The following is a 115,343-nucleotide window of genomic DNA, read 5'->3' as shown; positions in this document are numbered from 1 at the left end:
GGCCTGCTTTGGTGAGGTCGGTCACGCGCTCATAAATCCAAAGTGGCGGGCCACCTGCACTCTTGCCAACAACCCCTGCCCGATCTTCCGTTTCGACGGCACCATGGGCACGCACAACAATGCTGTCGGCACTGCGCTCGTGCTTGAACAACTCGACCTTGTTGCCAAATCCGTCGACATAGCTGACCTCCCGATCAGCTCCACTCACTTCGACGCTCCATTCACGCACAACCTGCCCCGCGATATTTTGCGGCCACAGGCGAAGCCGCTGCAGCGCAAAATTGACGGGCTGGTCATAGTCATAGCGAGAGGTGTGATTGATGGTGAGTAGCACTTTGGATCAATCGAAGTTGTAGACTTCGGCGATTTCCACGCCCAGCCGATTGTTGCATTCAATAAAGTCGGTGAGGAATTCGTGGAGACCGCCGTCAAAAATCGGCTCGATCGTGGTGTCGTTCAGCGTCGCCAACGTCCGCTCAGCAGAGCTGTGGCACACATGCCGCTCACCATAGTCCTTCGCCAGAAAATTGAGATTTTCGACGATATTGCGATACGCAAAATTCAGCGATCGCGGCATGCGGCCATCAAGAATGAGATAGTCAGCAATCTGCGCCGGGCGATAATCCCCCGCATAGACCCAACGATAGGATCGGTGCGCCGAAACCGAGCGAAGGATCGACTCCCATTGATAATTGTCAATGGTGGAGCCAACATAAGACACGGCCGGCAAGAGCACATAATACTTCACGTCGAGAATACGCGCCGTATTGTCCGCTCGCTCGATGAAGGTGCCAATGCGGGCAAAATTGAAGATCTCATTGCGCAGCATGGTGCCGTGAAAAGCCCCGCGAATAAGCGAGGTCTGTCGCTTGATATGATCAAGCACCGGCGGAATATCGCTCTGCGGCACCGGATCGCGAAGCACGTCATTGAGCGCCATCCAGGCTTCGTTGACCGCTTCCCAGGCGTCGCGCGTTAGCGCAGTTCGTACCATGCGGGCATTAGCGCGTGCAGACTCGATCGTGGCCAGCACACTCGACGGATTATCCCGGTCCCGCAGGATGAAGTCCGAGACATTTGCCGCGTCAAAACTTTTGTACTTATCGGCAAAACGCTGGTGCGCGCCTGCCGAGGACACCACAGACGACCATTCCTCTGAGGCATTGTTCGTGCGCGTCAGCGCCATGCGCAGGCCGGCATCAATAATACGGGCTGCGTTTTCCGCTCGCTCAATATAGCGATGCATCCAAAATAGACCGCTCGCGGTGCGTCCAAGAAGCATTAGTCAGGTCCCCTCGCCCGCTTAATCATCCAGTATCCAAGTGTCTTTGGTGCCGCCGCCCTGGCTGGAATTGACGACGAGCGAACCCTCTTTCAGAGCCACGCGCGTCAATCCACCGGGGGTAATGCGTACCCGATCAGACACCAATACAAAGGGGCGCAAATCCACGTGACGCGGGGCCAATCCTTTCTCGGTCAAGATCGGCGTGGTCGACAACGCAAGGGTCGGTTGAGCAATGTAGTTGCTGGGCCGCGCCTTGAGCTTTACGGAAAATGCTTCCAGCTCTTTCTTGGACGCTGCGGGACCAACCAGCATGCCGTAGCCGCCCGAGCCGTGAACTTCTTTTACGACCAGCTCATGGAGGTTTTCCAGCACGTATTTCAGGCTATCTGCCTCCGCGCAGCGATAGGTCGGCACATTCTCCAAAATAGCTTTGCGCCCGGTATAAAACTCAATAATTTCGGGCATATAGCTGTAGATCGCCTTGTCATCGGCAATGCCAGTTCCGGGCGCATTGGCAATCGTGATGTTACCGGCGCGATAGACATCCATAATACCCGGAACGCCCAGAGTGGAATCCGGCCGGAAGGTCAGCGGATCGAGATAGGCGTCGTCCACACGCCGATAGAGCACGTCGATTGGTTTGAAGCCCTGGGTCGTGCGCATTGCTATGCGCCCATCCATGACCTTGAGGTCTCGCCCCTCAACGAGCTCCACGCCCATCTGGTCGGCAAGGAAGGCGTGCTCATAATAGGCAGAATTATACATGCCGGGCGTTAGAACGGCGATGGTTGGGTTTTCGCGATTGCCGCCCCGTGGTGCCACTGCAGCTAGGGATTGTCGCAAAAACTGCGGGTAATTCTCGACCGGCAAGACCTTGTTCTGATGGAACAACTCCGGAAAGAGCTGCATCATAGTCTCGCGGTTCTCCAGCATATAGGAGACGCCAGAAGGCGTGCGGGCATTGTCTTCCAGCACGAAAAACTGGTCTTCAGCGGTGCGCACAATGTCCACGCCAATGACGTGCGTGTAGACATTTCCCGGCGGCCGAAAACCGATCATTTCCGGCAAGAATGCCTCATTGTTGGCGATGATCTCGCGCGGAATACGTCCGGCTTTGACGATCTCTTGGCGATGATAAATGTCATCGAGGAAAGCATTGAGCGCCATAACCCTTTGCTCGATCCCCTGAGAAAGCTTCCGCCATTCCCGTCCGGTTATGATGCGCGGGATGATGTCAAAAGGGATAAGTCTTTCAGCAGCTTGATCGTCCCCGTAAACAGCAAAGGTAATGCCTGTCTTACGGAAGGCCCCCTCTGCATCGGAGACCTTGCGGCTCAGCTTCTCTGGCGTCTGCGTTTCATACCATTGCTGGAGACCCGCATAAGGCGCTCTGACTCCCTGACCTGCGGTCAGCATTTCGTCAAATGGGTTCACTCAATCCCTCCCAGTCCTTCGATATTCAAACGGGAAAATGGGAATGGCAAGCCTTTGTTTAATCGATAGGCACATAGCAGCCATGACTAACATCTGTGCAGTCACGCGCTGAAGGCGAGGCCCGAAGGGCTGAAGCCGCATGGGTTTCTTGGAAAATACTGCCATGGCAGGAAAAACTACATCCAAGGCTGCGGCCTACTAAGCGATGATTAGCGCAGTGGTCGGACGAGACACTCGCCATCCGTATCGGAGATTTTGCACTCAAAAACAGCGCCCCTGACTATGGTAGGCACGACGATTCCCTCCCGTTGGAGCATTCTATGCAGCCCTCCCGTGACCTTTCCCGCCTTATCGAAATCATGGCGCGGCTACGCGACCCCAATGGCGGCTGCCCCTGGGATCTGGAACAGGATTTTCGATCTATCCGGCACTACACGATCGAAGAAGCCTATGAAGTCGCTGACGCCATCGAACGCGAAGATTTCGCCGATCTGCGCGAAGAACTTGGCGATCTCATTCTTCAGCCGATCTACCACGCGCAAATGGCCAAGGAAGCCGGCCATTTCGATATTGGCGACGTCATCTTTGCCATCACCGAGAAATTGATCCGGCGCCATCCGCACGTCTTTGGCGATGTGGATGCGGACAGCGCGAGCGATGCGCAGGTCAAATGGGAAGCCATCAAAGCGCAGGAACGTGCCGCAAAGGCCGCGCGTAAGGGCGAGCAAACACCATCGCTGCTTGACGATGTGCCGGAAGTTCTTCCCGCCCTAATGCGTGCAGAAAAGCTGACCAAACGCGCCGCAAAGGTGGGATTTGATTGGGAAAATCTGGAACAGGTCCGCGCTAAAATTTCGGAAGAACTCGACGAAGTCGCCGAAGCGGAAGCGTCCGGCAATGCTGACGCCATCCGCGAGGAAATCGGTGACCTGTTGTTTGCCGTTTCCAACCTTGCGCGCAAGGCAGGTGTTGATCCTGAGGCTGCGCTGCGTGACGCCAATGCCAAATTCACGCGTCGTTTCCACTATGTTGAAGCCCGCTGCCGCGAGGACGGGGTTTTGCCGGTCGAGGCTGGGCTCGAGCGCATGGACGGGTATTGGAACGAAATCCGGGCGAAGGACAAAAACAAGAGTTAGTCCTGCCGTCAACACGCACCTCCCCCTCGCGAAAATGACACCGACGTGGAATGCAGAGAGCCCCGGAACTGGTCCGGGGCTCTCTTGTTTTTTGAAACGAAATGTCAAAGCGTGGGGTTAGGAACCCTCTATCCGGCCATTGAACCGCTCGAGAAACTCATCACGGTGCCGGGCGTCAATGCGAACAACAAAATCCGTGCCTTTTTCGGTCGGGTCTTTTTGCTCGATCACTTCGCCGTTCTTGTGGAGCCAGCCGATATCGGCACCCGCCGCGTGCGGGACGAAGACCTGATAGGTCCGGCCTTGCTCGCCAAGCGTTTCTTCGATCTTGGTGAGAAGAGCATCAACGCCCTGCCCTGTATGCGCCGAAACAGGAATGGATGCGAGAACACGACCTGCCGGATGCGCTGCGGCCAGTTGCAAGGCCGGGTCTTCGAGAAGATCGACCTTATTCCAGATCTCGATGACCGGCTTTGTCTCCGACGACACGCCAAGCTCATCGAGCACGGTGAGAACGTCCTGGGCCTGTGCGGCGTGGTCTGGATTGGCGATGTCCCGAACGTGCAGAATAATGTCTGCGTCCGTGACCTCTTCCAGCGTGGCGCGGAAAGCGGCAACAAGATCGTGCGGAAGATCAGCAACGAAGCCTACGGTGTCTGACACCATGACCTCACGGCCATGCGGCAGAGCGATCTTGCGAACTGTCGTATCCAGTGTCGCAAACAGCAGGTTCTCAGCAAAAACGCCCGCATTCGTTAGCCGATTGAAGAGGCTGGACTTGCCAGCGTTGGTGTAGCCCACCAAAGCCACAACAGGGATTTTGGCCTTGGTCCGCTGCGCGCGCTGCTGAACACGCGTCTTGCGCACCTTATTGAGCCGATCCTCCAGAAGGACGATACGCTCAGTGATCTGGCGGCGGTCGCTTTCGATCTGGGTTTCACCCGGACCACCCATAAAGCCAGTGCCGCCTGAGCCGCGCTGACGTTCCAAGTGGGTCCAGGAGCGCACGAGGCGCCCCTTCTGGTAATTGAGATGCGCCAACTCAACCTGCAACACGCCTTCGCGCGTCGCGGCACGTTCCCCGAAAATCTCGAGGATGAGCGCAGTGCGATCCAGCACTTTGGTGCCTGTTTCGCGTTCCAGATTGCGTTGCTGAATAGGGGTCAGCGCTGCGTCTACGAGCAGAAGCTCAATCTTCTCAGCTTTGACCTTCTCGGCGATGGTTTCGACGTGACCTGCGCCAAGATAGGTTGCGGGCCGAATTTCTCGGACCCGCATGACCTCAGCGAAGATGATGTCGAGACGTATAGCACCAGCCAAGCCGACAAACTCGGCAAGGCGTGATTCAACATTGTGATATGTGGCGCGTCCCCGAACATCAGGAACGACCAAACCGGTGCGTGTCGGCTGTTCTTGCCGATCTATGTACGGCTTAGGACCGGTAGCCCAGCCGTCCTCCTCAAAATCATCCATATATGGTCAGTCGCTGTCTTGTGCCGTTTCCGGATCGAACAGCTGGATCGGCGCGCCCGGCATGATGGTCGAGATGGCGTGCTTGTAAACCAGTTGAGACTGGGAATCGCGACGAAGAAGAAGGCAGAAATTGTCAAACCAGGTGATCACACCTTGAAGTTTAACGCCGTTCACCAAGAATATAGTGACCGGTACTTTCTGTTTACGCACGTGGTTCAGGAATGAATCCTGTAAGTTCTGCTGCTTTTCGCTAGCCATTTTTGGCCTCTTTCGCGGCTTTATTGTCGCTGTTGTTTTCGCATTGTGTGCGCTGGACTTTGAAGGACTGCCGCACAGGCTTCAAAACCCTAGTCTTCAGTAGTCAGTTCAATATGACATAAATACCCGAACATGCCTACCCGCTCGCGCGCATGGCTGTTCGGCATTATCTGTCACAACCCCAACGACTTGATCTTACGGTGAAGCGCACTGCGCTCCATACCAACAAACTCTGCCGTCTTGGAAATGTTCCCGCCGAAGCGCTCGATTTGCGCCAAGAGATATTGGCGTTCGAAAACTTCGCGAGCTTCTCGCAATGGCAGGCTCATCAGATGCGCCGACGAATCGGTGTCACCTACGGTCGGTAGGACTTCACCAATATCTGACGGCAACATAGTGGCAGTGATTATGCCATTCTCAGGTTGCTGATCTTTCATCAAGATCAGCAAGCGTTCGATCGAATTGCGCAGCTGGCGCGCATTGCCGGGCCATTCTTGTGTCTGCAGCACCGCCATAGCGTCATCGCCAATCGTGACGCGCTGCAAATTATGCATACGGCAAACTTGGTCGATAAAGACCTGCACCAGTGGTGGTACATCCTCGCGGCGCTCCCGCAGCGGCGACAAAGGCAGAGGCACAATCGACAGACGATGGAAGAGATCGGAGCGGAATTCGCCAGCGTCGATCTGCGCGGCGACATTCTGGGACGAGGCCGCAATGATGCGAACGTCGATCGCCACCGATTGTGCACCACCAACGCGGCTGAACTTGTTCTCAACCAAGGTGCGCAGCAGCGTCTGTTGGACAGGTGCTGGGAGAGCGGTCACTTCCGAAAGATAGAGCGTCCCACCGTGCGCGCGCTCAAGGGCGCCCACTTCGACTTTCAGGAGACCGGACTTGTCGCGAGCCTCGCGCCCGAACAACACGACGGCAACTTCATCGGGCGCATAGAGCGAGGCGTTGATCTCGATGAACGGCGCATCAGAACGCGGGCTACGCGTGTGGATGGCGCGCGCAACGAGGCCCTTGCCTGAGCCAGACGGCCCGGAAATGAAGATGCGCGAATTGGTCGGGGCCGACTTTTCAATCAGTGCACGCACCTGCTGGAGCGCGTTAGAATTGCCGACCATTTCGGAGTTTTTGGACGGCGTACGTTCTTTGAGCTCCGCAACTTCTGTGCGCAGGCGTGTAGCCTCCAAAGCACGTTGGGTGACGTGCAGAAGGCGGTCAATCTTGAACGGTTTTTCGATGTAATCGTAAGCGCCGCGCTTGATCGCCGAAACCGCGGTTTCAACATTGCCGTGCCCGGAGATCATCACCACGGGCATGTCTGGGTGTTGGCTCTGGATCACATCCAAAAGCTGCAGACCGTCCAGGCGCGAGCCCTGCATCCAGATGTCCAAAAATACAAGGCTTGGGCGACGACGTGCGATTTCATTGAGCCCAGAGTCAGCGTCATGCGCCTGTCGAGCGTCGTAACCTTCGTCTTCGAGGATCCCAGCGATCAGGTCGCGGATATCGTCTTCATCGTCGATAATGAGAATGTCGAGTGCCATCTACTTGTGAACAACCGCTGTATCCAGCGGTTCCTCCTTTTGGGGCGTCTGGTCAGAGGGAGAGACTTCCCCTTCCGACGGGCCGCTAATTGCGGGGTTCTGCAAAGGCAGGGTGAAAGTAACACAGGCGCCAACACGACCGTTGACGTCTGGTTCTGCATCGACCAACTCGACGATACCGCCGTGTTGCTCGATAATTCTGGCGACGATCGCAAGGCCCAGGCCGGTGCCTTTTTCGCGGGTCGTCATATAAGGCTCAAGCAGGCGCTGGCGATTATCCTTCGGCCAGCCCTTGCCATTGTCGGACACAGAGACGCGCGCGTTACGCCCCTCGATATGTGCGGCCACTGTAATCGTTGGCTGCCATTCCGCTGTGAGGGGGATGCCCTCAAAGGCCTCGACGGCGTTCTTGATCAGATTGGTCAGCACCTGCGCCATAAGACGCGCATCAAACCAAGCCACGATGGTTTCATCTGGGACTTGGGTTGTGATGTTGACCTCAGGCAAGCGCACGCTTTCGAGGAACACGGCTTGGCGCACGGTGTCCGTCAAATCGGAGCGCTCAGGCGCTGCCTCTGGCATACGCGCGAATGCAGAAAACTCGTCAACCATGCGCCCAATGTCGCCGACCTGCCGGACAATGGTGTTGATGCACTTATCGAAGACTTCCCGATCATCATCAAGCTTGTTGCCATAGCGGCGGCGCAGTCGCTCTGCTGAAAGCTGGATCGGTGTCAGCGGGTTTTTAATTTCGTGGGCAATGCGACGGGCAACGTCTGCCCATGCCGAAGTGCGCTGAGCCGATTCCAGATCGGTAATATCGTCGAAGGTGACGACATAGCCCTTGGACTCGGTGATCGTCCCTTCGCGCGTCAGCTGGACCTGATAAATACGGCGGTTGGTTTCATTGCCGATTTGTATTTGGTCACGCACCTGCCCACGGCGCGCGGAACGTGCCTTCTCAAGTGTCGGTGCCATCTCTGGCAGGATGGCTTCGATGCGTTCGCCCATCAGTTCGATTTCGGACCGACCGAGCATGTCGCACGCACGCGCGTTGACCAAAGTGACCGAGCCGAATGCGTCCAATCCGATGATCCCCGCGGACACGCCTTCCACCACGGCCTCAGTAAACTGCCGACGCTTTTCATTGACGTCATTGGCCTTGAGCAATTCCTCGCGTTGACTGCGCAACTGCTCGGTCATGCGGTTAAAGCCAGAGGTAAGATCGTGGAGATCCCCCCGCTCCTCTTTGACCGGCACCCGAATATCCAAATCACCCGCAGACACATGGCGCGATGCGATCATGAGATTACGAATTGGGTCGACGAACCGATTGGCCAGTGCAATCCCGATCCACAGAGCGCCGAGCAGAAGAACCACGGCCAGACCGATGTACATGATTGTAAAGGTGATCTGGAACACAATGCGATTGGACGTGTACTGGCGGTACTCGGAGATATTTTCGTCGGTCAGACGCATATATTCGAGCACTTCAGGGTCAACCGGGCGCACCACAAAAAGGAACGCATCGGCATAGCCGCGCAGTTTGACGACCGAGCCAACAAACTGCGTTGACCCTGGTGCAATAGCCGTCGGCACGCCTTCGATCACGCCATCAGTAACACCCGGAGGCGGCTGCGGATACGACCCAGAAACATTGATCTGAGCGCGCGCCAGCGTGTTGCCATCTTTATCAATGAGCGAGGTGAATGGGAGCGAGCGTGTGACCGCTAGCGCTGTCAAAATGCGTTCAAATCGCTGCGGGTCGGTATCATAGGTCTGGACGGCTTGCTCAAGCTCCGTGGCGACCCAGATAATGTCATCGCGCAGCACTTGAGCGTGCTCGAGCATGTAGGAGCGCGCCACGAGACGCGAGCTTTCCACCATAGCGCGCGTGCGTTCGGAGAACCACTGGTCGAGACCTTGGTTCAGCGAGATCGACGCGACAACAGCGACCAGCACCGCAGGCGCTGCCGCAACGAAGGCGAACATGGTGACCATGCTGACCTGGAGCCCCGCCCCCGGCGTGCGGCGGCGATGGGCTTGCACCAGCAGAACAGCCTCGGTGACCACGAGGGCAATGACCAGCAACACCAAAACGGCAGTGACGATCCAAATAATCGTCCACACCATCGGTGATGGCTCAATATTGGTCGCACCGGACAGAATGAGGAAGGAAATAGAGGCGAGGATGACCGAGGCGGTGACGACCACGAACCCAAGCACGCGCAGGCCATTGTTCTGCTGCGTGAGCAACAAAGTGCGGCGCTCCGGACGCAAAGCGTCCGAGGTCAATTCGCGTTTCTCGGTGGCCGAAATCCATTCGGTCATTAAGCGCCCAACACCCCTATCGTCGGCGCAAAGGGCTGCGCCGCCAGTTGTCTCCCGCAGTCAATCAGTGACTTCTTATGGGAGATGGCAAAGCCTGACCCAATTCGGGCAACCCTTCAAGATAAATGTTGCCAAAATGTGACAGTGCCTGTGGGCGAGCCGGTCGGAGGCCTAAAGCCCCCGACGGCTGTGCTTAACAATCTCGATGGAATGCGTGCGGATCTTCTTGCGCAAAGTGTTGCGGTTTAGCCCTAATAGGTCCGCCGCCTTGATCTGATTACCACCACAGGCATTGAGGGCCATTGCGATCAGGGGCGCTTCGACACGATCAATTACGCGCTGATACAAGCCTGCTGGCGGCAGGTTCGGCTCATATTCACGCAAGACTTCGCCAACGTGAGTCTCAACCGCCATCGAGAGATCGACGGGGCCAGCAGCCATTGTCGGCGCCGAAATGCGGTCAGCAATATTGAGCTCATTCTGAACAATTTCAGCCGAAATCTGCTCGTCGGCATAAAGCGCTGCAAGTCGACGCACGAGGTTTTCGAGCTCGCGGATATTGCCCGGCCAAGAGTAGTTCTGCATGAGGCGGATGGCTTCAGGCGAAACGGTCTTTAGCGGCTCGCCTTCGCGCTGAGCGGCACGCAGGAAGTGTGCGACCAAATCGGCGATGTCATCGGTGCGTTCGCGCAGTGGCGGCAAGCGGATGGGGACGACGTTGAGGCGGTAGTACAGATCCTCGCGGAAGAGGCCCTGGCGGATCATCTGGCTAAGATCACGGTGCGTCGCCGCAACGATACGGACGTTGGTCTTGATCGGGGTGCGCCCACCGACCATGGTGTATTCGCCCTCTTGCAAGACGCGCAGCAAACGGGTTTGCGCATCCATCGGCATATCGCCAATTTCGTCGAGGAATAGCGTGCCGCCTTCAGCCTGCTCGAAGCGCCCCGAAGACCGCGCATTCGCGCCCGTAAAGGCACCCTTCTCGTGGCCGAACAATTCAGCTTCGATCAAGTCGCGCGGAATAGCGGCCATGTTAATGGCAACGAAGGGCCCATTGCGACGCTTACCAAAGTCATGAAGCGCACGAGCGACCAGCTCCTTACCCGTCCCGCTTTCACCCGTTACCATGACCGTGAGGTCGGTCTGCATCAGGCGTGCGAGCGCGCGGTAAATGTCCTGCATGGCCGTGGAACGACCAACCAAGGGCATGGATTCTGAGGGTTCTTCCGCTTCGCGCTCAGCTTTGGTCGGCTTCTTAGCGTCGGCCAAAGCGCGCGATACGACAGACAAAACCTCAGTAATATCAAAGGGCTTAGGAAGATATTCGTAAGCACCAACTTCAGACGCGCGGATCGCAGTCATGAAAGTATTCTGGGCGCTCATCACGATCATCGGAAGCTCGGGACGGAGCTTTTTGATTTTCGGCATGACGTCGAACGCACTGCCGTCGGGCATGGCAACGTCGGTGATGAGAATATCGCCTTCGCCACGTCTCACCCAATTCCACATGGTCGAGATGTTGCCTGTGGGGCGCACTTCATACCCTGCACGGGTCAGCGCTTGGTTGAGCACCATACGGATCGCCGCATCGTCATCGGCAAGCAGAACGACATGGCTCATGAATTCGCGCCCTCTTCAGCTTCAACAGCGTCCTGCAAATCGCCTTTAGCGACCGGCAGAAGAATTCGGAAACGGGTACGACCCGGCCGGCTTTCGCAATCAATGACACCGCCGTGATCGCCGATGATCTTGGCCACCAAAGGCAGACCAAGGCCTGAGCCGTTCATCTTCGTCGTGACGAAGGGGTCGAATAGGAATGGCATAATGTCTGGCGGCACGCCGGGGCCGTTATCTTCAATCAAAATTTCAAGCGGCAGCGAAATGCGCTGCGCCACACCAGACACCGCAATGCGGATGCCGGGCCGGAAGGCTGTCGAAATTCGAATTTCGGGATTGTGTGTTTTTTCAAGGGCTTCCGATGCATTCTTGATTAAATTCAAGAAGACTTGGATCAGCCGATCGCGGTTTCCCAGAACAGGCGGCAGCGAAGGATCATACTCTTCGTAGAAGGTAATGCCGCGAGAGACGCCATTTCGAGCGAGCAGTTTGACCCGATCAAGAACGACGTGAATATTGATCGGCTCACGCTCAAGCGGGCGTTCATCGCCGAACACTTCGACGCGATCAATCAGATGAACAATACGATCGGTCTCATCACGAATGAGACGCGCCAACGGCATTTCTTCTGGCGGGATTGAGGATTCCAGCAACTGTGCTGCGCCGCGAATACCAGAGAGTGGGTTCTTAATTTCGTGTGCCAACATGGCCGCGAGGCCCGTCACCGACTTTGCAGCGCCGCGAGAAACCATCTGGCGGTCGATCTTATCGGCCATGGTGCGCTCTTGGATGAGAATGGCTACGCTGTCGTCGCTATCGGACAAAGGACTGGCAAACACGTCAGCAACGCGTTCGTCGCCGAAACGGGACGAACCAACCAAGACGCGGTACTCAGTCATTGGAGCGCGGCGCTGGATCACGCTTTCGACCAGCGAGATGATAGGCGACCCAAACGCAATAAGATCGTCTAGCGTCTGGCGCGACAGCACGCTCATTGACGCTCCGAAGAAAGCCTCAGCAGCATAATTGGCAAAGCTGATGCGCCGCTCTGCGGTGAGCACCATGATAGGCTGTGGCAGAGCCTGAAGGACAGATCGGGCTGCGATCGAGTCAACATCAGAGATAGTCGCATTTGTCATGCAGCGGCACTCCAATGGCCGGAAAATACGTCACCAATCAGTGCGATAACTGCACTCGGATTGTCGTTGTCTAGCAGAGCCTTACGGGTCGGCTTATCAAGTTGAAGATTGGCTGCGTCAGCATACCAATCGAGATGCTTGCGCGCAGCGCGCAGACCAACTTCGATGCCATAATCGCTCAGCATATTTTCGTAGTGCTCTCTGATGAGCGCAATAAGGGCGTCGCCGGTTGGCGCTTCTGGCCCCACCTGCCCCGCCAAGGCCGCCCCGATTTGCGCAACCTTCCACGGTTGCCCCTGCGCGCCACGACCAAGCATGACCGCAGCTGCGCCAGATTGCTCAAGTGCCGTTCGTGCAGTGGCGTCATCGACGATATCGCCATTGACGACGACAGGAACCGAAACACTTTCGACAACTTCGCGCACGAGCGCCCAGCGGGCCGTGCCCTTGTAGAATTGCTGGCGAGTACGGCCGTGAACGGTGATCATTTGCGCCCCTGCACTCACAGCAAGGTTCGCAATCTGGGGTGCATTGAGGCTGTCATCATCCCAACCGAGGCGCATCTTGACGGTCACCGGCTTGGATGTCGCGGCCGAAACCGCCTCGACAATAGCTAAAGCTTGGTCTGGAACGCGCATCAGCGCAGACCCGGCGTAGCCTGTCGTTACGCGCTTGGCAGGGCAGCCGAAATTGATATCGATAATATCGGCACCCGCATCTTCGGCGATGCGCGCACCCTCGGACATCCAATGCGGGTCGCAGCCCGCCAACTGGACCATATGAGGCAAGGAGCCCGCTCGCCCGAGCTTTTGAACCATGCCGCTGTGGCCGGTGGTCAAGGCCGCGCTGGCGACCATTTCTGACACAACCAAGCCCGCGCCAAACCGCTCCGCAATCTCGCGGAAGGGTCGGTCCGTGATACCGGCCATCGGCGCCAATATTGCACGATTGCGCAATGTGTGGCCCCCGATGCTCAACGGGCGTGCATTTGAAGACAAGAATTGCACCAGTTTTGGTCAGGAGTAAGGAAGTGCCTGCACAATAATCATTTTCAGTCAGGGCGCAACACGTACTGGCTGTAAAACTTGAGCAAATCAGCCCTGCTCTTGCCGCATGTCGGGAGGAGGGCTAGACCTTTAACCAATAGCGGTTCTTGTGAGTGCCTACATCGACATGTCTTCAAAATCCATAGCCGTTATCGTCGTTGCGGCCGGAAAAGGCGAACGTGCCAATGCCAATGGGATCGCCGATCCCAAGCAATATCGAGAAATCGCCGGAAAATCGGTATTGGCCAGAACCATAGAAGCGTTTCTAAGCCACGAATCTGTGACCCTCGTATTGCCCGTAATCCACCCAGATCATGCACATCGCTATGCCGATTTGGGCTTGCACCATGAACGGCTACACCCCGCAGTGCCTGGAGGAGCGACTCGTCAGGCCTCGGTGCTTGAAGGCCTAAAAGCGCTTGCCAAACTCCGCATTGACCGCGTGCTGATCCAAGATGCCGCACGTCCATTCGTTTCGCCACGCATCATAGATGATGTCATTGAAGCCCTTAAAGAGCATGACGGCGCGCTGCCGACACTTCCTACCACAGACACCATCAAACGCAGCCTCGGTGACGGACTGATCTCCAAAACCGAAGACAGAAATCTGCTGTTCGCCGCCCAAACGCCTCAGGGTTTCCGGTTCAGTCCAATCTTTTCTGCCCACATGCGCACCGGCACTGTCCGTCGAGAATTTACCGATGATGCCGAAATCGCCGAATGGGCGGGTATGCGGGTCAAAATGGTCCCTGGCGACCGCGACAATTTCAAAATTACACACCCGGAAGACTTCGCTCGAGCAGAGCGATTGCTGGCAGGAGAAACCATGTTCGAAACGCGTGTTGGCACCGGCTATGACGTGCATTATTTCGAGCCCGGTGATGCCGTATGGCTTTGTGGCGTCAAAATTCCGCACCATTCCAAGCTCAATGGACATTCCGATGCCGACGTTGGGCTCCATGCATTAACCGACGCTATTCTTGGGGCAATTGGCGCGGGAGACATCGGCATCCACTTCCCACCAAGTGATGAGCAGTGGCGTGGTGCTGCTTCTACAATATTCCTCAAACATGCGGGCAAGCTTGTCGCTGAACGCAAGGCACGTATCGTAAATCTGGACGTGACAATTGTTGCAGAAGCGCCGAGGATTGCAAAACACGCACCAGCCATGTGTGCAGTTATTGCTGAAACTCTGGGGATCTCGCCTTCGCGTGTCAACGTTAAGGCGACAACCAATGAAAAGCTCGGTTTCATTGGGCGAGAGGAAGGCATGGTTGCCATGGCCAGCGCGAGCATTGAGGTACCCAGGGAGGACTAGTTGGCTTCTAAATCTGCACCACTCAGCACTGCAAAACGGGTTATTTCGGCCCTATCGGACCGGAAGCTTTCGATTGTAACCGCTGAAAGCTGCACGGGCGGCATGATCGCCGCCGCGCTGACTGATGTTCCCGGCTCTTCAGCCGCTCTCTTCGGTGGTTTCATCACCTATTCCAACGAGGCCAAGGCGAGCATGATCCATGTGCAGCCTCGCCTCATTCAGGACTATGGCGCGGTCAGCAATCAAGTTGCCCGCGCTATGGCGGACGGCGCGCGGAACACGGCCAATGCCGATATTGCCGTGTCGAGCACGGGCATTGCCGGGCCGGATGGCGGTTCAGACAAAAAGCCCGTTGGCTTGGTCTATGTCGCGGTGTCGACAGAGCTCGCCACGGTCGTCATTGAACACCAATTCGGCGACATCGGCCGCGACGAGATCCGCAAAGCAACAGTAGAGGCCGCACTGGAGCTTGTGCTGCAGGTTGTGAGCAGCGACGACGATTGACTAGGAGTTTCGTCTGTCACCTCTGCGAAGACGGCAGCGCGGTTGTGAGGACGATGGTCCAGACCATTCGCCCGCCCCTCCCATCGACATCACCCGGCTTGACCGGGTGATCCAGCCTGCCCCCACACCAATCATAAAAGTCTTAGAAGCGCACCAGCTGCGTATCGCCACGGAGATAGAGCGGGTGTTTTGGAGAGCCATCGCCGTTCTTGCCGAAGCAATAAAGCGGCACTTTGGCGGCTTCCAGCGCACTCACCAGCTGCTGCCCGGCAGGCGCGAGCGCCTTGTTGAGCTTGCCGTGGCAGAGCACGACCCGCCCCGCCTTCGTTGCCAGACCTAATATGGTCGGCAGATTGACTGGCGACACTGCTTCCACGCCGTCTTCGAGCAGCATTTTGGGGTGTGTCGCGCGATAATCGCCGACGTTGCACTTCACCATGCCCTCAAAGCCTTCGCGGCGAGAAAATCCCCATTCGCGCGCGCAGGTTGGATCATCCACACTTGCGTCGGCGGTGGATGGGTTCATGCCAATGAACAGAATGTAGCGCTCGGGAAATTGCTCCCCGAGCCAACGGCGCATGACTTGTCTATAGCGGCCATCCTCGGAGATCACCGCATCGCCATTGACCCCGGCACCAAGGCGCAACCGCACCTTGCCGCCAGGATCGTGCGCATCCGGCTCATATCCGAAGAGATCACTCACGCCGTGAGATCGCTCGGTGGCACAAGGCCATTGATCAGCGATGCCGTTGTGATCGTATTCGCCAGAAGGCACGCAATGGTCATTGGACCAACACCACCGGGAACCGGGGTAATCGCACCCGCGACTTCTGCCGCAGCGGCGGTGTCCACGTCGCCAACGAGGCGGGTTTTGCCTTCGCCCTTTTCCGGCGCCGGAATGCGATTGATGCCAACGTCGATGACTACAGCGCCTGGCTTGATCCAATCGCCCTTGACCATGTGCGGACGGCCAACAGCGGCGACCACAATGTCAGCGGCGCGGACAACGTCGGCAAGGTTTTGGGTGCGCGAGTGCGCCACGGTGACAGTGCAATTGTCGCGCAGCAACAGCTGCATCATCGGCTTACCAACAAGGTTGGACCGACCAATGATGACAGCGTTCTTGCCTTCGAGCGAGCCGAGTTCATCGCGCAGCAGCATCAGGCAGCCAAGCGGCGTGCAGGACACGGGGCCCGGCAGGCCAATCTGCACCTTTCCGACGTTCTCGGCCGTAAAACTGTCGACGTCCTTGGCCGGTGAAATCGCTTCAATGACCTTATTGCCATCGATGTGCTTTGGCACCGGCATTTGCACCAAAATGCCATGCACGGCCGGATCATTGTTCAGCTTATGAACCAGCGCGATGAGTTCGGCTTCCGAAGCGTCGGCTGGCAATTCGTGCTTGAACGAAGCCATGCCCACTTCAGCCGTCTGCTTGGCTTTGTTGGTGACATAGACCTGGCTTGCCGGATCTTCACCCACAATCACCACAGCGAGGCCCGGCGTAATACCGTGTTCCGTCTTGAGGCGTTCCACGTGACCTGCGACCCGCTTGCGCAAGTTTTCGGCGAAGGCTTTGCCATCGATGATTTTTGCGGTCATTTTGGCCTCATTCTGGTTCAATAACGGAAGTACATCGCGAGTCCTGCGCGATGCGCACGACATAAGGGAAGAGAAATGATCCGTCCATTGCTTTGGCTGCCTTTGATAGCGCTTTCGGTCAGCGCTGCTGCCGCAAACGATATCGACCTCAGAGAAGCTGCAACCAAATTGCACCAAGCCGCGGGCGGCGAAGTCTGTTCAGAACCAGACGAGTATTTTCAGGACGACGCTTACGGGGCTTGGGAAATTTCCTATCAGCCTAGCTGGACCGACGACGAGGAGCAAAAGCAAAAAGTCACGCTCATCAGCATGTTCTGCATGGCCGGAGCCTATAATATAACCGACAGCTACTACCTCTACACCGACACCGAAGGCCTGCGTCCCATCGCTTTCGCCCAACCGGATATCGATGTTCGCTATGTCAATGATGACTATGAGGGTGAAGTCGAAGACATCTCCGTCAAGGGCATGGGCACGACCCTAGGTCTGGTCAATTCGCACTTCGACGAAGAGACGTTGACCATCACCGAATATTCGAAGTGGCGCGGCCTTGGCGATGCCAGCTCTGCCGGAACCTGGGTGTTCAGCGACGGCACATTCTCGCTGCAGAAATACGACGTCGACGCGAGCTATGACGGCGAAATGAACCCCGTTACGATCGTTGACTACTCAGGCGAAAACTAATTCCAAGAAAAGGCCGTCCCGCATTACTGCCGGACGGCCTCTGGGATCTTGCCTGCCGCACTGTTGAGGGCTTGGGGGACAAGCGGCCGACTTCACCCCGCTCATCGCTTGCATGGGTCGTTTGCCACTGCGATGAGATGCACCAGTAGATGGCTAAGAATTACGGCAAGAAAAGTAGTGCTCACGCAAGCGTGAAGGCCGGACTTATCTCCACCTACCGTTGAGCCAATGTCATACGGCGACTATAGTTGTGGCGCAGTTCAGAGAAACACTCTGATGAGTCCAATGAGGTATCCATGACCACGCTGTCTCCGCCGCGTCTCGAAAAGCAATCTTTCACAGATCCGGAGGCCGCTTGGGCATGCCTAGCCCAACTCTATCACCGCAACTGCGCCTTCATCCGCAGCCATCTCGAGGCTCTCACCAAGGGCACGGTGCCCGCTGGCCGCGTCCGCGCCTACTACCCACAGGTGGAAGTGCGTTCGACCAGCTATTCCAAGCATGAAAGCACCCTTCCCTACGGCTATCTACATACGCCGGGCATCTATCGCACCACCGTTACGGCGCCTGACCTGTTCAAGGGCTATCTCATTGACCAGTTCTCGGTGATCCTCACCAATCACGGCGGCACCATCGACATCGTTGAAAGCGACACGCCGCTGCCGTTGCACTTCGCGCTCAACCCCAATGACCATCTCGATGGTCAGGCGATCAACGCGCTGAACGTACCGCTGCGCGATGTGTTTGACGTGCCCGACCTAGCCAATACTGACGATGAGATCGCCAACGGCACCTATGTCCCGCCACGCGGTGGCCCATACCCGCTGTCGGCCTTCACAGGCCCGCGCGTCGACTATTCGCTGCAACGCCTGTCCCACTACACAGGCACCAGCCCTGAGCATTTCCAGAACTTCGTGATTTTCACGAATTACCAGTTCTATATCGACGAGTTCTGCGCCATCGCCAAAAGCCATATGGCGAAAAACCACCCAGACTATCTGAGGTTTATCGAGCCGGGGAACGTCTCGACCGACAACATGCTGACCGGAGGCGCAGTCACCGGCTCGCCACCGATCCGCACCCCGCAAATGCCGGCCTATCACTTGGTGGGTGAACGCGGTCGCGGCATCACCATGGTCAATATCGGGGTTGGCCCGTCGAACGCCAAAACCATCACCGACCACATCGCGGTTCTGCGCCCACATGCCTGGATCATGCTCGGCCACTGCGCGGGGCTCCGCAACAGCCAGGAACTGGGCGACTACGTCCTCGCCCACGCCTATGTGCGTGAGGATCACGTGCTCGACGCTGACCTGCCGCTCTCCGTGCCAATCCCCGCCTTGGCCGAAATTCAGGTCGCGCTTGAGCAGGCCGTGCACGAAATCACCGACACCGAAGGCGTCGAAACCAAGAAGATCATGCGCACTGGCACAGTCGCGACGTTTGACAACCGCAATTGGGAACTCTGGGATCAGGCCCAGATCACGCGCCAGCTCAGCCAATCACGCGCTGTGGCCCTTGATATGGAAAGCGCCACCATCGCCGCCAACGGTTTTAGGTTCCGCGTTCCCTACGGCACCTTGCTCTGCGTCTCCGACAAGCCTTTGCATGGCGAGCTAAAGCTCCCTGGCATGGCCTCCGACTTTTACCGCACACAGGTCAATCGTCATTTGCAGGTTGGATTGCGGGCGATGGAAATTCTGCGCGACCAACCCGCCGAGCGCCTGCACTCGCGCAAGCTGCGTAGTTTTGCCGAAACCGCTTTCCAGTAAACGAAATGGGCTCCCTTCGGGGAGCCCAGAGTTTTTATGGCCCGACGAGCACGAAGACGTTTCCGTCTGGCGCTTTCATCACCGCAACATGGCCGCTCTCGGTCGCAAAAGGCTCCCGAATCCATTCGACACCCGCGGCACCATGAAGCTCGGCGAAGGTCTGGCGCACGTCATCGCACAACAGCTCCACCTCGACGAGCCGAACATCAGAATTATTGCTCAAGACCATTTCTGAACTCTGAGCTTCAGGAAATTTGAGGCCAACCAAGGTCCACATTTCGCCAACTGCGAGCGGACGCTCGATGCTCCAAGCGCGAGTCAGACCAAGTTTGAGATAGAACGCCTCTGAGGCAACGATATCGTCTGTCGGAATGCAGACGCATTCGAGTTTTCTAATCATGTCGCCCCCCCCCCCCACGGATCAGTGGAGCGACGCTAGCGCGTTTCGACGATTTTGTAATCGCGTTTGATATGAGCGCTCTCTTGGCCCCACTTGGACGCCCGCACACGAGCCTGATGAGCGTCGAAAGATGCTCGGTCCGAAAACTGCTCGAAAACGCTCCACACCAGGGGAACGTCAGTTTCCTTCACTTCAAACACCAAACAACCCGGCTCGGCCAGGGTCAGTTCTATGTGCAGGGGCAGCAGTGAGCGAACGAGGGCCGCTTCGGTTTCATTTGCGCAAATGAGGCTACCGGACAGCTCGATCATCACGCACCAAACCGTCGATCAGCTTCGTCAGAAAATGCCCGCATGATCTCTTCCTGCTTGGCAGCAAAAGCTGGCTCTGCAAAGGCAGCAATAAATGGGTTGGAGATCTTAAAATCGATCTCAAATTTGACGCGCGTGCCCTGCCCTTCAGGCTCAAAGCTCCATACGCTATCGAGATAGGAAAACGGCCCATCAACCGCTTTAGCGCGAATGGTCAATGCCTCAGGATCCATGGTCACGCGGCTGGTGTAGCCTTGCGTGATGGGACCAAAAGCAATGGTCATCTTGGCGAGAACGACGGTATCCGACTGTGCTGTCGGATCGGGGCGAACCTGCATGGCTGCGCAATTCGGGATAAAGCGCGGATAGTCGTTAAGGTCCGCCACGATCTCATACATGCGCTGGGGCAAATGAGGGACGTGGCGGTCATAAAAGCGTTTCATTCAGTGACCGAGCTTCTGCATGCGGTTGGCCTTGAGGCGCGCAAAGTCTTCGCCGGCATGGTGAGACGAGCGGGTCAGCGGGCTGGACGACACCAACAAGAACCCCTTGGCCGTCGCAACTGTGGCAAACGACTTGAATTCTTCCGGCGTTACAAAGCGCTGCAGCGGATAGTGCTTCTTAGTCGGCTGCAGATATTGCCCGATGGTCAAGAAGTCGACGTCGGCCGAACGCAGATCGTCCATCAGCTGCAAAACTTCGTTCCGCTCTTCGCCCAAGCCAACCATGATGCCAGACTTGGTGAAAATGGTTGGGTCGAGTTCCTTCACCCGATCCAGCAGACGGATCGAATGGAAGTAACGCGCACCCGGACGTACCTTCAAATATTTTGACGGCACGGTTTCAAGATTGTGGTTGAAGACGTCTGGCTTTGCCGCCACGACGATTTCCAAAGCCCCTTCCTTGCGGAGGAAGTCTGGGGTCAGAATTTCGATGGTGGTCTTCGGATTGAGCGCACGGATCGCCAAAATCACATCGGCAAAGTGCTGCGCACCGCCATCGGCAAGATCGTCACGATCTACCGAGGTAATCACCACGTGTTCCAAGCCGAGCTTATTGACAGCCTTCGCGACGTTTTCAGGCTCGAGCGGATCGAGCGGCCCAGGCATGCCGGTGCGGACGTTGCAGAAGGCGCAAGCACGGGTGCAGATTTCACCCATGATCATCATGGTCGCGTGCTTCTTGCTCCAGCACTCACCGATATTAGGGCAACCCGCTTCTTCGCAAACCGTAACGAGATTGTTCTCGCGCACGATCTGCTGGGTTTCCTTATAGATTGGTGAGCCCGGCGCTTTCACGCGGATCCAGTCCGGCTTGCGCAAGACGATACTATCGGGGCGATTGGCCTTTTCCGGGTGACGCGGCTTGGCCGAATTGTCGATGAGCGTGACCATATCAGTCCTGACTGGGAAACTTCCCGTTATATCGCTCCCTTGAGCGGCGGGTTCAACCCCAACTCACTCAGCTATTGGGCTACCCCCGCCAAAAGCGGGAGCAGCAAAGCTTGTACCGAGCTTAGATGTTCAGAGCCTTACCATAGGCATCGAGCACGGATTCCTTCATCGACTCCGACAGGGTCGGATGCGGGAAGATCGTGTGCATCAGGTCTTCTTCGGTGGTTTCGAGGTTCATCGCCACCACAAAGCCCTGGATCAACTCGGTCACTTCCGCGCCGACCATGTGCGCGCCCAAAAGCTCACCGGTCTTGGCGTCAAAAATGGTCTTCACGAGGCCATCTGGTTCGCCCAGAGCAATCGCCTTGCCATTGCCCACGAAGGGGAAACGACCAACACGGATCTCGCGACCAGCTTCCGTGGCCTTAGCTTCGGTCAGACCGACACTAGCCACCTGTGGCTCGCAATAGGTGCAGCCCGGGATTTTGCTCTTGTCGAGGCCATGCACAGGCAGACCCGCGATCTTTTCGACCGTGATAACCGCTTCATGCTCGGCCTTGTGCGCCAGCATTGGTGGGCCTGCAACGTCGCCGATGGCCCAGATGCCCTCGATATTGGTCTTGCCATAACCGTCGGTGACAATGGCACCACGATCGAGCTTAACGCCAACGGTCTCGAGGCCGAGGCCCTCGGTGTTGCACTGCACGCCAACAGCCGAGATCAGCTTGTCGCCAGCGAGCTGCTGGGTCTTGCCGTCCTTGGTTTCAACGTGAGCGATAACGCCCGTCGCGGTCTTTTCGACCTTGGCCACCTTGGCTTCAGTGATGATCTTGATGCCGCGCTTTTCCAAACGCTTGCGCACGAGACCGGAAATTTCAGCATCTTCTACCGGCATGATCTGCGAAAGCAGTTCGATAACGGTCACTTCCGCGCCAAGCGACCGGTAGAAGGATGCGAACTCGATACCAATCGCGCCCGAGCCCATAACCACCAACGACTTCGGCATGGCGGCGGGTTTGAGTGCTTCAAAATAGGTCCAAATCTTGTCGCCATCGGCTTCAATGCCCGGCAGCTGACGCGGACGTGCACCAGTGGCGATAATGATATTCTTGGCCTTGTAGGTGCCCTCGCCCAGCGCATTCTTCGGCACAGGGCCCTGCGGCTGAACAATCGCCTTCTTGGTCGGGGAAACCTTGACTTCACCGGCCTTGGTGATGGTCGCTTCGCCCCAGATGATGTCGACCTTGTTCTTCTTCATCAGGAACTGCACGCCATTGTTCATCTGCGCAGCAATCGCGCGCGAACGGGCCACAATACCGTCGAGGTCAAAGCCGAACTTTTCAGCCGTAAGGCCATAGTCTTTGGCGTGGGTCATGTGACCGTAGATTTCGGCAGAGCGCAGCAGCGCCTTGGTCGGGATACAGCCCCAGTTGGAGCAGATGCCAGCCATATGCTCGCGCTCAATGATCCCCACCTTCATCCCAAGCTGCGCGCCACGAATGGCTGCGATATAACCGCCGGGACCGGCGCCGATAACGAGAAGGTCGTATTGGTCAGCCATGAGGGCCTCCACGAATTTTTGGGTCAAAGACCCAGTGTCTGTTTAACAAGCGGCACAAGACCGAGACCAATCGCGCGTGTATTCGCTTCATCGAGGTGAACACCATCACGCGGGTCTGCTTGCGCAACTGTCGAAGCGTCGAAAAAGCCCGTGTTCAGCTCAGCCGCGCGACGAGCATAATGCTCGGCGAAAAGCTGTGACTGGCTCGACGCATGCGCAAAGCCACCGAAATGGCCGATCATGTCGGCATGGTCGGTGTCACAAATATGGGGTGGCGCGGCGATGATGATTGCTGGCGCAGCAATCGCCTTGCCAGCAGCGTGTTCGCGGATGATCTGAACAAGTCGCCGGATACCAAAGGACGCCTGCAAGGCCGAGCCATTGATGGCTGGCTTGAGGTCATTGGTGCCCAGCATGATGATAACGAGATCGAGCGGGGAATGGCTTTCCAGCAAGGTCGGCAGAATGCGCCCACCATTGCGATCGCCCGGCGCAAACCAGTCGTCGCAAACGGTGGTGCGACCACCCATGCCCTCGGCAATCACCCGTGCAGCCCCGCCAAGCCCCTGCTCAAGCGCAGTCGGCCAGCGGTGTTCATAGGCGTGACGAGGGCCACCCGTTACCGGATTGGCCCCGTACGTCAGGCTGTCGCCAAAGGCGAGAATGGTCTTCATCGCCAAACCCCTTTACGCCAGCATCATCACCGGGTTTTCGATCAGGCTCTTGAACACGCCCAAGAGTTCCGCACCCAGCGCGCCGTCAACGGCACGGTGGTCACAGGAGAGCGTGACAGTCATGAACTGACCGATCTTGATCTGACCGTTTTCTGGGTAAACGCGCTCTTCGCCCGCACCCACAGCCAGGATCGTGCCATGCGGCGGGTTGATCACAGCCGAGAAGGTCTTGATGCCGAACATCCCGAGGTTCGACACAGAAGACGAACCGCCTTGATATTCCTGTGGCGCGAGCTTCTTGTTCTTCGCGCGGGTCGCCAGATCCTTCACCGCATCAGAGATTTCGCGCAGCGTCTTTGTGTCTGCCGAACGCACCACTGGGGTGAAAAGACCCCCTGGCACCGACACGGCAACCGCCACGTCCGAACGCTTGTGGTAAAGGATCGCGTCACCTGCCCAAGTCGCATTGGCCATCGGAACGCGCTGCAGCGCCACAGCCCAAGCCTTCATGACGAAGTCATTGACCGAGAGCTTGAAGGCTGGCTTGCCTTCCTTGTTCTTCGGAGCCGAAGCATTGATCTGCTCGCGCGCGGCCATGAGCGCATCGATCTTGCAATCGAGCGTCAGGTAGAAGTGCGGAACCGACTGCTTGCTTTCGGTGAGGCGCGCCGCCACGACTTTGCGCATGCCATCGGCAGGAACCAGCTCGTACGTGCCTTCTTCGTAAAGCGCCAAGACCTGAGCCTTGGTCATCCCTGCCGAAATGGTGCCGCCGGCCGATGGGGCCGAAGCCGGAGCAGAGGCAGCAGCCTTGAGCGGGGTCTTGCCCGACTTTGCCGCTTCCACGTCAGCCTTGATCACGCGGCCCTTTGGACCCGTACCCGAAACCGAACCGATTTCTATGCCGGCTTCCTTGGCGAGACGTTTTGCCAGTGGCGAAGCGAAGACGCGAGTGCCTTCAGCCTTGGCAGGAGCCGGAGCCGCCGCCTTTGGTGCTTCGGCCTTCGCAGCAGGTGCAGGCGCTGGCGCAGCCGCCGGAGCAGGTGCAGCTTCGGCCTTTGGCGCAGGCGCTGCAGCAGGAGCCGCATCTGCCGCCGAAGCCTCTTCACCGTCCTGCAGGAGAACCGCGATCACCGCGTTCACCTTGACGTTGTCAGTGCCTTCGGCAACCAAGATCTTACCGATCTTGCCTTCATCGACGGCTTCCACTTCCATGGTCGCCTTGTCGGTTTCAATTTCCGCGATCACGTCGCCGGAGGAGACGCTGTCCCCTTCCTTGACGTGCCACTTGGCGAGCTTGCCCTCTTCCATCGTCGGAGAGAGCGCCGGCATGGTGATGTTAATTGGCATCCGGCTTCTCCTTAAGAGCGATAGGTCACAGCGTTGACCGCTGCGATCACATCGTCAACGCTTGGCAGCGCCAGCTTTTCAAGATTCGCAGCATAAGGCATTGGCACGTCCTTGCCAGTCACGCGGGTCACTGGCGCGTCGAGATAATCGAACGCCTGTTCCATGACGACGGCGGCGATTTCCGCGCCAATACCACCCTGCGGCCAACCTTCTTCAACCGTCACCAGGCGACCGGTCTTCTTGACCGATTCAATGATGGTATCGGTGTCCATTGGACGGAGCGTGCGCAGGTCGATCAGTTCAACGTCAACACCAGCCGCCACCAGCTTTTCGGTCGCCAGAGTAGCGTAGCGCATGCCCATGGAGAACGACACGATGGTGACGTCCTTACCCTGACGGGCAACACGAGCCTTACCGATTGGCAGAACGAAATCATCCATCTTCGGCACGAGACCGGTGGAGTTATAAAGGATTTCGTTTTCGAGGAAGATCACCGGGTTCGGCGACTTGATTGCAGCCTTCAGCAGGCCCTTGGCGTCGGCGGCGCTGTAAGGCGCGATAACGGTCAGACCCGGAACATGGCTGTACCATGCCGAATAATCCTGAGAGTGCTGCGCGCCCACACGGGCTGCCGCGCCGTTCGGGCCACGGAACACCATAGGTGCCGTCACCTGACCGCCAGACATGTAGAGCTGCTTTGCAGCCGAGTTGATGATCTGGTCGATGGCCTGCATGCCAAAGTTCCAGGTCATGAATTCAACGATTGGCTTCAGGCCAGCGAAAGCCGCACCAACCGCGAGACCGGCAAAACCGTGTTCGGTGATCGGGGTATCGATAACGCGCTGCGGCCCAAATTCCTGCAGCAGGCCCTGAGTGACCTTATAGGCGCCCTGATATTCAGCGACTTCTTCACCCATGATGAAGACGTTGCCATCAGCGCGCATCTCTTCGGCCATGGCTTCGTTCAGCGCCTGACGAACGGTGAGTTCCACCATTTCGACGCCTTCTGGCAGGTCCGGATCGTTCTGCGCGACAAACTTTGGCGCTTCCGTGGCTGGTGCCGCCGCAACGGGCGCATCAGCGGCAGGCGCTGCAGTTTCCGTAGTGGTCGCTTCAACGGCAGCCGGAGCCGCCTTTTCGCCGGCTACTTCGCCTTCAGCCAGAATGACAGCGATCGGGGTGTTGACCTTTACGCCTTCGGTGCCGTCGGCGATCAAGATTTCCGAAACAGTGCCTTCGTCGACCGCTTCAACTTCCATCGTCGCCTTATCGGTTTCGATTTCCGCCAGCACATCGCCAGACTTTACGACATCACCAACTTTTACCAGCCACTTGGCCAGCTTGCCTTCTTCCATAGTGGGAGACAGGGCGGGCATGAGGATTTGGGGCATATTTGCTCTCCAGAATTTCTAACGCCGGGCTTTTTGAAGCCGCACGGCGAAACTCAATTTGTTTGGGGGCTCGGCACGCGGCCGAGCCGGCTCATGCCTCGATAGTGATATCGGTCCAGAGCTCCTTAGGATCGGGCTCTGCATCATTGGTCGCGAAATCCGCCGCTTCAGTGACGACAGCGCGGATATCGGTTTCGATCTTCTTGAGATCATCTTCCGTCACAATACCGGCTTCCAGCAGACGCGCACGGACCTGTTCGATTGGGTCGCGTTCCTGGCGATACTTGGTTACTTCGTCCTTGGAGCGATATTTCGCTGGATCGGACATGGAGTGACCACGGTAACGGTAGGTCAGCATTTCAAGAATGAACGGGCCCTTGCCCGAACGGGCATGCTCGATGGCGCGCTTGGCGGCATCATAGACCATGCGGACGTCCATGCCATCGACCTGCTCGCCGTCGATGCCGAAGGAAGCGCCGCGCATGGAGAAATCGGTAGTTGCAGCAGCACGCTCAATGGAGGTCCCCATGGCGTACTTGTTATTTTCGATCACATAAACGACCGGCAGGTTCCAGAGCTTGGCCATATTGAAGCTCTCATAGACCTGACCTTGGTTGGCCGCGCCGTCACCAAAATAGGCAATCGAAACGCCGCCATCACCCTTGTACTTATTGGCAAAGCCCAGACCGGTGCCGAGCGCAACCTGCGCGCCCACGATACCGTTGCCGCCGTAGAACTTGTGCTCATTCGAGAACATGTGCATCGAGCCGCCCTTGCCGCGCGACAGACCGCCCTGACGACCAGTCAGTTCCGCCATGACGCCCTTCGGGTCGAGACCCATGACCAGCATGTGCCCGTGATCACGATAGCCAGTGATCTGCGCATCAAGGCCCTTTTCCGAGGCCATGGTGATGCCAGTGACAACAGCTTCCTGACCGATATAAAGGTGGCAGAAACCGCCGATCAGGCCCATGCCATACATCTGGCCGGCCTTTTCTTCGAAACGCCGAATAAGCAGCATTTCGCGGAACGCTTCGAGGTCCTGCTCGCTAGAAAACTGAGGGACGTTGGGCTGTGAGGCCGTTGCCTTGCGCGCCATGCTGCACTCCGCTTGGGTCGGGGTCGTATGCGATTGGCCCATCAGGCCATTTCACGCACCTTACCGCAAGCGTCTCTGTAATAACATTCCGCAATGCGGTTTCAAAAAACACTACTAGAGCGTTGAATCCGCTTCAATAATCGACCTTAACTCGGAATCGATTAATTCTTGGAATTTACCGGAAACTGGTTTACCGTTGTCAGGGTTCACCATCACCAAAATATCGTCGGCATGCGCCATGTTGAGCAAGGCCCGCGCCCGCTCAGTGATGAGGTCGGGATCGAGATGCTTTGGGTTCATCAACTGAACGCGATGCTTAAAGGCGTCGATCTCGGCCTGCAGCGCCGAGGATTTATCCTCTAGCACCTGAATGTCCTCAATTATCTGAGCACGATTTTCGATGCCGAACTGCCCGGAAATAGCCGAATAGCCAAGATACCCCTGCACGCCGAGCAGAGCCGCTGTCAAAGCAAGATGGCGCCAGAACGGCGGGCGTTTAAGACGTGTTGGCATGGCGAAACCTTATAGATACGCCATTATCCGCGACGAGCCTTAATGTCCGGTTAGGGACCACACAGCTTATAGCGCTGCGTAGTCGATCTCTTGGAACCGCAACACTTCGGGCACCCACCGATCCCGCACGAAAGCGACGTGATGCGGGTGGTCGTTATAGAATTGATAGGCCTCAGAATTTGCAAATTCCATTGAGAACCCAAAGGCGAAGTCCGCCTTGGGGCTGACCTGACGGAGCTGCTCGAAAGCTTCAACACCCGGAATATCCGCAAGAATTTTCGCTGCACTCAGAAAGTCGGCCTCTTCAGCAGAGCCCGACTCATGACGCAGAGTGAAAACAACCGTATGACGGATCAAAGCTTTACCCCTGTACAGCTTCATTGGCCGCAATAGCAGCCATGTTGACGATACCACGACTGGTCACTGAGGGTGCCAGAATGTGGGCTGGAGCTTTGGTCCCCATCAGGATCGGCCCAACAGCCAGAGCATTGGTCATCTCCTTGAGCAAGGTTGCAGACAAGTTCGCAGCGTCGAGATCTGGGAAGATTAGGAGATTGGCTTCGCCCTTAAGCACCGAATCCGGAATGTAGCGCTCGCGCAACTCTTCGTTCAGCGCCAGATCGCCCTGCATTTCGCCATCGACAATAAAGTCCGGCGCGACGCGTTTGAGCTTCTTGTAGACCTCGCGCATTTTGTAAGCGCTTTCGCCATCGCGCGACCCAAAGTTCGAATAGCTGAGCAAGGCGGCTCGCGCCTCGATGTTGAAGCGCTTGAGATGCTGACGCGCCTGCAAAGCAATAGCCACGATCTCATCAGCACTTGGGTTCTGATTAACGTAGGTGTCGGTGAGGAAGAAGGCACCGCGCGGCATGATCAGCATGGAAAGCGCTGAAACCGTGTTCAGCCCGTCCTGCAAACCAATGACAGAGCCAATGTCGCGGGCATGTTTGATAAACCGCCCTTGCAAGCCACAGAGCATCGCATCAGCCTCGCCGCGCTTTACGGCCAGCGCGCCAATCACCGTCGTATTGGTGCGCACAATATGGCGCGCTGTGTCGGGCGTCACGCCATCCCGGCCAACCAGTGAATGGAAGAGACTGACGTAATCGCGGTAACGCGGATCGTCTTCGGGATTGATGACTTCAAAGTCCCTGCCCGGCTTAATCGACAGACCGAAACGTTCGATACGCGCTTCGAGAACCGCCGGACGGCCGATCAGAATTGGCCGCGCAATCCGCTCTTCGAGCAACACTTGAGTGGCCCGCAGGACGCGCTCATCTTCACCATCGGCGAAGGCCACGCGCTTTTCCTGCCCACGCGCCCGATCAATGATCGGCTTCATCACGAGGCCCGAGCGGAACACAAAGCGATTGAGGCTATCGAGATAGGCAGCCCAATCTTCAATCGGCTTCTTCGCGACGCCCGTGTCCATCGCAGCGCGCGCCACAGCCGGCGCAATGCGCAAGATCAGGCGCTGATCGAAGGGATTTGGGATAATGTGTTCGGGGCCATAAACGGCAGGCGCGCCAGAAGGCGAAACTTCCAGACCCGGTTCGTGCGCTAACTTGGCAATCGCCCGCACTGCAGCCAGCTTCATTTCTTCGTTGATCGTGGTGGCATGCACATCCAGCGCACCACGGAAAATGAAGGGGAAACAGAGGACGTTATTGACCTGATTGGGATAATCCGAGCGCCCAGTACACACCATGGCGTCTGGACGAATTTGCTTTGCAACTTCCGGCATAACTTCCGGCGTCGGATTAGCCAGAGCCAGAATGAGTGGATTAGACGCCATCTTGGCAATCATCTCTGGCGAGAGCACGCCGGGAGCGGAGAGCCCCAGGAAAACGTCTGCGCCGTCGATTACTTCTGCCAGCGTTGTCGCCTCAGAGGTCCGGCGGAATCGCGACCGCCATTTGTCATTCACGTCGTTGCGCGTGTGCGTGACCAGACCGTCTTTGTCGGCCACCCAGATGTTTTCGATTTTTGCGCCAAGCCCAACCAGAACATTAAGGCATGCAATGGCCGCTGCCCCTGCCCCTGATGTGCAGATTTTGACGTTTTCAATACGCTTGCCCGCCAGCTCCAAGCCGTTGAGCACTGCGGCACCGACAATGATTGCCGTCCCGTGCTGATCGTCATGGAACACCGGGATTGGCATGCGCTCGCGCAGCTGCTCTTCGATTTCGAAGCAATCGGGCGCGCGAATATCTTCGAGATTGATGCCGCCAAATGTCGGCCAGAGCGGCGCTACCGCGTCAATGAACTTCTGTGGGTTTAGCTCGTCGATTTCGAGATCGAAGACGTCGATGCCTGCGAACTTCTTGAACAGAACCGCTTTGCCTTCCATCACAGGCTTAGATGCCAGCGCACCAATATTGCCTAGGCCGAGCACAGCAGTTCCGTTGGAAATCACTGCAACAAGGTTTTGCCGCGATGTGTAGCGGGCCACGCTATCGGGATTGGCAGCGATCTCCTCGCAAGGCGCAGCAACGCCTGGGGAATAGGCGAGCGCCAAGTCGCGCTGATTGCCCAAAGGTTTTAGCGGCTGAATCTCGAGCTTGCCGGGTTTGGGAAACTCATGAAAATGCAACGCTGCATCACGCAGCGCTTTGCGCTGTTCATTCACATCCGAGGACACGACTTATCTCCCAAACTCTCGTCTGGGAGCGTACGTGCCACCGATTCACGGCAATGAAAAGACCAAGTGCGGCATTTTGTGTCGCACCAATGCAATCGGGTTAATTGGCTGTCGCGACCCGTGCGAGAACGTCACGCGCATTTCCACCCGAGCGATGGAGGGCCGTGGCCAATTCAATGAAGATCTTAGCCTTCAGTGCAGGTGCAAAAATATAGCCCTGAGCATGAACGACGCCATGCGCGCGAAGGTAGAGCGCTTGCTCCTCCGTTTCGACGCCTTCAGCAACAATCTCGCAATCAAGGTCTTTGCCCATGGCAATCAGGCCATCGAGCACTGGCACCTGGGTGGTGTCTTTCTTGATCATATCGACAAAGATGCGATCGATCTTAATCACGTCAACGCCAAGCGTTGCGAGGTACGCAAGGTTTGAGTGCCCCGTACCGACGTCATCCATCGCCAGACGGCAACCCAGCGCGTGGAGACCTGAAATCACGCTGGTCGCGGCCAGTGTGTTGCGCAGCGGACGGCGCTCAGTGATTTCAAAAACCAGCTGACGGTAGCTAATCGGCGAATTGCCAAAAATAGCCTGAACGTCCTCCACAATCCCGCCATCGCGGAAATGGCCTTCAAACAGATTAATGGAGATCTTGAAGTTCGGGATCGTTTTGCAGAGTTCCGAGAGATCGCCTCGAACCTGCTGCATCAGCGACACAGTCATGGGGATGGCGAGGCCGGTATTCTCAGCGTATTCGATAAAGCTGTTCGGCGGGACAACACGGCCATTAGGCTTTTCCCAGCGGCACAACACCTCACAACCAACCAGATCGCCCGTGCGAAGATTGATGACGGGCTGGTAATACGGCTTGATTTCATTCCGCTCGATTGCACGTTCCAGATTGAAAGCGGGAACGCGGGAGCGACGGAAATAACTCAGGACCCCGAGCAAGAACGCGCCGCTGAGCAGTGCCGCAAGAACGGTAAAGACGAGGTCCAAATCGCGGTAATGCGAACGGGCAACGTCAAACGGGATCGCAAGCTCAACCTTAATCGGGAACTGAGAGGCGTAACCTGCAGCGAGAATAAAGTCGTCCGGCGCCTTGTCGGCCTCAAACTCACCGCTCGTCCCCAGCACCAAAATAGGTTGGTTATTGGTCAGCGAGAACCGCTTCATCGTTGAAGGCGCCATGGTCCGCAGATGCGATTCAATGCTCTGTGGAAGAAGCGGCACAAACACGGAGAGCTTGCGAGTTTCCCCGATCTCCTGTGTGACCTTCAAAACAGGCGCGTCCATCGCGCCATAGCGCACGACAGTCAGTGTCTCGGACTGGCCTGGAATTGGCAGCGCTGTCGAAAGCGGAGCATAGCTGACGCCTGTACCGAACGCGTCGCAATACTGGGTGCCATCACTATTCTCGACGACGAATTGAAGCACGCTGACATTGTTCTGAACCGCCGCCTGAGCGTTCTGCACAAAGGTCTGTGCGCACAAGGATGGGCTGTCGGACGATACTTTGCGAAGCGCGGCTACACCCTCTGAAGCCGAGGACGCAACAGTGGAACTGTCCACGCTGACGTGCCGCTCGGCCACCGACTTTTCCTGATGCTCTACATAGGCGTCGATGACAAAATCGACGGCGACGATTGGCACCAGCGCTACGGCCGCGCCGAGTAACATCAGCAGGTGCGAGATGTTGAACTTCACGACCGAGAATCCGTTTCAGAGGAGAACGTTAGCTTTTTATGCCGTGTTGGCTTTCCGAGCAATTAACACATGGTCGGGGGGCCAGCGTATGCACAAAACAAAAGACGCCCCGGAGGGCGTCTTTCAAAAAACACTTCGCGTGAAGCTTAGCTTTGTACGTTCAAGCGGATGCTGAGCTCGCGCAATTGCTTGTTGTCCGCTGGGCTTGGCGCGCCCATGAGTAGGTCTTCAGCCTGCTGGTTCATCGGGAAGGCCGTGATTTCACGCAGGTTTTGCGCGCCACACAGCAGCATCACGATACGGTCGATACCAAAGGCTGCACCACCATGCGGAGGCGCGCCGTACTGGAACGCACGATAGAGACCACCGAACTGCTCTTCGACTTCCTCACGGCTCTTGCCGGTGATTTCGAAGGCCTTGACCATGGTTTCCGGCTCCTGATTACGGATCGAGCCAGAAGCAATTTCAAAGCCGTTGCAGACAGCGTCGTACTGGTAAGCCTTGAGCGAAAGCGGATCAGCCGAGTTCAGGGCGTCAATGCCACCCTGCGGCATGGAGAACGGATTGTGCGCAAAGTCGACGCGCTTTTCTTCTTCGCTCCACTCGTAGAATGGGAAGTCGACGATCCAGCACAGTGCATACTGTTCGGTGTCGACGACGCCGAGATCGGTACCGACCTTGGTGCGGGCTTCACCTGCGAACTTGTAGAACTTCTCTGGGCGACCAGCGACGAAGAACACAGCGTCGCCGTCGGTCAGGCCGAGCTGCGCCGCGATAGCAGCAGTGCGTTCTTCACCAATGTTCTTGGCAATCGGGCCAGAACCAGCACCTTCCTTGAAGAAGATATAGCCAAGGCCTGGCTGACCTTCGCCCTGCGCCCATGCGTTCATACGATCGCAGAAAGCACGGCCGATTGGCTCAGCACCCGCCTTGTTCTTGGCCGGAACCGCCCAAACTTCAACCTTTGGATCGGCTTCGATCTGGTTTGCAAAAACCTTGAAGCCTGAACCAACGAAGTGCTCGGTAACGTTCTGCAGCTCGATCGGGTTACGCAGGTCTGGCTTGTCCGAGCCATACTTACGGATCGCGGTATCGTAAGGAATACGCGGCCAGTTCTTGGTGACGCGCTTACCTTCAGCGAACTTTTCGAACACGTCGGTGATGACGGGTTCAACTGTGTTCCAGACGTCTTCCTGAGTGACAAAGCTCATTTCCAGGTCGAGCTGGTAGAACTCGCCCGGCAGACGGTCTGCACGTGGATCTTCATCGCGGAAGCATGGTGCCACCTGGAAGTAGCGGTCAAAGCCAGCAACCATCAGCAGCTGTTTGTACTGCTGCGGAGCCTGCGGCAGCGCGAAGAACTTACCGGGGTGGATACGGCTTGGCACGAGGAAGTCGCGCGCGCCTTCTGGGGACGACGCGGTCAGAATCGGGGTCGAGAATTCGGTAAAGCCAGCGTCACCCATGCCCGAACGCATCGCCGAGATAACGCGGGTGCGCTTCAGGATGTTGTTGTGCAGCTTCTCACGACGCAGGTCGAGGAAGCGGTAACGCAGGCGAATGTCTTCTGGATATTCCGCGTCGCCGAAAACGGGCAGCGGCAATTCCTTGGCAACGGACAAAACTTCGATGTCGCGGATGAAAATCTCAATCGCGCCAGTCGAAATATTGGTGTTCACAGCCGATGGATCACGTGGCTTCACTTCGCCATCGATACGCAGAACCCATTCAGAGCGCACTTTTTCAGCGGTGCTGAATGCAGCAGAATCGGGGTCGATCACGCATTGGGTGATGCCATAGTTGTCGCGAAGGTCGATAAACAGCAGACCGCCGTGATCGCGAACACGGTGCACCCAGCCCGATAGGCGCACATTATTGCCAGCATCATTCGCTGTGAGGGCACCACAGGTGTGGGAACGATAGCGATGAAGTGTCATGTCAATGCTCGGAAATAGCTTACGGGAAGGCCGGAAAGGCAGTCGGGAAAAGCGCATGGCCACTCCCATCTGTCAAGCTCGGGGGATTAGCGGCTTTCCCCCGCTACAAGCAAGGAAAATCGACGGTGGAGCTATTGAGAAGACCCTGATAGGAAGAATATCGACCATAGTAAGACGGTAGACGCATGGACATTATAGTCTCCACAGAGGCGCTCGCCGCGTTTTGCGAGCGCGCTGCCCAGTATGAATTTGTCACCGTGGATACGGAATTCCTGCGCGAAACCACCTATTGGCCGCGCCTTTGCCTGATCCAAGTTGCCACAAATGACGAAGCGGTTCTCATCGATCCGCTTGCTCCCGATATCAAACTCGCGCCCTTTTTCACGCTCCTCGCGAATCCGGACGTGACCAAGGTTTTCCACGCCGCACGGCAGGATGTGGAAATTTTCGTGAAGTTGACGGGCGCGGTACCCAATAACATTTTCGACACTCAGATAGCTGCCAGCGTCTGCGGGTTTGGCGATAGCGCCTCCTACGACAGTCTTGTGCGCGCCATCTGCAAGGTCGAACTCGACAAATCATCCCGCTTTACCGATTGGTCGGCTCGCCCGCTCAGCGATAAACAACTCACCTACGCACTCGCTGACGTCACCTATCTGCGTGACATCTATCGCGAGCTCAAAAAACAGGTCGAACAGACCCGCCGGTGGGATTGGGTCGAAGACGAGCTGGGTGTCCTGCGTTCCATAGACACCTATGTCGTCCAGCCTGAAAATGCTTGGGAACGCCTCAAGATGAAGCTCAATCGCCCGCGCGATTTGGCTGCTATGAAGGCGCTGGCTCAATGGCGCGAACGACGCGCACAGGAATCAGACCAGCCGCGAAGCCGCATTCTCAAGGATGACGTGTTGAGCGAGTTGGCGACTCAACGTCCGCTGACCCCTGAAGCCTTTGACAAACTGCGTGCGGTACCGCGTGGCTATGGCCGCTCCAGTGCCGCCGCTGAAATCATCGCGCTGATGAAAGACGTGGAAGCCATTCCAAAGTCGGCTCTTCCGACCATGCCTGAGCGCTATCGCGGACCATCCCCTAAAGGCGCCGTGGGCGATCTCATTCGTGTTCTGCTCAAGTCTGTCGCGGAACAGCACGGCGTTGCGGCGAGAATCATCGCGACATCGGACGAAATCGACGCCCTCGTGCTCGACGACGATGCAGACGTCCCTGCCCTCAAAGGCTGGCGTCGCAAGCTGTTTGGCGAAAAAGCGCTTGCCATCAAGCACGGCCGCGTTGGCCTTGTGGCCACTCGCAAGGGCGTTATCGAATTTGATGTACCAGAAGAAGAATCGGCTGAGTAATCAGCCGACCTTCACTCTCCACGTTTCGAACCCGGCCTCATCGGCGAGCTGACGCAAGCGATTGCGTAAATGGTCGCCGTTGAGGAACGCGTAGTCTGTCGGCAAACTCAGCACCAAAGCCTCATCAACGACTGATAGCGACGTGCGCCCTAACACGCCCGGCATTGCCGCTGTCATTGGATAGGCAACGCGGAACAAAGCGCCGATCAAGCGCGCGCGCGCCGTCATCTCAGATGACGTGAGGCCGGCAATCGCCAGAGCCGACTTGCTCTTGAGCCCATCATACCGAACCGCCATGGTCTGGGCTAAAAAGCTACGACCGACGTGATCAATCCCCGTCAATGAGCCATAGGCAAGCGCATTGACGCTTTGCTCGCCGCGATAGTCGGGATGTGAGCGCCAGCCTATATCGGCCAATAGACATGCGACGAGGCGCAAGCGACGCTGCTGGCCAGTTTCTTCAACGGCTGCCGAGCGGAAATAGTGCGTGGTGAAATCTATTAGATCCGTAGCGTGTTCAGGGGAGCGCGAGCGGAGAATTGACAGCTCCTCGGCCCCTTGGATCAACGGATCGACCACACGTTCGGTATCGTCCAACATGCCGTAGAGATAGCCTTCGCGCACACCGAGCGCCGAGAAGACCACCGATGCAAACCGACCGGCTTTAAGAACTTCCATCAAAACGGCCGCGCCAAAAGGCACGAGTTCTCGCCGCGAGTTCGACACCGAGTTCGAGCCTGGATAGTTTTTGAGGGAATCTGCTTTCACGATGTCGCTACAGAAAGCGATCATCTCATCTGCCGACACCACATAGTCTTGCACCATATGCAGCGGATAATTGCTGCGCGCTTGATGGAGCTTCGCCAAAGAACGCCAAGTGCCGCCAATGGCCGCGAAACGCTGTTCCTCGCCAGTGTTCTTCAACATGGAGCTACTAAGCTGTTTGCGCACGATTTCCGCAGCAGTCGCGGGAGAGCCGTTCGAATCGTCCTGCAGGCGGATGACACCAAGCTCGAAGGACTGGTTATTGCTGTCTGAACCGTTCTGAAGCGCAGAAAACTCGAGGCTACCGCCACCAAGGTCCCCGACAACGCCGACAAACCCGGGGATACCAGCAACGACACCCAATGCCGCAAAGTGCGCCTCATCCTCGCCGGAGAGAACACGAACCTCAGTGTTCATAATCTCTTCGACAGCAGCGACAAACTCATCGCGGTTTGCGGCGTCGCGTACGGCAGAGGTCGCCAGCACAACCACGGTGCCAACCCGCATCATGCGCGCAACAAGGGCGAAACGCTTCATCGCCTCAAGCGCCGTTGCCATATTGGCCTCGGCCAAACGCCCAGTCTGGCCGACCCCACGCCCGAGGGCGCAGGAGGCCTTTTCGTTGTAGAGCGGTGTTAATGAGCGGGCGTGCCGCTCATAAACGACCAAACGAACCGAGTTTGATCCGATATCAAGGACTGCGACAGGGCGCGCCCCCTTCAAACGACCTTGGGCAGTAGGATCGGCGTCGACGCCCCAGAATTGGGTCAAACTTAAGCCTCGTCGTTATCAACCATCCCGGCACTACCGCGCCCAGACAGGGAGGGATTAGTCATAAAATACTTATGAGCGCTGAAGGCTTCTTCACCCTCAGAGCGCTTTATGCGGTGTGAACTGCCATCCGGCAAGACTTCCCAGCTTTGTTCGTTGTCCTTGAGATAGGCCACAAGGATCTGATCCAGTATCTGCTTGTGAACGGTTTTATTCAGGATCGGGACCATAACTTCCACCCGTCCATCCAAGTTCCGACCCATCAAATCCGCAGAGGAAATATACACTTTCGCCCGGGGAGACGGCATCATCTCACCGTTGCCAAAACAGTAAATTCGGCTGTGTTCGAGGAACCGGCCGACCACAGATTTTACACGGATATTTTCTGAGAACCCGGGGATACCGGGGCGCAGACAGCAAATCCCACGAACAATCAGGTCAACTTTCACCCCTGCCCGACTCGCGTCATAGAGCGCGTCGATGACCTGCGGATCAACCAGCGAGTTCATCTTCAGCAGAATATGAGCTGGCTTGCTCTCGCGCGCGAACTCGATCTCGCGTGCGATGCTCTCGACCAATGTCTGGCGCAAATTGACCGGTGAAACAGCGATTGTTTCGAGTTCGGTCGGCCGCGCATAACCCGTTATAAAATTGAACACGCGCGCAACGTCACGGGTGATTGATGGATCAATCGTGAAATAGCTGAGGTCTGTATAAATCTTGGCTGTAATCGGGTGATAGTTGCCGGTTCCAATATGGCAGTAACTAACCAGCTTGCCCTTCTCACGACGAACAACCTGGCTCAGCTTGGCGTGGGTTTTAAGCTCGATGAAACCGAACACAACCTGCGCGCCTGCCCGTTCAAGGTCGCGGGCCCAGCGGATATTCGCCTCTTCGTCAAAACGCGCTTTCAGCTCCACGAGGCACGTAACGGACTTGCCCGCCTCTGCCGCCATAACCAGTGCTTTAACGATCGGGCTGTCTGAAGACGTCCGGTACAGCGTCTGCTTAATCGCCACCACTTCCGGGTCCCGCGCTGCCTGCATCAGGAACTGCGCGACGACGTCGAAACTCTCAAACGGATGGTGGACAAGGATGTCCTTGGCGCGGATAGCCGCAAAGCTATCCCCGTTATAGTCGCGGATACGCTCTGGGAAGCGCGCGTGATACGGCGGGAATTTTAGGTCCGCACGATCAACGTCGCAGATTTTACGGGCATCGGCGAGGCCGAGGAACCCCTGCACCTCGAAGACATCTGCCTCTTTGACGCTGAGCTGTTCGCCAATCTGCCGCTTCAACGCACGGGGCATCGACCGCTCGATTTCTAGGCGGATGACCTGACCACGGCGACGTTGCCGAAGTGCTGATTCGAACTCGACAACAAGGTCGGCAGCTTCGTCGTCGATTTCAATTTCGCTGTCACGGATGATGCGGAATGCGCCTGAGCCAACAATTTCATGGCCCGGGAACATTTTGAGGAAGAACAGCTTCACCAGCGTGTCGATCGACACGACCTCAGTCCGGCCCTCGGAAACCAGGGCCGATGGCAGCGTGATGAAACGATCTAGATTGCCCGGGATGCGCACCAGCGCCGTCAGGTTTTGATCCCCGGTTGGACGCTTGAGTTCAAATGCGAGGGCGAGCCCGAGGTTCGGGATGAACGGGAATGGATGGGCTGGATCGACCGCGATTGGGGTGAGGACGGGGAAAATTTCTTCACGGAACAGCTTTTGCAGATAAGCGATTTGTTCCGGCGAGAGGTCGTCCTGCTCATGAATGACGACATTCTGCTCGACCAGCAATTCACGCAAATCTTGCCAGTGGTCCTGCTGTTCCAACTGCAAGTGCTGAGCGAGCGTCGCAATTTCTTCCAGCTGCTCGCTCGGCGATAAGCCATCGGCAGATTGCTTGGCCAAACCAGCACGGATTTGGCCCTTCAGACCCGCAACACGGACCATGTAGAATTCGTCGAGATTGTTCGCCGAAATAGACACGAAACGGAGGCGCTCTAACAGAGGATGAGCTTCGTTCCCGGCCTCCTCCAAAACCCGCATGTTGAATTGAAGCCAGCTGACTTCTCGATTAACGAAACGCGCCGGGCTTTTGCGCAGCGCCTCCACATCTGGGTTGGCACCATCCAGTTCGGCGATTTCGCTCATCTCATTCATCGTCGTCTGCGTCCCAGTCCAATTTTAGCGCCGAATCTGCGTCTTGCCGTACAGCAAGAGCTTCACCCGCTATCGCACGCGTAATGGCCGACCCTTTCGCAAGAGCCAGCTTGTCCATCAAATCAACCAGACGTTCGGCCTCTTCCGGGCTCCGCTCCATACGCGGCACCACATAGCCGATTATCTTTGGGTCGACTGTGATCTGTCGATCACCGAACAACTTCACAAAAATCTGTGACAACGCGATGTCATCACTGATTTCTAATGTGAAAACAGGCGCACGCCGAATGCGTGAGCGGACATCATCGGTCCGCAAATCCCATTTGGCAACGTCTTCGCGCGCCGTCAGCAACAGAGTTCTGTCCCCGCGCATGGCTTGGTTCAGCAAATGGAAAAGATCGTCCTCGTTGTACGCAAGCCGATCAACGTCCTCTAGCACCAGAGGTTCATTGCCATGTGCGGAAGCAACCGCCGCTATCGTTTCGGGCGTTACCAGCACAGCGCCGCTGCGCTCAGCAAAAATGCGCGCGACATGCGATTTTCCCGACGAGGTGGGACCAATCAACATGGTCACCCCGTCAGGCCAATGTGGCCACGCTTCGATACGGGCATAGGCTAAGGCGTTTCCTGCACCAACGAGATAATCATCTTCTGCGTGCGAGGGTTCGTGAACGAACTCCAGCGGAAGTTGCCGGGGTCCGTTCTCAGGCAAAGCCATTTAATTCTGGTCCTTGTGGTCGATTGGAGCTGGCGCATCTGTCCCCAGATAAAGCGCACTTTCCTTATATTTTCGCACGCCGTACCGCACGAGTACCGATGCAATGGCAGCCATTGGAACAGCCAGCAAGAGCCCGGTAAATCCGAACAGCGCACCCAAGGCGAGAAGCGCAAACATCATCCAAACTGGGTTGATGTTAATCCGCGAGCCAACGAGCTTTGGATAGAGAATATTGCCCTCGACGAATTGCCAAAACAGGAAGACGGCGCAGACGAGGCCCACCATCCACATGTTTGGCCAGAACTGAACCAGAGCGATCCCTACCGACAAACCAAAACCAACGGCCGCACCGACGAATGGAATGAAACTGAGAAGCCCGCCGATAATACCGACGGCCAAACCAAAGTTCAGCCCAATCAGCGATAGCGCTGTCGCATAGAAGGCAGCATCGAGCAGGAGAACAGAACCCTGCCCGCGAATAACGCCAGCCATGGAGTTATCGATCTCAAGCAAAATGCCCTTGATCTCACCCTTATGTTGGCGCGGCAAAAGCCCTTCGACGCCATCGACCATCCCCTGCCAATCGAGCAGGAGATAAAAGGCCACAACTGGTGCCACCACCAAAAACGCGACAACTGAAGCGCCAGACATGCCGATGTTGACGAGTTCAGCCGGAAGTCGCGTGATCCAACCGAGCAGATTGCGCGCTATCTCGTTGATTCCGCGCTCAACTTCGGCGGCGCGCTCAGGTCCAAGCCACGCACTCACCTCTGGAGAATACTGATTAACGAGCCCCTGTAGATCGCGATAGAGACTCGGCGCGCGCTGAATGAGGCCCACAATCTGCTGCCCGATCATCGGAACGAGCATGAAAAACAGGCCGATAACGACGACCATGATCGCCAAGAGCACCAGAACGGTCGCCCAAACGCGTTTAATTCGCCAGCGCTCAAGCTGGTTTACCACCGGATTGAGCAGATAGGCCAAGGCCGCCCCAACCACGAAGGGAAGCAGGATTCCCCGGAAAATCCAGAGCGATAAAAGCAGGGCAGCCAAGAGGCCGATCCAGATGGTCACTTGATTTCGGAGCGTCATTGCTACGTGTAGCCCTTGCTTATAGGAAATCGAGAAGCTATCAGCCGTCTAACGGCCAACACCGAAAGTTTCAACCAACCCCGGTGGCGCGCGGTTCACTCTGCCCGCTATCCTCAGCATTTGGCACCAGGCTCATGTCCGACACACCACACCTGCCACCTAATGGGCTTTCTTACAAGCAGGCAGGGGTCGATATCGACGCCGGCAATGCTCTGGTAGAGGCCATCAAGCCCGCAGTGAAATCCACCCGACGCCCAGGCGCCGACGGCGAGATCGGCGGATTTGGTGGTCTTTTTGATTTAAGGGCCGCAGGTTTCAAAGATCCTGTTCTGGTTGCCGCCAATGATGGTGTTGGCACCAAGCTCAAGATCGCTATCGACACTGGCAAGCACGACACCATCGGCCAGGATCTGGTCGCCATGTGCGTCAACGACCTCGTCGTTCAGGGCGCCGAGCCTCTCTTCTTCCTCGACTATTTCGCCACCGGCAAGCTCGATGTGGCCCAGGGCACGGCGATTGTCGAAGGCATTGCCCACGGTTGCCGCCTAGCAGGGTGCGCACTGATCGGCGGGGAAACCGCGGAAATGCCGGGCATGTATCATGGCAATGACTATGATCTGGCAGGCTTTGCCGTTGGGGCCGCCGAACGTGGCACCCTCCTGCCGCGCGCCGATATCGCCGCTGGCGACACGCTCGTCGCTATCGCCTCGTCTGGCGTCCACTCCAACGGCTATTCGCTCGTTCGCAAGATCGTTGACCTCTCTGGCCTCGCCTGGGACGCCCCTGCACCATTTGCTGAAGGCAAAACCCTCGCAGAAGCCCTGCTCGAGCCGACCCGCATCTATGTGAAGCCACTGCTGGCTGCGCTCAAGGAAGGTCTCGGTATTAAAGCCCTCGCGCACATCACCGGCGGCGGCTTCATCGACAATATCCCGCGCGTACTGCCTGATCACCTCGCCGCCGATGTCGATCTCGACGCGGTCACCGTTCCTGCCGTCTTTGGCTGGATGAGCAAGGTTGGCGGCATGGAAGAGCGCGAAATGCTCCGCACCTTCAATTGCGGCGTGGGCATGCTGGTCGCTGTCGCGCCGGCAGATGCTGAAAAGCTGGTCGCCTCGCTCACCGCTAATGGTGAAATCGCAGCTGTCGTCGGTCAGCTGACCGAGCGCAGCGGCGAACCTGTCACCTTCCGTGGCAAGCTCGCTCTATGAGCAAGAAAAAGGTCGCCATTCTGATCTCGGGGCGTGGCTCAAACATGAGCACGCTCATCGAGGCTGCGAAGGCTCCCGATTTTCCTGCCGAGATCGTCGGCGTGCTGTCCAACAAGGCAGCCGCGCCCGGTCTTGAGATTGCAGCGAGCCACGGCATTGCCACAGCCTCGCTGGCGCAGAGCAAGTTCCCCAGTCGGGAAATGTTCGAAGACACCATGACGCTCATGCTCGAAAGCTGGGAGGTCGATATTGTCTGCCTCGCCGGTTTCATGCGCGTTCTGGGTGAGGACTTCGTCAATCGCTGGGCAGGTCGGATAATCAACATCCACCCCTCCCTGCTCCCAGCCTACAAAGGCCTCGACACCCATGCCCGCGTTCTCGCGGCGGGTGAAAAGGAACACGGCTGCACCGTCCACTTTGTCACCGCCGGTCTCGACGAAGGCGACGCGATCCTGCAGGCCCGCGTCCCCGTTCTGCCCGACGACACGGAAGACACACTTGCAGCTCGCGTTCTGGTGGAAGAACACCGCATCTACCCCGAGGCGTTGAAACAACTCGCCCTTGGAAAAATGTAAAATAGGCCGGAGCGATCCGGCCTTTTTCTTTATCCATCACCAAAATCGATCGCCCCCATTGTCAAAATCGGTTCGACGCCACTTCAGCGCAGGCGTAGACCAACGCATCTATTGGAGTGGCGATAATGAGTCTGCGTGATTGGTGTTGGATTGTTCTCTTAGGATCTATCTGGGGCTGCTCATTTATTTTCAATGCCGTTCTCATTCGCGAACTCAGCCCGCTCTGGATCACAACCTTGCGGGTCGGCATTGGGGCCATCGGCTGTTGGGCAATCCTTTTCCTGCTGAAAAAACCCGTTCCGCGCGATCCTAAGCTCTGGGGGCAGCTGGCCCTTCTCGGCGTCATCGCCTATGCCATTCCTTTTGCGCTGTTTCCAACGGCACAAGCCCACCTCGCCAGTGGTGTTGCCGCCATCATCAATGCGCTCACCCCAATGATGACTGCGATCATGTCCCACTTCTGGCCCGGCGGTGAAAAATCCGGCCCCCGGAAATTCATCGGTGTAGGCATTGGCTTCGTTGGCGCTGCTATTCTGGTGTCACCTGCCCTGCAAAGCGGCGGCAACACGGCACTATGGGCCGTCGGCGCCTGTCTCGCGGCAACGCTGTGCTATGCACTCTCACTCAACATTACCCGCTCCTACAAGCATGTCGAGCCAACCGCCTTCGCCGCCATCGCGCTTACGGGATCGGCCATTTTGAGCCTGCCGGTGGCGTTAAGCCTCAACGGCCTGCCACAGATTACGCAGATTGAAACACTCGGCTCGTTACTCGGCCTGGGCCTCTTGTCGACGGCCCTCACGTTTCTGATCATGTATCGAATTCTTCCGCGCGTTGGCGCGACCAATTTCGCCACCACGACCTTTATTGCGCCAATCTCCACGCTGATTTTGGGCACCTTCCTTTTGGGCGAGGCGATCTTGCCCATCCAAATCCTAGGCATGTTGGTGATCTTCTTCGGCCTGCTCTTCATTGATGGCCGCATCCAAACGCTCCTGCGCAAACGCTAGGAACCCTTCGGGTTTGGACCCGTTCGCTTCCCAGCAAAGGAGCGCGCCATGCCAGACCCAATTCCAGTGCCAGAGCCAATCCCGGGCGTACCGCCGCAACCTGAACCGCCCCAACCCCAGCCCGTAGATCCTGTGCCTCCAGAGCCCCAGGAGGTGCCGCCACACCAGCCGCCGGTGGAAGACCCCATTCCGCCCACGCCGGGCCCCGACGTGCCGCCGCCGCCCTCTCCAGGCACTGTGCCAACGATGTAAAAACAAAAACCCGGCTCAGTGGCCGGGTTTTCTATTCGTTCAACGTTCTGACTGGACCAGAATCCAGACCTGCGATCTTACTCGATCCCGAGCTTCTGCTTCATGAGATCGTTAAGAGCCTGCGGATTGGCCTTGCCGCCGGAAGCCTTCATCGCCTGACCGACGAACCAGCCCATCATGCTTGGCTTGGCCTTAACCTTCTCAACCTGTTCCGGGTTGGCGGCGATGATGTCGTTCACGATCTTTTCGATCGCGCCGCGATCTGTCACCTGCTTTAGGCCACGGGCTTCAACGATAGCTGCCGGATCACCGTCTTTCTCTTCCGAGATGATGATCTGCAGCACGTCCTTGCCACCCTTGGACGAGATCGTGCCCGCAGCAATCAGGTCAACCACACCAGCAATCTGCGCTGGGGTAATGTGGGTTTCGTAAACTGCCTTGCCTTCGCTGTTTGCGAAAGCGGCCACATCACCGTTGAGGATGTTCGCAACAGCCTTGCCGTCGCGCTTGCTGCCACCGTGCGCCACGATGGTTTCGAAGAAGTCAGCGGTTTCACGTTCGAGCGTCAGCACATGCGCGTCATACTTGGTGACGCCAAAATCGCGCACAAAGCGTGCCTGCTTTTCGTCTGGCAGTTCTGGCAGGTTTTCAGCCAAAGCCGCGACGAAAGCATCGTCGAATTCGAGTGGCAGCAGGTCTGGATCTGGGAAGTAGCGATAGTCGTGCGCTTCTTCCTTCGAACGCATAGCGCGCGTTTCCCCGTTCTTCGGGTCAAACAGGCGCGTTTCCTGATCGATCGAGCCACCATCTTCCAGAATGTCGATCTGGCGACGGGCTTCATATTCAATCGCCTGACCCGCGAAGCGGATCGAATTGACGTTCTTGATTTCGCAACGCGTACCGAATTCGCCACCCGGACGACGTACCGATACGTTCACGTCAGCACGCATGGAGCCCTGCTCCATATTGCCGTCGCAAGTACCGAGATAACGCAGGATAGCGCGAAGCTTGGATAGATATTCCTTGGCTTCTTCGGACGAACGCAGGTCGGGCTTGGAGACGATTTCCATCAGGGCGACGCCCGAACGGTTCAAGTCAACAAAGCTCATGTTTGGGTGCTGATCGTGGATCGACTTACCCGCGTCCTGCTCAAGGTGCAGACGCTCGACACCGATCTCAATGGTTTCCCCATCGACGTCGATGGTGATCACACCTTCGCCAACGATTGGGTCCTTGAACTGGGAAATCTGATAACCCTGCGGCAAGTCAGGATAGAAATAGTTCTTGCGGTCAAAGACCGAGCGCTTGTTGATCTGAGCCTTCAGACCCAGACCTGTGCGCACAGCCTGACGCACGCATTCTTCGTTGATGGTTGGCAGCATGCCAGGCATGGCGGCATCAACAAAGCTGACGTTCGCATTAGGAGGATTACCGAAAGCGGTCGACGAGCCAGAGAACAGCTTGCTTTCGCTGGTCACTTGCGCGTGCACTTCCATACCAATGATCACTTCCCAATCGCCGGTCGAACCGGAGATCAGACGCTTTTTGTCGGGAGTACGGGTGTCAACGAGTGTCATGTTTCGGCAGTCCTATGCCGCTTCCGGCAATGCCTTGCGGAAGCGAATCTTGTCGAGTTCGTAGTTCAGGCTGGCGGAAAACTTCATACCGCGCCACACCGGAATATATCCGTTGCGCTCGTAGAAGCGTACCGCCCCGGTGTTGCCGGCCGAGGTTTCAAGCTCCACGAAAGTGTAGCCTGCGTTGGCGATAACCTCTTCCAGCGCTGCAAGCAAGGCCGCACCGACGCCTTGGCTTTGCGCAAACGGTGCGACCCACAGGTCAGAAATCACATTATCGGAAAATTCCCTTGCGCCCCAGCCCACTGGCACATCGCCGATTGTCGCAACATGCATGGTTTCCGACTTGTCGCGACAAAAGGTGCAAAACTCTGCAAACAGCTTTTCGCGATCACAGCGCCCAGCATCCTGCGCTCCAAATTCGCTTTGCTGCCAGGAGGCAAAAGCCAATGAGCCCAGTGCTTCCCAGTCAAGATCACGATCCGGCTGAGAGACACGCATGGAAATTTCCTATTTTGCCCGGCGACGGGCGGCAATAATGCCCTTTTCGAAATTGATGTTCCAATCGATCAGCGTCCGCCAAATCAGCTCGGCCTGATCTTCATCCAAGTCCTGCTCAACGCTGAGCGCGCGAACCTTGGAGATAATTGCTTCGATACGCACCGGGTCAAACGCTTCATGCGGATCGGTTTTAATCTCAGCCATGCGCGTGACATAAGCGTGGCGTTCCGCAAACAAATTCAACAGCGCCCGATCAATGCGGTCGATCTCGAAACGAACGTCTTCTTTTGTCTCGCATTGCGCGGGAAGTTTAGCGGCAGTCACAAGCGTATCCAGTCAAAAAAGCTCGGAAAATTGTGACATGTATTCCACCCGCTTTTCAATGCCACCAATGGCGGTTTCGGTACGCTCGGTCCGGCAGGGAACAGAAAAAGCCTAGCTTGCGGCCCCCATCCGCACAAAGCATCCCTTCATCTCTCCTCAGCGTTTACTTCTGAGGTAAAATAAGCCCCCGAGGCCACTCTCGTCTGCCTGCCCAAGCTCCCCTCTTCAAGCACTTATTCCCATTACGCTTTCGCGTCCCATGGGCATGGCTCGTGCGCGCAATATGCCACGTAAAACGACAGCGGTGCCCCTCCACAGGCCCATAAGTGCCAGCATAATGCCACTTCCAGGCCCCTGCGCGTTCGTCAAAAGAAATTGCCGCCCCCTGTTCCCAGAGAGCGGCAATTCAATCACGAACTAGGCGTGCACTTAGTGCTTGGTCACTTCGCTTAACGCAGCGGCCATGTGTTCCCATTCGGTGGAAACACTCGCCGTCGCACGGCGCTTACCGGCGCGGCGATACCAATAGTCGGCATTGGCGAGATCGGCTTCAATCCAATGCATCAAGGCATGGACCCAATCGAACGCCTGCACACCTTCCATCGACTGGACGATCGCGTGCGCGCGCTCCCACTCCATGCCAATACGAAATTCGCCTTTCTTGAGCCACCAGAGCGCCTGCAACGGCTTACTCATATCCTTCGGCGGCTCAGACCAGTCGAGCGTCGTAAAAATATCTGCGGCCATCGGTGATGTTCCTGTTGGCCCGGGCGCCTCGGCTGGAGGCGTCATTACCAGTTTCAACTTGTGCATGACCCGGAAATAATGCGGAAAGGCGGCACAATCAAGCGCCGCCACCTGATCTAGGGGTTTAGTGGGGTCTTACCACCACTGCTTGGGTGCAAAATCACCACCGGCGCTCTTTTCGATTACGCGCGCTGCGGCGAAGAGAGTTTCTTCGTCAAACGGCTTGCCGATCAGCTGCAGACCGAGAGGCAGACCCTTGCCATCCTTACCGGCTGGCACAGCAATACCCGGCAGACCTGCCATGTTCACAGTCACGGTGAAGATGTCGTTGAGATACATCGCAACCGGATCAGCGGCCAACTTTGCATCGCCAATAGCGAAGGCAGAGGATGGGGTCGCTGGGGTCAGGATCGCGTCAACGCCTGCGTTGAACGCATCCTCGAAGTCCTTCTTGATCAGCGTGCGAACCTTCTGCGCCTTCACGTAGTAGGCATCATAGTAGCCTGCCGACAGCACATAGGTGCCGATCATGATACGACGCTTCACTTCGCGACCGAAACCGGCAGCGCGGGTGAGTTCGTACATGTCGGTGATGTCCTTACCGGACACACGGAGACCATACTTCACGCCGTCATAACGCGCGAGGTTCGAGGAAGCTTCTGCTGGCGAAACAACGTAGTAGGCCGGGAGGGCATACTTGGTGTGTGGCAGCGAGATGTCCTTGACGGTTGCGCCTTCAGCCTTGAGCCATTCGAGGCCCTGCTTCCAGAGGTTTTCAATTTCCTCTGGCATGCCGTCCATGCGGTATTCGCGCGGAACACCAATGGTGATGCCCTTTACGCCACGCTCAACCGCAGCCGCGAAATCTGGAACCGGGATGTTGACCGAAGTCGAATCCTTGGCGTCAAAGCCGGACATCGAGGTCAGCAGCAGCGCTGCGTCTTCAACAGTGCGGGCAATTGGGCCAGCCTGATCGAGCGAAGACGCGTAAGCAACAGTGCCCCAACGCGATGCACGACCATAGGTCGGCTTAATGCCAACAGTGCCGGTGAAGGCAGCTGGCTGACGGATCGAGCCACCAGTGTCGGTTGCGGTCGCGCCAGCGCAGAGCCAGCCAGCAACAGCCGCTGCCGAACCGCCCGATGACCCACCGGCAACCAATTTTTCTTCCGAACCTTCAGCGCGGAAAGGATTGATCGCAGGACCGTAGTACGAGGTTTCGTTGGACGAACCCATGGCGAACTCGTCCATGTTGAGCTTGCCCAGCATGACTGCACCATCGCGCCACAGGTTTGCGGTGACGGTCGATTCGTATTCCGGCTTGAAGCCATCAAGGATGTGCGAAGCGGCCTGGGTGTGGACGCCCTTGGTCGCAAACAGATCCTTCACGCCCAGTGGAATGCCTTCAAGCGTGCCAGCCGTACCGGCAGCAATCTTGGCATCCGATGCTGCCGCCATATCGCGCGCCTTATCCGGCGTCGTGACGACATAGGCATTCAGCGCCGCATTGCCTGCGTCGATAGCCGAGACATAGGCCTCGGTCAGCTCGGTCGCAGTAAACGTCTTTTCAGTGAGGCCCTTGCGGGCTTCGGCGATGCTCAGACGGGTAAGATCGGTCAATGGAGTTTCTTTCTCTTCAGCGTCGGCTGCGCTCAACCAGCGAAGGCGGGTGCCGTCAGCTTCAATTCAAAAAAGTTGGACCAGGGGCTTTCTGGATAGTCGAGAAACGGACCGCGACGGGAGAACCCGTAACGCGCATAAAGACGATGGGCGTCCGCCATGCCGTCTTCTGGTCCAGTTTCGAGCATGACGATGGGAAGATCCTTCTCCCGCGCCAAGCCGACGATTCGGTCGAGCAATAGAGTGCCAACGCGCTGCCCGCGAACGGACGGCAGGGTGAACATGCGTTTGACTTCGCCAAGCTCGGGACCATGCACCTTGAGTGCCCCCATGCCGACAGCCACGCCGTTTTCGTCGCGAGCGACAAAAACCGTCGTGTCCTCACCCGCCATTTGTTCCACAGTCATCTTGAACTGGAATTCAACTGGCGAGGTGGGCAGCAGGAAAGCGTTGAGCTGAGCGACGAGCTCGCGCACGTCGTCCTGCAAAGGGGTCTCAATGGCGATGGAAACCGCCATATTATTCAACGACCTTGGGGACCATGAAGAAGTTATCTTCGGTCAATGGGGCGTTCTTGACGATCTTTTCGGCGATGTTGCCGTCGGTGACCGCGTCGTCGCGGCGGCGCAGGGTCATCGGCATGACCGATGTCATTGGCTCAACACCATCGACGTTAATTTCAGACAACTGCTCGACAAAGCCGAGGATCGAATTGATTTCGGTCTGGTAGCCAGCGACTTCGTCTTCTTCGATGCGGATGCGGGCAAGGCGCCCGATGCGCTTGACGGTATTGGCGTCGACAGACATGGCAAACTCCAGCGAGAACGGCGTATTGGGGCGTTATTAGCAATGCCCGGTATCAAAAGACAATCGAAATGGCACCGTGGCGCGATTACGCTTCCACAGCAAGCCCATGTTCCAGCGCCACAACGCCGGTGCCATCCAGTTTAGATCTTAGAATTTCAAAGGCGGTGCCAATCTCTTCATCGCCTCCAGCTAGGGCGATCAGTCGCGGCGCCGCGGCATCCGTCAGCGTGCCGGCAAGCCCTGCCAAATCGCACCCTGCAATAAGAACCACAGCCTTATCGGCCCATTTCCCGAGCTCGGGCACAGACTCGGTGAGAAGCAACAAGGGCGGCTCATCCTCTGCATCAAAGACAAACGCCCCCTGCCCGAGCTTTGCCACCACAACCTCGCGGAGCGCCCCATCCGCATCGAGCAAGCGCTGCCGCGGCATCGGCTTCCAACTGCTCCCAGAAATCTCGTCGAACGGCGCGCTCGTCTGCAGCAGCACATCCGCTCCAGAACACAGCTCCTGATGGTCAACTCCAACTGCGCCTTGAGCATCAATGACTAGGATCTTCCCACCCGCGTGAACGCGAAACGCCGTATTGCCGAACCAAGTGAGTTTCATAGGGAAGTCTTTTTCATCGCCATTTTGCCCCGCACCCTATAGGACAGACCCAATCAATCCAATGAGTACCCATTCAGTGACCGACGACAATAATCCGCTCTCCGACATTCCGCCTTCCGGCAAGATTTTGGGGTTGGACCTCGGCACGAAAACCATTGGTGTCGCGATCAGTGATGGCATGCGCTACTCCGCGACCCCGATTGAAACCATCAAACGAACCAAGTTCACTCAGGACGCTGAGCGCATCATCGAATTGATCGCACAGAATCAAATCGTTGCGATCATTTTGGGTCTCCCCCTCAATATGGACGGCTCGGAAGGCCCCCGCGTGCAATCGACACGCGCCTTCGCCCGCAACCTCGCCCCCAAGGTCAACTTGCCCATTGCTTATTGGGATGAGCGCCTCTCCACATCTGCCGTCACGCGCATGATGATCGACGCAGATATGCGCCGGGACCGTCGCGCCGAAGTGGTCGACAAACTGGCCGCCAGCTATATTCTGCAAGGAGCGCTGGACCGGCTCCGGCGGGGATAAATTCGTGAGGGGCTTGCTCATCGCGCCCCCAGCCGATAGACCGCACCAAATCGCTAGGGATGCGACATGCCGCAGGACACTCCTCCATCCGTCGCCGGGCAATCCGGTGACTTCCCGCCCTTCCGCCAGCGCCATCTGATTTCTATTGCCGACCTCAAGCAGCACGAGATTATCGAACTGCTTGATCGTGCCGAACGGATGATTGCTGTCAGCCGCCAAGAGCGTAAGTCGCTCAACACTTTGGCGGGGAAGACACAAATCAACCTCTTCTTCGAGCCGTCGACGCGGACCCAGTCCTCGTTCGAAATCGCGGGCAAGCGCCTCGGCGCTACGGTCGTGAACATGTCGGTGAAGACCAGCTCCGTCACCAAAGGCGAAACGCTGATCGACACCGCCGCCACGCTCAACGCCATGCGCCCCGATGTGCTGGTAGTGCGTCACGGTTCATCCGGCGCGGTCGAACTGCTCAGTCAAAAAGTTGGCTGCTCGGTGGTCAACGCGGGCGACGGCGCGCACGAGCACCCGACCCAGGCTCTCCTCGACGCCCTCACCATTCGCAACCACAAGGGCACACTTGCGGGCCTGACCGTTGCAATCTGCGGCGACATCGCCAATTCGCGTGTTGCCCGCTCAAACTTACTGCTCCTCGGAGCACTCCATGTTCGCACCCGGGTCATCGCACCAAAAACCCTCCTGCCCTCCGGCATCGAACACCTTGCGACCGAGGTCTATACCGATATGGAACAGGGCCTGAAGGGGGCGGACGTGGTGATGATGCTGCGCCTGCAGCATGAACGCGCTAGCGGCAAGATGATCCCCTCGGTGCGTGAATACTTCCACTTTTACGGCCTCGATGAACGCAAGCTCGGCTTCGCGAAGTCCGACGCGATCGTCATGCACCCCGGTCCAATGAACCGCGGCGTCGAAATCGACCCAGCGATCGCCGATAGCGCGCGCTCAGTCATCACCGATCAAGTGGAAATGGGCGTTGCCGCACGCATGGCCGTGCTCGATGCTCTGCTCAATAGGAACGACGCATGACCCGGCCCGTCCTCATCGAAAATGCCCGCATTGTTGATCCAGCCTCCGGCACCGATCATCCCGGCGCGGTTCTGATTGAAAACGGCGTCATCACAGACATCGCGCTCAACGGTCCCGTTGGCGTGCCAGACGGCGCCGAAGTCATCAACGCAAATGGTCAGGTGCTTGCGCCCGGCCTTATCGATATGCGCGTCTTCGTCGGAGAACCCGGCAAAGAGTATCGCGAGACTTTGGCTTCGGCCGGTAAGGCCGCCGTCGCCGGTGGCGTCACCAGCTTCGTCATGATGCCCGACACCACGCCTGTGGTGGACGACAGTGCAATTGTCGACTTCCTCATCCGTCGCGCAGAAGCACAGTCTCTCGCTCGCGTGCTGCCCTCTGCAGCCATCACCCGGGGCCTTCAGGGCAAGGAAATCACCGAGTTCGGCCTTCTTAAGGAAGCTGGGGCTGTGTGCCTCACCGATGGCGCAAATTCGATCCAGTCGAATTCGCTCCTCCGCAGCGCCATGAGTTACGCTGCCAACTACGACATGCCTTTCGTTCACCACGTTTTCGACGCCGATCTGGCTGGTGAAGGCGTAATGAACTCAGGACTCTTTGCCACCGTTCTGGGCTTGAAGGGCCTATCGCGCGAAGTGGAGACCGTGCCATTGGCGCGCGATCTTCAGCTCGCACTCGCGACCGGCGTCCGCTATCACGCCGCGCAAATCTCGACCGAGAACTCGCTGACGCTGCTGAAGTTCGCGAAGTCGCGCAATTCGAAGGCAACCGCTGGCGTTTCGATCAACAACCTCTGCCTGAACGAAAACGACATCGGCCGGTATCGCACCTATTTCAAGGTAAGCCCTCCGCTGCGCAGCGAAGACGACCGCCGTGCGCTCATCGAAGGCCTGCGGTCTGGCGTCATTGACACGATCCATTCCGATCACGATCCGCAGGATAGTGAAGTGAAACGCCGTCCATTCGCAGAAGCCTCGAATGGCGCGATTGGTTTGGAGACACTCTTGGCCGCGGCGCTGCGCTTCGTTCACTCGGACGATCTGGACCTGCATACCGTTTTGAAAGCTATGACAATCCGCCCAGCGCAGATTCTCGGCCTTGAAAGCGGTCGCATTGCCAAAGGCGCGCCGGCAGACCTGATCCTCATCGATCTCGACTACCCCTGGCAGGTGCAAGAGAGCGCTCTGGTTTCCAAGTCGCGCAACACCGCCTTTGAAGGCGCGCGCATGACCGGCAAGGTGATGCGCACTTTGGTGGGCGGTAAAACCGTCTTCACCCACCAAGACTGAGTTCAAGCTTTACATGAACACCGCCGCTTCCTTCGGGAGGCGGCGTTTCATTATTGAGCGTCCGTTACTCAACTTCACCACAAGAAGCGGCTACCGTCTTGGTCTGACGGAGACGATTCGATGACCATTCCCTTTTTCGACGGCCACAACGATACCCTGCTTCGCCTGGTAGACAGCTCGCGGCCCGACAAAATCGCAATGTTTGTCGACGGCACAATAGATGGCCAGCTCGATCTTCCCCGCGCCAATCAGGCCGGTATGACGGGCGGCTTCTTCGCCATTTTCCCGCCGCCGCTCAAGGCCGATGCGGCTTCGGTTGTCTCCAGCCCCACGAGTTCCGCTGGTCAACTCCCTCCCAATCTCTTTGTGCGCGATGCGCTTGCCTCGACCATCGAAATGGTTTCGCTGCTTTACAAACTCGAACGCGCAGGCGCCCTAGCCGTCTGCCGCACCGCAGGTGACGTGCAAAATGCCATTAAAAACAGAAAATTAGCGGCAATTTTTCATATCGAAGGCGCGGAGGCGATCGATGTGAAACTCGATAGCTTTGAGGTGCTCTACGCCGCAGGCCTACGCTCCATTGGCATTACCTGGAGCCGCGCCAATGTTTTTGGCACCGGCGTCCCCTTCCTACATAATGTCGATCCTGACATCGGCCCGGGCCTTACGGACGCAGGCAAGGACCTCATAAAACTCTGCGACAAGCGCGGGGTAATGATCGATCTCTCCCATCTTAACGCTGCTGGTTTCCGCGATGTAGCGCGCCTTTCCACCAAGCCTTTGGTCGCCACCCATTCCAACGTCCACGCCATTTCCCCCAGCGCTCGCAATCTGACCGCTTGGCAGCTAGCCGCGATCAAGGAGTCTGCGGGCGTTGTTGGCCTCAACTACGCCACTGGCTTCCTCCGTCCTGACGGCAAATGGGACACCAACACACCGCTTGAGATTATGGTCCGCCATATCGACGCCCTCGTTGACGCTTTGGGTGAAGACGGCGTGGCGCTCGGGAGTGACTTTGACGGCGCGCAAATGCCTAAGGAGTTGAAAGACGTTACCGGCGTCCCAAAACTTCTCAAAGCCCTCCTCGACAAAGGGTACGGCCAGACCCTGGTCAGAAAGATCGCCCAAGACAACTGGCTCTCGGTCATCGAACGGACCATGGGCTAAGCCTTCTTCTCCTCCCCCTTCTCAGCTGGAGGCCGGGTGGGGGTAATTCAAAATTCCCGACGACAAAAAAGCCGCCGAGTACCCTCGGCGGCTTCTTCATTTTCGCTCGACCAAACCTCAGAACGGTACGTCTTTCGGATCAATCGTTTTTGGCGCAGCTTTCTTTGCCACTGGCTTTTTCGCAGCTGCCTTCTTCACCGGAGCTTCTGCCCCGTCTTCAGCAGCAGCGGCAGCCTTCTTGGTCACACGCTTTTTAGGCGCAGCCTCTTCGGCACCATCTTCAGCCGCAGCGGCTTTCTGGGTGGTTGCCTTCTTGGCGGCAGGCTTCTTAGCAGCTGCCTTTTTCGGCGCGGCCTTCTTCTTGGTACCGGCCACTTCAGCGCGCGCCGCAATCCAGGCAATCGCCTGATCAAGCGTTACGGCCTCTGGCGCAACATCCTTCGGAATGGTCGCGTTGATCTTGCCCTGATTCACATAGGGGCCATAGCGACCCGCGCGAACCGTAATCGGCCCACCGTCGTGCTCGAAGGTTTGAATGGCTGCCACAGCCGTGCCGCCACCACGCTTAAAGCCGCCAGCGGCCTTCTGCGCGATCAGATCAACCGCACGGTTGATGCCAACAGTGAACACTTCTTCCACGTCCGGCAAATTGGCGTATTTGCCGTCATGCAGAATGAACGGCCCATAGCGACCAAGACCGGCTTGGATTGGCAAGCCACTTTCCGGGTGCAGACCAACTTCACGTGGCAGGCTCAGCAATTGCAGAGCCTTTTCAAGCGTTAGAGATGGCGCATCCCAGCCCTTTGGCAGAGACGAGCGCTTTGGCTCTTTGCCATCGCCGAGCTGCACATAAGGACCGAAACGACCGGTCTTGAGGAAGACGTCCTCGCCCGATTCTGGGTCCGTTCCCAACACGCCGTCGCCCGCCATGGCTTCCGAACTTTGGCCATTGGCCGCATCCGAGAGCTGCATAGTGTGCTTGCACTCAGGATAATTCGAACAGCCAATAAAGGCACCGAATTTACCGAGCTTGAGCGAAAGCTGGCCTTCACCACATGTTGGGCATACGCGCGGATCTGATCCATCTTCCTTTGGTGGGAAAATGCGGCTTGCGAGCATATCGTTGAGTGCGTCGAGCACCTCTGAAACGCGCAGATCCTTGATCTCTTCAGTGGCCGCTGTGAAATCCTTCCAGAAATCACGCAGCAGCACCTTGTATTCCAGCTCACCCGCCGAAACTTGGTCGAGCTGCTCTTCCAATCCGGCGGTGAAGCCATATTCGACATAGCGGTTGAAGAAGCTTTCGAGGAAAGCGGTAACAATGCGCCCGCGATCTTCCGGATGCAGTGCTTTGCCTTCGAGGCGCACATAATCGCGGTCTCTGAGTGTCGACAGCGTTGCAGCATAGGTGGAAGGACGGCCAATGCCGAGTTCTTCCATCTTCTTGATCAGGCTCGCCTCGGTGTAACGGCTCGGCGGCTGAGTGAAATGCTGTTCAATATCAACGGACTGCAGGCTGGGCTTATCACCAACTGCGAGCGGCGGCAGCTCACGATCGTCTTCGTCCTCGTTGTCTTCGTCAGACTTCGCTTCAATTCCCCAGAGCTTTAGGAAGCCCGGGAAAGTGACAACAGAGCCAGTCGCACGCAGGCCAACAACGCGGCCCGGGACGTTCACCGAAATATCAACCGTGGTGCGGTCAATTTCAGCCGATTTCATCTGCGAGGCCAGTGTACGACGCCAGATCAAACCATAAAGCTTGGCTTGATCCGCATCGAGATGCAGCTGTTCTGGGCGCTTGAACATATCCGTTGGGCGGATCGCTTCGTGCGCTTCCTGTGCGTTCTTGGCCTTGGTCTGATAAATGCGGGCCTTTTCCGGCAGGAATTCGTCGCCGAAATATTTGCCAATCACCGAGCGCGCCATGGCGATCCCCTCAGGGGCCATTTGCACGGCGTCGGTACGCATATAAGTGATCAAACCGTCTTCGTAGAGGCGCTGGGCAATCTGCATCGTCCGCGAGGGCGACAGCCCCAAACGCGATGACGCATCCTGCTGCAGAGAGGACGTCGTGAACGGCGCATACGGATTGCGCTTGGTTGGCTTCTTTTCAACGTTGGAGACGTTGAACTGGCCAGCTTCCACGAGCTTTTTCAGCTCCGCAGCATTCTCGCCGGTCTTGATATCGAGCTTGTCGGTTTTCTTGCCGTCAACCGACAAAAGGCGCGCCAAAAAGCTCTTACCCGATTGGGAAAGCTTGGCTTCCAGCGACCAGTATTCTTCGGCTTTAAATTTTTCGATTTCGGCTTCGCGGTCCGACACGAGGCGCAAGGCCACAGACTGCACTCTGCCCGCCGAACGCGAACCGGGCAGCTTGCGCCAGAGAATCGGGGAAAGCGTGAAGCCGACGAGATAGTCGAGTGCACGGCGCGCCAGATAGGCGTCGACCAGCGGCATATCGATATCACGCGGCTTGGCCATAGCCGCCGTCACTGCGTCCTTGGTGATCGCGTTGAACACAACGCGCTGCACCGTCATATCTTTTTTCAGCGCCTTCTTCTGACGCAGAACATCGAGAACGTGCCAAGAAATGGCTTCGCCTTCGCGATCAGGGTCAGTCGCCAGAATAAGGCCATCGGCCCCCTTCAGCGCGGAAGAAATATCGCTCAACCGCTTTTTTGAAGCGGTGTCGACCTCCCAAGACATGGCAAAATCTTCGTCCGGACGTACCGAACCATCCTTCGCTGGCAGGTCACGAACGTGCCCGAAGGAGGCTAGAACTTCATAGTCCTTGCCTAAATATTTGTTGATTGTCTTGGCTTTAGCCGGACTTTCAACGACGACGACCTTCATGGGTAAGCGTTCCGCAAATGCCTAAGGGAAGAGGCCGCAACATGGTCAAGCCGCAATTAGAAGTCAACGTATCCTTATAGACATGGTCTTGCCCTCGGGGCCCGAACAATGATTTTTAGGCCCGCAATGACTGAAATTCATGACCGCTTGATTCCCAATTTCGACCTGACCCATCGCAACACTTTAGCGCTGCGCTCCAGCTCGAGTTTCGGCATCGAAATCACCGATATCGACGACTTGCCTGCGCTTTTTGCGAACGCCAACACATCGGGCATCGCTGTCCAAGTGCTTGGCGGCGGGTCCAATGTGGTACTCGCTCCGCGCTTTGACGGCATCACCGCCGTCATTGCCCTTAAGGGGCGCCAGCTTGTTGAAGAAACAGAAACACACATCGTTGTTGAGGCGGCCGCCGGTGAAAATTGGCATGACTTCGTCGCATTCACCGTAGGCCTCGGTTTCGGCGGGCTTGAGAATCTAGCGGGCATTCCAGGCACCGCAGGCGCGGCTCCGGTCCAGAACATTGGTGCTTATGGCGCCGAACTGGCTGATAGTTTCCTCGAATTGTCGGCTTGGGATCGGCAAACCGGCACCACGCGCACCTTCTCAAAAGAAGAGTGCAAGTTCGCCTATCGCCATTCCGTCTTTAAAGAAGAGCCCAATCGTTATGTTGTGCTCGCAATTCGCTTGGGACTAGCCAAGGCTTGGCGCGCCAACCTCGGCTTCTCTGGGCTCTCGGATTTGTCCGAAACTCCGCTGGTGACGCCTGCAATCGTCATGGAACGGGTCGTTGCCCTACGCAACTCAAAGCTGCCCGACTACCGCACCGAACCCAATGCAGGCTCCTTTTTCCAAAACCCCATCGTTGGACGCGATGCCGCGGCTCCGGTTTTGGCCGAGTTTCCAACAGCACCGAACTTTCCGCAGTCCGATGGTCGCACAAAGCTATCAGCGGGCTGGTTGATCGAAAAAACGGGGCTTAAGGGCTACAAGCTCGGGCCGGTTGGTATTTCCGAGCGCCACGCATTGGTTGTGGTCAACCACGCCCATGGCGAACAGGCCGATGTGGCCAGATTGGCAGAGCACGTCAAAACCGAAGTTAAAAACCGCTTTGGCATCCAGCTCCACGAAGAGCCGATTTTCACCTAAAACGAAGAGCGACCAACTGGCCGCTCGACCATTCGATATCGCCAGCAATGTCGAGCTCGAGCAGCAGCATTTGTAGCGCGGCGGGCGACACCTCGATCTGAGCCAGAATATCATCAACTGGGGTGGGCACGACCGATAGTGCCTGCCTCAGCCGTGCACGCACATCCTCGCCCGGTTCAACATCGTCTACCGCCGTAAAGTCAGGGTGCCATTCCGGCTCGAAGAGAGCTGTGCGGAAGGGATCAAAGTCTTGCAGAACCTCGACAATGTCCTGCGCGCAAGTGACGAGCCGCGCACCCTGTTGGATGAGCAAGTTCCCGCCCTCCGCGCGTGGATCGAGCGGAGACCCCGGCACTGCAAAGACGTCACGGTTTTGCTCCAAGGCCAGGCGCGCCGTAATCAGCGAACCTGACCGCTTGGCGGCTTCGACAACGACGACGCCCAACGACAGCCCAGAAACCAAACGGTTACGTCTCGGAAAATCCTGCGCCCTTGGCTCCCAGCCCATTGGCATTTCGCTGATTAGTGCACCGCCACCATCGACTATCTTTTCAGCCAACTGGAGATGCTCGCGCGGATAGATCCGATCCAAGCCGCCCGCCAACACGCCGACTGTGCCGGTTTCAAGAGCCGCCGAATGTGCTGCAGCATCGATGCCTCGGGCCAGTCCAGAAACGACCGTAAACCCCGCCTGTCCTAAGCCTTCGGTGAGCAGCCGCGTCATTTTTATGCCTGCCGACGACGCGTTACGCGCACCAACAATGCCCGCTGTTCGTTGCCAATTAAGATGCTCGCCACCGTGAACAGTGAGAACCGGCGGCGCACCGCCAATGTGGCCGAGGAGATTGGGATAGTCGCTATCCCCCTCAATCACCAAACGCGCCCCGAGCCGCTCTATGGCGGCAAACTCGTCTTCGGCGCGCGCCAGCGTACAGGCGACCATGGGACGGCCGGCGCGCTTCGCAATTTGAGGGAGTGCTTCAAGAGCCGCTTGCGCTGAGCCAAATCGGCTAACGAGCTGGCGAAAAGTGATCGGGCCAATATTATCCGTACGGATAAGTCTGAGTATGGCAAGTCTTTGCGCCGGAGAGGGGTTTCTATCCCCTTCCCGGCGCCAACTCATCAAGCAGGCTTTTTGCTTCCGCCGATCTTGGGCTCGGTTCCCTTGATCAGACGTGCAATGTTTTCACGATGCTGGAAGAACAAGAGCAGCGCCAAAATCAGCACCACAATTGCTAGCCCTGCGCCCACGAACAAATAGGCAAGAATTGGGGCTGTGCCCGCGGCAGTTAGCGCCGCCAGCGACGAGATTTTGCGAACATAGGCGAGCAGCAACCACACAGCGCAGAAAATCAGCCCCACGGGCCACGCGAGAGCCAGAAGCGAGCCAATCATGACGGCTACGCCCTTGCCACCTTTAAAGCCGAGCCAAACGGGGAAACAGTGCCCGAAGAAGGCACCAACGGCGGCAATGCGTGCAGCGTCTTCACCCCAAAAGTGGCGCGCAAGCAGAATAGGAACAACTGCCTTCAATGCGTCCAGAAAGAGGGTCAGCGCGGCAATCTTCTTATTCCCGGTGCGCAACACATTGGTCGCGCCGATATTGCCAGAACCGATCTGACGAATATCGCCAAGCCCGGCCGCGCGGGTCAGGATCAGCCCAAATGGAATCGAGCCAAACAAATATCCCAAGACGACGGCATAAAAGAGGGTGAGAATTTCAGCGGACATACACGCACTCTCGCAGTTTCGTTAACCAACACCTAACCTTTGAAAGTCGCGGTTCACAAGGGGTAGAGGCCCGTTTTACCGGGACTGATAAGCGCTGCCTGGGTCACACTCGGCACTTATTGCCCAGCAAATCACCCGTATGCGTTGGAAAACCACCCTTATTCCCCTACATTGGGAGCAACTCCCAAAGAATAGACCATGGCCAAGACACCAAAAGCAAAAAACACATCCGGCCCAAAGCGCTCCCGTCAGCCCGCCGCCGATGCCTTGCCGACCAAGGAACAGATCCTAGAAGCATTGGCGCAGGAAGACGATATTAAGGGCAAGCGCGATCTGGCCAAAGTTTTTGGCATTCGCGGCGAAATGCGTCGGCCATTTAAAAGACTGCTCTCGGACCTTGAGGGGGAAGGCGTCATCACGCGCACCCGCAAGGCGCTGCGCCGTACCGCCGCCCTGCCCCATGTAACCGTCCTCGACATTCCGACGGACGCAGACCCAGACAACCTCCACGCCTTCCCAGCGCAGTGGAACCAGGAAGAAGGTGAAATCCCACGCGTTCGCGTGTTGGTGGATTCCCATTCTCGCGTTGCACCCGCTCCAGGCGACCGCATCTTGGCCCGCATTGACGCTGGCGAAGACATGGTGCCCGATTACACCGCTAAGCCGATGAAGGTGCTCGACAAGCCCCGTCGCGGCCACATCGGTATTGTCCGCATGGATGAGGAAGGCGCTCGTCTCATTCCGGTTGATCGCAAGCAGAAAGAAATGCGTATTCCGCTTGGCGACCTTGGCGATGCCTCAGACGGCGATCTCGTAGAGGTCGACGTTAAGCTCTCCGGGCGCCTGATGATCCCGCGTGCTCGCGTCACCACCGTCATCGGCAATCCAAAGTCCGAAGGCGCGGTGTCGCTGATTGCAATCCACAATCTCGATATTCCCAACAAGTGGCCCGCCTCTGTCACCCGCGAAGCAGAAGAGGCCGAGGAAGCAACGTTGAAGGGCCGTGAAGACTGGCGCGACTTGCCGCTGGTTACCATCGACCCACCAGACGCCAAGGACCATGACGACGCTGTTCACGCTGTGCTCGATACCGATCCAGCCAATCCTGGCGGCTATGTCGTCACTGTCGCGATTGCCGACGTTGCAGCTTATGTCCGCCCAGGGACCTCGCTCGATCGCGAAGCCTATCTGCGCGGCAATTCGGTCTACTTCCCGGATCGAGTCGTACCCATGCTGCCCGAGCGCATCTCCAATGAGCTGTGCTCGCTCAAGCAAGGCGAGTCGCGCGCGGCCATGGCAGTTCGCATGGTCCTCGACGCTGGCGGTCGGAAGACGAGCCACAGCTTCCATCGCATTCTTATGCGCTCGGCAGCTAAACTCAGCTACCAGCAGGCACAGGCGGCCATTGACGGCAATCCGGACGATCAGACGGGGCCACTGCTCGAACCCATCCTCAAGCCTCTGTGGATGGCTTATGGTGCCATGTCAGAAGCGCGCGATGCCCGTGGCCCCCTCGACCTTGACCTGCCGGAACGCAAAATCAAGCTCGACAAGACCGGCATGGTCGCGGACATTTTCATCCCTGAGCGTCTCGATGCGCATCGTCTCATCGAAGAGATGATGATTGCGGCCAACGTCGCTGCTGCCGAAACGCTGGAGCAGAAGCGCACTGAGCTGCTCTATCGCGTTCACGATGAACCATCGTCCGAAAAACTCCACGCGCTGCGCGAGTTCTTGGGCAGCCTCGATATCAGCGTCAAGAAGGCCGACAACGTCCGCGCTGTCGATTTCAACCGCATCCTCGGCAAGGCCCGCGACATGGGCAATATCGAGCAAGTGTCGGAAATGGTGTTGCGCTCCCAGGCTCAGGCTGAGTACTCCAAGGAGAACTACGGCCACTTTGGGCTCAATCTCAACCGCTACGCCCACTTCACCTCACCCATCCGCCGCTATGCCGATTTGATCGTGCACCGAGCGCTTATCCGCGCTTTGGGCCTTGGTGACGATGGGATGACGGATCAGGAGCAGACCAAGCTCAGTGGCATTGCGCAGCACATTTCCACGACTGAGCGTCGCGCCATGTTGGCGGAACGCGAAACCTCCGATCGTCTGCTCGCTCAATATCTGTCGGAGCGGATCGGTGCACGCTTTGAGGGTCGTGTCTCCGGCATCACCCGCTCGGGCCTCTTCGTAAAATTGATTGAGACCGGTGCCGATGGCTTTATCCCCGCCTCGACACTGGGCAAGGACTATTATCGCTACGTCGAAGAACGCCAAGCGATGGTTGGCGAGCGCACGGGCGAAAGCTTCACGCTTGGCGACCGAGTCGAAGTTCGCCTCGTCGAAGCCTCCCCCGTGGCTGGCTCATTGCGCTTTGAGTTGCTTTCTGAGGGCAAGCGCGGCAATAAGCCGCCTACACGCCCCCTGCGTAAGGGCGCATCTAACAGCTTCGGCCCCAAGGGACGCAGAAAGAGGTAGTCATGACTGAAAACAGCGCAGTTCTTCCCGAACGTACCGTTGGTCAGGCCATGTGGCGTGGCGCGCTTTGCCGTTGCCCACACTGTGGCAAGGGCAAGATGTTCGCGGGCTACCTCAAAGTTGCAAACGAATGCAATGTTTGCGGTGAGGAACTCAGACATCACCGTGCTGACGACCTGCCTCCCTACGTCGCAATCACCATCGTGGGCCACATTATCGTCTTCCTGATGTTGCACCTCGACATGACCCATCAGATCCAGCCCATCACCTATGTGCTGACGATGATTCCGCTCGCAATCGTTCTTCCCCTGATTATGCTTCCCTCCATTAAGGGCGCAATTGTAGGCCTACAGTGGTCTTTGCGCATGTATGGCTTTGGAACAGGTCAGAAGGACTGACGCCAACACTTGACTTTCGACCGCAAATTAGTAGTTTGCGGCCAAATTCGGCGCTGCCCTGCTGCAGCGCGTTTCGCTTTGTGAAGGACCACAATCATGGCTAAGGCCGCCACTATCAAGATCAAGCTCGTCTCGACGGCCGACACCGGCTTCTTCTACGTGACCAAGAAGAACGCACGTACCCAGACTGAAAAGCTCGCTTTCAAGAAGTACGATCCAGTTGTCCGCAAGCACGTGGAATTCAAGGAAGCCAAGATCAAGTAATCTGGCTATTCCTTATCGGAATAAACAAAGCCCCGCAGTTTCTGCGGGGCTTTTGTTTTGCGCTGTTGGATTAAAAAGAAGAGGTGGCTGGTTCGGGATACAACGACAACAAGGCCACTCTGTGCGTCACCGAACCAGCCGTCCCAGGGCGACTCAGGAGTTGCGGCGGACCTGAGATATGCCTAGGGAACTTCACGGGTATAGATGCGCTAAGTCACGCCCTAACCGTCATGAAGACCCTAGCGCCTCACTGGCTGAGGGCCAATGAGTTCTTACCGTTAATTATAACAGCTAACCCTAACGGGACTTACGCCGCGTCGACCATGACGCGGTTGCGACCTGCGTGCTTAGCCCTATAGAGCGCCACGTCAGCCCGCTTGATGATCACCTCTGGCGTATCATCCATGTTCTCATAGAGCGCCATGCCGATGGATATGGTGATCGAGATAGGACGGCTCAGGCCAACCTCAAATGGACGGTCAGCAACCGCCTCACGCACGCGCTCAGCCACCAATTCTGCGACCCGCACATCTGTGTCAGGCATCAGCACCAAGAACTCTTCACCACCAAAACGGCACGCCATGTCGACGCCACGAAGATTGCGGCGCAGACGCGCTGCGAACTCCCGGATCACGGCATCGCCAACGTCGTGACCATAGTTGTCGTTGACCGACTTGAAGTGATCGATGTCGAGGATCATCACCGCAACATCGCGTTCTTGCTCGAGCGACTTCGCCATAACTAGGCTCATGTGCCGATCAAAATAGCGACGATTGTAGAGACCTGTCAGTTCATCGGTAATCGCAAGAGCGATGGTGGAGTTGACACTGTCTCTGAGAACGTCCGCGTAGCGTTGGCGGCGGATCTGGGTACGCACCCGCGCCATCAGTTCGCTGCGCTCTACCGGACGCGATATATAGTCGTTGATCCCCAGATCCAGCCCACGCACGACCTTGGGCTTATCCGCCTCATCGGCCATCAAAATAATGGGCAGGCCACGGGCTTGATCAACGGTACGAATTTGCGAGCACACACGGAGCGGATCGAAATCCTTGAGGCTCATGCTGACCAAAGCCAGCTCATAACTTCCACCAGCGACTTGGAATACCGCGTCCATAGGCTCGGTGAGAATGTCGACACGATGCTCAACTTGCAGATAGCCTGCAATGCGCTCCGCATGACGGCGATCGGTATCAACGATCAAGATCGAGCCATCTTTAGCGGAAATAGAGTTCATCGCCTGCAGCGCATCCTCAGCCGCAATCTGCTGGCTGGTTTGCGCCCGAGCCCGCAGCTCATCGGTCAGCGATTTGAGTCGCACCAAGCTCTTTACGCGCGCCAGAAGCTGCGTGTCATCCACAGGCTTTGACAGGAAATCATCAGCTCCGGCGTCGAGCCCCTGCACCCGATCCGAAGTCTGGTCGAGTGCAGTGATCATCAGCACAGGCACGTGCTGCGTCTTAGGGTCAGCCTTCAGCCGGCGGCAAACCTCAAAGCCGTCCATCTCAGGCATCATCACGTCCAATAGGACGATGTCGATATCTTGCTCTTGGCAGATGGAGAGCGCTTTCGCGCCCGAATTGGCCGTAACCACGTCGTAATATTCAGCCAGCAGCCGCGCTTCGAGCAGCTTCACATTCGTTGGAATGTCATCGACGATAAGTACGCGCGCGGTCAAACCACTACCCCAGATAAATGCGACCCACGAACAAGCTCCCCCCGTTCGTGTCGAGCCACTGAAACCTCGCTAGATTTCCCTGCAAGGAAAATCAGGCTGGCCCAATATAGCCGGCAATGGTTTCCAGAAAGTGAGACACGGAGATTGGCTTGGAAATGTATCCCTCGCAGCCGCCCTGAAGAATTCGCTCTTCATCGCCCTTCATGGCGAACGCCGTGACAGCAACAACTGGGATATGCGCCAGTTCTTCATCGTCCTTGAGCCACTTAGTGACCACAAGTCCAGAAACCTCTGGCAACTGGATATCCATCAAGATCAGATCAGGCATATGCGCACGCGCCAGATCCAGCGCTTCGACGCCATTGCGAGTCTGGATGACCGTGTATCCACGCGACTCCAGCAGATCGTTGAAGAGCTTCATATTCAGCTCATTGTCTTCGACGATCATCACAGACTTAGGCATATTCCCTCACTTGGGTACAAACTACGCACCCCAAAAACGGTGGCTGAACGCTGCTCGGTTCTTCGCTTCGCCACGCACATGAGCTAGCATTGAAACCGTTACAAAAAACCAAATGAGGCCGGACGGTGCCGATTTCTGAGCGCGTTACCCCAGATTTGTCGAGCACAGCCGACGCTTGCCTAGCCTATCTGGCCGAGCATCCCGAAGAGCTTTTGGCATTTATGCAGCATGCGGGCATCGACCCACAGGCTTTACGCAACGCCGTCGGCACGAAAATGCTGCAACATGGGCTTATCGACTATTTTGCATCAAACGAAGCGATTCTGCTCGCCCTATGCGCGAACACCGGGATGACACCGGAGAACTTCATGCGCATTTGGCACAAGCTTAATCCCGAGGGATAGATGAGCGCTTGGCTATGTCGCGATTGTCTGAGCACCGGAGCGGCAGGAGTATCCCCCAATCGCTGCCCTCGCTGCGGCTCGCCGCGCATTCGTAGCCACGCCGAGCTGTTTGACCTTTCGATTGCACATGTCGACTGCGACGCATTCTATGCGTCGGTCGAAAAGCGGGACGACCCCTCGCTGCGTGACAAGCCGCTGATCATCGGTGGGGGCACGCGCGGCGTTGTCTCAACATGCTGCTACATTGCCCGACAGTCGGGTGTGCGCTCCGCCATGCCAATGTTCAAAGCGCTGCAGCTTTGCCCAGATGCGGTGGTCATAAAGCCCAACATGGCCAAATATGTTGGCGTCAGCCGAGAAATTCGCACGCTGATGGATACGATGACGCCAGTCGTTGAGCCCCTGTCGATTGACGAAGCTTTTCTCGACCTGACAGGCACTACGGCACTACACAAAGCGCCTCCAGCTGTCATGCTGGCCAAGTTCGCGAAAGCTGTTTCGGATCAGATCGGCGTCACCATCTCGGTTGGCCTAAGCCATAACAAATTCCTGGCTAAAATCGCATCCGACCTCGATAAACCGCGGGGCTTTGCCGTTATTGGGGCGGAAGAAACCCTAAGCTTTCTGCATGACAAGCCGATCAGCATTATCTTTGGCGTCGGCAAGGTTTTCGCGGAAACGCTTCAACGCGATGGCTATTACACCATCGGCCAGCTGCAGGCAGAAGACCCGCACCGGCTCATGCGGCTTTACGGAGAATCGGGCGCGCGCCTGTCGCGCCTTGCCCAAGGTCAGGATGCCCGAAAAGTTTCGACGGACCGCTCGATGAAGTCGGTGTCATCAGAATCCACCTTCCACCACGACCTCTCTGATATAGAGGCACTCTCAACAGAGCTTTTGCAATGCTGTGAGCGACTTTCGGAACGGCTCAAAACCAAAAATCTGGTGGGCGATACCGTCACCCTAAAGCTCAAAACAGCTGGATTTAAGTTGCGAAGCCGCGCGCGACACCTGATGATGCCCACACAGCTGGCCAATGTTCTCTACGAGACCGGCCTGAGCCTAATGCAGAAAGAGGTGGATGGAACCGCATTCCGCCTCATTGGCATTGGCATTTCGGGGCTCGACGAGGCCACTGGCATTGACCCGATCGACCTCCTTGAGCCCCAAGTGGCGCGCAAGGCGGCAGCTGAAAGGGCCATGGATCGTGTTCGATCCAAATTTGGCCGAACCGCGGTAATGCGCGGAAAACTCTATAATGCTCGCACCGGCGCGCCGCCGGAGGCGAGTTCGGAACAAGAAGCAGACGACTTGGAAGGCAAGATCAGATGACCACCCCCATCGAGAAGCTCCGCGAATATGGCTACGAACTTCCTGCCCCAAAGGCACCAGTGGCCAGCTATGCCCCTGTCGTTCGCACTGGCAATTTGCTGTTCATCTCCGGCCAAATTTCCAGCGACGCCAATGGCATCGTCCAGGGCCTGCTTGGCGACACGATGAATGTGGTTCAGGGCGGCAATGCTGCGGAACTCTGCGCCGTCAATATTCTGGCCCACATCGTCCACTCGGCCGGCATTGCGCTGGAAGACGTCAAGCGCGTCGTCAAGCTGACCGTTCTCGTCGCTTCGACCCCTGATTTCACCGAACAGCACCTCGTCGCCAATGGCGCGTCCAACCTCTTCGTCGGCGTGTTTGGCGAGAAAGTCGGCACCCATGCTCGTGCCGCCTTCGGCGTAACCTCGCTGCCGCTCGGCGCAGCTGTCGAAATCGACGCCGTCATCGAAGTCTAAATTTGCATTTCAGTTGAGCTTCAAGGGGCTGGGTAGCGCGAGGCGCACCTGGCCCTTTGCTTTCCCTTGAAGCTCCGGCCTGCAGATAGCATATTCAAACATAAGCAATTTGAGACGTGGAGTGCGGCGTGAGCTTGAACGAATTCTCGGCGCACATTCACCCCACGACAGCCAGCATTCCAGCCGATGTCTGGAACAGCCTTGTACCCTCAACCAATGGCGTTGTGGACAATCCCTTTCTCGACCACGCTTTCTTTCTGGCGCTGGAGCAATCCAACTGCGCCACAGCGGAAACCGGCTGGTTACCGCAGCACATTGTGTTGCAGGACCAGAACAGCGCGCCAATCGGGCTTATGCCGTTGTTTTTAAAATCCCATTCCATGGGCGAATATGTCTTCGACCACGGCTGGGCTGACGCCTTGGAACGTGCTGGCGGGAAATATTATCCCAAGCTGCAAGGTTCTGTACCTTTCACGCCAGCAACAGCGCCTAAGCTATTGGTTCCGAATGGTGATTTGGATGCGCAGGCCGCACTGCTGCAAACCGCACAGCAGTTGACGCAACGCCTCAACGCCTCCTCCACCCACCTCACCTTCGTCCCCGAAAGCGAAGCCGAATTGGCGGGCAATTTGGGGTGGCTCCGGCGCAATGACACCCAGTTCCATTGGTTCAATCGTGGTTACGAGAGTTTCGACCACTTCTTGGAAACATTGGCGTCCCGGAAGCGCAAAACCATCCGCCGGGAACGCCACGATGCCCTTGCCGGCGACCTGAGTGCGCGTTGGCTCACCGGCTCGGACATTAAGGAGCACCATTGGGACGCCTTCTACGATTTCTATGAAGACACTGGTGCGCGCAAATGGGGGCGGCCTTATCTCAATCGCGAGTTCTTCTCGCGTCTTGGCGAGACCATGGCCGACCGCATCCTGCTCATCTTCGCCTATGACGGCGATGAACCTATTGCTGGCGCGATCAACTTCATCGGCAAGGACACGCTTTACGGCCGCAACTGGGGCGCCACGCGTGACGTGCCCTTCCTGCACTTCGAGATCTGCTACTACCAAGCCATTGATTTCGCGATACAACACCGCCTTGCCGTGGTGGAGGCGGGCGCGCAGGGCGAGCACAAACTTGCCCGAGGGTATGAGCCGGTTCTTACCCACTCGATCCACCACATCGCCCACCCCGGCCTCCGCGCGGCCGTGGATGACTTCCTCATTCATGAGCGAAAAGCGGTGCTGCGATCTCAGATCGAGTTAGAAGAATACACCCCGTTTCGCAAAGGCGAGCGGCAGTAGTATCCCGCTCCTCCGAGCGATCCAGATCGCCCCGCATCGCGCTGGATTGCCCGATCATGTCGGGCAATGACGGAGGTGGAGGACAGAGGGAGGATGGGTAAGGGCGTGCGAACTGATCCTTGCCAGTCCCCTTTGCTAAAGCCCCTTCCCTCAAGCCGCAACGCCCGCCTACATAGAACCAAACGCTTCACTGCACAGAGTCTTCGTCATGGCCTACGATCCAACCAATATTTTCGCCAAGATCCTCAAGGGCGAGATGCCGTGCCACAAGGTCTATGAGGATGAGACCGCGCTGGTGATGATGGATATTTTTCCGCAGGCCAAGGGTCACACGCTGATCATCCCGAAGGCTGCAAGCCGTAACCTACTCGACGCCGATCCTGCTGCGCTCTCGGCCGTGATCCCACTGGTTCAGCGCGTCGCCAATGCGGTGAAAACCGTGACCAATGCCGACGGTATTCGCCTCGCACAGTTCAATGAGGCACCGGCTGGGCAAACCGTCTTCCACCTGCATTTCCACGTTATTCCAGCCTATGAAGGCCAAGCCCTCGGTGCTCATGCCTCCGGTCGCGGCGATGATGCGGAACTTGCAACACTCGCTGCAGAAGTTGCCGCAAAGCTCTGAATTCACACCACAAAATAACAAAGGCCGGTTTGATAACCGGCCTTTTTGCGTTTAGCGTTCCAGCAGGATATCCGGGTTTCCGGTCTCTTTGGCGCCCAACTCATCGACGATGGTCGCGCTGGCTTTATTCATCCCCGAGAGCTGAACCTGCGTGTCAAGAGAACGGAATTTGGCCACGACCTTATCGATGCTGGCGACACTGGAAATATCCCAGATATGAGCGTGGGTGAGATCGATCACGACGCGTTCCAGCTTTTCGGTGAAATCAAACGCCCCGACAAAACGCTCCGCTGAGGCAAAGAAGAGTTGCCCTTCGACGTGATAGACCCGCGTGCTCTGATCGACACTCAGTTCCGAGCGCACTCTGAAAATCTGCGCGATTTTCCAGGCGAAAAACACTCCCGATAACAAGACCCCAACCACCACGCCGATGGCGAGGTTATGGGTGTAAAGCACCACTGCAACCGTCGCGAGCATGACAATCGAGGATGACCGCGGATGATCCTTCAAATTACGCACTGACCGCCAATCAAACGTCTCAATCGACACCATGATCATGATAGCCACAAGCGCAGGCATGGGGATAACTTTGAGCAAGTCCCCCGCAGCGACCAACAAAACCAGCAGGTAGAACCCTGCAAGGAATGTCGATAGGCGGCCACGGCCACCGGAGCGAACGTTAATCCCGGACTGACCAATCATGGCACATCCGGCCATGCCGCCGAAAAATGCCGACACAATGTTGGCAATGCCCTGTCCGAAAGTTTCCTGACGTTTTGAGGAATTCGTATCGGTTTCCTCATCGATGATCTGTGCCGTCATCAGGCTTTCGAGCAAGCCAACAGCCGCCACACCCACCGAATAAGGCAGGATGATCAGCAGGGTTTCGAGGGTTAGTGGAACATCGGGAATGAGTAGATTTGGCAAGGCGTTAGGCAACTCACCGATGTCTCCGACATAGCGAATGTCGAAGCCCGCGAAATAGGCCAGCACTCCGATGATGAGAATTGTTGCCAGCGGCGATGGGATGGCTGTTGTCAGGCGCGGGAACACATAGATGATCACCAGCGATACCGCGATCAGCGGATAGGTGAGCCACGGAACGCCCACGAGATGGGGGATTTGCGCCATGAAAATCATGATGGCGAGCGCATTCACAAAGCCAGACATGACCGACTTCGAGACAAACCTCATGACGTTTTGCAGGTTCAACCACCCGGCGACCAACTGCAGTACCCCGGCCAAAATAGTGGCCGCCAACAGATAATTGAGCCCGTGGTCGCGCACCAGCGAGCCCATCAGCACGGCGGTTGCCGCCGTCGCTGCCGAGATCATCGCCGGACGCCCGCCGAAAAACGCGATGACGATGGAAATCACCACAGAGGCGTATAGTCCGACTTTCGGATCAACGCCGGCAATCATCGAAAACGCAATGGCTTCAGGGACTAGCGCGAGCGCAACGACCAGACCAGACAAGAGGTCCGCCCGCACATCCCGCACCCATTCGGCGCGGTAATTGGCGAAATTAAACATACAAAAACCGGATTGGCCCGAGGGCAGAAGACGAGAATTTGCCCCGCTTATACGGTCGAGCCAGCGCTCCCACAAACAAAAAAGCCGGAGCAGAGCCCCGGCTTTCTTGGCAAAATTAGTGCTGCGGAGCAGCGCCACCCTGCTTGTGCGGCGGGGCGAACTTGAAGGCAATTTTGAAAGCGATCGGGTTGATAATTCTGGTCCATATGAACGCCAGCGGCCAAGCGATGAAAAACATTTTTGGCCAATGGCTTAGGAAGTCTGTTCCGGCAGTGATGAAGCCGAGCGAACCCGACATCACAAAGGCCATCATGAAGGTCATGCTCAGTTGCAGAACCAGAGTTGTCTTTTTCGGAAGCATGCGCCTCTCCAATACAAAATGCGCCAGCCCGGACCTAGGCCCTTGCCGTGCAAACTAAAAATCTAATGGAGCCGTTGGGACGCAGTGCGACGAGTACTGCAAAAGCAGCGCCGGGATACCCAACCGGCGACCTCAATATCGGCAGAGGGCCGTTATACACCGTCCAACTGAGCGAGGCACCCCGAGAGCCGTCAATGCTCTTATGCGCTGCCGGGGCTTCCCTTTTAGGCTGAATCAATAGCAATGCTTTGGAATAGCGGCCCTTTTTGCGTGCTTGGGGCTAAGCGACCACAGCGGCACCAATTGGCCTCATATGGGCGTCTTGCTGGCCTTTAAGGGCCGCACGATGGGCGCCGTCTTGGCATCTGGAGTGGCGCAGACACCACACTGTTGTGCAGCGCGACTGCCAATAAAGATGGCTTAGCAGCAACATCAATTTCCTACGTTGCGCTGAAAAATTAGATTGATTTTCCAGCAAGCTACTGCTGATCTAGTAGGGTAGATCGGCCCTCTAAATTTCTGAATTGGAACAGACGACCAATGCAGTCGTATATATTGCAACGTCTGGGCATGATGGCGCTCACGCTTTGGGCCATTATAACTTTGACTTTCTTCCTCATGCATTCCGTTCCAGGTGGTCCGTTCGTTTCTGAGAAGATGCTTGCGCCGGAAATTGCCGCCGCGCTGAATGCCAAATATGGCCTCGACCAGCCGATCTGGCAGCAATATCTCAACTACCTCGGGGGAATGTTGCGGCTCGATTTCGGACCCTCGTTTAAATACCCCGGCGTTTCCGTGAACACGATGATTGCATCGGGCCTGCCGGTCACGCTGCAGACGGGCCTCTTGGCCGTTATCTGTGTTGTAGCATTGGGTGTGCCACTGGGGATTGTTGCGGCGCTGAACCGCAATCGCTGGCCGGACACGACGGTAATGTTCATCGCCACGCTCGGCGTTGCCATTCCCTCTTATGTGATTGCCACGGTATCGCTTTATGTCTTTGCGCTGCGCCTAGGCTGGGTCCCGACCTTTGGTCTGGATGACTGGCGCGGCTACATCCTGCCGGTCTTCGCGCTATCGGGCTTTTGGATTTCTTTTGTCTCGCGGCTGACGCGCTCGTCGCTGCTGGAGACGCTTGAACAGGACTATATGACCACGGCGCGCGCCAAAGGCCTGCGACCAGGTCAAATCCTGATCAAGCACGGTTTGCGCAATTCGTTGCTGCCTGTCGTCACTGTGCTCGGGCCTGTTGTCGCCAATCTGATCACCGGCTCTTTCGTCATAGAGCAGATTTTCGCCCTGCCCGGCATTGGCCGTCAGTTCGTACTCTCGATTACCAATCGCGATTACACGGCGATCATGGGCATTACCATTTTCTACGCTGCCATTCTGATGGTCATGATCCTCATTGTCGACCTGCTCTACGTTTGGCTCGACCCACGCATCAAGTTGAGCAAGGCCAAAGCATGACCGAGATTTCTCCCGATATGTGGGCCAAGCTTCCGCCGGAAGCGCTGGCCGCGCCGGTTCAACCACCCGCGCCGACCTATGGTCAGGAAGTGCGCCGCCGCCTGCTCTCCAACAAGCTCGCCGTCGCCAGTATCGTCTTCATCATCGCTTTGGTCTTGGCCGCATTTTTTGGCCCGATGCTGTCGCCACACACCTATTACAAGCAGGACCTCAAGCTCGCGAATATTCCGCCCGCTTTTGAAACCTATGCGCTGACCAATGCCGAAGGCGAAACTGCGCGCGTGTTCCTCAACGCATCGAACTTCAACATCTATGAGGTCGATGAGAGTGGGTTTGTGCTGGGCCTTGTGCGGGGCGAACGGCGCGACATGATCAAGAAGCAGCAGGCCTTCGAAATCGGCGGCCAGCCCATTACGCTTGATTACAGCAAGCTCCCTGCCCGCATTCTGCTTGAAGATGGCACGGAGCTAAGACCGTCCGGCTGGAGCTGGAACCGCACCTATCTCTTTGGCACGGATCAGCTCGGTCGCGATATTCTCGTGCGCCAGCTTTATGGCGCGCAGATCTCGCTAACCGTGGCCTTTGTGGCGACGCTGGTGAATTTCTTCATCGGCGTGTTTTACGGCGGCATAGCCGGTTATGTCGGTGGCAAGGTCGACGCCGTGATGATGCGTATTGTCGAAATCATCTCGACCATCCCGCTGACGCTCTATGTTGTCCTGCTGATGGTGGTGTTCAACTCCGGCCTGCTGTCGATCATTATCGCGATTGGCTCAGTGTTCTGGGTGGACATGGCGCGCATTGTGCGTGGCCAAATCCTCTCGCTCAAAAGCCTCGACTATGTCGCGGCAGCGCGCACCATGGGCGCGTCTCCGGCGCGAATTTTGACGCGCCACCTGCTGCCCAATGCTCTGGGGCCAATCATCGTCACGCTGACCATGCTGATCCCTTCGGCCATTTTCATTGAAAGCTTCATGAGTTTTATTGGCCTTGGCGTGACGCCACCATTGGCTTCCTGGGGTTCGCTGACATCGGAAGCTGTCGAAACCTTGCGCGCCTACCCGCACCAATTGTTTTTCCCAGCAGCTGCCATTTCGCTGACCATGTTCGCCTTCAACTTCCTTGGTGATGGATTGCGCGACGCACTCGACCCGAGGTTGAGCGCATGACCCAGCCCATTTTATCAGTCAAAGAGCTCTCCACCTCCTTCTTTACCCGCCGCGGCGAGGTGCAAGCGGTGCGTGGTGTTAGCTTTGACGTGCGCCCGGGCGAAATGCTCGGCTTTGTCGGCGAAAGCGGCTCCGGCAAGTCGATTACCTGCATGTCGGTGTTAAAACTGCTCAAGGCCGGTGGCCGGATTAAGTCAGGCTCAGCTCATTTTGAGGGCCAAGACCTGCTCAAACTCGACGAAGCAGAGCTGGCCGATATTCGCGGCGACCGGGTCGGTGTTATTTTCCAAGACCCTATGACCTCGCTCAACCCCACACTGAGCGTGGGCGAGCAGGTGATGGAAACCATTCTGCGCCACCGGAAGGCAACCCGCGCCGAGGCCCGGGCGCGCGCCATCGAACTCTTTGAACTCGTGCGCATCCCTTCGGCGGCCACCCGGCTCAAGTCTTATCCGCATGAGTTTTCGGGGGGCATGCGTCAGCGCGTGATGATCGCCATGGCGCTGGCCTGTGACCCGAAACTGCTGATCGCTGATGAGCCAACAACGGCTTTGGACGTAACGATCCAGCGGCAGATTTTGACACTCCTAAAAGACCTGCAAACACGCTTGGGCATGGCCGTTATTCTGATCACGCATGATCTGGGTGTTATCGCCGAAGTATGCGACCGGGTGCTGGTTCTCTACGGCGGCATGGTGATGGAAACCGCCAATGTTCGGGACCTGTTTGCGGCTCCATCACACCCCTACACCCTCGGCCTGATCGGCGCGGTTCCCGACCTGCGAGATGATAGCCACCAGCGTTTGACGCCAATTCCAGGCAGCCCACCCAATATGCTCGCACCGCCGCCCGGCTGCCCCTTCGCACCACGCTGCCCCCACGCTATGACCCAATGCGTCGCGGCCCTGCCCCCGCTGTTTGGCGACAGCCATCAATCTCGGTGCTGGCTCCAGCACCCCGAGGCCCCTAAGGTCGCAGGGCTGCATGAGGTGGTCGCATGACCCAGCCTCTCCTCTCGCTGCGCAATCTCAAGAAGCATTTTCATCTCCCGGCGCCACCATTCACACAGGCTCCGATCCTACGCGCGGTCGACGGCGTGGACCTGGATTTGATGAAGGGCGAAACCCTCGGCCTCGTCGGCGAATCCGGCTGCGGAAAATCCACATTGGCTCGGACGGTGATCCGCCTGCATGAGCCGACCTCTGGCAGCCTAATCTTTGACGGGCAGGACGTTGGCGCATTGCCGGAGCGGCAGTTGCCAAAGTTCCGGCGTCGCGTGCAGATGATCTTCCAAGACCCCTATGCCAGCCTTAATCCGCGCATGAGCGTTGGCGAGCTGATTGCCGAACCGCTGGAAATCGCGGGTGTCGGCACGCCGGCTGAACGAAGGGCTAAGGTCAGCAAACTGCTGGACCGTGTTGGCCTGCCGACCGACGCGGCGGCGCGCTTTGCCCACGAATTCTCGGGCGGCCAACGCCAACGTATCGGCATTGCCCGCGCTATAGCGCTTGAGCCAGATCTCGTCATTTGCGACGAGCCGATTTCGGCGCTGGACGTGTCGGTGCAGGCTCAGGTCGTCAACATGCTCGAAGACCTGCAGAACGAGCTGGGCCTCACCTATCTTTTCATTACCCATGACCTTTCGATGGTGCGCCATATCTCGGATCGCATCGGGGTTATGTATCTGGGCAAGATTGTTGAATTGGCGCCGAGCGCTGATCTCTATCACCGCCCTTCGCACCCTTATACGCGGGCGCTGCTGTCGGCCATTCCCGTGCCGGACCCATCAGTGACCCGCAAAATTGAGCCAATGCAGGGCGAAATCCCGAGCGCGCTCGACATACCCACTGGCTGCCGTTTCCGCACCCGCTGCCCGCTCGCCACCGAGTTGTGCGCGCGTGTTGAGCCGCCTTTGGTCGATATTGGCGGAGGCCATGTCTCCGCCTGCCATTTCGCTAGGGAACTGGCGGACAGGCCAAACGAGGTCTCTGCGACCTCACAACAGGAGAGAACGTCATGAACAAGATGCTTCTGCCGATTTTAACGGCAGCGCTGCTGGCGACGACTGGGGGAGTCTTCGCTGCTGGGGAATTGACCTATGTGGTCAACAACGAAAGCGCCAAATACGATCCCGGTACCACTGCGGAAACCTTCGCTGCACCGATCATCGGCAACACCTTTGAAGGCCTGATCCGCTACAGCCCAGAAGGCGAAGTCATTCCGGCACTGGCCGAAACCTGGGAAATTTCTGAGGACGGCCTCACCTATACCTTCAAGCTGCGCGACGCCAAGTGGTCGGACGGCGAGGCGGTAAAGGCTTCGGACTTCGTCTATGCGTGGAAGCGCGTGCTCGACCCAGCCTCCGGCGCGATGAACTCGCAGATGCTCTACCACATCGTTGGCGCTGAAGAGGCTTATAACGGTGGCGACGCTGGCGCGATTGCAGTCTCGGCTCCTGACGACAAGACTCTCACCTTCACGCTTAAGCAGCGCGTCCCCTATATGATGCAGCTCTTGAACTACCCGGCATTCTACCCGGTGCGTGAGGACGTTGTTTCGGCTGACCCTGAAGGCTGGACCCGCAACCCAGCGACCTTTATCGGCACCGGCCCATTCCGCGTGACCGCGTTCAATCAGGGCGAGTCCGTCGTCTTTGAGAAGAACCCGAACTATTACGACGCCGACGCTGTCAGCCTCGATAAGCTCACCTTCCGTCTGATCCCAGACCCAGCAACCGCGCTTGCCGCTATGGAAGCTGGCGACGTTGACGGCATCGAAGCTGTGCCATCGCCAGAAATTCCACGCCTGTCGGTTGAATCGGACGCCTTCATGGTCGTTCCGGCGCTGGGCACCACCTATGCGTTCTTCAACCCGAACCAAGCACCACTCGACAATCTGAAGGTGCGTAAGGCCCTCTCCATGGCCATCGACCGTTCAGAAATCATCGAATTCGTGCTGCAGTCGGCTGACACGCCAGCGCTTGGCCTCGTACCACCTGGCATGAGCCTCGGCGGCGAAGACTATACCGAAGGCCGCGACACCTTCGGTCTTTCGGAAACGGCAGACGTTGAAGGCGCACAGGCCGCGCTCGCGGAAGCCGGCTATCCGAATGGCGAAGGTTTCCCTTCGACCGTCTTTGTGACCTACACTTCCCCACCGATCGAAAAGCTGCTTGAAGCTATTCAGCAGATGTGGAAGGAAAATCTCAATATCGACGTCGAGATTCAGGCCACCGAATGGCAAGTATTCTATCCAGAAGTGCAGAAGGTCGAGTACCAGATCGCACAGATGGGCTGGGGCGCTGACTATCCGCACCCAATGACCTTCCTCGACAACTTTGTCACCGGTTCGGCCAACAACCTCAACAACTGGTCGAATGCCGAATATGACGCTGAGATCGAAGCGGCAAAGCAGGCAACCGATGAAGCCGCGTCGCGCGACCATATGCGTGCGGCCGAAGCGATCCTGATGAACGACCATGCCATCCTGCCGCAATATCATCGTTACAATTACATGATGATGAGCCCGCAGGTGTCTGGCTTCTGGCGTTCGTCGCTGAACGTGCCGTACTTCCGCGACGCTACCATCGCAGAATAAGTGCTCAATGCCCTCGCCGCTCATTCGGCGAGGGCACCCATTCTCTTGAAAGTCATCGCATATGATTAAGGTCCGCGTCGAAACCGAGCTGGGCAATTTCACCCTAGGCCTAGAGCCGGAGCGGGCTCCGATCACGACAGAGAATTTTCTCGCCTATGTCGACGGTGGGTACCTCGACGCAGCGCGCGCCTATCGGGTTGTGACGCTGAGCAACCAAGCGCCGGAGCGTGACCCGAAAATCGAAGTCGTCCAGATGGGCATCGATCCCAAGGATGACCAGCCGCAAATCTTCCCACCGATCGCCCATGAGCGGACCTCAGTGACAGGAATAAAGCATCAGCACATGACGGTGTCGATGGCGCGCCTTGAGCCGGGCACGGCGACATCGGAGTTCTTTATCTGCATTGGCGATCAGCCAGAACTGGACTTTGGTGGCCGACGCAACCCGGATGGTCAGGGCTTCGCTGCCTTTGGGAAGGTGGTCGAAGGCGAAGACATTGTGATGAAGATCTTCGCGACCGCTGAGCCGACCGAATATCCGCAGAGCCCGGTATCAGCGCAAAAATTCACGCGGGTTTAGTTCGCGCCCCGGTGTGTCTCAGATGAGGCACACCACATTGCCGGGCTGTATTGGGGCTTCTACGGCTTCATGCGCATCGGCAATTTCGCGGAGGGCGAAGGTCGCAGCGATGGTTGGACGAAGCTGCCCCATCGAGAGCGCAAAGTTGATGTCCGCGAGCCCACGCAGACTGTCGGCCTCCGAAATCATAAAGATCGGCGCGAGCCGAATATGGGCATTGGTGAACTGTAGCGGGTAATACGGAATGGCCGGTGTGCGGTCAGATGGCGAGGAATAGCTGGCAATTTGACCGCCGAGTTTCAGTACGGCAGCGTCAATGGCAGCGTTCGCGCCGAAGTCAACTTCAATAATGCGATCAACGCCTTGCGGGGCGATGCTGCGAACGCACTTCACCACATCTTCGCTCTTGCGGTTAATGATGTGATGAGCTCCAGCCGCACGTGCGACCTCTGCCTTTTCAAGGGAGCTGACGGTTGTGATGACGGTCGCGCCAGCGGCTACGGCGAATTGAACGGCCAGCTCACCAACGGCCCCAGCCCCGCCTTGCACGAGCAGTGTTTTGCCGGTGACCGGACCATCGCAGAAGGTGACGTAGTGCGCTGTACGGGCCGGAATGCCGAGGCAGGCTCCAACCACAAACGAGACATTATCGGGCAGAGGCACGACATGGGACAGCGGCAGGCAGCTGTAGGTGGCTGCAGTGCCTGCTTCCGGGCCCGAACCGCCATAAGAGGCGGCGCCCTGCGCGTTAAACACCCAGACGCGGCGACCAACCCAATGCTCTGGGACACCGGCACCGACGCATTCGACCACGCCCGCGCCATCGCTGTGTGGAACAATGGGCTGAGCGGGCGGCATTGTGCTGCCCCAACCAGACCGCTTTTTGACGTCTGACGGATTGATGCCGGAGGCGTGGATGCGGACGACCACCTCGCCCTGTTGGGGTGTTGGACGGACTTTCTCGCCGAAAGAAAGCACCTCAGCGGCAGGACCGAAGCTGGAGTAGCTGGCGACAATTGAGGTGCTCATGTCGGAAAAATCTTTCATCAGCGGCCGATGGCATAGCCCTGGGAGGTGCGTGGGTCTGCACCGCCCTTGAGGATGCCGTCCTTCTGCGAGACCGCACAGAGGCGACCTTCCGACCAGACTGGCCCAACGACGACGTCATGACCGCGTTCGCGCAATTTGGTGACAGTGGCTTCCGGCATCTGCCCATCGACAACGACGGTGTTGGGCTTAGCGGCGCGTGGCCAGAACGAGCTTGGGAAGTGATCCGTGTGCCAGTTAGGCGCTTCGATGGACTGCTGCAGGTTGAGCCCCGAGACCGCGTGGCGGAGGAAGAGTTGCAGCGACCACTGATCTTGCTGATCGCCGCCCGGCGTGCCCCAAGCCATATACGGCTTGCCATCACGATGGGCGAGCGAAGCCGACAGTGTTGTGCGCGGGCGCTTATAGGGCGCAATCGTGCTCGGCAGACCGGGCTGGAGCCAGAACATTTGAGCGCGCGAGTTGAGCGGGAAGCCCAGCTCAGGAATGACCGGCGAGCTCTGCAGCCAACCGCCGCTGGGGGTCGCAGAAACCATATTGCCATGACGATCCACGACACAGATGTGGCAGGTGTCGCCACGCTCGGCTGGTGGAAGAGCCACTGTTGGCTCACCAACGCCGAGGACCGGAGCAACAGTGGGTTCGCCTGCGCCCGCCGCGGCCTTGGTCTCGCGTGTGCGAATGGCGGCGAGATGCGCCTCCCAAGCAGCGTCGGTTTGGATACCGGGCTGCAAATCCAAAGACGCGGTTTCACCCATGAGGCGGCGGCGTTCTTCGGCATAGGTCTTTGAGAGCAGGTGTTCCATTGGAACATCGCTGAAGTTCGGGTCGCCATAAGCGGCCTCGCGGTCGGCGAAGGCGAGCTTACCGGCTTCGAGGATCAAGTGGATGTATTCATCGCCCGAAGGATCCATGTCTTCGAGGGCAAAGCCGTCGAGCAGCGACAATTGCTGCAGCATGACCGGCCCCTGGCTCCATGGGCCGGGCTTAAAGACTTCAAAGTCCCGGAACTTTAGCGACAGTGGCTTTTCGTAGCTGGCTTCCCAACGCCCCATATCGTCGGCGGTAAGAAGACCCTTGTGCGGGACGCCGTCGACATCGAGGACATCGCCGGATTGGCTGAAGCGATCCATCGCCTCAGCGACAAAGCCCTTGTACCAAGCGCGACGCGCGGCCTCGATCTGGCGATCACGATCGCCGCCGACGGCCTCGGCCTCAGACAGAATGCGCTCATAGGTATCGGCCATGACCGGATTGCGGTGCATGGTGCCCACTTGCGGCAGATCACCATTCTTGAGGTAGACATCGCGCGAGCCATGCCAATGGTTCTCAAAGACGGTCTGCATGCCTGCGACCGCCGAGTTGATACGCGGCAAAACAGGAATGCCATTGCGGGCATAGTGAATAAGCGGCTCAAACACATCGCGCAGACGCATGGTGCCATGATCGCGCAGCATCACCAGCCAAGCGTCGAAGGCGCCGGGAACAACGGTGGCGAGAAGGCCGGAGCCGGGAATAAGATCAAGGCCAAGATCGGTAAAACGTTCTGGCGTCGCCGCGCCGGGTGCCACGCCCTGCCCGCACAAAACCTCAGTCTGCTCGGTGCGCGCATTGTAAAAGACAATCGGCACTTCACCCGCCGGGCCATTCAAATGTGGCTCAACAGCCTGCAGGGTAAGACCCCCGGCAACCGCAGCATCGAACGCGTTCCCGCCACGCTCAAGAATGGACATTGCCACGGCGCTGGCGATCCAGTGCGTGGACGAGACCACCCCGAAGCTACCAACAATTTCAGGACGCGAAACGAAACTCGGTTGGGTTGGAGACAACAGACAAAGCCTTGAGAAGTTGAAGTTCAGAACTAGTCCTGATCGGACTCGAGGTATTCAAACCAATCGCCCCAGGTCCAGGAGCTCTTGGTGACCTCAGCAATTTGGAAAGTGTCGGTGCTGGTCACTGCAGGGGCAACCTTGGGCACCACTTCCGACACGAACCGATGGAGATCTGCCACATCCTTATGGAGGGATTGTATCATCACATCGGCTGGGCCAAAGGAGAGACCAACAAAGCGAACATTGCTTTGCTGACCCAGAATTTCGGCTGTCTCGCGCGTGTGTCCGGGCTTTACACGCAGCAATGTCATCGCTGACACCCCAACGCCCAAAGCAATAGGACTACCCACGAGGGTCACGCGAATAAGGTTTTCGTCTTGCAGGCGCGTGAAGCGCAACCGCACCGTCCCCTCCGAGACGTTTAACTGTCGCGCGATTTCACGAAATGAAACCCGACCATCTTTCGCCAGCAAGGCGATGATGTCTTGATCAAGCTGATCCAAAACCACTTTTTGCATCCCGCATCCTCCCTGCAATAAAATTACGCATTTCGCATCATTCTGCAAACTAATTCTTGACTATGCGCAATTTTCGTATCGTATTTATACGAGATGCGCAGTGCGTGCCCCACGCGCCGCGCATTCAAAAGGGTCGGGAGACGTGAGTACACGTCCCCATACGGAGACTAAGTATGATACGTATTGCAGCGCTGACGGCAGCACTCCTTGGCGGCGTAGCCGTCGCACCCGCCGTATTTGCCCAAGACAAGACCGAAGTTACCTTCTTCATCTGGGCAGGTTCGAACCAGGGCGTTGTCCCTACTGAAATTATCGAGGCGTATCGCGCAGCGAACCCGAATGTGACCATCAACATTCTGGAATCGAACAACGCGATCACCTACCCGCAGATGGTCGCGGCCCGCCGCACCACCCCGGACAATCCGCTGGTTCACTGCGGCTTCTTCAATGCTGACGCTATCACCAAGGGCGACGCAGAGGGCATGTGGGATGTTCTCGACGTTGCCTCTGTTCCAAACCTTACCAACGTCATGGAAAACTTCCGTCGCGCTGAAGACCGCGGTGTTGGCTACCAGATGAACGCTGTCGGCATCCTCTACAACAAGGATGCGGTTCCAACCCCACCGACCTCGTGGGCCGACCTTTGGAGCGAGGCCTATGAAGGCCGCGTGACCATGTTCGACTACGACACCCGCATGATGGCTGTTGCTGCAAAGCTCAACGGCGGTGACGAATTCAATATCGATCCGGGCTTCAAGGTCTGGGCCGAAAACGCCAAGAACTTCCGCGCGCTGGTTGATTCCAACGACGCTGTGAAGAACCTGCTGGTGAGCGGCGACGCCTGGGCTGCGCCATGGTTCTCCTCGATCTCCAACGTATGGATCGAAGAAGGTGGCCCATTTGCCTTCGCAGTTCCAAAGGAAGGCGCGATCGCGTTCCCGAGCTACCTCGCTATCGTTGACGGTTCGGACGAAGCTGAAAAGGCCGTCTGCGCGTCGCTGATCAACTCGCTGCTCGAAGCTGAAAACGCTGGCCGCTACGGCGATCTGACCTCGTCCATCCCGGTTGTGTCCAATGCTGTTCTTACCGAAAAGCAGAAGACCAACCCGATGCTGCAGCTCAGCCTGGCTGAGGAATCCATTGTGTTTGACTACGGCCACATCGGCGAAGTGACGCCCGATTGGCGTCAGCGCTGGGATCGTGAAGTCAAGGTTAACATGCGTTGATCATGAGAGGGGCGCTCTGCGCCCCTCCGCATGTTTGCCGTGCATTCCAAGCGAGTTACGAATGAATTTTGACGTCGAGTTCCAAAATGTCAGCAAGGTTTTCGCTGACTATCTTGCGGTAGACGACATCTCGTTTTCTGTGCCCAAGGGTAGCTTCTTCTCCCTTCTCGGCCCCTCCGGCTGCGGGAAGACAACAACTCTGCGCATGATGAGCGGGTTCGAATGGCCAGATAGCGGCCAGATCCGTATTGCGGGCAAAGACATGCACAATGTTGCAGCTTACTCGCGCCCCACCAATATGGTGTTCCAGCGCTGGGCGCTGTTCCCCCATATGACCGTCGCTCAGAACGTCGCCTTCGGCTTGGAAGTGGCAAAACTCGAGCGCAACGAAATTCGCAAGCGCGTCGCCGATGCACTTGAAATGGTTAGCCTTTTGCCGATGGCAGAACGCAAGCCACGCCAGCTTTCGGGTGGCCAGATGCAGCGTGTGGCCCTTGCCCGCGCACTGGTCAACAAGCCTGAGGTTCTGCTGCTCGACGAGCCGCTTGGCGCTCTCGATTTGAAGCTTCGCCTGCAAATGCAGATGGAGCTCAAGCGAATCCAGCAAGAAGTCGGCACCACCTTCATCTACGTGACGCACGATCAGGGCGAGGCATTGACCATGTCTGACCAGATCGCCGTGATGAACAAGGGCAAGATCGACCAGCTCGCTTCGCCCCAAGAAATCTACGACCGCCCGTCGACCCGTTTCGTCGCGAGCTTCATTGGCAACACCAATTTGCTGCCCGTCGAAATCCTCGAAGTCTCCGGCCAAACCGCAATGGTCCGTGTCGGTGAAGCCAGCTTTGCCACTCCAATCGGCCAGATCGGCAACGGCAAGACCGGCGTCGTGTCCGTCCGTCACGAGCGCGTCCGCGTTGGCGATGCTGCTGCGAACGCGCAGGTGCGCCTGTCGGGTCTCGTCAAACAGACCGTGTTCTCAGGATCCTCGATCCTCGTCACGGTTCAAATTCAGAACACCCCAATCGACCTAACGGTCGAACTCCACCACGATGGTACCAGCGCTGCCCCTGCGGTTGGGACCATCGTGGCCCTTGGCTGGGAGGGGGCGGCAACGACGCTTTTCGGCGATGACTGATGCCGTCTCCAACACCTCGGGCAAGCTGGCTATAACCCCAGCAAAGCCACCGTTCACCCGTCGCATCATGCCCTGGCTCCTGCTGTCACCGGTTATGATCGTGATGCTGGGCGCCTTCGTGATGCCACTGCTGACCTTCTTTCAGTACAGCTTCTACCGCTTTGAGCGGGGTCGTCTGATCGAGGATTTCAGCTTCGACACCTATATCGAGTTCTTCACGGACTCCTATTACCACATGGTCATTCTCGACACGCTCAAGATGGCCTCGGTGACGACCTTTGTGTCGATCGTGATTGGCTATCCGCTGGCCTATGCGCTCTGGCGCATGCAAAAGCCGTGGATGCAGAAGTGGTTCGCTGTGATCATCTTCTCGCCGATCCTCGTTTCGGTCGTGGTGCGCACCTATGGCTGGACCGTGTTGCTGGCCGATCAGGGCCCGATCAATTGGTTCTTGCAGCAGATCCTGCAGTTCCCTGAGCCGGTCCGCCTTGTGTTCAATCTGACCGGCGTCGTCATCAGCTTGACGCATGTGTTCCTGCCGTTCGTGGTCTTCCCGATCTTTTCGGTGATGCAGCGTATCGACCCAAACCTACGCGAGGCCGCAATGGACCTTGGTGCCGGTTGGTGGACCACATTCCGTCGCGTGACCTTCCCACTCACCCTGCCCGGCTTGGTTTCTGGTGCGCAGATCGCCTTTACACTGGCGCTTGGCGCTTTCGTGACGCCACAGATTTTGGGTGGCGGCCGCATCCTGATCCTGCCTTTGCAGGTCTACACCGCGACCACCGAAATCAACTGGCCGCTTGCGGCTGTCGGCGGCATCGCTCTGCTCGGCTTGGCTATGATCACGGTGATGATCTCCAACCGCTTGCTGCGCTTTAGTGAGGTATAGTGATGTCTGATAAAACTATGCCCCATTATCGCTATCTGCTGCTGGGCCTGTTTGCGGTGATGGGTGTGTTCTACGTGCTCGCGCCGCTGGCGATTGTGATCCTGAACTCGTTTTCGAGCGTGGCCCACAACGTCTTCCCGCCGGAGGGCTATTCAACCCGCTGGTATGAAAACCTCTTCGCACAGGACACGTTCTATCTGGCTGCCGGACGAAGCGTCATGCTTGCGCTGTTGGCGACAGCAATTGCGATGGTCATCGGCACCATGGCGTCCTATGCCATCGTCCGCTACCAGCCCAAGCTGGCGAACCTGATCCGTGCCTTCCTGCTCTCGCCGATCGTTCTACCGAACATCGTACTGGGCGTTGCTGCGTTCATGTTCGTCGTTCGCATCGGCATGTTTGGCAATTACGCCAGCCTGCTGTTCGTGCACGTCGTTGTGGTTCTGCCGTTCATCGTGACCGTCATCACGGCCTCGCTCGCCAATTTCGATTGGTCGCTGCAAGAAGCGGCAATGGATTTGGGCGCCAAGCCAGTCCGCGCTTTCACCAAGGTGGTGATGCCGCAGATTTCGGTGAGCATGGTGGTCTCGGCGCTGTTCGCGTTCATGACCTCGTTCGACCAGGTGGAAACAACCCTGTTCCTCGTTCGCGCTGGCGCCAACACCCTGCCGATCGAAATGTTCCTCTACCTGCAGAAATGGCAGGACCCAACCATTGCTGCGCTGTCCAGTCTCTTGATTTTGTTCGCGATTATCATCGTCGCGATCTTGAGCCTGATCATGCGCAATAAAACCATTCCGCTTGCATCGCTGCAGGCGAAGGAGGCATCAGAATGAAGGCGATCGTCCCCCAAGATCTGCTCAATTCCATCAACGGCCCATTGATGTGGGAACACCTCGTTGAGTTCTCGAAGTGGCGGAAAGAATCCGGCATCGACGAAGAGCTCAAGAGCTTGGCCTATATCCAAGCGCAGATGAACTCTTACGGTTTTAAGACCGATCTCATCCTGCACGACGCCTATATCAGCCTTCCTCAAAAGGCGCGCATCGTCACTCCAGACGGTGAACACCGTTGCATCACCCACTCCTTCTCGCAGTCCTCGCCTGCTGAAGGGATTACGGCGGGTCTCGTCGATGTGGGTTCGGGCTCTGCGGCTGAATTCGCTGGCAAGGACGTTCGCGGCAAGATTGTCATCGTTGATGGCGTTGCAGGCGCTGTCGTTTCACAGCGCGCCACTGAAGCTGGCGCACTTGGCCAGCTCCATGTCAGCCCACACGAGCACACGCACGAAATGTGCATCTCGCCGGTTTGGGGCAGCCCGACCGAGCAAACTGTCGGCAATCTGCCACAGACCGTCGTGGTCAGCACGCCGCTCGAAAACGGTACGGCGATCCGGGCAAAGCTCGCTGAAAACCCAGACTATCAGGTCACATTGCACGCGGACGTCGATACTCGCTGGCGCAAGACCCCCATTCTGGTGGCCGACCTGCCAAGCGCGACGGGCGATGACGAAGAGCCATTCGTCTTCTTCACCGGCCACCACGACACTTGGTACTATGGCGTGATGGACAATGGCGGCGCCAATGCCACCATGATGGAAGTTGGTCGTGTTGCCGCTGAGCGCCGCGATCTGTGGCAGCGTGGCCTGCGCATCGTATTCTGGTCCGGTCACTCGCAGGGTCGCTACTCCGGCTCCACCTGGTACGCTGAAGAGCACTGGGAAGAGTTGGAAAAGCGCGCGCTTGTGCACGTCAACGTCGACTCGACTGGCGGTAAGGGCAACATCATCGTGACCGACACGACTGCTGCGGCAGAACTGCGTGCATTGGCCGTTGAATCGATCTGGGACCAGGCTCAGCAAGAGTTCTCCAATCGCCGCATGGCCCGCGCTGGCGACCAGTCCTTCTGGGGCATCGGCGTTTCGGCCATTTACGGCAATATGAGCGAACAGCCAGCTGGCGCGGATGCGAACGCATCGGCAGCCGTTTTCGGCGGCGGCAACCGCAAGGGTGCTGGCACCGGTTGGTGGTGGCACACGCCCGATGATTTGCTCGACAAGATGGACGAAGAGATTTTGGTGCGCGACACCAAGATTTACTTCCACACGGTCTGGCGTCTTCTGGCAGACAAGGTTCTGCCGCTCGATTGGGCTGAACACGGTCGTTATCTCTCCGAAGAACTGAACGCGATTCAGGCGGGCATCGTCGGCAAGTTCGACATGTCGGTGCTGATCGAGCGCGCTAACCGCCTGACCGAAGTCGCGAAGGCATTCAATGCACGCCTTGCCACTCTCTCGGACGCAGCTGGCTACGCCAGTGCAAACGCGGCGCTGATTGGTGTTTCTCGCCAATTGGTCATCCTCGACTACAGCGAGGCGGACCGCTTTGAGCAGGATGCGGCGATCATGACACCCATCTATCCTTCGCTCCGTCCGCTTCGCGAGATGGCGCAGGTTGAGGCTGGTACCGACGCGTTCAAGTTCCTCACCGTTGGCGCATCGCGTGCCCGCAATCGCGTGGCGTGGGGCCTGAAACAGGCCATCGAAATTCTCGAACAGGCTTCGGCCGAACTCGACAGCAAGCAGAACTGATCTCAAAAATGCTTCTTGAAAACAAAATCGCGCTGGTTACCGGCGCTGCTGGTCGCTTGGGCCGTGCGATTACCGAAGTTTACCTTCGCGAAGGCGCAATTGTTGTCATGGCCGACCTCGATGGTGGTCGCGTGAAGGCTGTTGCCGCAGAAATCGCTGAAACCTACCCAGGCAAGGCGTTCGCTGTACAGGGCGACCAGTCGCAGTTTGACGAGGTTCAGCGCATGGTTGCGGAAGCGGAAGCTTTCGCGGGCCTGCCAGACCTCTTGGCCAATGCGCATGGTATTTTCCCAAACTGCTCCATGCTCGATGTGACCGTTGAAGAATGGGACAGCGTGTTCAACGTCAACACGCGTGGCACCATGCTCACCTGTCAGGCGCTGTCCCGTAAGTGGATCGACGCTGGCGTCAAGGGTTCGATCATCAACATCTCTTCGGGCGCGGCGCGCTCGGGTCGTGCCGGTGGCGCGCATTACAGTGGCTCGAAGGCTGCGGTTGAACTGCTCACCCACATCTTCGCCATCGAGCTGGGCCAATATGGCATCCGCGTCAATGCGGTTGCTCCGGGCCTGATCCTCGACAATATCGTCACCGAAACCGATGATAGCCTGCACCCATATGTCAACCTGACCCTCGAAGGCACGCCAATCGGACGTACCGGCGCGGCAATCGACGTTGCGGAAGCTGCAGCATTCCTGACCTCGGACCGCTCGTCCTGGACCACAGGTGCGATCCTCGAAGTCACCGGTGGCACGCACACCGGCCGCACCCACATGCCCTTCTCGCGTCAGTTGCGCTAAATGGGTCAGTCTATTCTCGTTGTCGGCGCTGGCGCTATCGGCGCCATCGCTGGCGTGCATCTGATCGAACAAGGTCACACTGTTGATCTCGTTGACGCGAACGCGGCCCATGTGGCGGCGGTGCGTGCCAATGGGCTGCGTCTGAGTGGCGTGCGCGACGTCACTGTGCCCGCAAACATCATGCTGCCGGAGGACGTCTCTGGCCGCTACGATATTATTCTGCTGGCCGTTAAGGCTCCGCACACGGCAAGCACGCTCGACATGGTCAAGCGCGTTCTCGCGGCGGACGGCTGCGTTGTCTCGCTGCAGAACGGGCTTGAAGAATACCGCATCGCCGACGCTGTTGGCGCGGACCGCACCATCGGTGGGTACCTGACCTTTGGTGGCTTCTTTGTCGAACCGGGTCACATCAAGAACGGTGGCAGCGGCAGCTTCAAGATTGGCGAAGTTGACGGCCAGATTACTGACCGGATCAAGGAACTGGGCGAATTGCTCGCGCCGGTTCATAAGGTCGATATCACCGACAATATTTTTGGCTATCTCTGGGCCAAAATGGCACTTGGCGCGGTCTACTTCGGCACTGCAATCGCCGATATGGACGTCGTTGACGTTTACCAACGTCCAAAGGCGCGCGCGGTTCTGGCCAAGATCTGCGCGGAAGTCACGGCCGTTGCTGACGCCAAGGGCATTCGCATCGAAAATAGCGATGGGTTTGACCCAAAGGCGTTCCGCGCTGGCGGCACCGATTCCGAGATGCAGGCCTCCTGGGACGCCCAGACGCGCTATTGGAACTCCCATGACAATCGCCGCACTGGCGTGTGGCGTGATCTAGCGACCTTCAAGCGTCCGACGGAAGTTGATTTCCAAGTTCTGCCAGTTATCGAGATTGGCGAACAGCTTGGCGTCCCAACCCCTTGGCTGCGAGCGCTGCGCAATGCAGTGAAGGCAGTGGAAGCGGGTGACGCCGAACTCGGCATCGCCCTGCTCGAAGCTCTGGAAGGCTAAGCACCACTATGGAATTTTTCGCAGATTACGGACTTTTTGTTGCCGCGATGATCTTTGCCGGGCTCATGGGCGGGCTCGTTGCCGGCCTTTTGGGCGTCGGTGGTGGTATCATCATTGTCCCAGTGCTCTATTTCGTCCTGGGCGGCCTCGGGATCGATGAGGGCCTGCGCATGAAGATTGCGGTGGCGACCTCGCTCACCACGATCATTTTCACCTCGCTTTCATCAGCACGCTCTCACTACAAAAAGGGTGCCGTTGACTTCGATCTGATCAAGTCTTGGTCCCTGCCGATTGTGATTGGCGTGATCGCTGGCGCGATCTTCTCCGCCTATGTTTCGGGCATTGTTCTCACGGCGATCTTCGCCATTGTAGCGCTGCTCGTGGCGATCAATATGACGCTACGCGCCAACAGCCCGGCCGTCGCAACCGACTTCCCGCATCCGGCTCTCAAAGCCGCATTCGGCACCGTTGTCGGTCTGATCTCGTCGCTGATGGGCATTGGTGGCGGCACGCTGAGCGTTCCGATCCTTACAACCTTCGGTTACGATATCCGCAAGGCCGTCGGCACGGCATCCGCTTTGGGCTTCGTCATCGCCATCCCCGGCACAATTGGTTACATCATCACCGGTTTTGGCGCTGAAGGCCTGCCAGCAGGATCTATCGGCTATCTGAACCTGATCGCACTGGTGGCTTTGATCCCGCTCACCATGCTGGTAGCTCCCTATGGTGCAAAGCTGGCGCACAGCATTCCCCGCAAAACGCTGTCTTACTCTTTTGCAGCCTTTCTGACCCTCACGGCCCTCCGCATGGGCTGGGACGTGATCCAGAATATCTGGCTGTAAACCAGTCATCCCGGCTCTGCCCCATTGAGCCGGGATACCTTTTTCGCGCCGAGGCGCGAACGCTGAGTTTTCTAGCGTTCAATACGGCGTCCGTCTTCAGCCGCAAACAGATGCGCCAGCTCACGCTGGAAACTGATACCAATGGACTGGCCGGGTTGCGCCTCGATGCGCTCGCGGAACACCCCGACAATATCCTTGCCCCCGAGGCGCAGCGTCACCTGCGTTTCCGATCCAGTCGGCTCAATGAGCACCACTTCTGCCTGAACCCCTTGGGCATCGAGGGAAAAATGCTCGGGTCGAACACCAAGGCTGATTGGTCCATTTCCGACGCCACTCGGCAAGGCACCGAGGTCAACTCTTTTGCCGTCCGGGAAGATGAAACTGGTGCCATCCAACGCGCCCGAAATTATGTTCATGGCGGGTGAGCCAATGAAGCTGGCGACGAACAGGTTTGCCGGACGATCATAGAGCTCCAGTGGCGTGCCGATCTGCTCGATATTGCCCGAATGCATGACCACAATCCGATTGGCCATGGTCATGGCTTCAATCTGATCATGCGTCACATAAATCGTGGTGGTCTTGAGCCGCTGATGGTTGAGTTTGATCTCACTGCGCATCTGGACGCGCAGCTTTGCATCGAGATTACTTAGGGGCTCGTCGAACAGAAAAACCTTGGGGTTGCGGACTATCGCCCGGCCCATCGCAACGCGCTGGCGCTGCCCACCCGACAAGTGTCGCGGATAACGTTCGAGATAATCTTGCAGCCCTAAAATCTGGGCGGCATTGAGCACGCGACGGCGGATTTCATCTTTGGGGACACGGCCCAGTTTCAGCGAGAACGCCATGTTTTCCTCGACCGTCATATGCGGGTAGAGCGCGTAGGACTGAAACACCATGGCGATGTCACGATCTTTTGGCTCCAGATCGTTGACCAGCTGTCCGCCGATCTCAATGTCGCCGCCAGTGATGTCTTCCAGCCCGGCAATCATGCGCAGCAGTGTCGACTTTCCGCACCCCGACGGGCCGACGAGAATGACGAATTCGCCATCCTCAATATCGATGGAAACGCCGTGCAGCACCTCGACTGCGCCATAGGCCTTGCGAACATTGCGGATCGTTACGGCACCCATCTAGTCCTCCCAGAACGATGATTTGCGGTTTTGTCAGCCCAAGAACGGCAAATTGTTCTTTAAATAGAACTGACAAGTTGTTCACGCCCGCCTCCTCAAACCGGCAAGAACAACATAGCTAATGCCAATTTGTTAAAGCGCGAACTTCCAAGCATCAAGTCTTTTGTGGGACAAATGTTGACTCAAACCCCATCCTGCGTCAGTCATAGTGCATATTCGGGCCTATTGATGGGACAAAAGCCTGCTTTTGGCGCGGATAGGTGAAGGCAAGGAGAGTCTTCACACGGGAGGTTAAAGCGCATCGCAGTATTCATCGCCGCCTTTACTGGCTCAGCGAGCGCGCAGTCATGTCCAAAAGGAGGAATAGGACGAATGACTTTTAAGAAGATCAATCGCCGTGACGTGCTAAAAAATGGTGGTGCAGCAGGCCTAGGCCTATGGGCAGCAAGCAATGGTATGCCGCTTTTGGCGCAGGAAGCTGAGCAAGCTCTGCCGGAAGGCGCAGCAGGCAAGCTCACCGTTATTCACCGCACAGAATACTTCGAAGCGGCCCAAAACCTTTTCCGCGACACCGTGACAAAATTTGCCACCACCAACGGTGCCCAACTCGACATTTCAACCACAAATCCGGAGTCTTTCGGCGACTTCTTAGGCAAAATGTCGGCCGCCGTACGTGCTGGAAACCCGCCAGATCTGGCTTACACCAGCACGATCTCGGTGCCTCAAATGCAGCTTCTGGGGCTGCTCGAAGACGTCACCGACGTGGTGGAAGAAGCCACAAAACGCTACGGCAATGTTATGCCGGGGATCAACGCTGAGCAGAACGGCAAGGTCGACGGCCGCTGGGCTGCGGTCCCGTTCATCGCCAATTCAACGGGCACCTTCTTCCGCAACGATAAATTGCTCGAAAAGGGCATTGATTGGCGCACGCTGGACACGTGGGGGAAGCGCCGCGACGCGGCTCTGGCCATCTCCGATCCGGCCAATGGCTTTTATGGTTGGGGCCTGACAGTCAACCAGTCCGGCGACGGCTGGGGCGTTGCCTCGGCAATTCTCAATGCCTTCAACGGCCACTTCACCGACGCCACTGGCACTAAGGTTGAATTCGACAACCCGAACACCGTGGCTGCGTTCGAGTTCGTCCGCGAAACCTATGATCGCAACGGCAAATATGCGGCCATGTTGCCGCCGGGCGTAGAAAGCTGGGGCGATATTTCCAACAACGAAGCCTATCTGGCGGGCAGTGTTGGCTATACCGCAAACGCCTTCTCGCTCTATGCGGCCGCCAAGCGCGACAACAATCCGGTGTTCCCCAACACGGTTCTTCTCCGTCAGCCCAATGGCAACGATGGCGGTAGCCGTGATGGCGGCGCAGTGGGCGGGTGGCTCACCATCTTCAAGGGCGCGCCCAATGTCGATTTGGCCAAGCAGCTTGCATTGGACCTGCTCGACCCGGCCAATTTCACGCAAATGTCTTCCGTCGCAGGCGGCCTCTTCATGCCAGCCTATGAAAACCTTTGGACACCAGAACTTATTGCCTCTGACCCGAACTTTGAGATCATCAAGAGCCAGGTCAGCGTCAAGGATCCATACATCGGCGCATCTTGGCCAGCCCAACCTGCCGCACAGATCGACGCGATCCGTGCTCAGGGCGTGCTCGAACAAGCCATGAGCAATGTCATCTCCGGCCGTATGACCTCGCAAGAGGCCGTGACTGACGGCCACAACAAGATCGTCCAGATCTTCGAAGAAGGCGGCATCCTTTAAGCCAGCACAAGCGATCAGTGGCGGTCCTATCGGGTCGCCGCTGTCTCCCTTTCTTCCCGGAGCGGCGAGGCCCTGCCACCCAGGGTCTCGTTGCGCCATAGCGATCTGATGGAGCGCCTTTATGGACGACCGTATGAGCCTGACCACACAATTGCCCCGGCCGAAGCTGACCAGCAAGAAGCAGCTCGAAGGGCTCTTGGGACGTGACTGGAAGGTCGGTTACGCCTTCATCCTTCCGCTCGTCATCATCATGGCCTTGCTCATATTCTGGCCATTTGTCAGCGCCATCTTCATCAGCACCACTTCGCTTAACTTTCTCACCGGTGAGACAACTCAGGTCGGCCTGCGCAATTACCAGCGCCTGTGGAGCAGCAGCGATTTTCTGCAGGCGATGCAGAACACTATCCAGTTCACTTTCTGGTCGCTCAGCCTGAAATTCGTCATCGGCATGACCGTGGCGCTTATCCTCAATAGCCGCCTGCCCTTCCGCGCACTGCTCAGCGGCATCATGCTGCTGCCGTGGATTGTTCCAGAGATCGTCACAGCACTCGCCTGGAAAAGCATTTATGATCCGATGTTCGGCGGGCTCAATCCGATCCTGCAAGGGGTCGGCGTAATCGACCGGCCGCTGGGTTGGCTGTCGGACCCGACCATGGCCATGGGCAGCATTATTTCGGTCAATGTGTGGAAGGGCATACCCTTCTTCGTTCTGCTGCTGTTGGCGGGGCTGAAGGCGGTCGATCGCGAGCAGATTGAGGCTGCGCAGGTCGATGGTGCCAATGCTGTCCAACGGTTCCGTAGCGTCACCCTGCCCAGCCTTCGCTATGTCATCGTCGTAACGCTACTCTTGTCCTTCATCTCGACCTTCAATCAGTTTGGCCTGCCCTTCCTGATGACCCAAGGTGGACCGGGCGGCGCGACCAAGCTCTATTCGATCCTCGCCTATGAGAAGGCTTTGGGCTCACTTCAATACGGCCCCGGCATCGCCATAGCCTTTAGCGTTGCGCCCTTGATGGCGATCCTGATTTGGCTCTTGGCGCGGTTTATGCGCCACGACGATAAGCGCGATGGTGCATCGGCAAAGCGCAGCGGCACCGGTCACAGTGTCATGAAGATTGCAGCGCGGGTGTTTACCGGTTTCATCGATCTGATCTTCCTGCCAATCAATCTGGCCTTTGCGGGTATCGAATGGATGATCCGCCGGGTACGTGTCGCGACGGGCCGCTCCCCCGTGCAACCGATCTTCCGGAAGTCGGCGCGCTCCAATGCGGGGCCAATAGCGCGGGTGATCGTCCTCTTGCCGCTCCTCGCCTTTGTGCTCTTTCCCTTTTATTGGATCATCACCACCTCGCTCAAATCCACGGCTCAAATCAGCGAGCGCCGGTCGATCTTCTGGCCGGAGCCGGCGACCTTGGAGCAATATCGCTCTCTCGTCGGCGACACGCCCTTCCTGACCTGGCTGCTGAACTCCGTCTTCGTTGCCGCTGTCAGCACGGTGATTTCGGTCGCGCTGGCTTCGCTTGCCGCTTATGCCCTCTCACGGCTCCGCTTCCGCGGCGCAGGGCTTCTGACAACGCTGCTGCTGATCACCTATCTCTTGCCCGGTACGCTTCTCTTCATCCCGCTGTATCAAACACTCACCACCATTGGCGTGATCAATTCCCACATCGCTCTCATCATTACTTACCCGACCTTCCTTTTGCCCTTCGCGACTTGGGTATTAATGGGTTACTTTCGGTCCATCCCGGTCGAACTGGAAGAAGCGGCCCGTATTGATGGTGCAAGTCGTCTCTATATCTTCTGGCGCATTACGCTTCCTCTGGCAGCTCCGGCGATCCTTTCCGTCACCTTGTTTGCGTTCACCAACGCTTGGAACGAGTTTCTCTTTGCCTTCGTCTTCATCACCAGTGAATCTCTGCGCACGCTTCCCATCGGCCTGCAGTCGCTTGTGGTGGGCGATATTCTCCCTTGGGGTAAGCTGATGGCAGCATCCTTATTGACCGCTGTGCCGGTCGCAATTCTCTACGTCTATGCGCAACGCTTCTTGTCCGAAGGCCTCACCGTCGGGGCTGTTAAAGGATGAGCGACGCTACAACACGGTCGTCTGATGGGCAGTCGCTCAACGACACTATTGTTCGCAACTCAATCCCGTCCGCTGTGGATGCGATGGTTCAGAACATCAGGGGGCTGATCACAGACGGCAGGCTGACCGTGGGCGATAGCCTGCCCACGGAGCGCGAGCTGTGCGAACGCTTTCAAGCCAGCCGCAATACGGTGCGCGAGGCCATGCGTATCATGAAGGCCTACGGCATGGTGTCCGTTCGCCCCAAGATCGGGGCGATCATTATCGACGACCGTATGGAACGTGCACTGGACCTGTTTTCGTTCAACACGCTCGATATTTCGCGTCAGACATTCTCTGACGTGCAGGGCCTACGGCAATTGATCGAAATCAGCTCGGTCGACATCATCTTTGACCGGATTACCGCAACCGATATTGTCGAGTTGCGCGACATTAATGGCAAGCTGCGTGATGCTGCCACGATTGTTCAGGCGTCGGAGATGGACTTTCAGTTTCACCTCCGTCTGGTCGCCATTCTCAACAATCGGGCCGTTCTCGACGTCTATCGCATCATGAAGCCGGTGATGCTGCGGATTATGGAACGCGCCAAGGAACTCCGCGATTTCACCGGCGTCACTTTTGAACAGCACGACAGCGTCATTGACGGCCTCGCCCTGCGCGATCGCATCCATTTTCAATATGCCCTGCAATCGCATTTGCAGATGGGCAAGAAGGCGTTCAACGACCGCGAAGAAGCGGAGAACACGCTGTCTGCCAACAGTCGCAAGGGCACATCCACACCATAACAAGACGAGGAGTGGCCGAGGGAGCCCACCTTCGGCAGAGGGGGAACAATGAAAATCACGTCGGTCAAAACAGCGGCCACCACCGGCCACTGCATGCACCTATGGGTGAAGATTGAAACGGACGCCGGTATTACCGGTATCGGCGAATGCGTTCATGGCGGGCATCAGGCCATCGCCATTATCCAGCATGAACTCACCGAAATGCTGATTGGGCGCGATCCCTTTGCCATCGACGCTTTGTTTGAAGACCTGCGTCGCCGCCGCGTTTTCGAGGGCGGGTTCGCAGGTGCCCTCATCACCGCCCTGACCGGCATTGAAATCGCGCTATGGGATCTCAAAGGCAAAGCGCTCAACGTCCCAATTTATGAACTGCTGGGAGGAAAGTTCCGCGACGACATCCGCCTTTACTGCGATTGTGAAGTTTCTCCGGGCATGAACATGGCTGAAGTGCAGGCCGTGGTCGATGAAGTGCTCGAAGCAGGATTTTCTGCCCTCAAGGTTGACCTCGACATACGCGCCTATGGGCACACGAGCAGCGAAACCGGCTGGTACCAGAAAGACGCCTTCAACATGACTCCCAATAAGTGGGAGCACGAGCGCATGGTCGAGCTCGCCCAAATGGTCGTTGCTGCAGCGGGCCCATCTGTGGATGTAGCCTGCGATCTGCACACGCGCCTCGACAAGCACAGCGCCATTCGCCTCGCCCGCGATCTCGAACCGCTCAAGCTCATGTGGCTTGAAGAACCAGTGCCGCCCGAAAATATCGACGTTATGGCCGAAATCACGCGCAGCACCTCAACCCCGATCTGCGCTGGCGAAAACCTCTATCTCCGGCATGGCTTCCGCAAGCTCCTCGAACAGCAAGCCGTCGACATCATCATGCCCGATATTCCCAAATGCGGCGGGCTCTCGGAGTGTCGCAAAATCGCAGAAATGGCGGACCTTTATTCTATCCCCTTCGCGCCCCACAATGTTTCGTCGCCGATCGGCACTATGGCCTCGGCCCATGTGTGCGCGACCGTGCCGAACTTCCTCGTGCTCGAATATCACTGGTTCCACCGTGATTACTGGTCGACGATCACCGACGGTGGCGAGATCATCAAGAACGGCAAAATCACCCTCTCCGACCGCCCCGGTATTGGGCTTGAGCTCAATGAAGAGGTCGCACGAGCGCATCAATATCCCGGCACGACTTGGTTCGCCTGATATTTCGCAAAACGGATTGCATAGGAGGGATTTGACATGATCGAGATTGCAAAAATTACCCGGCCACCACGCCACATTATTGAAGCACTACGCGGCCTTGGCACGGCAACAATTGCAGGAACGCTGGGACACATGGGTTTCCGCAATCCGCATATGACCGGGATTCTACCGAAGACCAAGGGTAAGGTAATCTGCGGTCCGGCCTTGACCCTGCAGTGTCTGCCGCAGCGCCCTGATCTTTATAACCATGGCGAGTATGCGGACCCTGAAACGCAATTGCATCGCCATGTCCTCTATCAGGTTGAAGAAGGCGACGTGGTCGTCGTGGACGCCCGCGGCGACATGCGCTCCGGCATTTTCGGCGATATGATGTCCACCTATTTCAAGGGTCGTGGCGGCGCCGGTATCGTGATCGATGGCGTGATGCGCGATAGGCCCAATGTCGAAAAACTGGACCTGTCGCTGTGGCTAAAGGGCTGGTCGCCCAATTTCCACGTCCAGACAGATATTTACCCCAACGCGGTCAATGTCACTATCGCCTGTGGCGGGGTCACCGTCGTGCCCGGCGACATTATCGTTGCTGATGATGACGGCGTGGTCGTGGTCCCCGTTTCCATGGCTCAAGCGGTGATCGACGACGGCCAAAAACACGCAGAATGGGAAGAATTCTCACGCATGAAGCTGATGGCGGGCGAGTCTCTGCAGCGCTACTACCCGCTGCATCCCGACGCTGAGGAAGAATACCAAGCCTGGCGCAAACTAAACAGTTAGGCAGCTCGGGCTGTGGTGCAAGACGGTCGTACCCTATTCATCGGCACCCATAACGCTTGCTGCTTGGCCCAGCTAAACTCCTAGAAATTAGAAATCATTTTGTCATGCTCGATACGTCGAGCAGGGGTCTTTTCTGCCTGCTTAAACGACACACCAAAGCCTCTTCGTGACGGCATTATTTGGCCCGGCGCCAAGGCAATTCAACAGTCCTGTCCAGATTGACCAGACCTCGATTACCGCGAATACGACACACTTCTGCACACAGTTTTGCAGTTGGTCGACTAGATCAACGCAAATCGCCAACCCTTTGGTTGAGCTTATCAATTCACCTACGAAAGACTATTCTAGGGACTGTCTACACCCCTGCGGCTGGTATCCCAACGCCACGTCCCTATTGCTAATGCGTATAAGCGCTGATACGTATCAGCATATTGGAGACCTCGTATGGCAGCTCACAAGAGACTTACGCAAAAGGATATTGCTCAGCTCGCTGGCGTCAGCCAGGCGACTGTGTCTCTCGTTTTGAATGGTTCGCCTTCGGATGCGCGTCGCATTCCTGATGATACGCGTGAGCGCGTTCTCAAAGTCATTCGCGATACCGGCTATGTGGCAGATCCTGTGGCGCGGCGCATGGTCAATGGCCTCAATCGCATTCTGGGTGTGTTCACCTACGAACCTGCCTTCCCGTCCGATCAAGCCGACTTCTTTCTCCCCTTCTTGCTGGGCATTGAAGATGCCGCCCAAGAGCTGGGTTATGACCTGCTGCTGCTGACCGGCGCCGGAAAGAACCGCAAAATTTTTGGCGACAATGTCCGCCTACGCTTAGCCGATGGCTGCATTGTTCTCGGACGCCAATTTGATCGCGATGAACTGGCGCGCCTCGTCGGTGGCGACTTCCCCTTCGTGGCTGTTGGCCGACGCGATGATGCCGGTGGACCTGTGCCCTATGTCGGGAGTGATTATGCGGAAGCCACGGCGGAGCTCGTGGCTCGCACCAAGCGCATGGGTCACCAAAAACTTGGGTTTATCGGTTTCAAAGAAGGCGCTGAATCGAGCGCGGACCGTTGGACAGGTTTCCAGCAGGAAATGGCTGGGGCGGAACTCGCCTTTACCCATCACCATGTCGGCTCAGACGCCAATGCCCTGCTTGATGGCCTGCTGGCAGCTGGCGTGACCTGTGTGTTCTGCACCGAACTGGTCGACGCCATTGGGTTGGAAGCGGCGGCCCGTGCGCGCGGCGTATTGGTGCCCAACGCGCTCTCCATCGTGGTGCTCGGCAACCACATTCGGACCGAAGAGCCGGGCCGAAAATTCACCTCTTTCGCCATCCCCCGTGAGGCCATGGGGCGCGGCGCTACTCAGATGTTGGTGCGACGCCTGGAGCAGAACGAAGACGTTCAGCAACAGCTTCTCACTTGCCAAATGCTTGAGGGTGACACCCTCGGCCCCGTTTCTCGCTAACTCGACCGGAAATTATGACCAAAGAGCTTCACGCAGATATTCTTATTGTTGGCGGCGGCCTCGGCGGTGTTGCAGCAGCGCTCGGCGCTCTGCGCGCGGGCCGCTCTGTTATCATGACAGAGGAATACGACTGGATTGGTGGTCAACTGACCAGTCAGGCCGTTCCGCCCGACGAGCACTCCTGGGTTGAACAGTTCGGGATTACCCGTTCCTATCGCAAACTGCGCTCGGGCATCCGCCAGTATTATCGCGACCACTACCCGCTGACGGAAGCCAGCCGCGCTTGGGATGACCTTAACCCCGGTGCGGGCTATGTCAGCCGCCTGTGCGCAGAGCCACGCGTTGGCCTTGCCGTTCTCGAAAGCATGCTCGCGCCATATATCGGCGGCGGCAAGCTGACCATTTTAAAGCCCTACCTGCCGATTTCGGCTGAAGTTATCGGCGACGAAGTGAAGTCGGTAACGCTGCGCCATCGTGACAGCGGCCGTGTCATCACCTGCTCGGCTCCGTATTTTGTCGACGCCACCGAACTGGGCGATCTGCTGCCACTGACCGGCACTGAATATGCTTCGGGCTTTGAAGCGCAGTCGGACACAGGCGAACCCAGTGCACCGAATGAAGCGCAGCCAGACAATGTTCAGGCCGTCTCGGTTTGCTTTGCGATGGACCATGTCGACGGCAATCACGTCATCGATAAGCCGGACAATTACGACTACTGGCGCACCTACGAGCCACACTTCTGGGGCGGGCCTATGCTGGGCTTTACCGCGCCGCATCCGCGTACGCTCGAGCAGACCACGCGTACATTCACCCCGAATGTGGATGACAATCCGCTGCTGGTGGATGCCGATCAGCGCCGCAATGCTGGCGACGGCAACCTCTGGACCTTCCGACGTATTGCAGCGCGTCGCAACTTCGTACCGGGCGCTTACAATTCCGACATCTGCCTCGTGAACTGGCCGATGATCGACTATCTCGATGGCAATATCATCGATAAGTCGGAAGACGAAAAAGCGCGCATGCTCAAGGAAGCTGCCGATCTTTCCTATTCGGTCTTCTACTGGCTGCAGACTGAAGCCCCGCGCACCGATGGTGGCTATGGCTTCCCGGGCCTGCGCCTGCGCGGTGACATCACCGGCACCGAACATGGCTTGGCCATGGCCCCATACATTCGCGAGAGCCGCCGCATTCTGCCGGTGACCCGTATCGTCGAGCAGGATGTTTCCATGCTCGTCCACGGCAATAATCTCTCGAAAAACTATCGTGATAGCGTCGGTATCGGCATGTACCGCATCGACCTTCACCCCTCTACCGGCGGCGATAACTATGTGGACGTTGAATCCGCACCGTTTGAAATCCCGCTCGGCTCTCTGCTGCCACGTCGCGTGAAGAACCTCCTCGCGGGTGGCAAGAACATGGGCACCACGCACATCACCAACGGCTGCTATCGCTTGCATCCGGTGGAATGGAACGTGGGTGAAGTGGCGGGCATGCTTGCCGCTCATTGCCTCAATAATGGCCTCACCCCGCACCAGGTGCAGGCCGATGACGGAAAACTCCAGGACTTCCAGGCACAGCTGTATCGCGAGGGGATCGAGATCCGCTGGCCGGACGTCCGTGGGTATTAAGAAACTTTCAAGGGAGAGAACTATGAACCGTATTGCTCAGCTTAAGGCCACTGCGGCCCTCGCCGGCATCATGCTGCCGCTCGCATTCAGCGGCGTCGCATGGGCTCAGGACGCAGTGAACCTGCGCATGACCACATGGAGCGCCAACGAAGCGCACATGGCGCTGTTCAACGAAATCGCGGCAGCTTACACCGCTGAAAATCCAGGCGTGACCGTAACCTTCGAACCTCTACCGTTCGACAACTACACCACGACCTTGACCACTCAGATCGCAGGCGGCAACGCACCGGATCTGGCTTGGATCTTCGAAACCAGCGCACAGGACTTTGTTGCCTCTGGCGCACTGGCTCCGCTCGCCGATCGCTTCAACGCCATCGAAGGCTACAATCTGGCCGACGTGACAGAAGGCGCACGTGCACTTTGGCAGCGCGATGGTCAGCTCTATGCTTACCCATTCTCGACCTCGCCATTCGCGATGTTCGTCAACACCGATCTGATCACCGCAGCTGGCGCTAAGACTCCAGCCGAATTGATCGCTGCCGGCGAATGGACTTGGGACAATGCCATGGCATCGGCCAAGGCTGTTGCTGACGCAGGCAAGGATGGCATCATCATCCGCGACTTCAACTACCAGAACTGGCAGAACCTGACTGCCTTCTTCCGTGGTTGGGGCGCTGATGCCTGGTCTGCAGATGGCAAGACTTGCGGCTTCAACACGCCAGAAATGGTCGAAGCCATGACGGCCTTCCACACCGGCATCTTCAAGGATGGCTCCTTCCCAGGCCCAGGTGAGAACGTAGACTTCTTCACCGGCGACGCAGCAATGACCGTCACGCAGATCTCGCGTGCTTCGCTGCTGCCAAAGGAAGACGCCTTCGGTTGGGACCTCGTTCCGCTTCCGGCAGGCAAGGTTGGCACCTATTCGGTTGTCGGTCAGGCCGGTGTTGGTGCCCTCGCTTCGGGCAAGAATGTTGACGCTGCTGTCGACTTCCTCGCTTTCTGGACCAACGAAGCCAACAGCGCCAAGCTGGCGCAGTTCTTCCCACCAGCGCGTGCGGCTCTCCTGAACACCGAAACCTTCACCGCGACCAATCCGCTGCTCTCGGCTGAACAGATCGAAACCGTTGTGATCAACGGCATCGCAACCGGCAACGTGGTCGCTGGCCACACCAACTATGCTCAGATTCAGCAGACCATCCGCGCATCGCTTGACGCTCTCTGGGTTGCAGAAGCTGACGTTGGCGCAGTTCTCGACAACGTCTGCTCGAGCGTTAGCCCACTGTTGATGCGCTAAGCACCACTTGAGCTTCGGCTCCTTCTTCCCTCCCTCTCGCAGGGAGGGAAGCTGAACAGGACCTAGCACGCCAAGTCCGTCGTGAACCAGGGTGGGGGTATGCCCCCGCACACACTGTGCCCGTGGCTAACCCCCACCCTTGATCCCTCCCCGCAAGCGGGAGGGAGACGCAGGAACCTCAATGTCTCAGCCAGTACAAGCGCCGCATAAGCCGCCCTTCTGGACCATCGCTCGTCGCGATGCGGCCGCCGGCTATCTCTTCATCGCACCGCAGCTTGTGGGTACGATCGTCTTCGTTCTCATCCCACTTGCGCTGGTGTTCTATTATTCGCTGCACGAGTGGAACGTGCTGGCGAACACCTTCACCTTTGTGGGTGACGCCAACTATCAGATGCTGCTGCGCGACCCAAACCTCCCCCCGGTTTTGTGGGCGTCGGCCGTCTTTAGCTTGGGCCTCGTCGTTCTCAATATGAGCCTTGCGCTGCTCTTGGCCATTTTGATGGATCAGAAGCTCAAAGGCATTGTCGTTTTCCGCACGCTGTTCTTTTCGCCAGTTGTGGTTTCTCTCGTCGCATGGACGATCGTCTGGAGCTTCTTGCTGCAGGTAAACGGCGGCATCAACGGTCTGCTTGCCATGATTGGCATCGAGGGTCCGAACTGGCTGCGCCACCCCAACACGGCCATGATCTCGGTCGTCGTCGTTCAGGTTTTCAAGAACGTTGGCCTCAATATGATCCTGTTCCTCGCGGCCCTACAGGGCGTGCCGAAGGAGCTCTATGAGGCAGCACGCGTCGATGGCGCAGGCAAGTTCAAGCAATTCCGCCGCATCACCTTGCCGATGATCTCGCCAACCATGCTGCTCACCTCGATCATCACGATTGTGGGTTCGCTGCAGGTCTTTGCGCAGATCGCAATCCTGACCAAGGGCGGGCCGGGCGTATCGACCACGGTGCTGGTCTATTACCTCTACCAGCAAGCGTTCCAGTTCAATTTCTTCGGCTACGGCTCCACTCTCTCAATCCTGCTCTTTGTCATCGTGGCGGTCCTCACCGTCGTTCAGTGGCAGATGCGCAAGCGGATCGTGTTCTATGAAAACTGATCTTTCTCCCCGCATGAAGGTGGCGCTCTACGGCTTGCTCTGCGTGCTGCTGGTGCCGTTCGTATTCCCGACCTGGTGGATGATCACCTCATCGGTCAAACCGATCAGCGACATCTTCGCTTTCCCGCCTGATATCTGGCCCCGTCGCTTTGACTGGACCACCTATCAGAAGGTGTTTGAGCTACAGCCCTTCGCACGCCAATATTGGAACTCGGCCTATATTGCTGCCATCGTCACTGCAGGCACCATGGTCATCTCCTCCATGGCTGGCTATGCCTTCGCTCGGATCAAGTTTCCCTTCTCAAACGCGATCTTCATGATCGTGCTGCTGGGCCTACTTATTCCGTCCGAAGTCACCATCGTTCCGCTGTTCCAGCTGTTCCTGAGCTGGGGCATGGTCAACACTCATTGGCCCCTCATTCTCGTGCCGATTTTTGGTGCGCCATCGGTTTTCGCCACCTTTGTCATGCGTCAGTTCTTCATCTCCCTGCCGGGCGAACTTGAAGAAGCCGCGCGTGTTGATGGTCTGGGCCGGTTTAAAATCTTCTGGAAGATCGCCCTGCCCCTGGCCAAGCCAGCGCTCGGCGCGGTCGCCATCTTCACCTTCCTCCACTCGTGGAACCTCTACCTCGAGCCTATTGTCTTCATTTCCTCGACGCACATGTTCACCCTGCCTCAGGCGCTGACTCAGTTCACCGACGCCTATGGTGGAGCCATGTGGAACATCCAGCTCGCTGCCGCGACCATGACCGCTATTCCAGTGCTCATCGTCTTCATCATCGCGCAAAAGCAGTTTGTCGAAGGTCTTGCCCATACCGGTCTGAAAGGCTGATCCATGGCCAAAGTTTCTCTCAACGATGTCCGCAAGTCTTACGGGGACACCCATATCCTGCACGGGATCAACGTCGATATCACCGATGGTGAGTTCATCGTGCTCGTAGGCCCCTCCGGCTGTGGCAAGTCCACTTTGCTGCGCATGATTGCCGGTCTTGAAACCATCAGTGGTGGCGACATTTCCATCGGCGACCGCGTCGTCAATGAACTGGAGCCCAAAGACCGCGACATCGCCATGGTGTTCCAGAATTATGCGCTTTACCCGCATATGACGGTTGCGACCAACATGGGCTTTTCGCTTGAGCACCGAGGCGCCTCCAAGGCGGAGATCGCCGAGCGCGTAAACTGGGCTGCCGACATTCTGGGGCTCACGCCGCTCCTCGCACGCTATCCCCGTCAGCTCTCCGGCGGTCAGCGCCAACGCGTTGCCATGGGCCGCGCTATCGTGCGCAACCCGCAGGTGTTCCTTTTCGACGAGCCCCTGTCGAACCTCGACGCCAAGCTGCGCGTGGTCATGCGCGGCGAGATCAAGGGCCTGCACCAGCGCCTCGGTGTCACTACGGTCTATGTGACCCACGACCAAATCGAGGCCATGACCATGGCCGACCGTATTGTGGTGATGAATGCCGGTAAGGTGGAGCAGATCGGTGCGCCGCTCGAACTCTATGATCGTCCCGAAAATGTTTTCGTTGCAGGCTTCATCGGCTCCCCAGCGATGAACATCATTTCTGGGACCATCGAGGGCGGCAATTTCACCGGAAATGGCGTCACCCTGCCAATTCCAGCTGGCATCACGGCAACTGGTCCGGTCAAATACGGCATCCGTCCGGAACACCTTTCCCTGTCCGCGTCCGGCATTCCGGCAACAGTCAACCTTGTCGAGCCCATGGGTTCGGAAACTCAGGTCACCATGTCGCTCGGCGGCCAGACCATCGTCGGCGTGTTCCGCGAACGTGTCAGCGCCAAGCCCGGCGAAACCATCCACATTGCGCCAGAGCTTTCTGCCGTTCACCTGTTCGACGCCGCACTCGGCAACCGGATCAACTAATGTACGCGACGACCCAATTTTACACCTCGCTCACCAATGGCGATTTCCCAGTCATCGTCTCCTTGGCGCGCCACGATATTGACCTCGCCAAGGCAGCACTGGATGCCGGTGCGACCGCGATCAAGACCCATTTGAACGCCTATCACCGTGCCACCGACCGAACTTTCGGTACATTTGAGCAGGAACGCCCCTTCTTTGAGGAATTGGCAAAACTTGGTTGCCCATTGCTGGTCATGGCCGGGCAAGAAGTCGTTCCAAGCGAAGCAGAAATGGACGCGCTCCACGATCTCGGGTTCCAAGGGTTCAACGTCTATGTCGACCACTTGCAGCCCCACCTACTGAAATCCAAACTGCGTCCGATGCCAGCATTGGCCTCAACCAGCACGCCCGAAGATCTTCAGCGCATCGCAGCCATTCCCGGCTGCATCATCGAAGCGTCAATCATGACATTTGACCGCTACCGCACTGCGATGACGGAAGACGATCTGGCGCGATACAAAGCCATTGTTGATGCGGTCGATGTCCCGGTCATCCTGCCGAGCCAACTCGCCCTCACGCCTGCGGACGCCCGCCGCCTCCGCGAGATCGGCATCGCCGCCCCCCTCCTCGGTGCCATCGTCACCGGCGACACAGCTGAAAGCATGTTCAAAGCCGTAAGCGGCATTGTAACGGCATAAGTGCTCGATTTTTCCGCTGCGGGACGCGGCGGAGGTAAAAATTCAGAAACGCGGCGACTGAAACCCAGTCGCCGCGTTCTTTTTATTTGACCACAGACAATCGACAGCCCCTACGCCCGCGAAATATTTGCATTTAATGGGCGTAGCGACGAGCGCCATTCGAGACTTTCTAATACCCACTGACCAATTGGAGCGCAGTTCAACGCGCTGATGGACCTCAAAATCCATCCGTCAATCGACCCTATAACGTATATTGCATGCCATATACGTAAATGGTAGCGTGCGGGGCAAGCGGCGGGGAGGAGGAGCTCTGACGTCGCGATCTGGGAGGATCCTATGACATTTCGTTTGAGCGGCCTTGTTGCCGCATCGCTGGTTGTCGCCACGGCTTTGACGCCCGTGGCCGGTTTTGCATCTGACAATAAAATCGCCATCATTTCGGGTGGCCCACACCCATACTTTACCCCTTGGGAACAGGCGGCAGCTGACGCGGCAAAAGATTTCGGCATCGCGGCGGTCGACTTCAAAGTTCCGTCGGATTGGAAACTGGAACTACAGACCGAGCTGCTCGAAAGCCTCGCCGCGCAGGGTTACACCGGGTTCGGTATTTTCCCCGGTGATGCGGTTGGGATCAATTCGACTGTTGCCGAACTCAAGGACAATGGCATCCCCTCGCTCGCCGTCGCGGGTTGCGCTCAGGACCCAACACAGGTCGAGTTCTGCTTCGGGACCGACGTGTATCAATCGGCCTACCTCGGTACTAAGGCATTGATTGAGGCCATGGGTGGCAAGGGCGCAATCGTGCACCTTGCAGGCCTGCTGGTCGACCCAAACACCACACTGCGCAGCGACGCCGTGCAGAAGGCAGTCGATGAAACCAATGGTGCCGTCACACTCCTGCAGACCGTTGCGGATACCGATGCGCAGGAAGCTGCGGACCAAAAGATCAACGCCCTGCTGGCGGCGCAAAAGGATGAGATCGGTGGCATGATTGCGACCGCTTATATACCGTCGGTCGTATCCTCGACAGCGCTGCGCAATCTGGGTGACAAGCGGATCAAATTCGTCGGTATTGACGATGACCCGATTGTTCTCGATGCGATCCGTGACGGCTTTGTTGCCGGAACCATGGCCCAGAACCCCTATGGTCAGGCCTATATCAGCGCTTATGTGCTCGACCTGCTGGCCTCGGGCAGCTGCACGGTGAAGGCCGATGCACCCTTTGTGACAACACCACAGACAGCCAAGTTCATCGACTCCGGCACCCTGGTGATTTCGGCGGCCAATATTGACGCCTACCAGAACGACCTCAAGGCACTGACCACGGAAATCCAGTCGGGCTTCAAGGACAAGTATCTGACCTGCAACTAGGCCTTGACGCGATGCCGCTCCGTTGTTGGTGCGGCATCGCCTTTCCGGATTATTGCCATGACCGCCACTGATAGCGCGCTAACACCGCGCCGCTCGCTGCTGGACTTTTTGGGCAAAGGCTCGACACAACTGGGCCTGTTTGTCATCGTCGCTGCGTTTTGGATCATCTTTTCAAGTCTCGCGCCGGGATTTCTCTCGCGTTTCAATCTCAATTCGCTGGGGCGCTCCCTTGCGGTCGATATCGTCATTGGCTTTGCGCAAATGGCGGTGCTGGCCACAGGTGGAATGAACCTCTCGGTGGGAGCCATTGGTGTCTGCGCGGTGATGCTCACCGGCTTTCTGCTGCAAACCCTCGGCCTGCCGATACCCATTGCTTTGGCAGGCGCCCTGCTCGGCGGAGCGGCGCTGGGGTGGCTTAACGGTTTTACGATTGTCAAAACCGGGGTGAACAGTTTCATCGTCACCTTGGCCAGTGCGAGCCTCTTTTCAGGCGGCATGCTGATCCTGACCAAGGCGGTGCCGTATAATGCCCTGCCCGTGAGCGTCGGCGAGTTTGGCAAGTCGAGCTTTCTCACCCTGCCCTCGCTCTTGTGGGTCGCCATCGGCATCGGCGCGCTGCTTTTCGTCCTTTATCGCTTCACCCGACTTGGCCGGGAAATTCTAGCGACGGGGGCCAATACGCGCGCGGCGCAAATGTCGGGGATCAACACCGGCCGGGCCATTATCATCTCACACGCACTCTCTGGCGTGCTGGCGGCAGCGGCGGGGATCATGCTGACCTCACGGCTCGGCGCAGCCATGCCTTCGGTTGGTGGCGATGATTGGCTGCTGCCGTCGTTCCTCGCGCCGGTACTCGGCGGCACGGCCTTAGCTGGGGGCATGGTCTCGGTGATCGGCACCATGCTCGGCGCGGCTCTGGTCAGCACTATTCGAAGTGGGCTGCTGGTGCTGCAGGTGGGCAATTTCTGGCTGCAACTTTTCCTCGGTGTGATCCTGCTTTCGGCGGTGCTGCTCGAACGCTATCGCGCCAGCCAAGCGCTCAAACGACAGGTGCGCCGCGCATGACTTCTTTCAATCGCGTTTTGCAGGTGGAGTGGTCGGGCATTCTGCTCGCCATTCTGGTGGGCATTGTCGCACTCGCCATCGCCGCACCGTCATTTCTGACGGAATTCAATCTCTTCGTGCTGCTGCGCAGTTTTTGCGTGGCGCTACTCGTTGCCTATGCGCAGATGGTGACGCTGGGCGTGGGCCAGATGAACTTGGCCATTGGCTCGCTCGGCGGCCTCGTCGCCATCACGGTCGGCGGGCTTATGGATGCGCTGGGTGTGCCCGTGGTTCTGGCGGTGCCGGCGGCCATTGCGGTTGGCGGCCTCGCCGGGTTTATCAATGGCTGGCTGACCGTGCGGACCGGCATCAACGGCTTTATCGTCACTCTGGCCACCGGCTCAGCTTTCGCGGGCATCAATCTTGGCATTACCCGCTCAATTCCGTTCTACAATCTGCCCGCTGAATTCGTGTCCTTTGGTACTGGACGCATCGGCATTTTGCCTCTGCTGCTGATTGTGCCGCTGATCGTCACCGGATTGCTGGCGCTGTTCTTTTCGCGCGTACCAACGGGCGGACACATGTTGGCAGTTGGTGGCAATGCCAATGCAGCGCAGCTCTCGGGCATTTCGCTGCCGCGCACGATCATCGAAGCGCATACACTGTCGGGACTGTTGGCGGCTGTCGCTGCAGTTCTGGCGGTGGCACAGCTTGGATCAGCGCAACCAACCATTGGCTCCAACTGGCTCATCATCTCCTTTGCCGCGCCTATCATTGGCGGTGCGTCGCTATCCGGCGGGCATATCTCCATCATTGGTACATTGCTCGCCGTAGTGCTGATTGCGCTGATCGAGAACGGCATGGTGCTGGTCAAGGTCGACCCCTATTGGGTCCAGTTTATTCTCGGTGCGCTCATTCTCGGAGCTGTTGGGATCAATCGGCTGCGCGCCATTCGGACAGGGGGCGACTGAAATGGTGCTGTCAATTGAAGGCGCAACCAAAGCCTTTCCGGGCGTTAAGGCGCTCGACAGCGTCTCACTCGACCTTCGTCCGGGTGAAATTCACGCCCTGATGGGCGAGAATGGCGCGGGCAAGTCAACGCTGATCAAAATCATCACGGGCGTTCACCGGCCGGACAGTGGACGTGTGCTGCTCAACGGCAAGCCGATTGAGCTACACTCACCGCGCGACGCCATTGCCCATGGCATCTCGGCGGTGCACCAAGAGCGCAATCTGATCCCTCGGTTCAGCGTGGCCGAGAACATCGTGCTCGAGCATTTGCCGCGCAAAAACGGACTTGTCGATTACGCGGCGGCGCATGCCGAAGCGCGCAAGTATCTCGATCGCATTGGGTTACCAATCGACACCCATACGCAGGTGCGGAACCTCTCGGTAGCGCAGATGCAGATTGTCGAAATAGCGAAGGCACTGCGCCACGAAGCGCAGGTCTTGCTGCTCGATGAGCCAACAGCTTCAATCAGCGAAACCGAGGCCGACGCCCTGTTCGCCCTATTGCGGCAATTGCGAGATCGGGGCGTCGCTATCGTCTTTGTCAGTCACAAACTGGAAGAAGTTTTTGCCATTTGCGATCGTGTGACTGTCTTGCGGGACGGCAAGATTGCGGCCAGTGGCGAGCCCATGTCGGAGATGACACGAGGCAAGCTGGTGTCCCTGATGATTGGCCGCGAAGAGAAGGAGACGGACTATAAAAACCGTAACCTACCCGAGAACACGCCAACCAAGCTCTTACTGCAAAGCCTCTCAACGAGCCTAGGCCATAAGGACATTACGCTTTACGTCAAGAAAGGCGAGATAGTCGGCCTTTACGGCCTTGTTGGTGCGGGCAGATCGGAGCTGGCTCGGGCCTTAATTGGTGACGCCAAGATTACCAAAGGCGTCGTCAAAATCGATGGCAAGCCAGTGCGGATTTCATCCGTCGAAGAGGCCCTCACCCGGCATCGTATTGGCTATCTCAGCGAAGACAGAAAAAGCGAGGGACTGATCCTCTCGCACCCGATCCGCTCCAATATCGCTGTAACCATCTGGCGACGATTGGCCAATGCCTTGGGTTTCCTTCATGCAGGTGCAGAAACGGTTGCAGCTCGGCCCTTGGCAGAGCGACTGGATATTCGGACGCCCAGCTTAGAGCAATTGGTGGGCAATCTTTCTGGCGGCAATCAGCAAAAGGTGCAGTTGGCCAAATGGTTGGCGGCCAAGGTCGATATCCTGATCATCGATGAGCCAACCGTGGGCATCGACATCAAAACCAAGGCCTATATCCACGAGCTGATCGTGGAACTGGCTGATAGCGGCATGACCATAATCGTCATATCGAGCGATATGCCGGAAATGATCGCGCTGGCTGACCACATCGTAGTGATGAAGGATTTTGCCATCGCCGACCAGTTCAACAATGACCATGTCTATAAAACCATGAGCAGGAAGATCATCGCTGCCATTCACGCCGCGGAAACAGCGCCAGAGGAGGTGCTTTCATGAGCAAAATCGATCGCATTGAGGTGCTGATGGTCGATCTGGTGCCGAAGGTGAAACGGACCGATGCCATTCAGAGTTTTGTGAGCCAAGAGACGCCCATTGTCCGTATCTTTTCCGACGACGGCTTGGTTGGCACTGGATACAGCTACACCATCGGTACCGGCGGCCATGCCATCGTTGATCTGATTGCCCGGCACCTAGCGCCACAGATCATTGGGCATGACCCGGAGATGATCGAAGAGATTTGGAAAAAGCTCTTCTTCCATACCCACGCGACTGCCGTGGGCGCGATTACTGCCTTGGCTTTGGCGGCAATCGATACCGCGCTGTGGGATATGCGCTGTCGCAGGGCAAACCGACCGCTCTATAAAGAGGCCGGGGGCGCGCAGCGCTCCGTGCCGCTTTACACCACCGAGGGCGGCTGGCTGCACATCGAGCCTTCTGAACTCATCGAAGACGCGCTCCGCGCGAGAGAAGCCGGTTTTGGCGGCTCTAAAATTAAGGTCGGGCGTCCGCCGCAAGAAGACGTCAAACGGTTGACGGCGGTCCGGGAGGCACTGGGAACCGATTTTGAGATCATGGTCGATGGCAATCAGGGCGCGAGCGTTGACGAAGCCATAAGGCGCGCGCGGCTCTATGAGCCGCTAGATCTTGGCTGGTATGAAGAGCCCCTGCCCGCCGAAGATCTCGATGGGCACCAGCGGCTTTCCGCATCGACCACACTGCCCATTGCCGTGGGAGAGTCGATTTATCACCCCTCCCATTTCCGCGAATATTTGCAGCGTCGTGCCTGCTCCATCGTGCAGGTCGATGTGGCGCGGATCGGCGGGATCACGCCCTGGCTGAAAGTGGCGCATCTGGCGGAGACGTTTAACGTCGCGGTCAGCCCGCACTTTTTGATGGAGCTCCATGTGTCGCTGTGCTCGGCTGTGCCGAATGGTCGGTGGGTCGAATATATTCCGCAGCTCGATGGCCTGACCCATACCGGCATGATGATCCGCAATGGGCGCGCCGTGCCCTCTGAGGAGCCGGGGCTGGGGATTGATTGGGATTGGGATGCCATCAAAAAGCAGACCAGCGAAGGCACGCATATCATTGTGCGTTAGGGGGCGGGAATGAACAGGCGCAGCATTGGCTCGACCGGGGTCGAAGTGAGCGAAATATCAATGGGCTGCGCATCAATCGGGAACCTAGCAGTTGCGATTAGCGATGAGCAGGCGCAACAGGTTTTGCAGCTCGCGTGGGATCGAGGCGTTCGTTATTTCGACACCGCACCGCGCTATGGCAGTGGGCGATCCGAGGCGCGCTTGGGACAGTTTTTGGCGGGCAAGCCGCGCGATCAGTTTGCGGTTTCGACCAAGGTGGGGCGGGTATTGACCCCCGGCCCACAGCGCGCCGAGGCCTATGGATTTATCGATCCACTGCCCAATGATGTGCACTACGACTATACGGCCGCCGGAATAGAAAAGAGCCTTCGAGGCAGTCGAGAGCGATTGGGGCTTGAGAAGATCGATATTGTGCTCGCGCATGATATCGGCACTTACATGCTCGGGGCGGAGCACAATCCGGCCCATATGCGGGACTTTTTAGAAAGCGGGCTACCCTATCTGGCGGAGCTGAAAGCCAAGGGCCTCGTCGGCGCCTATGGGCTGGGCGTCAATGAAACGGAAGTGTGCCTTGAACTGCTACAAGATCATGCGCTGGACGTGATCCTGCTGGCGGGCCGCTGGACTTTGCTCGACCGCAAAGCAGAGGCAGAACTGGTGCCGCTGTGCCGGGAAAAAGGCACAAAGCTGGTGCTGGGCGGCGTGTTCAATTCGGGGATTTTGGCCGTTGGGCCGAAACCGGGTGCTTGGTTTGACTACGCGCCAGCGTCGCCAGATCTATTGCAGCAGGTCGCAGAGCTCGAAAACCGATTTGCAGCCGCTGAGACGGGATTGGCCCATGCAGCGCTACAATTTGCGCTGACGCGGCCGCAGGATGTGGTGGCCAGCGTGCTGCTAGGCGGTGCAGAGCTTTCAAATCTCAAGAAGAATCTCGACTTGCTGGCCAAGCCGCTGTCTAATCCAGCACGCCATTTGCTCGGTTAGGAGGAACCATGCAGATCATCGATACCCATTTGCATCTGGTCTACCGCCCGCAATTTGATGTGCCCTGGCTGGCCAATTATCCGGCGATAGATCGTGCGTGGACGGCCGATGAGTATTTTGCGGCAGCGGAAAAGCTAGGCATCGTCGCGGCGCTGCATATGGAGGCGGATGTTGCCGAAGGGCAAATGCTCGCCGAAGCCGAGTTTATGGCGACCGCGCATCCGCGCGTGAGCGGGGCGATTGCCGCAGGACGGCCGGAACATGCGGATTTCTACCAACATGTTCAGGCACTACAATCCCTGCCCCACGTCAAAGGCGTGCGCCGAATTTTACACACCATGCCCGATGAGCTGAGCGAGAGTTCGCAGTTCGTGGAAAATGTGAGGCTGTTGGCAGAGGCAGACTTGAGTTTTGATCTCTGCGTGCGGGCCAACCAATTGCATCTCGCCTATGAACTCGCGGCCTCAGCTCCAAAAGTCCAGTTTGTTCTCGACCATTGTGGCAATCCCGATATCGCCAATGAGGGTTTTAAGAGCTGGAGCGTGGGGCTGAAGAAGATCGCCAGCCTGCCCAATGTTGCAGCGAAGGTTTCTGGCATTGCTGTCAACGCTGCGCCGGAATGGAGCACTGAGACGCTCAAGCCCTATGTTGAACACCTCATCGAGGTTTTCGGCTGGGATCGCGTTGTCTGGGGCTCGGACCACCCGGTGCTGCTGCTCAACGGCAGTTTGGAACGCTGGGTGGAGGCTTCACTCGCCATCACCGCCAGCGCAACGGAAAGCGATCGCGCAAAACTGTTCAACCGCAATGCCAAGCGGATCTATCGCCTGGAGGCTGCGTTATGAAACGCGTGGGCTCAGTGATCGGCGTCAAGCCCGAAGAGATTGCGGACTATAAGGCGCTCCATGCTGCGGTTTGGCCCGCTGTGCTGGCCAAAATTGAAGCCTGCAACATCACCAATTATTCGATTTTCCTGCGCGAGCCGGAGAATTTGATGTTCTCGTATTTTGAGTATGTTGGCTCAGACTTTGAGGCAGACATGGCCAAAATGGCGGAGGATCCAGAAACGCAGCGATGGTGGGCGGTCTGCGGGCCAAAGCAGGAACCACTGACCACGCGCGAGCCGGGCGAATGGTGGGCATCGACGGAAGAAGTTTTTCACGTCGACTAAACCTCATCCTCGAAGAAGCAATCCAGATCGCCCCACTCAAAGCTGAGGACCGTAGAAATCTCGTCACAGGTTGATAGCCGCCCAACGGCACCCGGAAAACGCTCCGATGCCATTTACGCAGTGCTGCACGATCACCTGACGCGCGGCATTTTTAGCCAAGGTCTGGTGCTGACAGAATCCGCGATTGCCCGCGCCTTCGGTGTCAGCCGCTCGCCTGCTGCAGCGGCCTTGGAAAAGCTGGCCCACGACGGCCTCATTTGCAGCTTTGATGGTCGCGGATTTCTGGTCGGCTCAACGACCAATATCCCTTTACGCCTCGATCTCTTCGAAGCGGGATTATCGCTTGAGGCCGACAAGCTCGACGAAATGCAGCAACGCGGCTGGCGTGACCGTCTCTATCCGCTCGTTGAGCGCGATGTGGCCGCCTCCATGGCCTATGGCCCCTTCCAAATCGTCGGCACCAGCTTAGCCGAAACTTTTGGGGTCAGCCGCACTGTGGCCCACGAAGTGCTGACACGCCTTGAGCGCGTCGGCCTCGTGCAGCAGGGCAACAATGGCCGCTGGTACGTTCCGCGGCTCACCGTGCGCGATGTTGAAGAACACTATGAAGTGCGCTCGGTGCTTGAGCCGCTCGCCTTGGTTCAAGGCGCTAGGTCACTCGCAAAAGACGACATAAAAGTCCGCTTAGACAGAGCCCGGTCGCTCGTTGCGCGTGGCACGGCATCGAGCGAAGCGGAAATCGTCCAGCTCGAAAACGATTTACACCGCGACATCGTCCTCGCGTGTTCAAACGCCCAATTCCGTCAGATCATCGAGCGCAGCCAACTGCCGCTGATCGCGACGCATCTCACTTTCGAGCGCTATCTCAACGACGAGGAAATACTGCCCTCGGCCGAGCAGCACGTCAAAATCTTGGAGGCACTCTACAAAGGAGACGACGCGACCGCTGCGAAAGAAATGGTCCACCACCTCCAAGCAGCGCTCGTCAGCACCGTAAAAGTGCTCGAGGCGTCCGTGACCACACCCACATCCCGCATTCCAAGCTATCTGGTTCAGTCGTACCAGGGATGAGCAAGCTCGTCACAGAACGGCAGCTACCTAGGCCTTAATAGGCACCAACGCATTGAGCTGCTGCCGGTTCGGTGGACCCACGGTTAGGCTAACTTAGCTTTTTCTTCGTAGTCTACGGGGCTCAGATAACCCAGTGTAGAGTGCCGGCGCCTCGGGTTATAGAAGCGCTCGATATAGTCGAAGACATCGGCCTTGGCATCGTCCCTGGTGCGATAGACCTTACGAGCGGTGCGTTCGGTCTTGAGCGATGAGAAGAAGCTCTCCATCGCCGCGTTGTCCCAGACATTGCCAGACCGGCTCATCGAGCAGGTGATGCCGTGATC

The 115,343-nt window shown here is 57.5% G+C and carries 108 protein-coding genes (1 of these 108 running past the window's edge); 58 read left to right on the top strand and 50 right to left on the bottom strand.

Going from position 1 to position 115,343, the window contains the following annotated elements; translation table 11 throughout:
- The 3 genes in view from JHC09_RS00540 to JHC09_RS00530 are tightly spaced (at most 21 nt apart) and all read right to left on the bottom strand, a layout consistent with a single transcriptional unit that may run on beyond the window.
- Nucleotides 1–334: the 5' end (the start) of a transglutaminase family protein gene (locus tag JHC09_RS00540; RefSeq protein WP_199530400.1), read on the bottom strand. The gene continues 467 nt to the left of window position 1, outside the view; the window shows 334 of its 801 coding nt (coding positions 1–334); the start codon lies at nucleotides 332–334; its stop codon lies beyond the left edge, outside the window.
- A 6-nt stretch (nucleotides 335–340) separates the two neighbouring features.
- A complete protein-coding gene (locus JHC09_RS00535) occupies nucleotides 341–1,282 on the bottom strand; it encodes an alpha-E domain-containing protein (RefSeq protein ID WP_169193891.1) in 942 nt (313 codons plus the stop codon).
- 21 nt (nucleotides 1,283–1,303) lie between these two features.
- Nucleotides 1,304–2,719, bottom strand: coding sequence for a circularly permuted type 2 ATP-grasp protein (locus JHC09_RS00530; protein WP_199530399.1), 1,416 nt, complete (start codon nucleotides 2,717–2,719; stop codon nucleotides 1,304–1,306).
- A 320-nt stretch (nucleotides 2,720–3,039) separates the two neighbouring features.
- Here JHC09_RS00530 and mazG point away from each other — a divergent pair, with 320 nt between their 5' ends.
- Nucleotides 3,040–3,855, top strand: coding sequence for a nucleoside triphosphate pyrophosphohydrolase (gene mazG / locus JHC09_RS00525; protein ID WP_199530398.1), 816 nt, complete (start codon nucleotides 3,040–3,042; stop codon nucleotides 3,853–3,855).
- Nucleotides 3,856–3,972: 117 nt separating this feature from the next.
- Here mazG and hflX read toward each other — a convergent pair whose 3' ends face one another.
- The 7 genes from hflX to dusB all read right to left on the bottom strand — a co-directional run bounded on the left by hflX (nucleotide 3,973) and on the right by dusB (nucleotide 13,239).
- Nucleotides 3,973–5,328, bottom strand: a complete 1,356-nt coding sequence (hflX, locus tag JHC09_RS00520) for a GTPase HflX (protein ID WP_199530397.1) — start codon at nucleotides 5,326–5,328, stop codon at nucleotides 3,973–3,975.
- 6 nt (nucleotides 5,329–5,334) lie between these two features.
- The gene (hfq, locus tag JHC09_RS00515) at nucleotides 5,335–5,586 is read right to left on the bottom strand and encodes an RNA chaperone Hfq (RefSeq protein ID WP_169193886.1); all 252 of its coding nucleotides are present in this window, start codon (nucleotides 5,584–5,586) and stop codon (nucleotides 5,335–5,337) included.
- Between the two features lie 173 nt (nucleotides 5,587–5,759).
- Nucleotides 5,760–7,142, bottom strand: a complete 1,383-nt coding sequence (locus JHC09_RS00510) for a sigma-54 dependent transcriptional regulator (protein WP_169193885.1) — start codon at nucleotides 7,140–7,142, stop codon at nucleotides 5,760–5,762.
- The gene (locus JHC09_RS00505) at nucleotides 7,143–9,473 is read right to left on the bottom strand and encodes a PAS domain-containing sensor histidine kinase (RefSeq protein ID WP_199530396.1); all 2,331 of its coding nucleotides are present in this window, start codon (nucleotides 9,471–9,473) and stop codon (nucleotides 7,143–7,145) included.
- Between the two features lie 171 nt (nucleotides 9,474–9,644).
- Nucleotides 9,645–11,096 (bottom strand): nitrogen regulation protein NR(I), encoded by a 1,452-nt coding sequence (gene ntrC / locus JHC09_RS00500; RefSeq protein WP_199530395.1) that lies wholly within the window; start codon nucleotides 11,094–11,096, stop codon nucleotides 9,645–9,647.
- Entirely contained in the window at nucleotides 11,093–12,232 is a 1,140-nt protein-coding gene (locus JHC09_RS00495) for an ATP-binding protein (protein WP_199530394.1), read from the bottom strand. The genes ntrC and JHC09_RS00495 overlap by 4 nt, the downstream gene beginning before the upstream one ends.
- Nucleotides 12,229–13,239, bottom strand: a complete 1,011-nt coding sequence (gene dusB / locus JHC09_RS00490; protein ID WP_199530393.1) for a tRNA dihydrouridine synthase DusB — start codon at nucleotides 13,237–13,239, stop codon at nucleotides 12,229–12,231. Before dusB ends, JHC09_RS00495 begins: the two co-directional genes overlap by 4 nt.
- 166 nt (nucleotides 13,240–13,405) lie before the next feature.
- On the opposite strand from dusB, the gene JHC09_RS00485 reads away from it, so the two are divergent.
- Nucleotides 13,406–14,596, top strand: a complete 1,191-nt coding sequence (locus JHC09_RS00485; protein WP_199530392.1) for a bifunctional 2-C-methyl-D-erythritol 4-phosphate cytidylyltransferase/2-C-methyl-D-erythritol 2,4-cyclodiphosphate synthase — start codon at nucleotides 13,406–13,408, stop codon at nucleotides 14,594–14,596.
- Nucleotides 14,597–15,100 (top strand): CinA family protein, encoded by a 504-nt coding sequence (locus tag JHC09_RS00480; RefSeq protein ID WP_169193880.1) that lies wholly within the window; start codon nucleotides 14,597–14,599, stop codon nucleotides 15,098–15,100.
- A gap of 142 nt (nucleotides 15,101–15,242) precedes the next feature.
- Here the strand turns inward: JHC09_RS00480 and JHC09_RS00475 are convergent, their stop codons facing one another.
- Nucleotides 15,243–15,803 (bottom strand): DUF1643 domain-containing protein, encoded by a 561-nt coding sequence (locus JHC09_RS00475; RefSeq protein ID WP_169193879.1) that lies wholly within the window; start codon nucleotides 15,801–15,803, stop codon nucleotides 15,243–15,245.
- Nucleotides 15,800–16,702, bottom strand: coding sequence for a bifunctional methylenetetrahydrofolate dehydrogenase/methenyltetrahydrofolate cyclohydrolase FolD (folD, locus tag JHC09_RS00470; protein WP_169193878.1), 903 nt, complete (start codon nucleotides 16,700–16,702; stop codon nucleotides 15,800–15,802). Before folD ends, JHC09_RS00475 begins: the two co-directional genes overlap by 4 nt.
- A gap of 75 nt (nucleotides 16,703–16,777) precedes the next feature.
- Between folD and JHC09_RS00465 the strand changes: the two genes are divergently transcribed.
- Both JHC09_RS00465 and JHC09_RS00460 read left to right on the top strand, forming a co-directional pair.
- Entirely contained in the window at nucleotides 16,778–17,386 is a 609-nt protein-coding gene (locus JHC09_RS00465) for a DUF1176 domain-containing protein (RefSeq protein ID WP_199530391.1), read from the top strand.
- A gap of 296 nt (nucleotides 17,387–17,682) precedes the next feature.
- Entirely contained in the window at nucleotides 17,683–19,158 is a 1,476-nt protein-coding gene (locus tag JHC09_RS00460) for an AMP nucleosidase (protein ID WP_169193876.1), read from the top strand.
- A gap of 34 nt (nucleotides 19,159–19,192) precedes the next feature.
- On the opposite strand, the gene JHC09_RS00455 is transcribed toward JHC09_RS00460, so the two are convergent.
- From JHC09_RS00455 to aspS, 14 genes are all read right to left on the bottom strand, one after another.
- A complete protein-coding gene (locus JHC09_RS00455; protein ID WP_169193875.1) occupies nucleotides 19,193–19,558 on the bottom strand; it encodes a VOC family protein in 366 nt (121 codons plus the stop codon).
- Between the two features lie 35 nt (nucleotides 19,559–19,593).
- Complete coding sequence (locus tag JHC09_RS00450) at nucleotides 19,594–19,869, bottom strand: antibiotic biosynthesis monooxygenase (protein ID WP_199530390.1); 276 nt, start codon at nucleotides 19,867–19,869, stop codon at nucleotides 19,594–19,596.
- Nucleotides 19,869–20,312 carry a type II toxin-antitoxin system RatA family toxin gene (locus JHC09_RS00445; protein ID WP_199530389.1) on the bottom strand — a complete coding sequence of 148 codons (444 nt, stop codon included), beginning with the start codon at nucleotides 20,310–20,312 and terminating at the stop codon, nucleotides 19,869–19,871. Before JHC09_RS00445 ends, JHC09_RS00450 begins: the two co-directional genes overlap by 1 nt.
- Nucleotides 20,313–21,263 carry a lipoyl synthase gene (gene lipA / locus JHC09_RS00440; RefSeq protein WP_169193872.1) on the bottom strand — a complete coding sequence of 317 codons (951 nt, stop codon included), beginning with the start codon at nucleotides 21,261–21,263 and terminating at the stop codon, nucleotides 20,313–20,315. It abuts the gene before it with no gap.
- A 121-nt stretch (nucleotides 21,264–21,384) separates the two neighbouring features.
- Nucleotides 21,385–22,824, bottom strand: coding sequence for a dihydrolipoyl dehydrogenase (gene lpdA / locus JHC09_RS00435; protein WP_199530388.1), 1,440 nt, complete (start codon nucleotides 22,822–22,824; stop codon nucleotides 21,385–21,387).
- 23 nt (nucleotides 22,825–22,847) lie between these two features.
- Entirely contained in the window at nucleotides 22,848–23,498 is a 651-nt protein-coding gene (locus JHC09_RS00430; protein ID WP_169193870.1) for a GDSL-type esterase/lipase family protein, read from the bottom strand.
- Between the two features lie 12 nt (nucleotides 23,499–23,510).
- Entirely contained in the window at nucleotides 23,511–24,848 is a 1,338-nt protein-coding gene (locus tag JHC09_RS00425; protein WP_199530387.1) for a pyruvate dehydrogenase complex dihydrolipoamide acetyltransferase, read from the bottom strand.
- A gap of 11 nt (nucleotides 24,849–24,859) precedes the next feature.
- Complete coding sequence (locus tag JHC09_RS00420; RefSeq protein WP_199530386.1) at nucleotides 24,860–26,239, bottom strand: pyruvate dehydrogenase complex E1 component subunit beta; 1,380 nt, start codon at nucleotides 26,237–26,239, stop codon at nucleotides 24,860–24,862.
- 91 nt (nucleotides 26,240–26,330) lie between these two features.
- Nucleotides 26,331–27,338 (bottom strand): pyruvate dehydrogenase (acetyl-transferring) E1 component subunit alpha, encoded by a 1,008-nt coding sequence (gene pdhA / locus JHC09_RS00415; protein WP_182395734.1) that lies wholly within the window; start codon nucleotides 27,336–27,338, stop codon nucleotides 26,331–26,333.
- A gap of 114 nt (nucleotides 27,339–27,452) precedes the next feature.
- On the bottom strand, nucleotides 27,453–27,851 hold the full coding sequence (locus JHC09_RS00410; RefSeq protein ID WP_199530385.1) for a septum formation initiator family protein: 399 nt from the start codon (nucleotides 27,849–27,851) through the stop codon (nucleotides 27,453–27,455).
- Between the two features lie 66 nt (nucleotides 27,852–27,917).
- A complete protein-coding gene (locus JHC09_RS00405; RefSeq protein ID WP_199530384.1) occupies nucleotides 27,918–28,208 on the bottom strand; it encodes a Dabb family protein in 291 nt (96 codons plus the stop codon).
- Between the two features lie 4 nt (nucleotides 28,209–28,212).
- The gene (locus JHC09_RS00400; RefSeq protein WP_349236488.1) at nucleotides 28,213–30,492 is read right to left on the bottom strand and encodes an NADP-dependent malic enzyme; all 2,280 of its coding nucleotides are present in this window, start codon (nucleotides 30,490–30,492) and stop codon (nucleotides 28,213–28,215) included.
- A 100-nt stretch (nucleotides 30,493–30,592) separates the two neighbouring features.
- Nucleotides 30,593–32,194, bottom strand: a complete 1,602-nt coding sequence (locus JHC09_RS00395; protein WP_199530383.1) for an EAL domain-containing protein — start codon at nucleotides 32,192–32,194, stop codon at nucleotides 30,593–30,595.
- Between the two features lie 146 nt (nucleotides 32,195–32,340).
- On the bottom strand, nucleotides 32,341–34,131 hold the full coding sequence (gene aspS, locus JHC09_RS00390; RefSeq protein WP_169193863.1) for an aspartate--tRNA ligase: 1,791 nt from the start codon (nucleotides 34,129–34,131) through the stop codon (nucleotides 32,341–32,343).
- 185 nt (nucleotides 34,132–34,316) lie between these two features.
- Between aspS and rnd the strand changes: the two genes are divergently transcribed.
- Nucleotides 34,317–35,486, top strand: coding sequence for a ribonuclease D (gene rnd / locus JHC09_RS00385; RefSeq protein ID WP_199530382.1), 1,170 nt, complete (start codon nucleotides 34,317–34,319; stop codon nucleotides 35,484–35,486).
- On the opposite strand, the gene JHC09_RS00380 is transcribed toward rnd, so the two are convergent.
- Genes JHC09_RS00380 through JHC09_RS00365 form a run of 4 tightly spaced genes read right to left on the bottom strand, consistent with a single transcriptional unit; the run spans nucleotide 35,487 to nucleotide 41,003 of the window.
- Nucleotides 35,487–37,022, bottom strand: a complete 1,536-nt coding sequence (locus JHC09_RS00380; RefSeq protein WP_169193861.1) for a Ppx/GppA phosphatase family protein — start codon at nucleotides 37,020–37,022, stop codon at nucleotides 35,487–35,489.
- A 2-nt stretch (nucleotides 37,023–37,024) separates the two neighbouring features.
- Nucleotides 37,025–39,190, bottom strand: coding sequence for an RNA degradosome polyphosphate kinase (locus JHC09_RS00375; protein ID WP_199530381.1), 2,166 nt, complete (start codon nucleotides 39,188–39,190; stop codon nucleotides 37,025–37,027).
- Nucleotides 39,183–39,908, bottom strand: a complete 726-nt coding sequence (locus tag JHC09_RS00370; RefSeq protein WP_199530380.1) for a hypothetical protein — start codon at nucleotides 39,906–39,908, stop codon at nucleotides 39,183–39,185. Before JHC09_RS00370 ends, JHC09_RS00375 begins: the two co-directional genes overlap by 8 nt.
- Nucleotides 39,909–41,003 carry an AI-2E family transporter gene (locus JHC09_RS00365; protein WP_199530379.1) on the bottom strand — a complete coding sequence of 365 codons (1,095 nt, stop codon included), beginning with the start codon at nucleotides 41,001–41,003 and terminating at the stop codon, nucleotides 39,909–39,911.
- Nucleotides 41,004–41,137: 134 nt separating this feature from the next.
- On the opposite strand from JHC09_RS00365, the gene purM reads away from it, so the two are divergent.
- From purM to JHC09_RS00345, 4 genes are all read left to right on the top strand, one after another.
- On the top strand, nucleotides 41,138–42,214 hold the full coding sequence (gene purM / locus JHC09_RS00360; protein ID WP_199530378.1) for a phosphoribosylformylglycinamidine cyclo-ligase: 1,077 nt from the start codon (nucleotides 41,138–41,140) through the stop codon (nucleotides 42,212–42,214).
- The gene (gene purN / locus JHC09_RS00355; RefSeq protein WP_199530377.1) at nucleotides 42,211–42,789 is read left to right on the top strand and encodes a phosphoribosylglycinamide formyltransferase; all 579 of its coding nucleotides are present in this window, start codon (nucleotides 42,211–42,213) and stop codon (nucleotides 42,787–42,789) included. Before purM ends, purN begins: the two co-directional genes overlap by 4 nt.
- A 125-nt stretch (nucleotides 42,790–42,914) precedes the next feature.
- Nucleotides 42,915–43,799, top strand: a complete 885-nt coding sequence (locus JHC09_RS00350) for a DMT family transporter (RefSeq protein ID WP_199530376.1) — start codon at nucleotides 42,915–42,917, stop codon at nucleotides 43,797–43,799.
- A gap of 48 nt (nucleotides 43,800–43,847) precedes the next feature.
- A complete protein-coding gene (locus tag JHC09_RS00345; protein WP_199530375.1) occupies nucleotides 43,848–44,051 on the top strand; it encodes a hypothetical protein in 204 nt (67 codons plus the stop codon).
- A gap of 77 nt (nucleotides 44,052–44,128) precedes the next feature.
- Here the strand turns inward: JHC09_RS00345 and gatB are convergent, their stop codons facing one another.
- The 8 genes from gatB to JHC09_RS00305 all read right to left on the bottom strand — a co-directional run bounded on the left by gatB (nucleotide 44,129) and on the right by JHC09_RS00305 (nucleotide 50,234).
- Nucleotides 44,129–45,628 (bottom strand): Asp-tRNA(Asn)/Glu-tRNA(Gln) amidotransferase subunit GatB, encoded by a 1,500-nt coding sequence (gene gatB / locus JHC09_RS00340; protein WP_199530374.1) that lies wholly within the window; start codon nucleotides 45,626–45,628, stop codon nucleotides 44,129–44,131.
- A gap of 12 nt (nucleotides 45,629–45,640) precedes the next feature.
- On the bottom strand, nucleotides 45,641–46,129 hold the full coding sequence (locus JHC09_RS00335) for a GNAT family N-acetyltransferase (RefSeq protein WP_199530373.1): 489 nt from the start codon (nucleotides 46,127–46,129) through the stop codon (nucleotides 45,641–45,643).
- Between the two features lie 9 nt (nucleotides 46,130–46,138).
- Complete coding sequence (locus JHC09_RS00330) at nucleotides 46,139–46,453, bottom strand: chorismate mutase (protein ID WP_169193852.1); 315 nt, start codon at nucleotides 46,451–46,453, stop codon at nucleotides 46,139–46,141.
- 429 nt (nucleotides 46,454–46,882) lie between these two features.
- Nucleotides 46,883–47,200 carry a hypothetical protein gene (locus JHC09_RS00325; RefSeq protein ID WP_169193851.1) on the bottom strand — a complete coding sequence of 106 codons (318 nt, stop codon included), beginning with the start codon at nucleotides 47,198–47,200 and terminating at the stop codon, nucleotides 46,883–46,885.
- Nucleotides 47,201–47,335: 135 nt separating this feature from the next.
- Complete coding sequence (gene gatA / locus JHC09_RS00320; RefSeq protein WP_199530372.1) at nucleotides 47,336–48,820, bottom strand: Asp-tRNA(Asn)/Glu-tRNA(Gln) amidotransferase subunit GatA; 1,485 nt, start codon at nucleotides 48,818–48,820, stop codon at nucleotides 47,336–47,338.
- A gap of 32 nt (nucleotides 48,821–48,852) precedes the next feature.
- Nucleotides 48,853–49,338, bottom strand: coding sequence for a GNAT family N-acetyltransferase (locus JHC09_RS00315; RefSeq protein WP_199530371.1), 486 nt, complete (start codon nucleotides 49,336–49,338; stop codon nucleotides 48,853–48,855).
- Between the two features lies 1 nt (nucleotide 49,339).
- Entirely contained in the window at nucleotides 49,340–49,627 is a 288-nt protein-coding gene (gene gatC, locus JHC09_RS00310; protein ID WP_169193848.1) for an Asp-tRNA(Asn)/Glu-tRNA(Gln) amidotransferase subunit GatC, read from the bottom strand.
- Nucleotides 49,628–49,712: 85 nt separating this feature from the next.
- Nucleotides 49,713–50,234, bottom strand: a complete 522-nt coding sequence (locus JHC09_RS00305; protein ID WP_199530370.1) for a hypothetical protein — start codon at nucleotides 50,232–50,234, stop codon at nucleotides 49,713–49,715.
- Nucleotides 50,235–50,295: 61 nt separating this feature from the next.
- On the opposite strand from JHC09_RS00305, the gene ruvX reads away from it, so the two are divergent.
- The 4 genes from ruvX to JHC09_RS00285 all read left to right on the top strand — a co-directional run bounded on the left by ruvX (nucleotide 50,296) and on the right by JHC09_RS00285 (nucleotide 54,266).
- Nucleotides 50,296–50,769: a Holliday junction resolvase RuvX gene (ruvX, locus tag JHC09_RS00300; RefSeq protein ID WP_169193846.1), complete on the top strand. Its 474-nt coding sequence runs from the start codon at nucleotides 50,296–50,298 to the stop codon at nucleotides 50,767–50,769.
- 66 nt (nucleotides 50,770–50,835) lie between these two features.
- Nucleotides 50,836–51,810 (top strand): aspartate carbamoyltransferase catalytic subunit, encoded by a 975-nt coding sequence (locus tag JHC09_RS00295; RefSeq protein ID WP_199530369.1) that lies wholly within the window; start codon nucleotides 50,836–50,838, stop codon nucleotides 51,808–51,810.
- Entirely contained in the window at nucleotides 51,807–53,099 is a 1,293-nt protein-coding gene (gene pyrC / locus JHC09_RS00290) for a dihydroorotase (RefSeq protein WP_199530368.1), read from the top strand. The genes JHC09_RS00295 and pyrC overlap by 4 nt, the downstream gene beginning before the upstream one ends.
- A gap of 120 nt (nucleotides 53,100–53,219) precedes the next feature.
- A complete protein-coding gene (locus JHC09_RS00285; RefSeq protein ID WP_199530367.1) occupies nucleotides 53,220–54,266 on the top strand; it encodes a dipeptidase in 1,047 nt (348 codons plus the stop codon).
- A gap of 117 nt (nucleotides 54,267–54,383) precedes the next feature.
- Here JHC09_RS00285 and topA read toward each other — a convergent pair whose 3' ends face one another.
- Nucleotides 54,384–57,119 (bottom strand): type I DNA topoisomerase, encoded by a 2,736-nt coding sequence (topA, locus tag JHC09_RS00280; RefSeq protein ID WP_199530366.1) that lies wholly within the window; start codon nucleotides 57,117–57,119, stop codon nucleotides 54,384–54,386.
- A 126-nt stretch (nucleotides 57,120–57,245) separates the two neighbouring features.
- Between topA and murB the strand changes: the two genes are divergently transcribed.
- On the top strand, nucleotides 57,246–58,265 hold the full coding sequence (gene murB, locus JHC09_RS00275) for a UDP-N-acetylmuramate dehydrogenase (RefSeq protein WP_199530365.1): 1,020 nt from the start codon (nucleotides 57,246–57,248) through the stop codon (nucleotides 58,263–58,265).
- Here murB and dprA read toward each other — a convergent pair.
- Together dprA and plsY are read right to left on the bottom strand one after the other, a co-directional pair.
- On the bottom strand, nucleotides 58,258–59,388 hold the full coding sequence (gene dprA, locus JHC09_RS00270) for a DNA-processing protein DprA (RefSeq protein ID WP_199530364.1): 1,131 nt from the start codon (nucleotides 59,386–59,388) through the stop codon (nucleotides 58,258–58,260). The genes murB and dprA overlap by 8 nt on opposite strands.
- Nucleotides 59,388–59,996: a glycerol-3-phosphate 1-O-acyltransferase PlsY gene (gene plsY, locus JHC09_RS00265; RefSeq protein WP_199530363.1), complete on the bottom strand. Its 609-nt coding sequence runs from the start codon at nucleotides 59,994–59,996 to the stop codon at nucleotides 59,388–59,390. Before plsY ends, dprA begins: the two co-directional genes overlap by 1 nt.
- Before the next feature lie 198 nt (nucleotides 59,997–60,194).
- Here plsY and rnr point away from each other — a divergent pair, with 198 nt between their 5' ends.
- From rnr to rpmG, 3 genes are all read left to right on the top strand, one after another.
- Nucleotides 60,195–62,474, top strand: coding sequence for a ribonuclease R (gene rnr / locus JHC09_RS00260; RefSeq protein ID WP_199530362.1), 2,280 nt, complete (start codon nucleotides 60,195–60,197; stop codon nucleotides 62,472–62,474).
- A 2-nt stretch (nucleotides 62,475–62,476) separates the two neighbouring features.
- Entirely contained in the window at nucleotides 62,477–62,872 is a 396-nt protein-coding gene (locus tag JHC09_RS00255; RefSeq protein WP_169193837.1) for a DUF983 domain-containing protein, read from the top strand.
- Nucleotides 62,873–62,968: 96 nt separating this feature from the next.
- On the top strand, nucleotides 62,969–63,136 hold the full coding sequence (rpmG, locus tag JHC09_RS00250) for a 50S ribosomal protein L33 (RefSeq protein ID WP_046104197.1): 168 nt from the start codon (nucleotides 62,969–62,971) through the stop codon (nucleotides 63,134–63,136).
- 307 nt (nucleotides 63,137–63,443) lie between these two features.
- On the opposite strand, the gene JHC09_RS00245 is transcribed toward rpmG, so the two are convergent.
- Nucleotides 63,444–64,814 (bottom strand): PleD family two-component system response regulator, encoded by a 1,371-nt coding sequence (locus JHC09_RS00245; RefSeq protein WP_199530361.1) that lies wholly within the window; start codon nucleotides 64,812–64,814, stop codon nucleotides 63,444–63,446.
- Nucleotides 64,815–64,905: 91 nt separating this feature from the next.
- The gene (locus JHC09_RS00240; RefSeq protein ID WP_169193835.1) at nucleotides 64,906–65,277 is read right to left on the bottom strand and encodes a response regulator; all 372 of its coding nucleotides are present in this window, start codon (nucleotides 65,275–65,277) and stop codon (nucleotides 64,906–64,908) included.
- Nucleotides 65,278–65,402: 125 nt separating this feature from the next.
- Between JHC09_RS00240 and JHC09_RS00235 the strand changes: the two genes are divergently transcribed.
- The 5 genes from JHC09_RS00235 to JHC09_RS00215 all read left to right on the top strand — a co-directional run bounded on the left by JHC09_RS00235 (nucleotide 65,403) and on the right by JHC09_RS00215 (nucleotide 69,394).
- On the top strand, nucleotides 65,403–65,681 hold the full coding sequence (locus tag JHC09_RS00235) for a DUF3572 family protein (RefSeq protein WP_182395761.1): 279 nt from the start codon (nucleotides 65,403–65,405) through the stop codon (nucleotides 65,679–65,681).
- On the top strand, nucleotides 65,682–67,013 hold the full coding sequence (locus JHC09_RS00230; protein WP_199530360.1) for a DNA polymerase IV: 1,332 nt from the start codon (nucleotides 65,682–65,684) through the stop codon (nucleotides 67,011–67,013). It begins immediately after the preceding gene.
- Entirely contained in the window at nucleotides 67,010–67,471 is a 462-nt protein-coding gene (locus JHC09_RS00225) for a RidA family protein (RefSeq protein ID WP_199530359.1), read from the top strand. Before JHC09_RS00230 ends, JHC09_RS00225 begins: the two co-directional genes overlap by 4 nt.
- A 128-nt stretch (nucleotides 67,472–67,599) precedes the next feature.
- A complete protein-coding gene (locus JHC09_RS00220) occupies nucleotides 67,600–68,769 on the top strand; it encodes a GNAT family N-acetyltransferase (protein WP_349236487.1) in 1,170 nt (389 codons plus the stop codon).
- A 208-nt stretch (nucleotides 68,770–68,977) separates the two neighbouring features.
- Entirely contained in the window at nucleotides 68,978–69,394 is a 417-nt protein-coding gene (locus JHC09_RS00215) for an HIT family protein (RefSeq protein WP_199530358.1), read from the top strand.
- A gap of 51 nt (nucleotides 69,395–69,445) precedes the next feature.
- On the opposite strand, the gene JHC09_RS00210 is transcribed toward JHC09_RS00215, so the two are convergent.
- Nucleotides 69,446–70,927: a SulP family inorganic anion transporter gene (locus JHC09_RS00210; RefSeq protein WP_199530357.1), complete on the bottom strand. Its 1,482-nt coding sequence runs from the start codon at nucleotides 70,925–70,927 to the stop codon at nucleotides 69,446–69,448.
- 115 nt (nucleotides 70,928–71,042) lie between these two features.
- On the bottom strand, nucleotides 71,043–71,288 hold the full coding sequence (locus tag JHC09_RS00205; RefSeq protein WP_169193827.1) for a DUF2798 domain-containing protein: 246 nt from the start codon (nucleotides 71,286–71,288) through the stop codon (nucleotides 71,043–71,045).
- A 540-nt stretch (nucleotides 71,289–71,828) separates the two neighbouring features.
- Between JHC09_RS00205 and JHC09_RS00200 the strand changes: the two genes are divergently transcribed.
- The 6 genes from JHC09_RS00200 (at nucleotide 71,829) to JHC09_RS00175 (ending at nucleotide 78,104) form a co-directional block, all read left to right on the top strand.
- On the top strand, nucleotides 71,829–72,758 hold the full coding sequence (locus tag JHC09_RS00200; RefSeq protein ID WP_199530356.1) for an ABC transporter permease: 930 nt from the start codon (nucleotides 71,829–71,831) through the stop codon (nucleotides 72,756–72,758).
- Nucleotides 72,755–73,927, top strand: coding sequence for an ABC transporter permease (locus JHC09_RS00195; protein WP_199530355.1), 1,173 nt, complete (start codon nucleotides 72,755–72,757; stop codon nucleotides 73,925–73,927). Before JHC09_RS00200 ends, JHC09_RS00195 begins: the two co-directional genes overlap by 4 nt.
- Entirely contained in the window at nucleotides 73,924–74,928 is a 1,005-nt protein-coding gene (locus tag JHC09_RS00190; RefSeq protein WP_199530354.1) for an ABC transporter ATP-binding protein, read from the top strand. The genes JHC09_RS00195 and JHC09_RS00190 overlap by 4 nt, the downstream gene beginning before the upstream one ends.
- On the top strand, nucleotides 74,925–75,947 hold the full coding sequence (locus tag JHC09_RS00185; protein ID WP_199530353.1) for an ABC transporter ATP-binding protein: 1,023 nt from the start codon (nucleotides 74,925–74,927) through the stop codon (nucleotides 75,945–75,947). The genes JHC09_RS00190 and JHC09_RS00185 overlap by 4 nt, the downstream gene beginning before the upstream one ends.
- Nucleotides 75,944–77,524 (top strand): peptide ABC transporter substrate-binding protein, encoded by a 1,581-nt coding sequence (locus JHC09_RS00180; protein ID WP_199530352.1) that lies wholly within the window; start codon nucleotides 75,944–75,946, stop codon nucleotides 77,522–77,524. The genes JHC09_RS00185 and JHC09_RS00180 overlap by 4 nt, the downstream gene beginning before the upstream one ends.
- Before the next feature lie 61 nt (nucleotides 77,525–77,585).
- Nucleotides 77,586–78,104: a peptidylprolyl isomerase gene (locus JHC09_RS00175; RefSeq protein WP_199530351.1), complete on the top strand. Its 519-nt coding sequence runs from the start codon at nucleotides 77,586–77,588 to the stop codon at nucleotides 78,102–78,104.
- 18 nt (nucleotides 78,105–78,122) lie between these two features.
- On the opposite strand, the gene JHC09_RS00170 is transcribed toward JHC09_RS00175, so the two are convergent.
- From JHC09_RS00170 to JHC09_RS00160, 3 genes are read right to left on the bottom strand one after another with little or no spacing between them, the layout of a single operon-like run.
- Nucleotides 78,123–79,133 carry an NADPH:quinone reductase gene (locus JHC09_RS00170; protein WP_199530350.1) on the bottom strand — a complete coding sequence of 337 codons (1,011 nt, stop codon included), beginning with the start codon at nucleotides 79,131–79,133 and terminating at the stop codon, nucleotides 78,123–78,125.
- A gap of 17 nt (nucleotides 79,134–79,150) precedes the next feature.
- Complete coding sequence (locus JHC09_RS00165) at nucleotides 79,151–80,980, bottom strand: gamma-glutamyltransferase family protein (protein ID WP_248308823.1); 1,830 nt, start codon at nucleotides 80,978–80,980, stop codon at nucleotides 79,151–79,153.
- A 32-nt stretch (nucleotides 80,981–81,012) separates the two neighbouring features.
- Nucleotides 81,013–81,501: an Lrp/AsnC family transcriptional regulator gene (locus JHC09_RS00160; protein WP_169193820.1), complete on the bottom strand. Its 489-nt coding sequence runs from the start codon at nucleotides 81,499–81,501 to the stop codon at nucleotides 81,013–81,015.
- Nucleotides 81,502–81,674: 173 nt separating this feature from the next.
- On the opposite strand from JHC09_RS00160, the gene JHC09_RS00155 reads away from it, so the two are divergent.
- From JHC09_RS00155 to JHC09_RS00120, 8 genes are all read left to right on the top strand, one after another.
- Nucleotides 81,675–82,727: an extracellular solute-binding protein gene (locus tag JHC09_RS00155; RefSeq protein WP_199530349.1), complete on the top strand. Its 1,053-nt coding sequence runs from the start codon at nucleotides 81,675–81,677 to the stop codon at nucleotides 82,725–82,727.
- Between the two features lie 61 nt (nucleotides 82,728–82,788).
- Nucleotides 82,789–83,865, top strand: a complete 1,077-nt coding sequence (locus JHC09_RS00150) for an ABC transporter ATP-binding protein (protein WP_169193818.1) — start codon at nucleotides 82,789–82,791, stop codon at nucleotides 83,863–83,865.
- Entirely contained in the window at nucleotides 83,858–84,757 is a 900-nt protein-coding gene (locus JHC09_RS00145) for an ABC transporter permease (RefSeq protein WP_199530348.1), read from the top strand. Before JHC09_RS00150 ends, JHC09_RS00145 begins: the two co-directional genes overlap by 8 nt.
- Nucleotides 84,758–84,759: 2 nt before the next feature.
- On the top strand, nucleotides 84,760–85,593 hold the full coding sequence (locus JHC09_RS00140; RefSeq protein ID WP_199530347.1) for an ABC transporter permease: 834 nt from the start codon (nucleotides 84,760–84,762) through the stop codon (nucleotides 85,591–85,593).
- A complete protein-coding gene (locus JHC09_RS00135) occupies nucleotides 85,590–87,347 on the top strand; it encodes a M28 family peptidase (protein WP_199530346.1) in 1,758 nt (585 codons plus the stop codon). The genes JHC09_RS00140 and JHC09_RS00135 overlap by 4 nt, the downstream gene beginning before the upstream one ends.
- Before the next feature lie 8 nt (nucleotides 87,348–87,355).
- Entirely contained in the window at nucleotides 87,356–88,147 is a 792-nt protein-coding gene (locus JHC09_RS00130) for an SDR family NAD(P)-dependent oxidoreductase (RefSeq protein ID WP_199530345.1), read from the top strand.
- Nucleotides 88,148–89,152 carry a 2-dehydropantoate 2-reductase gene (locus tag JHC09_RS00125; protein ID WP_199530344.1) on the top strand — a complete coding sequence of 335 codons (1,005 nt, stop codon included), beginning with the start codon at nucleotides 88,148–88,150 and terminating at the stop codon, nucleotides 89,150–89,152.
- A gap of 8 nt (nucleotides 89,153–89,160) precedes the next feature.
- Entirely contained in the window at nucleotides 89,161–89,994 is an 834-nt protein-coding gene (locus JHC09_RS00120) for a sulfite exporter TauE/SafE family protein (protein WP_199530343.1), read from the top strand.
- A gap of 71 nt (nucleotides 89,995–90,065) precedes the next feature.
- Here JHC09_RS00120 and ugpC (JHC09_RS00115) read toward each other — a convergent pair whose 3' ends face one another.
- Nucleotides 90,066–91,124 (bottom strand): sn-glycerol-3-phosphate ABC transporter ATP-binding protein UgpC, encoded by a 1,059-nt coding sequence (gene ugpC, locus JHC09_RS00115; protein ID WP_199530342.1) that lies wholly within the window; start codon nucleotides 91,122–91,124, stop codon nucleotides 90,066–90,068.
- A gap of 372 nt (nucleotides 91,125–91,496) precedes the next feature.
- On the opposite strand from ugpC (JHC09_RS00115), the gene JHC09_RS00110 reads away from it, so the two are divergent.
- From JHC09_RS00110 to JHC09_RS00010, 21 genes are all read left to right on the top strand, one after another.
- Nucleotides 91,497–92,891 carry an extracellular solute-binding protein gene (locus tag JHC09_RS00110; RefSeq protein WP_169193810.1) on the top strand — a complete coding sequence of 465 codons (1,395 nt, stop codon included), beginning with the start codon at nucleotides 91,497–91,499 and terminating at the stop codon, nucleotides 92,889–92,891.
- Between the two features lie 121 nt (nucleotides 92,892–93,012).
- Nucleotides 93,013–94,974, top strand: coding sequence for an ABC transporter permease subunit (locus JHC09_RS00105; protein ID WP_199530341.1), 1,962 nt, complete (start codon nucleotides 93,013–93,015; stop codon nucleotides 94,972–94,974).
- A complete protein-coding gene (locus JHC09_RS00100; protein ID WP_169193808.1) occupies nucleotides 94,971–95,759 on the top strand; it encodes a GntR family transcriptional regulator in 789 nt (262 codons plus the stop codon). The genes JHC09_RS00105 and JHC09_RS00100 overlap by 4 nt, the downstream gene beginning before the upstream one ends.
- A gap of 48 nt (nucleotides 95,760–95,807) precedes the next feature.
- Nucleotides 95,808–96,965 (top strand): mandelate racemase/muconate lactonizing enzyme family protein, encoded by a 1,158-nt coding sequence (locus JHC09_RS00095; RefSeq protein ID WP_199530340.1) that lies wholly within the window; start codon nucleotides 95,808–95,810, stop codon nucleotides 96,963–96,965.
- Nucleotides 96,966–97,001: 36 nt separating this feature from the next.
- On the top strand, nucleotides 97,002–97,736 hold the full coding sequence (locus JHC09_RS00090) for a ribonuclease activity regulator RraA (protein ID WP_199530339.1): 735 nt from the start codon (nucleotides 97,002–97,004) through the stop codon (nucleotides 97,734–97,736).
- A 444-nt stretch (nucleotides 97,737–98,180) separates the two neighbouring features.
- Nucleotides 98,181–99,197, top strand: coding sequence for a LacI family DNA-binding transcriptional regulator (locus tag JHC09_RS00085; protein WP_199530338.1), 1,017 nt, complete (start codon nucleotides 98,181–98,183; stop codon nucleotides 99,195–99,197).
- A 14-nt stretch (nucleotides 99,198–99,211) separates the two neighbouring features.
- Nucleotides 99,212–100,825: an FAD-dependent oxidoreductase gene (locus JHC09_RS00080; RefSeq protein ID WP_199530337.1), complete on the top strand. Its 1,614-nt coding sequence runs from the start codon at nucleotides 99,212–99,214 to the stop codon at nucleotides 100,823–100,825.
- A 22-nt stretch (nucleotides 100,826–100,847) separates the two neighbouring features.
- Complete coding sequence (locus tag JHC09_RS00075; RefSeq protein ID WP_199530336.1) at nucleotides 100,848–102,119, top strand: sugar ABC transporter substrate-binding protein; 1,272 nt, start codon at nucleotides 100,848–100,850, stop codon at nucleotides 102,117–102,119.
- 181 nt (nucleotides 102,120–102,300) lie between these two features.
- Nucleotides 102,301–103,218 carry a sugar ABC transporter permease gene (locus JHC09_RS00070; protein ID WP_199530335.1) on the top strand — a complete coding sequence of 306 codons (918 nt, stop codon included), beginning with the start codon at nucleotides 102,301–102,303 and terminating at the stop codon, nucleotides 103,216–103,218.
- Entirely contained in the window at nucleotides 103,208–104,050 is an 843-nt protein-coding gene (locus JHC09_RS00065; protein ID WP_199530334.1) for a carbohydrate ABC transporter permease, read from the top strand. Before JHC09_RS00070 ends, JHC09_RS00065 begins: the two co-directional genes overlap by 11 nt.
- Nucleotides 104,051–104,053: 3 nt before the next feature.
- Nucleotides 104,054–105,100 carry a sn-glycerol-3-phosphate ABC transporter ATP-binding protein UgpC gene (gene ugpC, locus JHC09_RS00060; RefSeq protein WP_199530333.1) on the top strand — a complete coding sequence of 349 codons (1,047 nt, stop codon included), beginning with the start codon at nucleotides 104,054–104,056 and terminating at the stop codon, nucleotides 105,098–105,100.
- Nucleotides 105,100–105,777, top strand: coding sequence for a hypothetical protein (locus tag JHC09_RS00055; RefSeq protein WP_199530332.1), 678 nt, complete (start codon nucleotides 105,100–105,102; stop codon nucleotides 105,775–105,777). Before ugpC (JHC09_RS00060) ends, JHC09_RS00055 begins: the two co-directional genes overlap by 1 nt.
- A 336-nt stretch (nucleotides 105,778–106,113) precedes the next feature.
- The gene (locus tag JHC09_RS00050; protein WP_199530331.1) at nucleotides 106,114–107,148 is read left to right on the top strand and encodes a sugar ABC transporter substrate-binding protein; all 1,035 of its coding nucleotides are present in this window, start codon (nucleotides 106,114–106,116) and stop codon (nucleotides 107,146–107,148) included.
- Between the two features lie 57 nt (nucleotides 107,149–107,205).
- Nucleotides 107,206–108,213, top strand: a complete 1,008-nt coding sequence (locus JHC09_RS00045; protein ID WP_182395803.1) for an ABC transporter permease — start codon at nucleotides 107,206–107,208, stop codon at nucleotides 108,211–108,213.
- A complete protein-coding gene (locus tag JHC09_RS00040; protein ID WP_199530330.1) occupies nucleotides 108,210–109,163 on the top strand; it encodes an ABC transporter permease in 954 nt (317 codons plus the stop codon). The genes JHC09_RS00045 and JHC09_RS00040 overlap by 4 nt, the downstream gene beginning before the upstream one ends.
- A 1-nt stretch (nucleotide 109,164) precedes the next feature.
- On the top strand, nucleotides 109,165–110,691 hold the full coding sequence (locus JHC09_RS00035) for a sugar ABC transporter ATP-binding protein (RefSeq protein ID WP_199530329.1): 1,527 nt from the start codon (nucleotides 109,165–109,167) through the stop codon (nucleotides 110,689–110,691).
- A complete protein-coding gene (locus tag JHC09_RS00030; RefSeq protein WP_199530328.1) occupies nucleotides 110,688–111,794 on the top strand; it encodes a mandelate racemase/muconate lactonizing enzyme family protein in 1,107 nt (368 codons plus the stop codon). Before JHC09_RS00035 ends, JHC09_RS00030 begins: the two co-directional genes overlap by 4 nt.
- A 9-nt stretch (nucleotides 111,795–111,803) precedes the next feature.
- Nucleotides 111,804–112,778 (top strand): aldo/keto reductase, encoded by a 975-nt coding sequence (locus JHC09_RS00025; RefSeq protein ID WP_199530327.1) that lies wholly within the window; start codon nucleotides 111,804–111,806, stop codon nucleotides 112,776–112,778.
- An 8-nt stretch (nucleotides 112,779–112,786) separates the two neighbouring features.
- Nucleotides 112,787–113,623 carry an amidohydrolase family protein gene (locus JHC09_RS00020; RefSeq protein ID WP_199530326.1) on the top strand — a complete coding sequence of 279 codons (837 nt, stop codon included), beginning with the start codon at nucleotides 112,787–112,789 and terminating at the stop codon, nucleotides 113,621–113,623.
- The gene (locus JHC09_RS00015; protein ID WP_199530325.1) at nucleotides 113,620–113,949 is read left to right on the top strand and encodes an L-rhamnose mutarotase; all 330 of its coding nucleotides are present in this window, start codon (nucleotides 113,620–113,622) and stop codon (nucleotides 113,947–113,949) included. The genes JHC09_RS00020 and JHC09_RS00015 overlap by 4 nt, the downstream gene beginning before the upstream one ends.
- A 42-nt stretch (nucleotides 113,950–113,991) precedes the next feature.
- Nucleotides 113,992–115,020, top strand: a complete 1,029-nt coding sequence (locus JHC09_RS00010) for a GntR family transcriptional regulator (RefSeq protein ID WP_282567644.1) — start codon at nucleotides 113,992–113,994, stop codon at nucleotides 115,018–115,020.
- Nucleotides 115,021–115,103: 83 nt separating this feature from the next.
- Here JHC09_RS00010 and JHC09_RS00005 read toward each other — a convergent pair.
- A partial coding sequence (locus JHC09_RS00005) for an IS3 family transposase (protein WP_199530323.1) occupies nucleotides 115,104–115,343 on the bottom strand: 240 nt, incomplete at its 5' end.

Source organism: Devosia sp. MC532 (genome assembly GCF_016461625.1).
GTDB lineage: Bacteria > Pseudomonadota > Alphaproteobacteria > Rhizobiales > Devosiaceae > Devosia.
Note: the sequence above shows the minus strand (reverse complement) of the source record. Positions and strands in the feature narration are given on the sequence as shown.

Bases quoted from the DNA above. Each gene is read 5' to 3' on its own strand.
- JHC09_RS00535 (WP_169193891.1), bottom strand. From the start codon at position 1,282: ATGCTTCTTGGACGCACCGCGAGCGGTCTATTTTGGATGCATCGCTAT.
- mazG (WP_199530398.1), top strand. From the start codon at position 3,040: ATGCAGCCCTCCCGTGACCTTTCCCGCCTTATCGAAATCATGGCGCGG.
- hflX (WP_199530397.1), bottom strand. From the start codon at position 5,328: ATGGATGATTTTGAGGAGGACGGCTGGGCTACCGGTCCTAAGCCGTAC.
- hfq (WP_169193886.1), bottom strand. From the start codon at position 5,586: ATGGCTAGCGAAAAGCAGCAGAACTTACAGGATTCATTCCTGAACCAC.
- JHC09_RS00510 (WP_169193885.1), bottom strand. From the start codon at position 7,142: ATGGCACTCGACATTCTCATTATCGACGATGAAGACGATATCCGCGAC.
- JHC09_RS00505 (WP_199530396.1), bottom strand. From the start codon at position 9,473: ATGACCGAATGGATTTCGGCCACCGAGAAACGCGAATTGACCTCGGAC.
- ntrC (WP_199530395.1), bottom strand. From the start codon at position 11,096: ATGAGCCATGTCGTTCTGCTTGCCGATGACGATGCGGCGATCCGTATG.
- JHC09_RS00495 (WP_199530394.1), bottom strand. From the start codon at position 12,232: ATGACAAATGCGACTATCTCTGATGTTGACTCGATCGCAGCCCGATCT.
- JHC09_RS00485 (WP_199530392.1), top strand. From the start codon at position 13,406: ATGTCTTCAAAATCCATAGCCGTTATCGTCGTTGCGGCCGGAAAAGGC.
- folD (WP_169193878.1), bottom strand. From the start codon at position 16,702: ATGACCGCAAAAATCATCGATGGCAAAGCCTTCGCCGAAAACTTGCGC.
- JHC09_RS00465 (WP_199530391.1), top strand. From the start codon at position 16,778: ATGATCCGTCCATTGCTTTGGCTGCCTTTGATAGCGCTTTCGGTCAGC.
- JHC09_RS00460 (WP_169193876.1), top strand. From the start codon at position 17,683: ATGACCACGCTGTCTCCGCCGCGTCTCGAAAAGCAATCTTTCACAGAT.
- JHC09_RS00455 (WP_169193875.1), bottom strand. From the start codon at position 19,558: ATGATTAGAAAACTCGAATGCGTCTGCATTCCGACAGACGATATCGTT.
- JHC09_RS00450 (WP_199530390.1), bottom strand. From the start codon at position 19,869: ATGATCGAGCTGTCCGGTAGCCTCATTTGCGCAAATGAAACCGAAGCG.
- JHC09_RS00445 (WP_199530389.1), bottom strand. From the start codon at position 20,312: ATGAAACGCTTTTATGACCGCCACGTCCCTCATTTGCCCCAGCGCATG.
- lipA (WP_169193872.1), bottom strand. From the start codon at position 21,263: ATGGTCACGCTCATCGACAATTCGGCCAAGCCGCGTCACCCGGAAAAG.
- lpdA (WP_199530388.1), bottom strand. From the start codon at position 22,824: ATGGCTGACCAATACGACCTTCTCGTTATCGGCGCCGGTCCCGGCGGT.
- JHC09_RS00430 (WP_169193870.1), bottom strand. From the start codon at position 23,498: ATGAAGACCATTCTCGCCTTTGGCGACAGCCTGACGTACGGGGCCAAT.
- JHC09_RS00425 (WP_199530387.1), bottom strand. From the start codon at position 24,848: ATGCCAATTAACATCACCATGCCGGCGCTCTCTCCGACGATGGAAGAG.
- JHC09_RS00420 (WP_199530386.1), bottom strand. From the start codon at position 26,239: ATGCCCCAAATCCTCATGCCCGCCCTGTCTCCCACTATGGAAGAAGGC.
- pdhA (WP_182395734.1), bottom strand. From the start codon at position 27,338: ATGGCGCGCAAGGCAACGGCCTCACAGCCCAACGTCCCTCAGTTTTCT.
- JHC09_RS00410 (WP_199530385.1), bottom strand. From the start codon at position 27,851: ATGCCAACACGTCTTAAACGCCCGCCGTTCTGGCGCCATCTTGCTTTG.
- aspS (WP_169193863.1), bottom strand. From the start codon at position 34,131: ATGACACTTCATCGCTATCGTTCCCACACCTGTGGTGCCCTCACAGCG.
- rnd (WP_199530382.1), top strand. From the start codon at position 34,317: ATGGACATTATAGTCTCCACAGAGGCGCTCGCCGCGTTTTGCGAGCGC.
- JHC09_RS00375 (WP_199530381.1), bottom strand. From the start codon at position 39,190: ATGAATGAGATGAGCGAAATCGCCGAACTGGATGGTGCCAACCCAGAT.
- JHC09_RS00370 (WP_199530380.1), bottom strand. From the start codon at position 39,908: ATGGCTTTGCCTGAGAACGGACCCCGGCAACTTCCGCTGGAGTTCGTT.
- JHC09_RS00365 (WP_199530379.1), bottom strand. From the start codon at position 41,003: ATGACGCTCCGAAATCAAGTGACCATCTGGATCGGCCTCTTGGCTGCC.
- purM (WP_199530378.1), top strand. From the start codon at position 41,138: ATGTCCGACACACCACACCTGCCACCTAATGGGCTTTCTTACAAGCAG.
- purN (WP_199530377.1), top strand. From the start codon at position 42,211: ATGAGCAAGAAAAAGGTCGCCATTCTGATCTCGGGGCGTGGCTCAAAC.
- JHC09_RS00350 (WP_199530376.1), top strand. From the start codon at position 42,915: ATGAGTCTGCGTGATTGGTGTTGGATTGTTCTCTTAGGATCTATCTGG.
- JHC09_RS00345 (WP_199530375.1), top strand. From the start codon at position 43,848: ATGCCAGACCCAATTCCAGTGCCAGAGCCAATCCCGGGCGTACCGCCG.
- gatB (WP_199530374.1), bottom strand. From the start codon at position 45,628: ATGACACTCGTTGACACCCGTACTCCCGACAAAAAGCGTCTGATCTCC.
- JHC09_RS00335 (WP_199530373.1), bottom strand. From the start codon at position 46,129: ATGCGTGTCTCTCAGCCGGATCGTGATCTTGACTGGGAAGCACTGGGC.
- JHC09_RS00325 (WP_169193851.1), bottom strand. From the start codon at position 47,200: ATGGCCGCAGATATTTTTACGACGCTCGACTGGTCTGAGCCGCCGAAG.
- JHC09_RS00315 (WP_199530371.1), bottom strand. From the start codon at position 49,338: ATGGCGGTTTCCATCGCCATTGAGACCCCTTTGCAGGACGACGTGCGC.
- gatC (WP_169193848.1), bottom strand. From the start codon at position 49,627: ATGTCTGTCGACGCCAATACCGTCAAGCGCATCGGGCGCCTTGCCCGC.
- JHC09_RS00305 (WP_199530370.1), bottom strand. From the start codon at position 50,234: ATGAAACTCACTTGGTTCGGCAATACGGCGTTTCGCGTTCACGCGGGT.
- ruvX (WP_169193846.1), top strand. From the start codon at position 50,296: ATGAGTACCCATTCAGTGACCGACGACAATAATCCGCTCTCCGACATT.
- JHC09_RS00295 (WP_199530369.1), top strand. From the start codon at position 50,836: ATGCCGCAGGACACTCCTCCATCCGTCGCCGGGCAATCCGGTGACTTC.
- pyrC (WP_199530368.1), top strand. From the start codon at position 51,807: ATGACCCGGCCCGTCCTCATCGAAAATGCCCGCATTGTTGATCCAGCC.
- JHC09_RS00285 (WP_199530367.1), top strand. From the start codon at position 53,220: ATGACCATTCCCTTTTTCGACGGCCACAACGATACCCTGCTTCGCCTG.
- topA (WP_199530366.1), bottom strand. From the start codon at position 57,119: ATGAAGGTCGTCGTCGTTGAAAGTCCGGCTAAAGCCAAGACAATCAAC.
- murB (WP_199530365.1), top strand. From the start codon at position 57,246: ATGACTGAAATTCATGACCGCTTGATTCCCAATTTCGACCTGACCCAT.
- dprA (WP_199530364.1), bottom strand. From the start codon at position 59,388: ATGAGTTGGCGCCGGGAAGGGGATAGAAACCCCTCTCCGGCGCAAAGA.
- plsY (WP_199530363.1), bottom strand. From the start codon at position 59,996: ATGTCCGCTGAAATTCTCACCCTCTTTTATGCCGTCGTCTTGGGATAT.
- rnr (WP_199530362.1), top strand. From the start codon at position 60,195: ATGGCCAAGACACCAAAAGCAAAAAACACATCCGGCCCAAAGCGCTCC.
- JHC09_RS00255 (WP_169193837.1), top strand. From the start codon at position 62,477: ATGACTGAAAACAGCGCAGTTCTTCCCGAACGTACCGTTGGTCAGGCC.
- rpmG (WP_046104197.1), top strand. From the start codon at position 62,969: ATGGCTAAGGCCGCCACTATCAAGATCAAGCTCGTCTCGACGGCCGAC.
- JHC09_RS00240 (WP_169193835.1), bottom strand. From the start codon at position 65,277: ATGCCTAAGTCTGTGATGATCGTCGAAGACAATGAGCTGAATATGAAG.
- JHC09_RS00230 (WP_199530360.1), top strand. From the start codon at position 65,682: ATGAGCGCTTGGCTATGTCGCGATTGTCTGAGCACCGGAGCGGCAGGA.
- JHC09_RS00225 (WP_199530359.1), top strand. From the start codon at position 67,010: ATGACCACCCCCATCGAGAAGCTCCGCGAATATGGCTACGAACTTCCT.
- JHC09_RS00215 (WP_199530358.1), top strand. From the start codon at position 68,978: ATGGCCTACGATCCAACCAATATTTTCGCCAAGATCCTCAAGGGCGAG.
- JHC09_RS00210 (WP_199530357.1), bottom strand. From the start codon at position 70,927: ATGTTTAATTTCGCCAATTACCGCGCCGAATGGGTGCGGGATGTGCGG.
- JHC09_RS00205 (WP_169193827.1), bottom strand. From the start codon at position 71,288: ATGCTTCCGAAAAAGACAACTCTGGTTCTGCAACTGAGCATGACCTTC.
- JHC09_RS00200 (WP_199530356.1), top strand. From the start codon at position 71,829: ATGCAGTCGTATATATTGCAACGTCTGGGCATGATGGCGCTCACGCTT.
- JHC09_RS00195 (WP_199530355.1), top strand. From the start codon at position 72,755: ATGACCGAGATTTCTCCCGATATGTGGGCCAAGCTTCCGCCGGAAGCG.
- JHC09_RS00190 (WP_199530354.1), top strand. From the start codon at position 73,924: ATGACCCAGCCCATTTTATCAGTCAAAGAGCTCTCCACCTCCTTCTTT.
- JHC09_RS00185 (WP_199530353.1), top strand. From the start codon at position 74,925: ATGACCCAGCCTCTCCTCTCGCTGCGCAATCTCAAGAAGCATTTTCAT.
- JHC09_RS00180 (WP_199530352.1), top strand. From the start codon at position 75,944: ATGAACAAGATGCTTCTGCCGATTTTAACGGCAGCGCTGCTGGCGACG.
- JHC09_RS00175 (WP_199530351.1), top strand. From the start codon at position 77,586: ATGATTAAGGTCCGCGTCGAAACCGAGCTGGGCAATTTCACCCTAGGC.
- JHC09_RS00170 (WP_199530350.1), bottom strand. From the start codon at position 79,133: ATGAGCACCTCAATTGTCGCCAGCTACTCCAGCTTCGGTCCTGCCGCT.
- JHC09_RS00160 (WP_169193820.1), bottom strand. From the start codon at position 81,501: ATGCAAAAAGTGGTTTTGGATCAGCTTGATCAAGACATCATCGCCTTG.
- JHC09_RS00155 (WP_199530349.1), top strand. From the start codon at position 81,675: ATGATACGTATTGCAGCGCTGACGGCAGCACTCCTTGGCGGCGTAGCC.
- JHC09_RS00150 (WP_169193818.1), top strand. From the start codon at position 82,789: ATGAATTTTGACGTCGAGTTCCAAAATGTCAGCAAGGTTTTCGCTGAC.
- JHC09_RS00145 (WP_199530348.1), top strand. From the start codon at position 83,858: ATGACTGATGCCGTCTCCAACACCTCGGGCAAGCTGGCTATAACCCCA.
- JHC09_RS00140 (WP_199530347.1), top strand. From the start codon at position 84,760: ATGTCTGATAAAACTATGCCCCATTATCGCTATCTGCTGCTGGGCCTG.
- JHC09_RS00135 (WP_199530346.1), top strand. From the start codon at position 85,590: ATGAAGGCGATCGTCCCCCAAGATCTGCTCAATTCCATCAACGGCCCA.
- JHC09_RS00130 (WP_199530345.1), top strand. From the start codon at position 87,356: ATGCTTCTTGAAAACAAAATCGCGCTGGTTACCGGCGCTGCTGGTCGC.
- JHC09_RS00125 (WP_199530344.1), top strand. From the start codon at position 88,148: ATGGGTCAGTCTATTCTCGTTGTCGGCGCTGGCGCTATCGGCGCCATC.
- JHC09_RS00120 (WP_199530343.1), top strand. From the start codon at position 89,161: ATGGAATTTTTCGCAGATTACGGACTTTTTGTTGCCGCGATGATCTTT.
- ugpC (WP_199530342.1), bottom strand. From the start codon at position 91,124: ATGGGTGCCGTAACGATCCGCAATGTTCGCAAGGCCTATGGCGCAGTC.
- JHC09_RS00110 (WP_169193810.1), top strand. From the start codon at position 91,497: ATGACTTTTAAGAAGATCAATCGCCGTGACGTGCTAAAAAATGGTGGT.
- JHC09_RS00105 (WP_199530341.1), top strand. From the start codon at position 93,013: ATGGACGACCGTATGAGCCTGACCACACAATTGCCCCGGCCGAAGCTG.
- JHC09_RS00100 (WP_169193808.1), top strand. From the start codon at position 94,971: ATGAGCGACGCTACAACACGGTCGTCTGATGGGCAGTCGCTCAACGAC.
- JHC09_RS00095 (WP_199530340.1), top strand. From the start codon at position 95,808: ATGAAAATCACGTCGGTCAAAACAGCGGCCACCACCGGCCACTGCATG.
- JHC09_RS00090 (WP_199530339.1), top strand. From the start codon at position 97,002: ATGATCGAGATTGCAAAAATTACCCGGCCACCACGCCACATTATTGAA.
- JHC09_RS00085 (WP_199530338.1), top strand. From the start codon at position 98,181: ATGGCAGCTCACAAGAGACTTACGCAAAAGGATATTGCTCAGCTCGCT.
- JHC09_RS00080 (WP_199530337.1), top strand. From the start codon at position 99,212: ATGACCAAAGAGCTTCACGCAGATATTCTTATTGTTGGCGGCGGCCTC.
- JHC09_RS00075 (WP_199530336.1), top strand. From the start codon at position 100,848: ATGAACCGTATTGCTCAGCTTAAGGCCACTGCGGCCCTCGCCGGCATC.
- JHC09_RS00070 (WP_199530335.1), top strand. From the start codon at position 102,301: ATGTCTCAGCCAGTACAAGCGCCGCATAAGCCGCCCTTCTGGACCATC.
- JHC09_RS00065 (WP_199530334.1), top strand. From the start codon at position 103,208: ATGAAAACTGATCTTTCTCCCCGCATGAAGGTGGCGCTCTACGGCTTG.
- ugpC (WP_199530333.1), top strand. From the start codon at position 104,054: ATGGCCAAAGTTTCTCTCAACGATGTCCGCAAGTCTTACGGGGACACC.
- JHC09_RS00055 (WP_199530332.1), top strand. From the start codon at position 105,100: ATGTACGCGACGACCCAATTTTACACCTCGCTCACCAATGGCGATTTC.
- JHC09_RS00050 (WP_199530331.1), top strand. From the start codon at position 106,114: ATGACATTTCGTTTGAGCGGCCTTGTTGCCGCATCGCTGGTTGTCGCC.
- JHC09_RS00045 (WP_182395803.1), top strand. From the start codon at position 107,206: ATGACCGCCACTGATAGCGCGCTAACACCGCGCCGCTCGCTGCTGGAC.
- JHC09_RS00040 (WP_199530330.1), top strand. From the start codon at position 108,210: ATGACTTCTTTCAATCGCGTTTTGCAGGTGGAGTGGTCGGGCATTCTG.
- JHC09_RS00035 (WP_199530329.1), top strand. From the start codon at position 109,165: ATGGTGCTGTCAATTGAAGGCGCAACCAAAGCCTTTCCGGGCGTTAAG.
- JHC09_RS00030 (WP_199530328.1), top strand. From the start codon at position 110,688: ATGAGCAAAATCGATCGCATTGAGGTGCTGATGGTCGATCTGGTGCCG.
- JHC09_RS00025 (WP_199530327.1), top strand. From the start codon at position 111,804: ATGAACAGGCGCAGCATTGGCTCGACCGGGGTCGAAGTGAGCGAAATA.
- JHC09_RS00020 (WP_199530326.1), top strand. From the start codon at position 112,787: ATGCAGATCATCGATACCCATTTGCATCTGGTCTACCGCCCGCAATTT.
- JHC09_RS00015 (WP_199530325.1), top strand. From the start codon at position 113,620: ATGAAACGCGTGGGCTCAGTGATCGGCGTCAAGCCCGAAGAGATTGCG.